Here is a 112577-nt window from a genome sequence, read left to right as displayed (position 1 = left end):
CCTGACCATCGTGCTGTTGTCGAACACGTCCGACGGCGTCTGGGCGCTGGGTCGCGCGATGCACGCGATGATTCGCGCGAATTGACCAACCGACCGGCCGTGCCTTGTCAACCAGGCGCTGGCGGTTCGGCTCAAGAAATCACGCCCGGCTGGTCCCCAATGGCGCCAGCCAGAGGCCGCATGACTGTTGATCGGCGCCGATTCCGCTATCGGCTACGAGGCACTGCGGCGCCGAACCGGGACTAACGGGGTGTGTATGCCGCCCACGGAGAAAATCCCGCAATCGACGCGAAACTACGTCGGCCACCAAACACAGGACCCGAGGAGGGAGACTTCTCTCATGCGTCCAATCACCAGTCGGGTTCTCGCGACGACGAACCAGGTTGTGATCGCTGCGTTGAAGAGCAAGGCAGGTCCGCGCCTGGGGCGCCGGCTTGCCGTCATTGAGTATCGAGGGCACCGCACCGGGCGACGGCGATGCCTGGTTGCGCAGTACATCAACGACGGAAAGTCGGTACGGATCAGGGCGGGAATGGCCGATCGCAAGACCTGGTGGCGAAACTTTGAGGAGCCCCACCCGATAGGCCTTCTGCTGGCAGGCGTCGACTACGAATTGATGGCCTGCGTAGCGCGAGACGGTGACGGTGCGGTGACAGTCGTTGCCGAACTCGGTCCGCTCGCCGACGTGCGCGCGAGCGGCGAAGAATTGCCGAGCTAGGAGCTCGGCGTGGCTGTGGCGTGCCCCACCTGCCGCGGTCCGGGGCCGCGTCCTTACTGATGCGGCCCGTCGCCTGGGAGCAGAACAGTGGTGAGCAGTCGCAGCGTGCGTCCCGCACCGGGGGTGTCGACGTACGGCATGAGGACCCCGCGGATCTGCAGGGCGATGGTGGCGACCTCGTGGTCGGTGGCGTAGAAGGGGACCTGCCGGTAGCCGACGCCGTCGCGACCCAGGTCCGGGTCGTCCCGCTCGAGGTACTCGTCGAAGGTTCGGACCACCGATCCGACGAACGCAAGGAATCCGGCTCGGTGTTCACTTGCCGTCATGCCCGCGGCGTCCTGGGCGGTGAGGTGCGCGCGTTCGACGGCGAGCCGGTACGTGCGCTCGACCGCCCCGCGGACCTGCTGCACGCCGACCACGACCAGGATGCCGGCGTCGGCCAGCACGCCCATCTGCCGGTACACGGTGGCCGTCGAGACCTCTCCGACCCCTGCCGCCACCTCGGCCGTGGTCAGCTCCCGGCCGCCCAGGAACTGCTGGATGATCCGCAGCCGCACCGGGTGCAGCACCAGGTCCGCACCGCTGGGTGCCTTCGGAGTTGCTCGCGCATCCATGTCTGTCCTGTTCGTTGATGTCGACTCGCATCATTCTCACACATGCTATCGTTCTCACAACTGCAAACGATCATTGACCCAGGAGCTCGTCATGGCAAGTTTCGCGATCGACCCGGAGACCGTCACCATCCACCTGACCACGGCCGAGAAGATCTCCGGCATCCTGACAGACCAGACCTTCCCCCGGACGTCGATCTCGAGCGTCGAGGTCGTCGCGGACGGTCTCGCCGCGACGCACGGTCTGCGCTGCCCCGGGCTGAACTATCCCCGGCACACCAAAATCGGGACCTGGCTCCGACTGGGTCGTGGCCGCAGCCAGCTGCTCGTGGTCCGCCGCGGCATCCCCGCCGTGCGGCTCACGCTCACGGGTCAGAGGTTCGGCGAGGTCCTGATCAGCACCCCCGACGCCGCCCAGATCGTCACTGCCCTTACCGTGCCGCCGGCAGCTGCCGCATCGTCCCTGCCACGCACGGTCGTCACATCGTTCACCTCCGACGGGCTGACCCTGGTCGGCGACCTCGTCCTGGTCGGCGATCGGCGCGTGCCGGGGCCGGCAGTGCTGCTGCTCGCGGGTAGCGGGCCGATCGACCGCAACGGGAACCACAAGCACCTGCGCCTGGACATCCAGCGCCAGCTCGCCGGGGCCTTGACCGACGCCGGGATCCACACCCTGCGCTACGACAAGCGCGGCATGGGCGCCAGCGCAGGTGACTACTGGGCGACCGGGATGGTGGACAACATCCACGATGCAGCCGCCGCACTAGAGCACCTGCGCTCGCTCCCCGAGGTCGACCCCGCACGCATCATCGTGGTCGGTCACTCCGAAGGCGCCCTGCTGGCAACGGCGATCCTCACGACATCCAAGTCCGGTTCCACCGGCACACCGCCACGAGCCGCAGGCGCCGTGCTGCTCGCCGGCACCGCCACGAACGGCGAGGAGCTGCTCGTGTGGCAGGCCAAGGGCCTGGCCGCAGACCTGCCCCGGTCGACTCGGGCGATCTTGAAGGTGCTCCGCAAAGACCTCGTCAGCGATGTGCGGCGCAACCACGCCAAGGTCAAGGCCACCACCACTGCCACCGCGCGCCTGGGCGGCGCCCGGGTCAACGCCCTGTGGCTGCGGGAGTTCATGGCGTACGACCCGACCCCCGACCTCGCCGGGCTCACCGTGCCCGTGCTCGCCTTGACCGGGACCAAGGACTGCCAGGTGCCGGTCACCGACCTCGACATCATCGCCGCCACGGTCCCCGCCCCAGTGACCACCCTCGCGGTGGCCGACATCAGTCACATTCTGCGCACCCAGACCGGCCCCGCCACAACGCGCACCTATCGCACGGACGTCCGTCGAACCGTGTCGTCCACCGTCATCGAGCCTGTCGTCGCTTGGGTCTCCGCCCAGCTCAACTCCGGCGCCACAGCGAGCAGCGACGTGAACGAGCTGACCTCCAGACCCCGCTAGCACCACGACCGGATCGTCAAGCCAAACCACCTCCGCGGCCGTCGACCTCGTCGTCGCCCCCTCCAGTGCCGTTAGCTGAACCCCCGCGCCATCCGCCCCATCACCCGCTGCAGCCGCGTGGATTCCGCACGCTCACTTTCACCTCTTGCCACTGACCCGCGCACCACCCAAGACCCCTTCAGAGAGGACCAGCATGACCACCAACCTGACCCCCACAATCCGCGAGTTCCCTTCCGGGCAGGCCGTCCCGACGTCGGTGATCGCCTCGGCGCGGGGGCTGGTGAAGACCTATGGCGCCGGTGACATGGCGGTGCAGGCCTTGGCGGGCATCGATGTGGACTTCGCCCGCGGGGAGCTGACCGCGATCATGGGCCCGTCGGGGTCGGGCAAGTCGACGCTGATGCACTGCATGGCCGGCCTCGACCCAGTCACCGCGGGCACCGTGGTCATCGACGGCCAGGACGTCGGGTCGATGAACCAGCGCCAGCTCACCAAGCTGCGCCGGACCCGGCTCGGGTTCATCTTCCAGGCGTTCAACCTGGTCCCCACGCTCACAGCGGCGGAGAACATCACGCTGCCCCTGGACATCGCCCGCCGCCCGGTCGACCGCACCCACTTCGACGCGATCGTGGCCGCCGTCGGCCTCAAGACCCGCCTGCACCACCGCCCGTCGGAGCTGTCCGGCGGGCAGCAGCAGCGCGTGGCGTGCGCCCGCGCCCTCGTAGCCAAGCCGGCCGTCATCTTCGCCGACGAGCCCACCGGGAACCTCGACTCCACCTCCGCCACCCAGTTGCTGGGCTTCCTGCGCCGGAGTGTGGACGACCTGGGCCAGACCGTCGTGATGGTCACCCACGACCCCCGCGCCGCCGCCTACGCCCACCGGGTGCTGTTCCTCGCCGACGGCAAGCTCGTCGCCGAGCTCAACCACCCGACCCAGGCCTCCGTCCTGGAGGTCCTCGGCACGCTGAGCGCCGCCGCGCCCGAGCACCGCGACGCGGCCCTCGTCGCGGTGGGTGCCTGATGGGCCGCGTCGCGCTGCGCGGGATCCGCGAACACCTGGTCCGGTTCCTCCTGAGTGTCTTGGCCGTCACCCTCGGTGTTGCGTTCGTGGCCGGGACATTCTCACTGCGCACCATGATGAGTGCCACGTTCACCGGGATCGTCGACTCCTCGATGCCCGCCGACGCGTACGTGCGCGGCGCCGACCGGGCCGTCGGGATGAGCACGCCCGGCACCACGGGCGAGACCCGCACCACCGTCCCGGCCGCCCTCGCGACCTCGATCGCGGCAGTGGACGGCGTGGACAAAGCCTTCGCGGACATCTCCGGGCCGATCGTGCTGGTCGGCGCGGACGGCACCGCGGTCCAGTCCACCCAAGCGCCCAGCTTCGCCATCGCCCTGCACCCCGACGACACCACCGTGAAGGTCGTCGCCGGCCGCACCCCCGCCGGGCCGAGCGAAATCGCGCTGGAATCCGCAACCCTGGCCTCCTCCGGGCTGGCCGTCGGCGAGCACACCAAGGCAGTGGTGGCCGGCGCGATCCAAGACGTCCAGGTCGTCGGCGAGGTGTCCCTGAACGGCCCGATGGCCGGCGCCACGATCGTGTACTTCGACGCCGCGACCGCGACCGCGGCCTACTCCCCGGACGGCATGGTCTCCACGATCAGCGTCTACGCAGAACCCGGGGTGTCCGAGGCTGACCTGGTCGCGGACCTGGCCCCCGTCCTGGCTGATGCAAAGCTGACCCCCGCGCAGGCCCTGACCGGTGACGCGATGCGGGACGAGGCCCGGACCGACATCGAGGGCCAACTCGGGTTCGTGCAGACGTTCATGCTCGTGTTCGCCGGGATCTCCCTGTTCGTGGGCGCGTTCATCATCTCCAACACGTTCTCCATGTCCGTGCGCCAACGGATGCGCGAGTTCGCCCTGCTGCGCGCTCTGGGCGCGTCCCCCACCCAGGTGTTCGCCTCCATCCTCATCCAGGCCGCAGTCGTGGGCCTGGCCGGGTCCGCCCTGGGCATCGCCGCCGGCCTCGGCCTGGTCTCGTTGCTGCGCGTCGCGTTCGACAAGATGGGCATGGACCTGTCCGGGTCCATCCCGCTAGACACGTCCACCGTGGTCATCTCCCTGCTCATCGGCACCATCGTGAGCGTCATCGCCGCGGCCCTACCCGCCCGCCGCGCCGCGCTGACCGCCCCGGTCGAGGCCATGCGCGACGCCACCGGGACAGAGAAGTCCCTGCGCACCCGCACCATCGCCGGCGTGATCCTCGCCGTCGCCGGCATCGCCGGCGTCGTCGCTGCGCTGGTCGCGCCGGACACCCACGGCTCCACGATGCTCGGCCTGGGCGCCGGCTCCCTATGTGTGGGGGTGCTGCTGCTCGCCCCGATCCTCGCCCGGCACACCCTCGGCGTTCTGGCCGCGGTGTTCGTCGTCGCCATCAAACCCCTAGGTCGCCTGGCCCGCGGCAACGTCGTGCGCCACCCCCGGCGCACCGCGAACACCGCCAGTGCCCTCATGATCAGCATGGCCCTGGTGGGTGCCGCATCGGTCCTTGCCGCCTCGGCCACAGCCTCCACCCGGTCCATCGTCGAGGACGGCTGGACGGCGGACTACTCCATCCAGTCCGCCACCGGCGCCGTGCCGATCGGCGCCGTCGCGGACGTCGGCGCGCTCGACTCGGTCGGCGCCGTCGACGTGCTCACCTACGCACCGACCATGGTCGCTGACCCGGGCCAGACCGCCACGCTCGAGGACTCCGTGGTCGCGGTCGGCCTCCCCGCCGACGCCTTCGGGCGCACCGTCGACATCGACACGGTCAGCGGCTCGCTGGACACCCTCGCCGGCGGCCAGATCGCCGTGCAGCAGGACGCCGCAGCGGAGCGAGGCTGGCTGCTCGGGGACGAGGTGGCGTTCACCTCCTCGACTGAGACCACTCAGGCCCGCATCGGTGCGATCGTCGACACCCAGGTGATCAGCAGCCCGATCATCGTGTCCGACACGCTCCTCGCCGACCTCGTCGCACCCGCCCAGATCACGGTCGAGGATCTCCTCATCACGGCCGCCCCCGGTGTGGACCCGGCCGCGTTGCGCGCCGACCTCGTCGCGGTCGCCTCGCCCTACGTGGTGCTCTCGGTGCTCGACGCCGAGGAGTTCGCCGCGCAGCTCGCCGCTCAGGTCAACCAGATCCTGGTGATCTTGTACGCGCTGCTCGGGCTGTCGATCGTGATCGCGATCCTCGGAATCGTTAACACGCTCGCGCTGAGCGTGATTGAACGGACCCACGAGATCGGCCTCATGCGCGCCGTCGGCCTCGGTCGGCTGCAGCTCGCCGGGATGATCACCATCGAGAGCGTCCTGACCGCCTTGTTCGGCACCGTCGTCGGCGTCGTGCTCGGGGTCGCCGCGGCCGCGGTAATGCCGACCGTGTTCACCGGCGTCGGCCTCACCGCGCTCGCGATCCCCTGGGCCCAGCTCACCGGCATGGTGGCCCTCGCCGGCGCCGCCGGCGTCCTGGCCGCACTGTGGCCCGCCTCCCGCGCCGCCCGCCTACCCGTGCTCGACGCGGTCACCTCTGACTGAGGCTCGCCTACCTGACAGCCAACCGGTCCGGAACCATCCGCCAGAAAGCTGAGTCGCGCACGCAGCCAGCCGGGCGACGAACCGTCGTCGGACTCCTAGCTGTTCAATCGGAATTCGTCCGTGACCGGCGACGTGCCCAAGGAGGCTGGTCCAGATATATGCGCACGACCAGACGGTCGCTACGTAGTTGGCGCGAAGTGCTGGGTAGGTCGGGCGGACACCACTCGACGGTTGTCGCGAACGATCGCGAGATGGTCCTCGTGGCGTTGCTCTTGGGGATCTCCAACGGGCAGGAAGTCAGAGGGCTGGGAAAGCAGTGGCCTTCGGCGCGGCCAGCGGGGAGTATGCGCAGATGGATGATGGCCAGCCAGTGCCCGCTCTGTCGACCCTCCGCCCTGCTGCCGGCGGGGACGTCGAGGAGATCGAGTACCTCGCCGTGATCAACGGGATGCTCGCAGCCGAGGATCTCAGTGGGTTCGATGAGATGCTGCGGGGCTGTCTGAATGGTTCCCTCGAAGTTCACCAGTGTGTCGTTGCCCAGGATGAGTCGGGCGGGTTGACCGGTGCGGCGTACTTCGCACCGGAGCCTTTCGCAGCCCGGGTGTGGAATCTGTACTTCGACCGCGTCCAGCGCGTGGAGTCTGTCAACTGGCGGCGAAGGAATCGGTTTAGTCGCACCATCAAGGCGTACGGTGCAGGCACACCCAGTTTCGACGGGACGCGGACTCTGGCGACAGTGCCCAACGGTTTGCGTGGACGGTGTCCCACTTGCGGTGAGCAGGGGCTTCGTAATCCGAGAGCACGTTGCCCGCGCCGACATGGCGAATGCCTCTGACCTCAATGACGAGGCCAGGGGCATTCAACATATCGGCTGCACCCCAGCGGGGGGCCGTGTGGCGCCACCGACCCCGCAACGCTACGCGCCTCGACGGGCGCCCCTCCCAGGTTTGGGACGCGCACTTCCCGATACGGCGCGCACAGCGCTGGGCAGGCAACAGGCGGAGCGGGCCGGGACTCACGGCTGCGCGCGGCAAGCGGCGTCAGGCGGAGTAGGTGGCGCTGGTCATCGCGCAGCACTGCTCGGCTAGACACGGCGGCGGTCGTAGGCGCGGCCTGAGCCAGCAGTGTGCACCACCTGTGCCTCGAGGGTTGGAGCGGGGTTCCCGCACCTGGGCCCGAAGTCCGACGATTCGCGAGGGGCTCGCTCCTAGGCTGGATCTGCGGTGCCAGTGTCGGCACCGATGCTCCGGACGCGAGGGGTTGCGGGCCCCTCAGCCACACCTGACCCGTGCACAGCACACCAACGGAGGTCGGACGTGCGCGAACTGGCTGAGAGCGACCGCTTCACCATCACCGTCAACAACCGCGACCTTCAGGTCTTCGGTGGCCTGACGATTCTCGAGGCGCTCGTGATGGAAGGCATCGAGGTCCCGTCGCTCTGCCATGACATCCGGCTCACGCGGTCCAACGGCAGCTGTGGCTTGTGCGTCGTCGAGGTCGGGACCCTGGCCGAGGCGTCCCGCGACGTGAAGGCCTGCCTCACCCCGGTCCAGCCCGACATGGTCATCACCACGCACTCGCCCAGGCTTGTCGCGTACCGCAAGGTCCGACTCGGGCAGTTGCTCTGTGACCACAACGCCGACTGCGTGGCACCGTGCGTCGAGACCTGCCCGGCCAACATCGACATCCAGACCTACCTGAGCCACGTGGCCGATGGCAACTACCGCGCCGCCATCCGCGTCATCAAGGACCGCAACCCGTTCCCGTCGGTCTGCGGTCGTGTGTGCCCGCACCCGTGCGAGTCCGAGTGCCGTCGCAGCCTGGTGGACGAGTCCGTCGCGATCAACGACGTCAAGCGGTTCGCCGCAGACTGGGACCTTGCTCGCGATGAGCCGTGGATCCCGCGAGTGAGCACCCCGACCGGAAAGCGGATCGCCGTCGTGGGCGCCGGACCGTCCGGGCTCTCGGCTGCCTACTACAGCGCGATCGCCGGCCATGCCGTCACGGTCTTCGAGAAGCAAGGCCACGCGGGCGGGATGATGCGCTACGGCATCCCGGAGTTCCGGCTCCCGAAGAAAACGCTGGACCAGGAGATCGGGATCATCCGGGCGCTGGGCGTCCAGATCGTCACCGGCAAGGCCCTGGGCACCCAGCTCAGGCTCGAGGACCTGAACCGGGACTTCGACTCGGTGTACCTGGCCATTGGCTCGTGGCGGGCGTCGGCGTTGCGGATCGACGGAGAGCACCTGGCGGGTGTCCATCTCGGCATCGACTACCTCCGCCACGTCACGAAGGGCCCTCAGAAGCCGCTCGGGGACACCGTCGTCGTCATCGGTGGGGGCAACACCGCCATCGACTGCGCCCGGACGGCCCTGCGCCAGGGCGCCAAGCGCGTCAAGCTCGTCTACCGGCGCACCCGCGACGAGATGCCCGCCGAGGCGTCGGACGTCGAGGAGGCGCTGCGCGAGGGCATCGAGATGGTCTTCCTCACCGCGCCCACCCAGATCACCGCCACCAACGGCATCAAGGAGCTGCACTGCACCACGATGGAGCTCGGCGAGCCGGACCGATCCGGTCGCCGCCGGCCGGTGATCGTCGAGGGCAGCGACTTCGTCATCGAGACTGACACCATCATCGGCGCCATCGGCCAGAGCACCGAGACCGGTTTCCTCTACGACGACCTGCCCGTTCGCCTCAACAAGTGGGGCGACATCGACATCGACGGCTTCACGATGCAGTCGTCGGAGCCGGGCATCTTCGCGGGCGGGGACTGTGTCACTGGTCCGGCGACGGTGATCCAGGCGGTTGCCGCCGGCCGCCGAGCCGCGAACGCGATCGACGAGTTCGTCACCCGGGGCTATGTGCGCGCAAGCACCACGGACTACACCTGCAGCCGCGGGACGCTCGAAGACCTGCCCCGGGCCGAGTTCGACGACATCCCCAGGTTCGCCCGCGCGACCAGGTCAGCGCTCGCACCCGACGACCGGACCCACAGCTTCGTCGAGGTCGAGCACGCTCTCAGTGAAGACCAGGCACAGGCGGAGGCTGGTCGCTGCCTCGCCTGCGGGTGCAGCGAACAGACCCACTGCACGCTGCGCCGCGAGGCCACCGACCACGGTGTCGCATTCGCGATGCCGCTGCACGTGCGCCCGTACTCGCCCGTCGTGCAGGACCACCCCTTCATCATCCGCGACGACAACAAGTGCATCTCCTGCGGACGCTGCGTCGCGGCCTGCCCCGAGATCGAGGGACCGGGCGTCCTCGCCTTCCAGTTCCACGGCGGGCGGCTGACGGTCGGGACCACCACGAGCCTCCCGCTGGGGATGACCGACTGCGTCTCCTGCGGGCAGTGCGTCCGCGCCTGCCCCTGCGGCGCCCTCGACTACGTGCGGGAGCGCGGCAACGTGTTCACCGCCATCAACGACCCGAAGAAGGTCGTGGTCGGGTTCGTCGCCCCGGCGGTGCGCAGCGTGATCGCCGCTGAGTACGGGATCCCGTTCGACGAGGCGTCCGCATACATCGCCGGCATGATGCGCGCGATCGGCTTCGACAAGGTGTTCGACTTCACCTTCGCGGCCGACCTCACGATCATGGAGGAGACGACCGAGTTTCTCGACCGCGTCACCTCCGGCGGGGTGCTCCCGCACTTCACCTCGTGCTGCCCCGGTTGGGTCAACCTCGTCGAGCGCCGGTGGCCGGAGATGATCCCCCACCTGTCCAGCTGCAAGTCGCCCCAGCAGATGATGGGCGCCACCGTGAAGAACCACTTCGCCCAGCAGGCAGGCATCAGCCTCGACGACCTCTACGTCGTGTCGATCGTGCCGTGCCTGGCGAAGAAGTACGAGGCCGCCCGGCCGGAGTTCGCGCCCGAGGGAATCCGGGACGTGGACGCCGTTCTGACGACGACGGAGTTCCTCGAGATGGCCGAGATGCTGCGCCTGGTGCCCGGCGACATCGAACCGGGCGAGTTCGATCCCCCGTACAAGCGTGTCAGCGGCGCCGGGATCCTCTTCGGCGCCTCCGGCGGGGTGGCCGAGGCGGCCCTGCGCATGGCGGTGGAGAAGCTCACCGGTGAACCCTTGGTCGATCGGCTCGACTTCCACGACGTCCGAGGATTCGAGGGGGTCAAGGAGGCGACGGTCACGGCGAACGGGACGGACGTGCGGGTGGCGGTGATCTCGGGCCTGAACAATGTCGACCCCCTCGTGCGGCGCATCGTGGCGGGCGAGGATGTCGGCTACGACCTGGTCGAGGTCATGGCGTGCCCGGGCGGCTGCATCAACGGTGCCGGACATCCCGTACCGGAGCGGGTCGGTGAGATGGCGGCCCGGCAGAAGGTGCTCGTCAACATCGACCGGGCCTCGAGGTACCGCAAATCCCAGGAGAACCCGGACGTCCTGCGGCTGTACGACGAGTTCTACGGCGAACCGAACTCGGTCGCTGCCCACCGCCTCCTCCACACCAGCTACGCCCCGTTTCGGGATGAGCCGATCGTCCCCACCCGATGAGGCGGGCGATGCTCGGGAGCCGCTGGGTGAGCCCGACCGCGGGCGTGATGCTGGCGTTCGCCGTGCTTTCCGGTTGCGGCGCCGTGGTACCGCTGGCTGGTTCGGCCGCTGCGGAGTCCGCGGGACCGCTCCCGAGCCCGGCTCCGTCCGACGCTCAGCCGACCATCCGGGTCGCCTCGCTCAAGGGCCCGACCACGATGGGGCTGGTCCACCTGATGGACGACGCCGAGAAAGGTCGAGGCGAGCAGGACTACGAGGTGACGGTGTACGGCACACCCGATGAGGTCGTGCCGAAGATGCTGCGGGGAACGATCGACATCGCTCTCATCCCGGCGAACCTGGCCAGCGTGCTCTACGCCAGGTCGCTCGGGGCGGACGGGTCGCAGATAGAGGTCGCCGCGATCAACACCCTCGGGATGCTCGAAGTCCTCGAGACCGGCGACACCGTCCAGAGCATGGCCGACCTCAAGGGGCAGACGATCTACAGCACGGGCAAGGGTGCCTCGCCCGAGTACGTGCTGAACTACCTCCTGGAGCGCAACGGCCTGGATCCGGCGACGGATGTCACGGTCGAGTTCAAGAGCGAGGCCACCGAGGTCGCCGCCCTTCTCGCGGCCACGCCGAACGCCATCGCCGTCCTGCCCCAGCCGTACGCGACGGTCGTCAGGACCCAGAACCCCACCGTCCGCACCGCCCTGTCCCTCACGGACGAATGGGCCAAGGTGACCCCGGACTCCCCACCGGTCACGGGCGTCGTCGTCGTCCGCACGGACTTCGCCCGGACCCGGCCCGACGACCTCGACACGTTCCTGCGCGAGTATCGGTCGTCGACGGAGTTCACCAACGCCCACCCGGCCCAGGCAGGCGTCCTGATCGCCGACGCCGGCATCGTGCCCGGCGCAGCGATCGCAGCGGCGGCGATCCCCTCCTGCCACATCACGTATATCGAGGGTGCCGAGCTCCAGACCGTCTTGAGCGGCTACCTCCAGGTGCTCTTCGAGGCCGACCCGGCCTCGGTCGGCGGAAGCATGCCGGGCGATGACTTCTACTACCGCCCCTAAAGAGCCAGTCGGGAGCATCGCGCGACGAGTCGCGCGACCCGCGCTGGTCATCGGGTTCTGGGTGGGCGTGTGGCAGGTGGCCGCCACCATGGTCGATCAGAGCATCCTGCTCGCCTCGCCCGGCTCGGTGTTCTTCAGACTGGTGGAGCTCGTGGGGACCACGGACTTCTGGGGCACCACATGGCACTCCCTGGCCCGCATCGCCGCGGGGTTCGGCCTGGCCGTGGTGGCCGGAGTCGTCAGCGCCGCCCTGGCTGCGACCTTGCGGGTCGTCGATGCGCTCGTGACCCCGCTGGTCACGGCGATCCGCAGCACGCCCGTGGTCAGCTTCATCGTCCTGGTGCTGATGTGGGCCGACAGCGACCGCCTTGCGACGATCATCAGCTTCCTGATGGTGGTGCCCATCATCTACACGAACGTCCTGGACGGCATCCGGCACCGCGACCGCTTGCTCCTCGAGGCCGCCCAGGTCTTTCGGGTGCCGTTGCTGCGGCGGGTTGTCGCCGTCGACGTCCCCGCCGTCCTGCCCTTCTTCATCGCGGCCTGCAAGATCGGTGTGGGCCTCGCCTGGAAGAGCGGCATCGCCGCCGAGGTGATCGGCCTGCCGCAGGGCAGCATCGGAGAGCGGCTCTACCAGGCCAAGATCTTGCTCAGCAGCGTCGACCTGTTCGCTTGGACCGTCGTGATCATCGCGCTCAGCTTCGCGGTCGAGTCGATGGTGCTGGCGCTGCTGGCGCGCGTGCAGGTCCGGCTCGCCCTCGGACGTGCGACGTGATCACTCTGCGCGGGGTCACCCTTCGCTTCGGGGAGCACGTCGTGCTCGACGGGCTCGATCTCGACCTCGCCGAGGGTTGCGTCACGGCGCTGATGGGCCCGAACGGCTCCGGCAAGACCACTCTCGGTCGGCTCCTGCTGGGGCTGGCCGTCGCCGACGTCGGCACGATCCACGGACTCGACGGCCGCCGTCGGGCAGCGGTCTTCCAGGAGGACCGGCTATGTGAGCAACTGACGGCCGTCGACAACGTACGTCTGGTCCTGGGCCGAGCCGCCGCACGGTCCGCCGTGGTGGCGGAACTGGGCAGAGTGGGCCTGACCGGAGAGGAGCTCCGCAAGCCAGTGCACAAGCTCTCAGGCGGTCAGCGGCGACGCGTCGCCATCATCCGGGCACTGGCGGCCGAAGCGGACCTCGTCGTCCTGGACGAGCCCTTCACGGGGTTGGACACCGAGGCCAAGACCCGCATCCTGGGCTACGTGCGCGAGCGCTGCGACGGCCGAACCGTGCTGCTCATCACGCACGACCGCGTCGAGGCCGAGTGGTTCGGGGCCCGGGTGGTCCACCTGTCGTCAGCTCATTCGTCGGACCGCTCGACCGACTGACAAAGGCCCAGCGACGTCACAGGGTGGCCGGCCCGCCGAGCTGTCTCCTGCTCGACGAAATAGGCGCGCGCGTCGCCTTCGGTGTAGGCGGTGGACCGCGACCAGCCGGACTATTGAACGAGCGGGTCGCCAATGCCATCAGGTTGCCGGGCACGTCCTGGGACAGCCACGGACGAAGGAGAACCACCCTGCCGGCCATGGCGGCGTCGAGTACGCCATGCCGCAGACCGAAACCGCGACCGAAGGATCCCGACGATTGCCGCTACCGGAGGGCCACCGGCGACAGCTAGAGGTCGGCGACGACGCGAACCTGACCTCCGTCGTGCACCACCTGCGCGACCGCGACGTGATCTGCGCCAGCAAGCCGCAGCCGCAAGGGGTGCGGCTCTTCGAAGTTGCGCCACCAGGTCTTGCGCCCGGGCGTGCCGACTTGGATGCGAACGGATCGCCCGTTCACGACGTAGGCCGTGACCAGCTGGTAGGCGCGGCCGGAGCGACGACCGCGGTACTCCACGACGGCGAGCCTGCGTCCGAGCCGCGAGCCCGCAGGGCTCCTCAGCGCAGCGACCAACAATGTGTTGGCCACACGGTTGGTCAACGCGAATCCGCGACTGCGCACTGTTGCCATGCGGCCAGCGTCCTGCCCGCTCGGCGGACGGGTTCAGGGCGAAGGTCCCGTGCGTCGGGGGCGCCCATGCGATCACCCACGGTGCTCGGCGCCACGGCCCAGCCCGACGGCGGCCGTGCGTCAGCGGGTGGGTGCGCCGACCCAACCCCACCGCGAGGGATGGCGAAGGCGACGAACGGGCACACGCCGAGAATCAATCCCGCTCGGCGGGCCTACGAACCCCGTCGCGTGGCGTCGCGCCGATCAGATCCGATTCAAGCCAGACCGTTGAGCAGACCATTCGCGTCGCCGGTGTCGATCAGACCCGGAAGCGAGGTCGCCAGAGTGTTCAGCACGTCCTGGCGCAGTGCGGTGCGATTTCCGAGGAACGCCATGAAGACCGTGAAGCCGATCGTCAGGCCAGCAAAGACGGAGAACAGGGCGCTGTAGGCGATCCCACCGGTGAGCACTCCCCCTCCGGCCGAACCGAAGCGGGCGTCGGCGCGCGCGGCCCGGGTTCGCTGCCACCACGCCAGCGCGGCCTTGACCCGGGCGACCAGGGCAGCTGGTCTGCTGGGGTCGTCGACCGTGCCTGCCGGTTCGAGACGCGCGGCCGCGGCGAGGTGCGCCGAACCCACCCCGATAGGGGCGGTGGCGTCATCGGTGGTCTTGCTTTCGCCGGGCGGACTCATCCGGAGACTTTCGGCCCACCGACTGCGCGGGGCGACCCGACGGCACCACCGTCATGCGTCACTGTTCACCGGTAGTCCGCGGGGCGCATCGGGATCGTCCTGCGGACCGCGCCGGTTTTCACGCCGAAGTTCCAGGTCGTTCATGACGATGGCCGCCAGGTCTTCGAGGGTGGTGAGGTCGTGGGCGTCGAGCGTGCGCGGCTCACGGTCAAGGATGCACAAGGTCCCCAGGTTGAAGCCGTCATGGGTGCGCAGCGGGATGCCGGCGTAGAACCTCAGCCCGAACCCGCCCGCGACCAATGGGTTTGTCAGCGCACGAAGGTCGACTGCGGCGTCCTCGATGATCCACGGGCCCTCGTGCAGGATGGCCGAGCCGCACAGGCCCGCGTCTCGGTCGAGCTGGTCGATCTCGACCCCGGGGTGAGACTTGAACCAGATCCGGTCGTGGTCAACGATGCTCACGATCGCGATCGGCACGTTGAAGAGCCGGGCGGCCAGAGCGGTGATCCGGTCGAAGGCACCGTCGGGTGGGCTGTCCAGGATGTCGTACCGGTGCACCGCTGCCATCCGTGCGACCTCGTTCGCAGGGATGATCGACGACTCTGCCCGGCGCCGTCCCTTGCCAGCGGCGGTGATCTCGCGCAGCGTCAGTGCGGTCTCGCTCGCTGTAGGGCGAACAGCGGGGTCGGTGGCGGTCATCGCCTGGAGCAGTTGGGTCCATTGGCGGCCGAGCCCCGGGGGGAGATCGGGAGCGCGGATCAGTCGCGCGAGCGCGGCTTGCAGGGGTGGCCCCGGGTAGGCCCTGGTCCCTGTCAGGCACTCGAGCAGGACAAGGCCGAGGGAGTAGATGTCGCTCGGCGCTCCGATCGGGTCCCCCATGGCCTGCTCGGGGCTGACGTAAGCAGCGGTTCCGGCAAAGGACCCGTCACCGTCACCGATCAACGGGGACTCCACCATCATCGCGATCCCGAAGTCGGTGAGCTTGGCCCGCACCCGATCAGTGTCGTTGGAGTAGTCGAACATCATGATGTTCGCGGGTTTGACGTCGCGGTGGATCACGCCGTGATCGTGGACGTAGTCGAGACCTTCGGCGAGGTCGACGCCGATCTGGGCGACGTCGCGCGCGGCCAACGCCCCCTCGACGAGTCGGCTTCTCAGGTCGGGTCCGTCGATGAGCTCCATGACCAGGTAGATCTGCGGGCGATCCGGGTCCGACAGGTCCGTGCCGGCGTCCAGGAGGGTCACGAGGTTGTGGTGGTTGAGGTGGGTGAGGAGTCGGACCTCCTCGTCGTCCGCGCGCACGTCCCCCGCGTCCGCGATCGGTCCCGTCAGGATCTTGACCGCGACGTCCCGACCCAAGGACTCGTCGTGGGCCCGATGGACGGTTCCCATCGCGCCTCGTCCAATCCGCTCACCCAGGCGGTACCGCCCGCCCAGAACGGCACCTGCCGCCATGCTCGCTGTGGCTTCCGACACGCGCGTTCCGCTTTCTCGATTGTGCACTGGGTGAAGCTCACAGACCGCGGGTCATGCGTGGTGCTGGTCGTCCTCGTCGCCGCGGCGGATGACGGTCAGGGACCGGCGCAGTGCGGTCAGCACGGTGCCGGTGACCAGCAGGTCCGGATGCGATGCTGCATCGGGCGGGTGGGCCCGAAGCGTGGCGGCAAGGTCGTCCACGGCGTGGACGGCCGTGGCGGTGAGCTCCGGGTCGGACCTGCCCGCGGTCACCGCGCGCACGGCGTCGGCAAGAGCGTGCAGCGCCTGGGCGGCGGGGAGCTGTACCTGGGGGGCCGACCCGAGTGATCCGCCGACGGCGTCGTGGTCGTCCAGGAGCAGGCCGAGGTCCTGGACGAGGAACCCCAGCTGTTCGAGGGCCTGTGCCTGGCGGTGCAGGTCTCGCAGCGTCTGGCGCTGGTTGCGTGCGCGCCGGTTGGCGTCGGCCGCTTCGCCGGACTCGCGCACCGCGGAACGCATCTCGCCCAGCAGGTGGTCCAGGTGCCGTTGGCTGGAGCGCTCGGCGCGCGCGTCGCCGTCGGGGGGTGGGCAGTAGTGGTCGGCCAGGGCGTCGAGCTCACCGGCGAGGGTGTCGCGCAGGTCGGTCAGGGAGCGCGCGGACCGCTGCAGCGGGAGGGGAGGGAGGAGCAGGTTCACGCCCACGGCGAGAATCGCACCCATCAGGGTCAGGCCCGCGTAGGCCAGCACGTAGTCCTGCTGGTCGTGACTGCCGACCACGAGCGTGAGCAGCGCAGCGGTCGGCACCCATGCACCCTGGGATCCCAGCCATCGCATCCCGCCCAGGAGGATCCCGACGGCGACCACCAGCGCCACGGTCAGGGCCGAGACACCGAGCATCGCTTCGGTCAGCAGGGCGATGAGGGCGCCGATGACGATGCCCGCGACGTTGCGCCCCGCCTCCGTGACCGATCGGTGCACCGTCGGGTGGATCGCGATGACCGCACCCAGCGGTGCGTAGTAGGCGTAGGTGGCGACGTCGTCGGGCAGGAGCCGGGCGGCCACAAACCACGCCACCGCCGCGGCGAACGCGCCCTTGAGGGCGAGTTGCACGCGCGCGTGCCGCACGGTGCCGCTCACGGCAAGTGCTCGGCGGCCGAGGCCGCCAAGCACCGGCGTCGGGGACTTAGCGACGACGACCACTGAGCGTCCGGGCGGCCAGCGTGACGCCGATGACGGCGAGCACGACCTGGAACAGCAGCTCGATCCAGTCGATCCCGGCGGTGTCCGCCGACGAGACTGCGTTCGCCAAGACGGTACCCAGGAGCGCCGCGACGATCCCGATGAGGATCGTGACGAGGATGGAGATGTTCTGCTTTCCGGGTGCGAACAAGCGCCCGAGCGCTCCGATGATCGCGCCGATGACGATGGCGGTGATGAATCCTGAAACGGTCATGTGAGTCCCTCTCGCGAGAAAACGAGGGCCGGGCTCGGCCATCGAGCGGATGAAGGTACCCGAAGCATGATCAATCAGCACATTTGCTATTTGTCATGATTCGGGCTAGCCGCAAGGCGGCGAACAGACGACCTGCCGGCCGGCCGGGACCCTACTCGAGGCCGTCGGCGTCGATCTTCTGGGCGTCCGTGGCGCGGCCATCGTCCAGGTTCGTCAGACCCACCACAGACGAAGGCTGGTCGATGCCGTCCGCCTCGATCCGCTCGGCATCAGTTCCACCTGCTGGTTCGAGCGCGCCGATCGGGTGCCACGGCAGCTTCTCGGCCCGGTTGTCCTCGTTCTCTGGGTTTTCATGGATCTCGTTCGACACGACGCTGTGCTCCTTCGCTCGGGGGCAGATCGTAACGTCACGGGCCCGATTCGCCCCAAACGCGACGTCTGCCTGACGAGCCCGAGTCGCGCGTGGTGGCAACCGACACGTGGTCTCGGTTCGTCGAACACGGCATTTGACCGGCTCGTTCGTATTTGTGACCCGGCGTCGACTAGCCTGCCGGGACCGATCGCCGGTTGGAATCGAGAGGTCGACGTTGTTCGTCGTTCAGCACGCCGTCGCCCTGGTCGCGACCGCCTTCATCGCCGCACCACAATTCGCCCACACGGAGAACTGACAGATGACGACTCAAGAAGAGACCAGCAAGTCCGCGAAAGTCCTCTACCGCCCCGTGGGAATGGTCAGCTCAATCGTCGGCGGACTGCTCGCCTCGATGATCTTCCGCAAGATCTGGCAGCGCACCACACCCGGCGACCAGTCCGCACCGCCCACCGCGCTGACCACCGAGTACCCGGTCCAGCAGATCCTCCTGGCCGCCGTCGTGCAAGGCGCGCTGTACTCGCTGGTCAAGACCATCATCGACCGCGCCGGCGCACGCGTGTTCCAGCGGTGGACCGGAGAATGGCCAGGCAACTGACGACCAGCCGCGCGAAGAACGTCTGATCCGCTATCCGATGCGCGACGTGGGGCTCGAGACCCTCGGTCTGGACGGCCGCGTCTCGCGAACCTTCGGTTGGAGATGTCCCATCACGCGGTCGCCTCGTTCAGGTCCTCTGGCCGCCGGCGTGCGCTCGCGGGACGTACGGCTGAGACGAGCCCAGTGACGATGTCAATCAACCGACGGACCACCCCCGGACAGGCGATCGCGCCGGTGACCGGCGTGCGCAACACGGACCGGCTCCGAGCCGTCATCGAGGCTGACCTCGGCGGGCACCTTCACGACGAGGGCTTCGATGCAGTCGTGGCCACGTTGCGGATCGCGTGCGGTGTGCCCATGGCCGCGGTCAATATCGTGTCCGCCGGTCTGCAGACGTACGCGGCCGAACTCGGTCTGGCGACCCCGTGCACCACTGTTCCCGATGCTCTGTCGTTCTGCGCGGAGGTGGTCAACAGTGGCAACCCGCTGCAGGTGGTCGACGCCTCGGAGCACCCCGTCTACGCCCGCAACCCCTTGGTCCAGAGCGGCCTTGTCAGTTCCTACGCCGGCGAGCCGCTCCTCGACGATGGATACGTGATCGGCACTGTCTCGATCTTCGACAGCCGCGCTCGCCACTTCACCTCAACGGAACTCGAGATCCTGCGGCACCAAGCCCTCCTCGCATCATCGGTGCTGGCCCTGCGACGATCCGCACGCACCGACTTCCTGACAGGGTTGCCCAATCGCCGGTTGTTCTACGACCGACTCGGCCAGGCTCTGGACCGTCTGGAACACCGCGGCGGACTGTCAGCGGTGATGTACCTGGACATCGACGAATTCAAGGCCATCAACGACGCACTGGGCCACAGCGTCGGCGACGGCGTCCTCATGGAGATGGCGCGGCGACTCACCGCCGTCATGCGCCCGACCGACACCCTCGCGCGCTTTGGTGGCGACGAGTTCGCCGCCACGTGCGAGGACCTCCACTCCATCGAGGACGTCCAGATCCTGGCAGCGCGCATGATCGCGACAACGGCCGATCCTTGGATCGTGCACGGGCATGTGATCGCCATCGGCATCAGCATCGGCATCGCCGTGGCAGTGGCCGCCACCCCATCCACAAATCCGGATGGTCTGATAAGAGATGCTGACGCCGCTATGTACCGCGCAAAGCAACGACCCGGATCCACGTGGGTCCTGTCCACCAGCAGGCCGCGCTGACCAGCAGGCCGCCGACAGCGCTACGGCGCGCTGAGGTTACCGCCATGGGGGTGGGCGGCATCCGTGTCTGTTGCCGGCATGTCCGCGATCGCAGTGCCTCTGGTCTGCTCGAACTCAGCCTCAGCCTCAGCCTCAGCCTCAGCTGCACGCGATCCGGCGATCGCGGACCATCCCGGGCCCATGTGCACGCGAGTGGCCCTACGCCCTGGAGGTGGCGCGTCATCGTGCAGCGCTGCTCGGCCAGGGGACCACGACAGTGGTCTGGTTGCCGTTGTCGCGCAACCTGGCCTCCCCGGGAAGCCGCGCCGCCCACCAAGTCTGAACAGGTCTCCTCCTGACCCCGCGAGGTTGAGCACGCCGAGGATGTAGACGGTCAGGTGGGCATCGGCGGGCACCATCATGAAGAGCCCGAGCAGCACCACGCCCCACAACACCAATGGTCCCAACGCGACGACGAAAAAGGCCCCTCGGCCGACGAATGCGTCGTTGCCCGTCGTCAGGTAGGGCAGGCGCAGTGCGTAGTGCGATCTCTGCCCGGACAAGGCGGTGAGCAGCAGACCATGGGTGGCCTCGTGCGCCCACATGTACAGCACGCAAGCCACGAGGGTGACCGCGATGGAAAATGCACCGACCACGGCCGATGATGAGTCCCTCCGTGACGGCGCGAAGTGGCATCGCGACGGCGCGGCAGCGGTCGTTAACCTGCGCGGGTTGTGTCGTTCTCACTCTCGCCGTGGCCGGGAGCATCGGCCCATTTGGGTCCGGTGCGAGATAGTTGGCCTACTCCAACTCGGGCAGGCCCAGGGCGCCGTCTACAGCTCGACCGAGTTCGGCTTCTCGCCTCTCCCGCGCTCTCGCTTCTCGGGATTGGTCCGCCGTGTCGCGTTCGCGCTCGGCTTGCTGACGATCCCCCTCTGAGGTGTGGCGATCCTGCGAGGCGTTGGTCCTGCTTGACTCGGCGCCCGAGCCGAGTTCCTTTTCCTGCCTTCGACCGTCTTCTGGGTCGTGGGGCAGAACGTGCTTGCGGGGGCGGTGTTCTATTCCGGAGGGCTCGTTGTCTGGGCCCTTTTCGGTGCGCCGGTTGGCACTGACATCTCTCGCGTCGGCGAGTTCGTCGCGCAGGTCGGCGAGTTCGTCGCGCTCGTTGCCGCTCTGGTCTCGCGCATCCGCGGCGGCGTCTCGCTGGTCAGCGAGCTCGTCGCGAGTGTCGGCCACCTCGTCGCGGTGATCTGCCGCGTCGCTGCGCTCGCTCGACGCCGGCCGTTGCGCCGCTTCAAGATCTTGCGCTGCAGCATCCTCGGGCGCCGCGGGCACCCGATCGCGCAGCCAGGCGGTGAGCACGTCGAGTGGGAGCGGGCGGCTCAGCAGGAATCCTTGGGCGAAGTCGCAGCCCATCGTGCGCAGCTGTGCGAGCTGTTCGGGGGTCTCGACGCCCTCCGCCACGGCCAGGATTCCGATGCTGTGAGCGAGCGCGATGGTCGAGGCAACGATCGCAGTATCGGCCCAGTTGCTGCCCAGGCCCGCGACGAACGACTGATCGATCTTGATCCGATCGACCGGAAAGTGTTTGAGGTACAGCAGCGAGGAGTACCCGGTACCGAAATCGTCCAGGTCCAGCCCGACGCCGAGTTCTTTGATCGTGTCCAACGAGGCGACAGCCAGGGCCAGGTCATACATGAGCGCGGTCTCGGTCACCTCGACCACCAGGGATGACGGCGGGCAACCGCTGTCACGCAGCGCGCCGGTGAGCATCTCCACCAGGCCCGGATCGCTCAGTTGCCGCGCCGAGACGTTGATACTCACCGTCCGTGGACCGCCGGGGCCCGGAGCCAGGCTCGCGGCGGCACGGCACGCGTGTCGCGTGACCCAGTTCCCGAGTTGAACGATCTGGCCGGTGCGCTCGGCCACGTCGATGAAGGAGGTCGGGTTCAGCAGCCCGACTCCCGGACGTTCCCAGCGCACCAGTGCCTCGATGCCAACGATGTCGTTGGATGCGAGATCCATGATCGGCTGGTAGTGCAGCCGCAGCTCCTCGTTCGCGATACCGCGATGCAGATCGCTCGCCATCCGCAGACCGCTCGCGGAGCTGGGCTTGGTGTTGCGGTCATACCAGACCGCCCGGTCGCGGCCCGACTCCTTCGCCGCTCGCAACGCATCCATGGCCGCGGCAACGAGATCACGTTCTGGCGCGAGCCGACTGGTGACCAGCCCCATACTCACGGTCAGATGCACACCCCCGCCCACCTCGAACGGACGACGAACAGCGTCGGCAACCTGCAAGCTGAGCGCATCCAGCGCCGTTCTGGGATCCACACAGTCCAGGACCCACATGAACGAGTCGGCCTGCCAGCGGCCCAACCCCGCAGCAGCGGTGCCCTCCCGCAGTCGGCGACCGAACTCCGCGAGCACCAGGTCGCCGGCATCGGGACCCAATGACTCGTTCACCATCGCGAAAGCGTCGAGATCCAGGACAGCCACACCCCGCTCCAGTCCCGGCGGTACCGGATCCGCCAGACGACGCTGGAGTCGACGCCGCCCGGGCAAGCCCGTCAGGTCATCGCGCTCCAAGACGCCCAGGCGGGTCACAACTTCGTCGATCGCGAGGTCGTCTCCGCTTCCTGCATCAAGCGCGGTGTCCGCGACGGCCTGCGGCCCCGAGCGCCCCAGCACGCCCCGCTCGAGTCCTCCGCGCAGGATTAAGACAGCGCCGGCGAACTTACCGTTCGCGGTGATTGACGCAACGTGCACCGTGACACCGACCCGAATCCCGTCACGGGTGAGCGAAACCGCCAACGGTGCCGGAGCTGGAGCGCCAGCCAGCAGACGGGCCCACAAGGCGTCGAATCCCGACCGAAGGGCAGGGGGCACAACCGCTGCGAGGAGCGTGTCGATGACGTCCACCCGCGCACGACCCGACAACTCTTCGGCGGCCGGATTCCACTCACAGATCCGACCCTCGACGTCCACGATGACGATTCCGTCTGGCGAGTGCTCCAACAACGTCGCGAACTGCCGGCGCCGCCGCTCGCCGTAAACGTCCGCCTGGGTGACCCCAACCGGATGGCTCCCCGTGCCGAATATCATGTCGCCACCACTCAGGGCATATCGAAGTGTTCGTGCCACCGGTGCACCAGTCACCTCGGACGTGGATGCTCATCGGGGAAGATGATCGAGCCCTCCCCTCGACGTCAGCACCGCGCTCGGGGCCGAAAAACGACGACTCTCTGTCCAGCGTGATCTCGTCGTGACAGTCCGTCAAGAATTCACACCCCCAGCCGGGCAACTGGCGGCCACCATCAACGCCGGGTGCCTCCACGCCGACCGAGAGACCGGGCGTCGTCGACCCGCAGGCTCGACCGGACGGGGTACCGGGTGGTCAGCGCCTGGGCGGTGCGCACAGGTTGCAAATCGAGGTGCGCCGCCCGGATCTGCTTGTGGTCCCGCCCGCGTCGGTCGCGGACCGCGAGCAAGCCGTGGGGTGTCAAGCGCGTGGGGGCTTCCGGTGTCCGCGCTTGAGGTCGTACATCGCGGTGTCCGCCCGGTGCAGGCACTCGGCGGCGGTCTCGCCCGGGCTCGCCAGGTAGGACCCGACGCTCGCGCCTACCGTCACCGAGTCGCCGTGGACGACGTGGGGCTCGTTGAGGGCATCTGTCATCCGTGTGACCAGGCCCGCGAGCCCGTCAAGGGTGATCTGGGGTGCGAGCACGGCGAACTCGTCGCCACCGAGGCGGGCGATCGTGTCTTGCGGACGGGTCACCGCAGCGAGCCGGGCGGCCACGGTCTGCAGCACGTCGTCACCCGCGGCATGCCCGTAGGTGTCGTTCACCGGCTTGAACGAGTCGAGGTCGAGGTAGATCACGCCGAGGTCGGGGGTGAGTGGTCGCCCGGCATGGGCAGTCAGTGCGAGGGTCATCCGCTCGAGGAACCGCTCGCGATTAGCGAGCCTGGTCAGCGGGTCCTCCGATGCCCGGCGCAGAAGGTCACCCTCGGCCAGCTTGCGTCGGCTGATGTTCAGATGCGAGACCAACAGCCCGACCCGGGGGACGCCGATCGCGGTGATACGGAGCGCATACCAACGCCCCACAGCAGGAGATGGGCACGCATACTCGAACTCGGCCTCGACGGTCTCACCCTGCAGCACGGCGCGAAGACCAATGGCCACTGCGGCGGCGTCGGCGGAGCCCGCTGCAGCGGAACGCTCGCACACCGCCAGGTAGCTGACGCCGATCCCCGTACTCTGCGGGTCCCCACCGTTATCGACTGCGAACATCCGCCACGCGTGATTGACCGCGACAATCGTGCAGTCGCGGTCCAGCATCGCCGTGGCGTCGGGTATCGCATCGAGCAGCGCGAGTATGCCGACATCTGGTGCCGCCGACCGCGGGCCGGCGTTGGTCAACGCCATGAGACACCTCGGTTCGGACGTCATGACTTACGGGTATGAATCTCACTGTCGTCGCCGTCATCCGGTTCCGTCAACATCCCTGCCCAGTGCGTGAGCGAAGCCTCTACCAACCTCGTGCGCGGCACCGCCGGACTCGTTCGGCCATCGTCGCGAAATCCTTGCGACCCGCGCCACGCAGGACGGCGAACGACTCGTCACCGCCGTAGCGGGCTTCCCCTTCGCCAACGCCCCTGGTTGGCGTCTACGTTGGGCTGGGTAGCGTCGTGGGTGCCCTCGGCACGCGGTCACATGCCGCAGATGCGGGCGGACGCGAACCCGAGCCAGGCGTGAAAGCCGAGGGAGGCGGCGAACCCGTGGTCGCCGACCTCCGGAACACTTCCGTGAGCCCGATGAGGCCAGCCCGGGCGCGCTTAGCCCGGTACATGTCCAGGTCCGCCGCGTGGAGAATGCTCTCGGCAGAGCGCGTCGGGTCATCGCTCGTGACGACACCGATGCTGCCAGCGGCATTCGTGATGCCCTCAGCCAGTGCGATCGGCGCAGCGAGCGCCTCGGTGATCCGGCGCGCAAGCTCATGGTCGTCATCGGGCAGGTCCTCGACCAGAACGGCGAACTCGTCCCCACCGAGCCGGACAACGAGGTCGACCTCCCGGACACAGCCCCGGATCCGGCGGCCGACGGCGACGAGCACGGCATCGCCCGCGGCGTGGCCGTGGAGGTCGTTGACGGACTTGAACGCGTCCAGGTCGACGATCAACAGGGTGATCCGACCCGGCCGCTCGGACAGCCTGGCGATCGCCGCATCGAGTCTCGTGCCGAGCAGCGCCCGATTGGCCAAACCAGTGAGGGGGTCATGGTTGGCCGCATGGCGCAATGCCACGGCAAGTCGGTCGCGTTCGCCAAGCAGCTGGTGGAGCTCAGAGACGGTGGTGTCGAGTTTGTCCACCAGGCGGCTGTTGTCGACGTTCACCAACGCTTGACGCAGCACCACCAAGAGCGCGCTGAGCAGCGCCCCGCCGACCACCGCCCAGTACCGCACACCCGAGACCGGTGTCAGCAGTACCCGCACCAGCAGAGCGAACGTCGCGAGGATTGCCAGGTACGGGATGAATGTGATCACCGGCCGCCGTAGCGTTCCGCGCCGCACGGCGCCCACGCCGAGCGTCGATCGCTGAAGGATCGCCGCGACCGGGAGCAGTGCGCTGGCCACCACCGTGCAAAGGAGGAACCCCGAGAGGTGGCCCGACGTCGTCAGCACTGCGGCACCGCCCTGAGCAGCGGCTTCGATCGTCGCAGCCACGACGATCACCGCAGCGACGGGCCGCAACATCGGCGGGTTACCCGATCGCCACAGAGCGAGGACGCCGAAGGCGACCGAGAGGAAGAGTCCCGGGCCGACGAGAAGACCGAGCCAAACCATCAGCGACACGGAGCCCGCGGACGGCAGAACGAGGTAGGAACCGAAGACCGTAGCGGTGATCATCACGATCGCCCCGTCAAGGACCAACCGAGCGCGCGGCGGGCGAGGTCGATGCCCGACATGCGGGTTCAGGGCAAGCACGGCGCCCAGCGGCACCCCCGTGCCCACGAGGACGAGCGCGATCTGCACCGGGCTGCCGAGGCCCGTCACGAGATCAACAGGGCCTCGCGCGAGCAGCGCCAACTGGACGAGGTCGCCCACCGCGTAGAACAGGCCAGCGACGGCGATGCCGCACCAAACCCACCGGGTACTGCGGTCGTTCGCAGTTCGCGCCACCTGGCTCGCGATCACGAAGAGCCAAGCGTGGCTCACGCACGTCAAAGACCAGCTCAACACGAGCTGCCCCTGCAGCCCCCCGATGCCCGAATCGACGGTGGCAACGCAGATCAGCACGACAAGGAGCGGAACCACGAGCGCTGGCGAACGCGACCAGGCGCGCGCCCGGTTCATCTGCGCGCCACCTTGCCTGCGCTGCCACCCATCTCAGCTCCGATCCAGATCGTCGTCGATGGATTGATCGGCCGCAAGGACCGCGGTCTTTTGCACCGACCATCACATCATCGACCGGCGCGGCCCACGCCTGAGCAGCCGCGGCCCGCTACATCAAACTGTTTCGCCCCGGGTTGTCGAGTTGGAGAAGGAAAACCGGGAACTTCGCCGGGCGAATGCGATCTTGCGTAGCAAATCGGATTCTTTCGCGACGAAGCTCGAGGCCCATAGCGTTGATCGTGAAATTCATCGACGAGAAGAAGGTGGAATCCCGGGTCGAGCCGATCGTGGCGGGGCTGAAGTCAGCCATCGTCAAGACCGCCCCGAGCAAGGGTCAACGACGCGGTGACGTCGACAAGTCCAGAGCGAGAGCCGCGTCGTTCGGCGCGAAGGGCCTCGACGTCCGAGGGCGCGTCGACCAGGTGGCGGGTAGGTGGCTTGACGAGCAGAAGGCCCGCGGCTCGATCCGGGAGTTGAGCCGCCATCTGCCCGGCCTCCTGGTGCGCGCCGCGGATGGCCTGCCCGGCGCTACCCCTGTGCCGGGTGGGTTCGGGATTGTGGATCTGAGGTGGGGCGCACGAGCCCGGTCTCGTATCCCAGCACGACCAGCTGCACTCTCGTTCGCCGTCCCAGCTTGGCCAGGATCCGGTTCACGTGGGACTTCACGGTCGCGGAGGTGACCACGAGCGCCGCCGCGATTTCATCGTTGGACAGTCCGCGAACTATCAACCCGAATACTTCCAGCTCCCGCTCGGTCAGTGCCCGCAACGTCCCCGGCACGCCGTGCACTGGCGCTGGCTGGCGCACGTGCTCCTCGATGAGCCGGCGGGTGAGCGACGGTGCGAGCAGGGACTCCCCGGCGGCCACGTTCTCGATCCCGGCGACCAGCCGGTCGGGTGGAGTGGCCTTGAGGAGGAACCCGGCCGCTCCGGCCTTGAGTGCTTCGTACACGTAGTTGTCGAGGTCGTACGTCGTGAGCACCAGAACCCTCGTCGCGACGGGGCTGGCAGTGATCTCACGCGTGGCCGCGATGCCGTCGAGCACGGGCATCCGGATGTCCATCAGCACGACGTCGGGCTGCACCCGTCGCACCATCTCGACCGCGGCGCGGCCGTCTGCCGCCACACCAAGCACGTCGCACCCACGCGACTGGAGCACGAGTTGCAGGCCGGAACGGATCAGGTCCTGGTCGTCGGCGATGACCACGCTCGTCATTTCAGCTCACCCCGGCCGGCACCGGCAGTGTCGCGGTGAGCTCGAATCGGCCGTCACCGTTGACGCCGTGGGTGAGGCGTCCCCCGAACAGCGAGACCCGTTCGGCCATACCCACCAGTCCGAGGCCACTTCCCTCGCCCGTCCCGCCTACGGTGTTCGACGCCTGGATGGACAAGCTGGCCGGGGAACGGGTCAGCCGCAGCGAGACGGACCGGTCCGCGGCGTATTTCAGGGCGTTCGTCAACGCCTCCTGGGTGATCCGGTACGCCGAGACGTCCAGACCGACCGGCAGCGCCCGGAGCGGGCCGTTTACCTCGAGGTTGACCTCCAGTCCGCTCCCACGAAACCGCTCGACGAGCTCAGGCAGGCTTCCCAGCCCCGGAGCGGGCTGCAGACCCAGCTCATCGGCCTCGTCACGAATCATGTGCAGCAGGTGGCCCGTTTCGGCGAGGGCCCGCCGGCCCGTGGACGCCACCTCCTCCAGGACCTCGCTCGCCCGCCGAGGGTCGGAACGCACCAGATCCTGTGCCGCGGCCGTCAGCACCACCATGGCGCTGACGGAGTGGGCGATGACGTCGTGCAGCTCGCGAGCGATGCGATCGCGCTCAGAGCGCGCCGCCTCCTGCTTCACCCTTTCCTGCTGCTGTTCGAGCAGAGCGCTCTGCTCGGCGAGCTTGCGCACCACCCTGCCCAGCACGTACGGGAACGCGATCAGAACCGATACGAATATCACGTCGGACCAGTTGTGCTCCCGCGGGTCGATCAGCGCGTAGTCGAGGAATACCGCCAGGGCGATCACGGCGATGCCGGCCAGACCACGAAGGTCACTGACCCAGCGCGCCAGCGAGTAGACACAGATCACCCAGATCAGGATGGGCACGCTCGGCTCGTTGAGCTGCGGTCCGACCCAGGGCATCGTCAGCAGAACGACCGCGGCCAGCGGCGCGACCACAAGCGCGTGGTGACGTCGCCAGATCAACAGAACGCAGCACACAACCTCGAGCCCGGCGCCAAATCCCCAGCCGCGCGGCCGCAGGAGTGCCAGCTCGACCACCCCGAGCACGGCGACGGCCGCCGGCAGCACGGCATCACGCACCGCCGGGCTTTTCATGGGACCAGGAAGCGACCTCGCCACCCATCGAGATTACGGCGATCCGGGCCATGTGCGCGTCCAACCAGAGGTGCAGGCCGGTGAGACCCGGGCGTGGATGAAACCACCCCGCGACGTCAATAACGTCGATGACGTCGGCTCCGACAGCCCCGCCCCACGACGGCGTCACCACAAGCGTTCATGACAGAAGGGAACCCCATGTTCACCTCAGCGCACAGCGAACGGTTGATCGGACGGTTCGCCTGGGTATCGGCCTGGTTCGGCCTGGTGCTCGGCCAGCTGCACGCCCTGTCCCGTCACGCCACGGCTGACGGCAAGGAGGATCTGAACCTGCCGTTGACCCGGTTCTGGTCTGATCCCGCGCGAACCGCCCTGCGCCCACTGCTGGACTGGGCAAACCCCGACACGGTGTACCTGACCTACGGAAAGATCTGGCTGCCCGTCTTCGCGGGGCTCACGCTCTGCGCCTTCGTTCTGCACCGTCGTCGTCGCCCGGCCGGGTTCGAGAAATGGGCCTGGCGGGTGGCCCTCACCGGATACGTGGCGGCCGTGGTGGGAGTCTTCTGCGACTACTACACCCAGTTCACCGGATACAACGCGTTCTTCGACGTCGCGTTCGTGATCACCACCGTAGCGGCGCTCATCACCTTGATCGGCTCGACCATGCTGGGAATCGCCTTGCTGCGCAAGGGATTCAAGCCCCGGACAACGAGCTGGCTCCTCACCCTGAGCATCCCGCTGGCGATCGCCATTCTCCAGATCACGTCCATGGGCAGCGCCATCCTGCCGATCGCCTTCGCGTATGCAATCGTCGGCCGCCAGATCGCGCGCGAGCTGCCCGCCGACGCAACAGCCGTCTCCACGCCCGCGACCAAATTCACCGCCGGAATCAGCTCAGCGGGCACGCCTGGCGCTCCGCGCGCTGGGGCGCTAGCGCAGCCGCAGCAACCCGCAGAATGACAGGACGACAACCCGTCGCGGTGCAATCCGCACGCCTCCACAACTGCGGCACGCGATTGCCGTAGCAGCAGGTCACACCCCAACCTCGAACGCCCCCTGACTCATCTCGGCCCTCCTGCTGGACACCGCCCGCGAGCTGTCCATCGCGGACCTCGCCGGGCTGGCGGGGATCCGCCCGCCGAACGCCTTGCGCGAGGTCAACATCCGCGACGAGCGAACGCGCGCATGGACGAAGCCCTGCACCTCCCCGTCCAGGTCACAACGATCAGCACCGCCGAATGGGCCGCTGCCGACAGCGGTTTCCTGCGCGACGTACAGGCCAAGCCATCGACCGCCCATGACATCCGCGCGCCACACCCCCTTGAGCTGGCTCGTCATGGAGGGGCACCTGGAACAGGTCCCCGTCGATGCCACCACCTGTCGCGAGCTGGTCCATCAGGCCCAGAACCATGCGTTGACCGCGGCCGCTGGTCGCGGCATCGGGGACCTCGAGGGCGCATTCCAGATCGCGTACGACGGATGCCGCAAGGTCTGCCTGGGCCTCGCGCTGGCCTACGGCGTCCGCGCCACGGGCGCCACCGGCCATCACGCCGACAACGTCACCGCCCGCGACCTCCTGGCCGCGCTCCCTCCCGTCATGGAAGCGTGACTGGCCAGCAGTGCCACCCCATGAACCGCGCCAATCCGGTCAGCGCCGCGCAGCGATATCCGATCAACTTGGGCGCCCCGACCGAACCACGGGCGCGCGTTCAGTCTCCGTTGAGCATTCCGTACTGGGCGGAGGCGTAGGGCAGGACTGCGGCACGGTCGAGGCTGTTCTTGGCCTGGTCGTACCGCATCGTCATGCGGGGGTCGGCGTGACGCAGTTGGAGATGGACGTCGCGCAGCGGGAGGCCTTGGGCGAGCATGTTCGTGGCGACCGAACGGCGCAGCCCGTGGGGGGTGATCGCCCGAGTAATGCCGGCGGCCCGGGTGAGCCGGTGCAACAACCGGTCCGCTGCGGCGCGATCCATCCGGTCCCCGCGCGTGTTGGGAATCAGCGGGGCGGTCGTGCGCCCGTCGATGAGTCGGTCCAGGTCGCGCAATGCTTGGACCGGGACGACCCGTTCGAACGTGTCGCCGCCCTTGCCCCGGAACACGACCGTGCGCCAGCCCTGGTTGTGACGCACGCTGTCGGCGTTCAGGGCGCACATCTCTCCCACGCGCAACGCCATCTGCCCGAGCAGGACGACGAACACGTGCTCGCGCGGCCCGGCCTTGACCGCCGCGTCCAGCAGCGCGACGCAGTCCAGGGTCGGCAGCCAGGTGCGCTTCTGCTCACCCTCGTGGATCTTGGGTCGGGTCACGTTCTGGGTCGGGTCGCGGTCGATGATCTCGTCGATGACCGCGTACTTGTAGAACAAATGCACCACGCCGAACTTCGCCGCCCGGGTGGCCGAGGCCAGGTGCTGGTCCTCCAGAGAACGCAGCCAGATCTCCACATGCGGGCGACGCACCGCTAGCGGGTCGACCCCGACCTGGGCGCACCAGCGCAACCACAGCTCGAGATGGATCCTGTAGCTGTCCAGCGTCTTGCCCGCGTAGCGGGCGAGAAACCCTGCGCACGCCAATCGCAGCGGGTCGCTGCTTGCGGACAGGATGACCGTGCTCGTCGTGGTGTTCATTTCGCCTCCGGGCGCTCCTTGCTGGGGAAGCGGCGCCACCCGGACGTTCAACGCATCGAGCGATCAGCCGCTCGCGGAAGACACGAAACTATGCCTAGTTCGCCTTGTCGTCGTCCTCGTACTCGGTCTCCACCGCGGCTCTACCGTCTGCCGCCGAGCCTGGAAGTGCGCAGAAAGTAGGCTCTAGCGCTTACTATTTGCACTATGAACGCTCGAATCGATGTCATCAGGCACGCCGCACGCGCGCCGCTGCGAACGATCCGGACGGCCGAGCTCGCCTTCGCCTACGCGCATCCGCGGCAGGAGGCTCGTGCGCTTGAACGCCGCGGACTCCTGCACCGCCTCGCCCACGGCATCTACTGCACCGTCCCGTCGGAGAGCGACCCGGCGACGTGGCGGCCGACGCTCGAGGCAGCGACTGCCGCGGTTGCAACTGCGCTGTACGGAGACCGAGTACCCGTCCTGACCGGACTCACCGCTGCGCGGATGCATCGCGCCCTCCCCCGCGCGATCGGCGTTGGCTACGTTGCTGTCCCCACCCGACGCCGCCCCCTTCGTCTCGCCGATCGCGACAGCGAGATTCGATTCGTGGCACGTGCGGTCGCCGAGCTCGACGCGGTCGCGATGACAACCGAGCTCGGCCTGGTGCTGGTGACGACGCCCGAGCAGACCGTGCTCGACCTCGCGCGCGCTGATCCCCGGGAGCAGGACCTGGACACCCAGGAGGCGATCGATGCCATGTGGCCGGGCTGCGACCCGGCCACGCTCAGCGGGATCGCCGGCCGGCAGCGGATGCGAGCCACCTACGCTCGAGTTGCGGCGCGCCGATGACCATCTCCCAGTACGACGAGTGGGCGGCTGTCGCCGAGCGCTTCGGCGTCGACATGGAGCAGGTACGTCGGGACCACCTGATCTCGCACCTGCTCGGCGCGATCGCCACGGGAGTCCCCTCCGACGACGTCGTCTTCTTCGGCGGCACCGCCCTGTCGCGCACCTACCTGGCTGATGCCCGGCTCAGTGAGGACGTCGACCTCATCGCGCGGGTTTCCCGCACCGACGTCGCGGCGCGGATCGAGGCAGCCGTTCGGCAGGGCCTGGCCCGCAGCCACGGCCGCCCGACCTGGGCCCCCGCTTTGAGTGCGACGTCGGGTAGTCAACCGGCGACAGTTGGCGTCGAGGGGACCGCGAGCGTTCAGGTTCAGCTCCTCAGCGGCGACGGTTACCGCTGGCCGACGGAGGTACGGGACATCGACCAGCGCTACAGCGACGCCCCGCCCGCGCGGCTCCGGACGCTGACAGCCGCAGGGTTCGCCGCCGCCAAGCTCAGCGCATGGATGGACCGGCACGCGCCCCGTGATCTGTACGACCTCTGGGCGATGAGCGAGCGAGGGCTCATCGATGCAGCCGCGCTCGAGGTGTTCGTTCGCTGCGGCCCCCAGGCGAGGCCGCCCGCGGGCTGGGTGTTCTCGAACCCCACGGACGAGACGGCGTGGCGCCGGACCCTTGGGCACCAGACGAGGCTGCGGGTTACCGCCGCTGAGGCGATCGGCGCCGTCCGAGAGGCATGGCACGTCGCAGGGTCGGCGTGACGGAATCCCCCACGTCGAGGGGTGTGCCGGCAAGCCCGGTCGACACTAAACGCACGTAGTCAGTTCCTTATGGCATGCCATAACGTGCCATAAGGGGGTCCCCCAGGGTGCATTTCGGTTCCACTCGATGTAACCTCAAAAGCGTCTGACCTGCGAAAACGCGCTGTGACGAGGGTCGTTTCATACCCGTCGGCACAACTTCCAAACTGGCTACGGGAGTTCGATTCTCCTCACCCGCTCCAGTATCTCCGCCGGGCTTCAGACCCGCGGCGACCATGTCAGACCCCGTTCGATCGTCGGGTGATCGAGACGCACGCCCCTGGGTTCACTCGGGGTGGATGAGGTTGTTGCCTTGGACCGCTACGACTATGGGGTGGCACTTCCGACCCGGTGGCGCAGAGCGTCGGCCGGGGTCGGCGTCGCGGAGTGAGGTCGATCGGATGAACGGACTCACGATCCTGGCCGTCGTGTTCGCCGCCTACGCCCTGGTGGCCGGGTACTTCGACCGGCACTCGATCACCGCGCCGATGGTGTTCGTGGTCGCCGGCGGCATCCTCGGCTCGGGCGGGACCGGCCTGTGGGAGGTCTCACTCAGCAACGAGACCGGCTTGGCGATCACGGAGATCACGCTCGCCCTTCTCCTGTTCGCGGACGCCGCGACCGTCCGGTTCCGTGACGTCGAGGACGACGCCAGCCTGCCCAGCCGCCTGCTGTTCATCGGGCTGCCGCTGACCGTGGCACTGGGGGCGGTGCTGGCGTACCTGATGGAACCCGGCGCCGGTTGGGCCGCCGCCGCACTGGTGGCGACGATCTTGGCCCCCACCGACGCGGCGCTGGGCCTGGCCGTGGTCACCAACCGCGCGGTCCCGGCGCGGATCCGCCGCGCCCTGAACGTCGAGAGCGGGCTGAACGACGGGCTCGCGACCCCGTTCGTGACCCTGTTCCTGGCCATGGTGATCTCCGAGGAGTCGTCCGGCACGCAAGGGTGGGTGGTCGCTGCGCTGTCCGAGATCGGGCTGGCCATGCTGGCTGCGGCTGTCGTGGGCCTCGGCGGGGGCTGGCTGGTCAGCCGGGCCAGATCCCACGGCTGGACCTCGGCGGTGTCCGAGCAGCTCGCCGTGCTGGCCCTGGCGGTGCTCGCCTACACCGGGTCCGTGGCCCTCGGCGGCAACGGGTTCGTCGCGGCCTTCCTCGGCGGACTGCTGTTCGGGCAGGCGACCAAGGGACGCCTCGACGCCCCGGTCGAGTTCACCGAGACGGTCGGGTTGTTCCTGTCGTTCTTGGTCTGGGCCCTGTTCGGTGCAGTGTGCGTCGGTCCGATGCTGACCGGGCCGACGAGCTGGACGGCCATCGCCTACGCGGTGCTCAGCCTGACCGTGGTGCGGATGCTTCCGGTCGGGTTGTCGTTGCTGGGGCTCGGGCTGCACCGGGAGACCTGGTTGTTCATGGGGTGGTTCGGTCCCCGCGGGCTGGCCTCCGTGGTGTTCACCCTGGTGGTGTTCGGGGAGCTGGAGCCTGGTTCGGTGCAGATCACACCCCTGGTCCAGGTGGCCACCTGGACCATCCTGCTGTCGGTGGTGGCACACGGTCTGACGGCCGGCCCCTGGGCGGCGCGGTACGGCGCGCGGAGGCGCGCGCTGGGCGAGGTGCCCGAGCTGGCGCCGGCCGGTGAGCAGCGGGTGCGCACGCGGGCGCTGTCCCGGCCCCGGTCGCACGACGCGGGCAGCGTCGGTCACCGCGCGAGCAGTGGCGGGACCTGACCGGAACTCAGCCACGCTCGGGTACGCACCTCGAGCTGGCGCACGCCTGGGACGCGGTCGGCTACCGACTGGACTACGCCGGTCGCAGCGTGGTGTCTCCGGCGACACCCGGCCCTGCCACCCGCACTTCGCCGTCGATCACGAGACCGTCGGGCCGGCGTTCGCCGAGATGCGCACGCAGTACGACGGTCCCGTCGTGATCGCGCAGGACTTGACGGTCTTCAACCTCACGAAGGACGCCGTCGTGGCCCGTCAGGCCTCGGTCGATCCGACCGCATGGCCGGTGCTCGGTCCCACGATCGTGACGGGGCCGCCGATGGCGCCGCTCCCGCAGCCTCTCGCGTGGTGGGCCGACGCGCTCCTCACCAGGTGACGCCCCGGCTACCGTCGGAGCGTCAGTTCAGAGTCTCCACTGAACCCGGGCGAGACAGACCGGCTCCGCCCGGACCTTCGTCCCGCTCACACCAGTTCGACGCGGTCGGCCTGGGGTCCTCGATCGCTCTGTCGCACCTGGTACCGGACCCGATCGCCCTGACGCAGCGCCTCGGCGCCTCTGATGACCGACACGTGCACGAACAGGTCCACGCCTCCCGCGTCCGGGGCGATGAAGCCGAAACCCCGCTCCGCGTCGTAGCGCACGACCACGCCCTCGCCGCCGCGCGCCGGGACGTCGGATGCCTCCTCGTGTCCCGACCGAACGCGGGTCGTCGAGGTCGCGGGCACGCCTCGAGGTGTCGAGCTGCGCGCGAGGTCCACGTCGCGCGCCGACGGGCCCTTCTCGCTCTCGACGATGTCGTACGTCACCCGGTCCCCCTCCTGCAGCTCGGTGAGACCGCCGGCCAGCGCCCGGACGTGCACGAAGACATCGGGGCCGCCCGACTCGGGGGCGATGAACCCGAAGCCCTTCTCCGCGTCGTACCAGGACACGGTGCCGTCCGCCCCATCGGATGCCACGGCCTGCTGGGTGGCCTGGGCCCCCAGGGGGAGCAGATGGTCAGCCTGCGGGCCCTTCTCCCCGTCGACGACGAGGAACGCCACCCGCTGCCCATCCGCGATCACGCCGCCTCCGACGATGGCGGAGCTGTGCACGAAGATCTCGGCACCACCACCGTCGGGCGTGATGAAGCCGTACCCCTTGGCAGGCTCGTACCAGGAGACGGTGCCGAGCACGCCCAGCGGAGTATCGGCGGCCTGGTCAGCCGTGACCCGAACGCGGCGTGCCTGCGGGCCGCGGTCCCCCTCGCCGATCTCGAACTCGACCACCTGCCCCTGGCGGAGCAGCTTCATCGCGTCGTCGCTGACGATCTCGGACGCATGCACGTACAGGTCCTCTGCCTCATCCCCGAGGGCGATGAAACCGAACCCCCGGTCGGTGTCGAACCAGCGGACGGTTCCCTCGGTCACGGCTGACTCCTTCTGGAAGCTACGGTCGGTGTGCACCCAGTGTCCCCGACAGAACTGCGAGGCCTGGCGCCAGGCGGCGCTCGCACCGTCGTGGCACAGGGAAGAACAGCAGTCGCTTCGGCCGCCTCCGCGACGTGCATCCCTTTCGGTTTCGCTGCCGTCTGGCGCGGGCCTGCCGGACAGGCCGGCGGCAGGGCCGGGCATGTGAGACTGGGGCGCGTGGACAGCGTCAGAGCGATCTCCTTCGTCACCCTCGGAACGCGTGATCTGCCGAGATTACGGTCGTTCTACCGCTCGTGGGGCTGGACCGAGCGCGACGGCGGTGACGACGGGTTCGCGCAGTTCGACGCCGGCGGCGTCCGGCTCGCTCTTTACCCGCTGGGCCTGCTGCGCGATGAGGCCGCACCCGACAGCGAACTACCCCCGGAAGGTGCCTGGAACGGCGTCACGCTCGCGATCAACGTCGCCGACCGCGAGGCGGTCGACAGCAGTACGGCCGCTGCGGTTGCGGCCGGCGCTCGGGTGGTCGGCGCGGCCGTGGACCGCGAGTGGGGCGGCTACTCGGGCTACGTCGCCGACCCGGAGGGCTTCCGCTGGGAGATCGCCTGGTTGCCCGGCTACGTGTAGCCCGGAAATGGCCGACGCCGGCACGACGAACCGGTCGACCGCCGCTGAATACCATGTCCGAGCGGACAATCCCCGATGGACGTGAAGGGCATCGATTTCGTCCTACCTGGACGATCCGAGCAGCCCGCCCGAGCGCGACCCTACGAGCATGCTCATTGTCAGTCGACTTCGTCGAGGATGGACGCGATGTAGACCGTCCGGTTGGCGGCGGGCTGGATGAGCACCGCGGGATCATCACAGTGCCGCGGGACGGCGATCACGGTGCGGGTCGACCCGTAGCCGGCGCCACTAAGGGCGAACGGCTCGGTGGAGGCTGTGACCGTGGTGCCGCACACGAGCGTGGCCACGACGGCGGCGATCGGGTTGACACCGGTTCCACGCGGGGGCGGAATCACCCGGAGGCGCCACGGGATCCCGTGGTCCGGCAGCGTAGTTCGCTGCTCGATCACCCCGGAAGGATGAGGTTCCGCGCCGAGGGGGGTCGAAGCATGGAGTTGGATTCCCGCGCGAGGGCGGAATGACTGAGGCAGGTCCAGGGTCGTTCGCAGGTGCGGGCGATGCTCAAGCCGACCCTCGACGCGCAGCGCGACTTGAGGACGCCTCACGAGCGGGAGAGTGACATGACGAAGGAATTTCAGGGCAAGGTCAACGTTGACATCCGGGATTCCGTGTCGGACTGGTCCCCGTTCGAACCCCCACGCGCCCCGGACGGAGCGCCGAGCGTCGTCTACATCGTCCTGGACGACGTCGGCTACTCGGCGATGAGTTGTTACGGCGGTCCGATCGAGACGCCGAACATCGACAAGGTCGCGGGCGCCGGAGTGCGCTACCAGCAGTGGCACACGACCGCCCTGTGCTCTCCGACCCGCTCGTGCCTGCTCACAGGGCGAAATCACACCCGCAACTCGATGGCGTGCATCACCGAGGCCGCGATCGGCTTCCCCAACGCGAGCGGCACGATCCCGCCGGAGAACGGCACGCTCGCCGAGATCCTCGGCGAACGGGGCTGGAACACCTACATGGTCGGCAAGTGGCACCTGTGCCCGGACGACGAGATGAACCTCGCGTCCACGCGGCGCAACTGGCCCAGCGGGCGCGGGTTCGAGCGCTGGTACGGATTCCTCGGGGCTGAGACCAACCAGTGGTACCCCGACCTGGTCTATGACAACCACACGGTCGATCAGCCGCGGGGGCCGGAGGAGGGTTACCACCTCACCGAGGACCTCACCGACAAGGCGATCCAGTTCGTCCGGGACGCCAAGGCGATCGCACCGGAGAAGCCCTTCTTCCTCTACTACGCCCCGGGCGCCGCACACGCGCCGCACCACGCCCCGAAGGAGTGGATCGAGAGATACCGCGGTCGCTTCGACGCCGGCTACGAGGCCATGCGCGAGCAGACGCTCGCCCGGCAGAAGCAGATGGGCATCGTCCCGCCCGACACCGAACTGCCGTCGATCAACCCGATCGGCACGGCACAGACCCGCACGGGACCCGACGGCCTGCCGTTCCCCCTGATGGACACGACCCGACCCTGGGCGACCCTGTCTGGCGAGGAGAAGGCACTGTTCGCGCGGATGGCCGAGGTGTACGCGGGGTTCCTCTCGCACGCCGACCACGAGATCGGGCGGCTGCTCGGATTCCTCGAGGACAACGACTGGCGAGAGAACACCCTCGTGGTCGTGGTCTCCGACAACGGCGCCTCGGGCGAAGGCGGACCGAACGGCTCGGTGAACGAGATGAAGATGATGAACGGCCTGCCCGACCACATCGAGGACAACCTCCCGCTGCTCGCCGAGCTCGGCGGTCCGAGGACGTACAACCACTATCCGAACGGCTGGGCGATGGCCTTCAACACGCCGTTCAAGATGTGGAAGCGGTACGAGTTCAACGGCGGCACGAGCGACCCGTGCATCATGTCCTGGCCCGCGGGGATCGCAGCCCAAGGCGAGCTGCGCGACCAGTACCACCACGCGATCGACATCGTGCCCACGATCCTGGACGTGCTCGGGGTGCAACCACCGGAGGTGCTCAAGGGCCACGTCCAGAGCGATCTCGACGGCGTGAGCATGCGGTACAGCTTCGACGACGCGACGGCGCCGACGGCGCGCGCGACGCAGTTCTTCTCGATGCTCGGCTCCCGGGGGATCTGGCACGACGGGTGGAAGGCGGTCACGAACCACCCGACGATCAGCGGCTGGAGCCACTTCAACGACGACGAATGGGAGCTGTACCACACCGACGTCGACCGGTCCGAGCTGCACAACCTCGCCGCGCAGTACCCCGACAAGGTCCGCGAGCTGGTCAACCTCTGGTTCGCGGAAGCGGGCGCGAACGGCGCCTTCCCGCTGGACGACCGCTCCGCGCTGGAGATCTTGCTGACCCCGCGTCCGGTCCTCTCACCACCACGCAGCCGGTACGTCTACTTTCCGGACGCCGCCGACGTCCCGGAGTCCCAGGCGGTCAACATCCGCAACCGGTCGTACATCATCGGGGCGCTGGTCGACCTCCCCGCGCCAGGCGCCCAGGGCGTGCTCCTCGCGCACGGCTCATCGTTTGGGGGTCACGCGCTGTACGTGAAGAACAACCGCCTCCACTACGTCTACAACTTCGTCGGGATGCAAGCACAGACGGTCGTGGCCACCCAGGACCTTCCGGTGGGCGAGAACATCGTCCTGTCGGCGACCTTCGACAAGGACCACGAGGACCCACCCGGCGTCGCGAACGGACGTCTCAGCCTCTGGCACGGCGACATCAAGGTCGGCGAGGGACACATCCGGACCCAGCCCGGAAAGTTCATGATCGCCGGGGAGGGCCTTTGTGTCGGGCGCGACAGCGGGGACGGAGTCACTCGCGACTACCCGGGCGAGTTGCCCTGGAGGTTCACGGGCGGCACGATCTCGCGGGTCGCCGTCGACGTGAGCGGCGAGTACTACGTCGACCTCGAACGCGAGGCCGTGGCAATGATGATGCGCGAGTAGCCCGGGATGATGCCCAGGCCTCGCGTGGCCGGTTTCACCAGGTCAGTGCGGCGACCCGGCCCCAGGCGAGGTCGCCCGCGGGCTGGGAGCTGTGACCACTCGGTCGTCAGCCGATCCGTTCGGCCAAGGACACGATGATCCCTTCCGGACCGCGTACGTAGGCCATGCGCCACGAGTGCTCGTACTGGCCGATGTCGCCGACCAGCCCGTAGCCGTCAGCGTCCAGCGTGTCGACGACCGCCTGGAGATCGTCGACCTCGAAGGCCACGTTGCGCAGCCCGACCTCATTGGCCATCGCGGCGGGCGACCCGGGCGTGTGGTCCGGCCGAACGAAGCTCGAGAGCTCCAGCAGGGTTCCCCCGTCGGGTGGGCGCAGCATGACTATCTCGGTACGGGAGTCGGGGATGCCGATGACCGTGTCCAGGAACTCCCCCTCGATGAACATCCGCGCGCCCTCGACCTCCAGACCCAGGCCGACGAAGAACGCCGTCACCACGTCGAGGTCAGCAACGGTGATGCCGACATGGTCGAAGCGCCGTATGTGCGCCATGGATACAACCTCCGATCGTCAGTTTGTCGATCCACACGCGTCCTGCGCGGCGGGCTCAGTCGCCGTGCCCGACGCCGCGATCAGGTGCGCTCATGTCCCCCGTCCGGGGCGTGCCGTCGGTGAGCCCGTACCGCAGGCACACCGTGCCCTTCGGACCCGCGACCGGCGGTTCGATGAGAGTGAGGTTCGTGGGCACCGCGCCGCCGTCGAACACCTTCTTCCCGACGCCAAGGACCACCGGGTGCACCCACAGGTCGAGGCGGTCGAAGAGCTTCTCTCGAAGCAGCGTCTGGACCAGGTTCAGGCTCCCGACGACCGTGACGTGCTCGTGGCGGTCACGGACCTCACGCACGGCACCGGCCAGGTCAGGCCTGAGCTGCCGTGACCCGGCCCACGAGAGGTCCGGCCGCCCGCGGGAGGCGACGTACTTGGGGACACGGTTGAAGAGCGCGGCGAACGCGTTGTCCTCGCCACCCTCCTGCTGCGGCCAGTAGGCGGCGAAGATGTCGTAGGTCCGTCGGCCGAGCAGGAGGGCGTCCGTCCCCTCGTAGGCGGCGCCGATCTGGGCCCCGGTGACCTCGTCCAGCAGCGGGGCCTGCCAGCCGCCGAACGGGAAGCCCACCGGGTCCTCGTCGGGGCCGCCGGGCGCTTGCCCGACCAGATCGAGGGTGGCGAACAGTTCGATGTGGATCAGGCCCACGGCGTACTCCTTGCCTGTCGTCTCGGTCGTGAGGTTTGTCCTGCCGGCACCGGGAGGACCCATCGCCGCGGCCGTCCGCAGCGCCTTCAGCGACCCTAGCTCGGGAGGGTGAGCTTGTACGCCAGGGCGTAGGCGATCTTGCCGGGCTTCGCGTCGGTGTAGGGCTTGGAAAGTTTGGCGAACTCCCCGGCATTCTCGGCTGCGCCGTTGTTCCACAGGGTCAGGGCACCGAGCTGGGTCGCGGTCCACCCGCTGTCGATCACGGTGTTGCCAGGCAGGGCAGTCTGAGCGGTGGAGACCTCCTTGACCGCGTCGAGGTAGCTCGCGGCGTCATTCTGGTCCCAACCGGTCAGGTCGACCGGCTGGGCGACGCGGATCCACGTGCCCCAGGAGAACTCCTGGAACGGGATGGAACCGGGCGCGTAGCCGATGTCACGGGCGAAGTACAGCAGGCTGCGGTACTTGTCGTTCTCGAAATTGGCGAGCCCGACGCCGGTGGGCAGGTCCGTGGCCTTGACCCGGTTGCCGTCGACGTCACGCAGCCAGACCCACTTGTTGGCTTCCATCTGGGCCCAGAAGTCCTTGGTCCTGAGCTCGCTGAGATTGCCCAGCACCCGCAGGCGCACGTGCAGGTTCGGGCCGCCGTCGGCGGTCTCGAAGAACGACGTCAGCGTGTGGTGACCGTCAGTCAGATAGAGCTCGCCACGGGGACCGATCACGACGGTCTTCATCAACGCGATGCTCGCGGGCGTCTCCGCGCCGATCGGCAGCGTGCAGGCGAAGGTGGTCGGGTCGTTGAGCTTCGCGCCGACCGACACCGTGGCTGCCTGGACCTGGCCGTTGGCCTCGCACCAGTCGTCGAACTTCTTGTTGATCGAGTCCTTGCCCAGCGTGTACCGCCCGAGCTTGTAGTAGACCTCGTCGTAGCCGAGCGAGGGTTGAGTGGCGTGCACGTCACCGATGCGCACATCGACCAGGTCGCCGGCCCGGGCGCACAGGTATCCACCATTCAACGACCGGTGGTGCTCGCGCTCACAGGCGGGGGTGCGGTGGCCTCGTTCGGCCTCGGCGTGGTTCGTCGAGGCCATGGCGGGGGCGGCCGACAGGGCGGCGGCGCCGACGAGGAGGGCGACGGCGAGCCCCCTCAGGCCGGCGACGCTATGCGTGGGATGGAAAGACATCGTGAGATGTGCTCCTTTGCGAGGGTGAGCGCGGAGGTGGCCGCCCGCAACGATCGCTTCCTCACGTGGCCGGGGTCGGTCCCGCGGCCAAGGAACAGGCAAACACTGAGTCAACATCCAGCCAACCCGACCGGCCACGCGGTGCCGTGATGCCCGGTCCACGGCAATAGGGTGAGGATCGTGCCGATCAGCCAGATGACCACAGCCGCCGTCCGCGAACTTGGGGTCATCGGTACTGCGCACGGTCGTACGCCGGACCCCTCGCCGGAAGTCGATCCTCGGGCGGAAGACGACCCGTTGGACGAGCCCCGGGACGAAGCGGTCGTCGTGTTCAGGGGCATGCCGAGCATCGAGGTCCACCTGTTCGCCGATGGCCAGGACACGATCACCGTCGAGCAGTGGGTCGATTTCGAGACTCCCCGTTCCGAGACGCTCCCACTCGTCGACGCACTCCTGGCCGGCAACGCCCGCATCGGCGGGCCGGGCGGGCGCTTCGGGCTCCTCCAGAGCTGGTTGCAGCCGTTCTACGGCCTGCAGCTCGTCGTGCCTGTCGCCGGCCGCGAGCCCTACCGGCAGCGCGTCCCCTACGGCCCGCTCAAGCTCTGGCTCTCGACTCTTCAGACCACCACCTGAAGGACCAGGACCTGACCGACCGCGCCCGGATCGAGGGAGATTCTGGGCCCCGAAAACCAGGTCAAAGGTCGCGGCGAGTTTCGGCTGTCGCGTGCACGGAACGGATTCTGACCTGACTGATTTCGCCGTCCGTTCTTGATGACTTCATTCACCGACGTCGGCAATCGCACGGGACAGCTCGTGGCCCAGGATCTCGGCTCCCGCACGGTTGGGGTGCAGCCCGTCGCGGGACATCCCGACCGCGTACCGATCCCCCGACCGAAGGCCGGCCATCGGGTCGACGAACGTCCACCCCCGACCGTCGGCGAACGCCTCCAGCTCGCGGTTGAACTCCGTGATCGCCTCTGGCGTCGAGTCCCGGGGAGGGAGCGCCGCGACGATGACCCGTGCGACCCCGACCTTGCGCGTGATCTCGACGAGGTTGCGCGAGATCACCTCGAACGAGCACCCGTGCGCCAGGTCGTTCGTGCCGGCAAGCACGACGAGCACATCGGCGCTCGCCGGGCGAGCGTTGACCGCCATGTCGGAGGTCTGCGCTCCCCCGCGCGCCCAGCCACCGACGAACTCGACCCCCGTCAGGTAGTGCACCCAGGACAGGTCCCCCACGTCCCGACCGGGGAAGTTGTCGCTGTTCGCGTTCGTGAGGGAGTCCCCGACAGCCACGAACGTGACGGGTGACGGGCCGGAACCGGGATGGATCGCCGGAGCGCTCCCGGTCAGGCAGACGAGCCCGACGACGACCGCGGCGAACGCACCGATCCCGCGTCGCGCCAGCGGTCCCGACATACCCATCGATGCACCCCCCTGGTGCCGGGCCGCCGAGCTCGACGCGCCACACACTCACTGTCCTCCGCGGCGACCGGCGGCGTGGTCCCACAGCGCCTCGATGTCGACGGCGCGCGCCTCGGGCGCGAGGTCGTCGAGGCGGTGCAGCACCCCGAGCACGACGGCCGTCGCGAACGCGGACGGCTCCTTCTTCTGCCCGAACGAGTAGCCCTCGAAGCCGCGATAGGTCGAGCGCGGCACGACCCGACCGGCGTCGTCCAGGTTGGCGGTGACGAGGCACGCGAGGAGCTCGGCGAGGGCGACCCGGTCGACCTGCCGGGCGTCCTGGCCCCGCCACAGCGCGGGGAACCGGCCGAGGGTGTCGAGCAGCTCGAGCGCGCGGTACCAGGTCGGCGGCCACTTGACCGTCCGGAACGCGAGGCCGTGCCCGAACTGGTAGGGCTTGTGCTCCGCTCGGTGCTGCCAGGCCGCCAGCGCCACCCGGGCGCTGGCGAGCAGGTCCGCAGGCCGGTCCTGCTCCGGAAGGCGCCCCCAGGTCCGCAGCGCCTCGAGCGTGACCTGCGGGCAGAAATCGTGCACCCGTCCCGGACCACGGAACTCGTTCACCGAACCCGGCAGGCACGGCCAGGCCGGCCCCTGCGCAGTGTCGGCGAGGTCGGCGGCCATCCGGGCGAGACCCCGGCGCACCCGCGGATCGTCGCCGTGGCCGAACCGGACCAGCACCTCGATCACGGCATGGGTGTCGCACAGCAGGACACCCCACGCGGGTCCCTCGCTGCTGCCGGTGGGGAAGTAGGACAGGAACCGGCCGGAGTCGTCCTGGTGGCGCAGCATCTGCTCGCACGCGGCGTCGACGCGATGGAAGTCGCCCGCTCGAACCCCCATGTCGGCGAGCAGGTGCAGCAGGTTGGGCAGGAACTTCGGGCTCTCGTGCCCTGAGATGCGCTCGCCGGCCTCCCAGTCGACGATCCGATCCACCAGGCCGCTCGTGGCCGGGTCGAGCAGCAGGTCGCTGTGCGCCGCGACCACCTCGGGGTCGTCCTCGTACCGGTCGAGAACGCCGGTGAGCACGGCCCACCGCGCCCCAGGCTCAGGCGAATCGAGGATCCAACCGCGCGGGTCCTGCGTGCAGAAGAGGCGCCACGGCCAGGCAGGCAGCGTCACGGGTCGACCGGGCTCTCCGGAACTGTTGTCGCGGCGACCTGCTCGGCGGCTTTGAGGTTGAGCTCCAAACCGAGCAGTCGGGTGAGGGCGGCGTCGCTGGCCTGCTCGGCGGCGATGCCGGGGATGTAGGACTCGACGTCGACCCAGTCGATGATCCCGCGCGCAGCCAGGTCCGTGAGGTTCTCTACGGCGAGCTCGCGAGCCCCGCCGGAGCACCGCAGACCGGCTCGGATCGCCGCGTTCGCGCCTGGCTCGTGCGACGTGCCCGCCAAGAGGGTCAGGCTCCGACGGGCCGACTCGTGCTCGACGCGCCATCGAAGGTTTCGCGCCGAGCGGGCGAGGCGAGACTCCAGCACCGCGCCGCCGTCGTGCGCCGTCGTGGGGAGCGCGAACAGACGCGGGAAGGCGGCCTTCTGAATCTCCTCGTAGAGGCGCTGCCCCAGCCGGTGCCGCACCGGGATCCGGAGCATGACGTCCAACCACGGCCCAGCCAGGAAAGGGGTGCAGGTCGGATAGTCCCGCAGCACCCGGGTGCTCACATAGTGCCGTTGACGAATCCCGTACATGAGCTGGTAATAGCACGCCAGATCGTCGGTCGAGCAAAATGGCTCGGCCTGGATGGACGTCCCGGGATCGAACTGCGCGGAGTACAGGCGGTCACGGCCGACGGCCAGATGCTTCGCCAGGAAGTCCGCGACGGACGTGCCCCAGTCCCAGGCCTCGCAGCCCGGGCGGAAGAGCTTGCCGCTGACGATGTCACCGCACAACCCGTCCCAGAACACGTTCTGGGGCCCCAGCCGTTCGTGCAGGAGGTAGCTGACGTACCGCTGGCCGAACGGGAACGGCAGCGGGAGCCGGCGGGCGAGGATCGAATCGACGAGACCCTGCGTCGTCCACTCGACCCCGGCCGTCTGGAGCGTCTCATGCCGGACGCCGGCGGCCTTGGCCACGCATGCCGCGTCGTCGAAGTCCTGCTCACCCGGCATTCCGAACGTCACCGCGATGATCTGGGAGGTGTCGAAGATCTCGAGCAACGCGCCGAGGATCGTGCGCGAGTCCAGGCCCCCGCTGAGGAAGACCACCTGGTCGCCGCCGATCGTGGCGGTCCCCTCTACGCACTGCGCGACGGCGGCCCGCAGTGCCCGGGTGCCCTCGCGCACCAAGGCCCGTTCGCTCATGCCGGCCAGGTCGCCACGCGGGTTGCGCGACCACTCGCTGAGCACCGCCAGGGGATCGGGGTCATCGACGTCCGGGTTGAACCCGAATGCGAGGTACTGCTCGACACCGGTGCGATCGAATACGAAGGGGGCTGGCCGATCGACGTTTGTTTGAGTGCTCATCCATTACTCCCCCGCCGGTGTACTTGTATCGGCCGTGCACACCCTTTCGATCATTCTCACCACCGCACCAGGGTCCAAAGTCACCGAAGAGCGGGTGAAAGCCGTGGTGGACGGCGTTGCAGGTCGACGGCCCACGCGCTACCGTCTGCACCGACCGCACCACAGCTCACGGAAGGACCCGCGATGACCCTGCACCTGCGCAGCGCCCGTGCGGCCTTCGGCTGTCCGGTCGCGTCCTGTCGCTGTCTGTAGAGCGCTGGCCTGCTGTGTCCCGGGGATCCCTTCTCCGGGCACCCCCTGACGGCCGCCAGCGCTCGCTAAACGCGACCCCCCGGCACTTCCCGGCGAGACGACGGAACAACCGCGGCCTCGCGCCGGTTCCCCAAGCACCCGAGCCGCTCCACCACGCGGCCTGTCCCGAAGAGGATTCATGGCAAAGATCTACGACGACGTGACCAAGCTCATCGGCAACACCCCGCTCGTGCGGCTGAACAAGATCACCGAGGGACTCGACGCGACCGTCGTCGCCAAGCTCGAGTTCTACAACCCGGCCAGCTCCGTCAAGGACCGGCTCGGGGTCGCGATCGTGGATGCGGCCGAGAAGTCCGGCGAGCTCAAGCCCGGCGGCACGATCGTCGAGGCGACCAGCGGCAACACCGGGATCGCCCTGGCGATGGTCGGCGCCGCGCGCGGCTACGACGTCGTGCTGACCATGCCCGAGACGATGTCCAAGGAACGCCGCGCCCTGCTGCGCGCGTTCGGCGCCGAGCTCATCCTCACCCCGGGCTCCGGCGGCATGAAGGGCGCCGTGGACAAGGCCAACGAGATCGCCGCGGAGCGTCCGGGCTCGATCCTCGCGCGCCAGTTCGCCAACGAGGCCAACCCCGACATCCACCGTCGCACGACGGCCGTGGAGATCTGGGACGACACCGACGGCGAGGTCGACATCGTGGTGGCCGGCATCGGTACCGGCGGGACGATCACCGGCATCGGCCAGGTCCTCAAGGCCCGCAAGCCCGGCGTGCAGATCGTCGGCGTCGAGCCCGCGGAGTCGCCGATCCTGAACGGCGGAGCACCCGGACCGCACAAGATCCAGGGCATCGGCGCGAACTTCGTCCCGGAGATCCTCGACCGCACGATCTACGACGAGATCATCGACGTCGACGCGGAGACCTCCGTGGCCGTCGCCCGCGACACCGCCAAGCGCGAGGGCCTGCTCGTCGGCCTCTCGTCCGGCGCGGCGATCCACGCCGCCCTGCTGCTCGCGAAGCGTCCCGAGAACGCCGGCAAGCTGATCGTGGTCATCGTCCCGTCGTTCGGGGAGCGCTACCTGACCTCCGTGCTGTACGCGGACCTGATGGACTGATGCCGAACCTCCGGTACGCCCTGACAGTGCTGCGCGAGGACCTCGACGCGGCCCGCCGGGGCGACCCGGCGGCCCGGTCGAGCCTCGAGGTGGCGCTCGGCTACCCCGGCGTGCACGCGGTCTGGGTGTACCGGTTCGCGCACCGGATGTGGCGCGAGCCGTCCCTGCGACTGCTCGCCCGCCTGCTCTCGCAGGCGGCGCGCGCGGCGACCGGGGTCGAGATCCACCCCGCGGCGAGCCTCGGCCGCCGGCTGTTCATCGACCACGGGATGGGCGTCGTCATCGGGGAGACCGCGGTGGTCGGCGACGACGTCGTCCTGTTCCACGGGGCGACGCTCGGCGGGCGAGCCATGCACCACGGCAAGCGGCACCCGACCGTCGGCAACAACGTCGTCGTCGGCGCCGGCGCGAAGATCCTCGGCCCGGTGTGGATCGGCGACGGGGCCCAGATCGGGGCCAACGCCGTCGTGATCACGGACATCCCCGCCGGTGCGATCGCCGTCGGGGTCCCGGCCAAGATCCGCTCGCGTGCCGATTCGCCCGTGCTCGAGGCCTTCGTCGACGACCCCGCGATCTACATCTAGTTCCAGCCCACCGCTCGCCGGGGTGAGGCAGGATGGCTCATCTTGACGTCGAGACAGGGGACTGACGATGCGGCTCGGATACTTCAGCGGCTACTGGTCTGCCGGTCCCCCGCCCGGCGCGCTCGAGGCGGTCCTCGAGGCCGAGCGAGTCGGCTTCGACTCGGTCTGGACCGCGGAGTCGTACGGCTCGGACGCGCTGACGCCGCTGGCCTGGTGGGGTGGGCACACCTCGACCGTCCGGCTCGGCACAGCGATCGCGCAGATGTCCGCCCGCACCCCGACCGCCGCAGCGATGGCCGCACTCACGCTCGATCACCTCTCCGGCGGCCGCTTCACCCTGGGCCTCGGGGCCTCGGGCCCCCAGGTGGTCGAGGGCTGGTACGGCCAGCCCTACCCGCGTCCGCTCGCCCGGACCCGGGAGTACGTCGCGATCGTCCGCGAGGTGCTCGCGCGCGAGGCACCGGTGACGTACGACGGCGACTTCTACACGCTGCCCCTGCGCGGGGGCTCCGGTCTCGGCAAGCCCCTGCGGTCCACCGTGCACCCGCTGCGCGCCGACCTGCCGATCCACCTTGCCGCGGAAGGACCCAAGAACGTCGCACTCGCCGCCGAGATCGCCGACGGCTGGTTGCCGTTGTTCTACTCGCCCCGCATGGACGCGACCTACCGCCAGCTGCTCGCGGACGGCTTCGCGCGCCGCGGGAGCGTCGCCGGGGTCCGCCCGCCGCGTCCGGTCGAGGACTTCGAGGTCAGCGCGATCGTCCCCGTCGTCGTGGACGACGACGTCGAGCGGGCGGCGGACCACGTGCGCCCGTTCATCGCGCTGTACGCGGGCGGGATGGGCGCCAAGGGCGTGAACTTCCACCGCGATGTCCTGGTGCGCCTCGGCTACGAGGAGGTGTGCGACGAGATCCAGGCGCACTTCCTGGCCGGTCGCCGGGCCGAGGCGACGGCGGCGGTCCCGCTCGAGCTGGTCGAGGACGTGGCCCTGGTGGGGCCGTCCGCCAAGATCCGGCGTGAGCTGGTCGCCTGGGAGAGCACCGCGGTGACGACGATCATGGTCCAGGGGAACGCCAGGTCGCTCGCCGTCGTGGCGGACGCGCTCGCTAGTCCGAGTCGGGCCACCACAGCGCTGCGGTGAGGTCGACGCGCAGCCCCGCCGCCACCAGCGGGGTGTGCTCGCGCTGCAGCTCGGTCAGGGCCCGCGACAGGTTCGAGGCGGGCGGGCTCCCGGCGGCGTTGACCACGCGCCACCACGGGACGCCGCCGCCGGCCCGGGCGAGGACCTGGCCGACCTGACGCGGTCCGCCGCGTCGCCGACCGCCGTCGGCCACGAGCTGGTCGCCGACGAACTCGGCGATGGTCCCGTAGGTCATCACGCGCCCGGGCGGGATGCGCTGGGCAAGGTCCAGCACGGCCTCGAGGTAGTCATCGTCCACGCGCATCGGTCCAGTCCCCGTCGATCGTTCTAGTCACGGTAGATCAGCACGAGCGCCCGGTCGTCGGCATCGCCCGCCCGCACCTCCGCCAGCACCGCCTCGGCGCCACCGCGCCGCGTCGCGACGACGAGCTCGGCCACGCCCATCAACCGGTCGATCCCGAGCTCGAGGTCCGAGCCCGGTACCTCCACCATCCCATCGGTGTAGAGCATCAGCGCGTCTCCCGGGAGCATCGTCGCGGTGTGCGTCCGGAAGGTCGGCTTCTCCACGACCCCGAGCACCGGTCCCCCGATCGTGTCCACCACCTCGAACAGCCCCGACCCGGCATGCAGGTGGACCGCGGGCGGGTGCCCGGCGGTCGAGACCCAGTACTGGCCGGTGTCCAGGCGCACGGCGAAGTGCACCGCCGTCGCGAAGCCCTCGTCCCAGTCCTGGCGCAGGAGGTACTCGTTCGCCGCGGGGAGGAAGTCCTCGCGCGGCATCGCGCCCAGCAGCCCGCCGAACGCGCCCGAGAGCAGCAGCGACCGGACCCCGGCAGCCTGGCCCTTGCCGGAGACGTCGACGAGGACGATCTCGAGCAGGCCACCGCCCTCCGCCCGTGCGGCCACCACGAAGTCGCCCGAGAACGCCTCCGCGAACGCCGAGCGCAGCGCGCGGTCCACCCGCCAGCCGCCCGGCAGTCGCGGGATCCGGCCGTGCGCCTCGAGACGGTCGCGCAGGTCGACGAGCATGTGGCTCCCGGCGGCGCCCGACAGGCCGACCTTCTCCCGGCTCCGGACGAACCCGAGCACCGCCACGAGCGCCACCGCCTGAACGAGCAGCACCCCCGGGCTGAGCTCGGCCCGACCGCTCACCAGGAGGAAGCTGATCTCGATCGCCACCGCGGCGCAGACGATCGCCGTGCCCACGAGCCGCAGCAGGAACGCCGCGGTGAGCAGGAGGAGCAGCATCACGCTCGGGGGCACCCAGTCGCGCGCCCCGACGAGACCGACGCCCGCTGCGCCGACGAGCAGCACGAGGGCGATCGTCACCACGACCTGCAGCGAGAGCCCCCACCGGCGCAGCCGGACGGCGATGCGCCGGGCGATGTCTGGTCGGCGCGGGGGGCCGAACCTGCGGGTTGTCACCTCGCGAGAGTACCGACCGCGCGGGCACCCCCGGCGCGCACCGACGTCAGCGCACAGATAATGCGTCGCGGGCACGGGCCCGACGCACCACGATGGGGTCCATGTCCCTTGCATCGCACGGCTACCGCACCGTCCAGATCCCCGAGTCGCGCCGCGACGAGGTGCTCGCCGTCGACCGGATCGCGTTCGCGTTCACCGCCGACCCCGAGGTCGACGACCTCGTCCCGATCACGCTGGACTGGGACCGGACGATGGCGATCGAGACCGCGGACGGGCTGCTCGCCGGGGTGCACGCGTCGTACCCGTTCACGCTCCCGGTGCCGGGAGGGAGCACGCCGTGCTCGGGCCTGACCTGGGTGGGGGTGCGGCCCGACCACCGACGGCGCGGGCTGCTCTCGTCCATGATCGCGACCCACTTCGACCGCTCGATCGCGCGCGGCGAGCCCGTCTCGGCGCTGTTCGCCGCGGAGGCGGGCATCTACGGCCGGTTCGGCTACGGCGGCGCGGCCGACGATGTGCGCCTGACCGTCCAGCGCGGGGCGGCGCTGCGGGACGTGCCCGGCTCCGCGGCGCTCGACCTGCGCCTCGAGGCGGCCGACGACGCCCTGCACAGCGACCTGATCCACGCCGTGCACGCCGCCGCGGGCGCGGGCCGGCCCGGGTGGATCGAGCGCACGAGCACGCTGCTGCGCGCCCGGCACCTGGCGGATCCACGCCCCTGGCGCGAGGGCGCCGAAGCCCTGCAGATCGCCGTCGTGCGTGACGCCGGGGCCGTGCGCGGCTACGCGCTCTTCCGGCGCAAGGGCGCCTGGTCATCCACCGGTCCCGCCGGCACGGTGCACGTGGCGGAGCTTGCGGCGCTCGACCCCGCGGCGACCCATCGGCTCTGGACGTTCCTGCTCGACCTCGACCTCATGTCCACGGTCGAGACGCCGATGCTCGCGGCCGACGACGCCCTGCTCAGCCTCCTGGTCGACCGGCGCGGCGCCGGGCCACGGGTCGTCGACAACCTCTGGGTCCGCCTGCTCGACGTGCCGGTCGCGCTCGCCGCGCGCCGCTACTGCGCCCCGGTCGACGTCGTGCTCGAGGTGACCGACGCGCATCTGCCCGCGAACGCCGCGCGCTGGCGAGTGCGCACGGGCGCGCCCCACGTCGACGGGCCGGGCTACCCGGCCACGGTCGACGCCACGCAGGACACCGCCGACCTCACCCTTGACGTGCGCGAGCTGGGCGCGGCGTACCTCGGCGGTCGCTCGCTCGCCGCCCTGGCGAGCGCCGGGCTCGTCGTCGAGCACCGGGCCGGAGCGCTGCTGAGCGCCTCGAGCGCGTTCGGCTGGCCGGTCGCGCCGTTGTGCAGCTGGATCTTCTGAGCTCAGCGACCCGACTCGTACGCGCCCACCTGGTCGATCCGGCGCTGGTGGCGTGCGTCGCCGCTGAACGGTTCGGCGATGAACGCGTCGACGAGCGCGGCAGCCTCGGCGGGCGAGTGCTGCCGGGCACCGATCGACACGACGTTCGCGTCGTTGTGCGCGCGGGCGAGGCGAGCGGTGTCGTCATTCCAGGCCAGCGCGGCGCGCACCCCGACGACCTTGTTCGCGGCGATCTGCTCACCGTTGCCCGAACCGCCGATGACGACGGCGAGGCTGCCCGGGTCGGCCACCACGGCCTCGCCGGCCGCGATGCAGAACGACGGGTAGTCATCGAGCGCGTCGAACACGGGCGCGCCGTGGTCGACGACCTCGTGCCCCGCGGATCGCAGGTGCTCGGCGAGAAGTGCCTTGAGTTCGAACCCGGCGTGGTCGGCTGCCATGTGAATACGCATGATGCCATCCTGCCGCACCCCGCACGCCGCACCTCGCACCCTTGTGGGCGGGCCTGCGTAGGGTGGTAAGGCGGCGACGCCCAGGCGTCGCACCCACGACCCGGATCAGAGAAGAGACTCAACCCCATGGCCCGAAGCGGCATCGACCTCACCGCCCTCGACCCCGCGATCCGCCCGCAGGACGACCTCTATGCGCACGTCAACGGGAAGTGGATCGCACAGCACGTGATCCCTGCGGACCGCGCGATGGACGGTGCTTTCCGCGCACTGCACGACCAGGCCGAGGAGCAGGTCCGCGACATCATCACCGACGCCGCCGCCGGTGCCGCGACCAGCGCTGCGAGCGGTGCGACGGCCGGGGTCCAGGCGCAGATCGGCGCGCTGTACTCGAGCTTCATGGACGCCGACACGGTCGAGCGGTTGGGCACGACCCCGGTGCGGACCGACCTTGCGCTCCTGGAGCAGGCGAGCTCGCTCGACGAGCTGACCGTCGCGCTCGGCACCCTGCAGCGCACCGGTGCCGCCGGGGCCGTCGGCTTCTGGGTCGACAACGACGCGAAGGATCCCGACCGCTACGTCGTGTACCTGTGCCAGTCGGGGCTCGGGCTGCCCGACGAGTCGTACTACCGCGACGCGCAGTACGCGGGGGTCCTGGCTGCGTACCGGCCCCACATCGCGCGCATGCTCACCCTGGGAGGAGCAGCCACCGACGCCGCGGCCGATGATGCCGCCGGCCGGGTCATCGCGCTCGAGACCGCCCTGGCCGCCGTGCACTGGGACGTCGTCAAGGACCGCGACGCGGACCTGACCTACAACCCGTCCACGCTCGCCGCGCTCGCCGAGGCCGCGCCGGGCTTCGACTGGCACGCCTGGGCGCTCGCGCTGGGCGCCCCCGCGGGGTCGCTCGAGAACGTCGTCGTGCGCGAGCCGTCCTTCGCGCAAGGGTTCGCCGCGCTGTGGCAGCAGGCCTCGCTCGAGGACTGGAAGGTCTGGGCCGCCTATCACGCGATCAGCGCGCGGGCCCCGTACCTGTCGAGCGCGCTCGTCGAGGCCAACTTCGACTTCTACGGCCGCACGCTCACCGGTGCCCAGGAGCTGCGGGACCGGTGGAAGCGCGGCGTCGGCCTGGTGCAGGGCGTCCTCGGCGAGGCGGTCGGCGAGGTGTACGTCCAGCGGCACTTCCCGCCCACGCACAAGGACCGCATGGCCCGCCTCGTGGACAACCTCGTCGAGGCCTACCGCGAGTCCATCACCGTGCTCGACTGGATGGGCGAGAGCACCAAGGTCAAGGCCCTGGCCAAGCTCGACGCGTTCACGCCGAAGATCGGCTACCCGGTCAAGTGGCGCGACTACTCGGCCCTGGTGCTCACCACCGACGATCTGGTCGGGAACGTCCGGCGCGCGTCCGCGTTCGAGCAGGACCGCGAGCTCAACAAGATCGGCAAGCCGCTCGACCGCGACGAGTGGTTCATGACGCCGCAGACCGTGAACGCGTACTACAACCCCGGCATGAACGAGATCGTCTTTCCCGCGGCGATCCTGCAGCCACCATTCTTCGACGCCGACGCCGACGACGCCGTCAACTATGGCGGGATCGGTGCCGTCATCGGCCACGAGATCGGCCACGGGTTCGACGACCAGGGCTCGAAGTACGACGGGTCCGGTCGGCTCGAGGACTGGTGGACCGCGGAGGACAGGGCCGAGTTCGAGGTCCGGACGAAGGCCCTGATCGAGCAGTACAACGCCTTCTCCCCCGTCCAGCTCGGGGGGTCGCATCACGTCAACGGCGCCCTGACGATCGGCGAGAACATCGGCGACCTCGGCGGCCTGTCCATCGCGATCAGGGCGTACCGGATCGCGCTCGGCGCCCCGCTCGACCAGGCCCCTGTGATCGACGGGTTCACGGGCCTGCAGCGCGTACTGCTGGGCTGGGCGCAGGCGTGGCAGTCCAAGGGACGCGACGAGGAGGTCGTCCGACGCCTCGCGACGGATCCGCACTCGCCGAACGAGTTCCGCTGCAACGGGGTGGTGTCCAACGTGGACGAGTTCTACGTCGCCTACGACGTCGCTCCCGGCGACAACCTCTACCTCGACCCGGCCGAGCGGGTGCGGATCTGGTGAGCCGATAGCAGCGACGGGGAGGCCGGCTGCCGGGTCAGAACAGCTCGGAGCCGGCCTTCGCCAGCTTGAAGCCCTCGGAGGTCTTGTCGTTCTTGCAGGTCACGCCGGTCGATGAGCTCGTGCACGTGTAGTCGCCGACCGTCTTGGACTGGCCGTACTCGAGCACGGGGGTACCCTTGGCGGCCGCGCCGGGCGCCGCGCCCTCGACGCACGGCGTCGCGGCACCGTCCTTGTCGACGGTGAGCACGAGACCGATGACACCCGAGCACGTCGCGTCCACCGGCGGGGTCGCGGAGCTGTTGGCGATGGTGCACTTCGCACCCGCCTCCGAGAGCTCGCACGCGATGTTGCCGCTGGGCAGCGCAAAGATCACGGCGTCAGGGCTCGTGCTGGCCGGCGACGGGGAGGCATCGGTCGCACGCGGCGAGGCGCTCGTCGTCCCCGACGGGGCCGTTGCGGCGGCGGACCCGCCCAGGCCCCCGGACAGCTGCAGGGCGAGCACGACGATGAAAGCCAGCACCAGCACGCCGTCGGCCACCACGAATGCGGTCATCCTCGGACCGAGGTTGCCGAGAAAGCCACGCCCCTCGCTGGGTGCCGGCGACTGATCCATCGGTGCGTGCTCCTCGTGTCCGAACGGCGAATGCTCCGGGTGACAGCATCACACGCCGCCGCACGGGCCCCGGCATCGTCACTCGAAAGTTGGCCCCGCGGTGCGCGTCCGCTTGAGCTCGTAGAAGCCCGGCACGGAGGTCAGCAGGGCCAGACCGTCCCACAGGCGGCCGGCGACCTCGCCGCGCGGTGCGGGCGTGATCACCGGGCCGAAGAAGCCGACACCGTCGATCGCCACGACCGGGGTGCCGACGTCCTCGCCGACCAGACCGATGCCGGCGGCGTGCGAGGCGCGCAGCGGTGCGTCGAACTCGACCGAGTCGGCATAGGTCGCCAGCTCGGCCGGCAACCCGACCTCGGCGAGCGACTCGGCGATGATCGCGGCGGTGTCCGAGCGACCGCCCGGGTGCCGGCGCGTACCCATCGCGTCGTAGAGCGGCTTGATGTACTTCTCGCCGTGCAGCTCCGCAGCCGCGACGATCACCCGCACCGGACCCCAGGCCTGATCGAGGAACGTGCGGTACTCCTGCGGCAGGTCACGGCCGTCGTTGAGCACCGCCAGGCTCATCACGTGCCAGCGGACGTCGACGTCGCGCACGAGGGCAACCTCGTCCATCCAGCGTGAGGTCAGCCAGGCCCACGGGCACGCCGGATCGAACCAGAAGTCGACCACGGGGGTCGGGATGGGCTGGGCCACGAGAGGTGCTCCCTTGATGGACGCGATAAGTGCGTGCAATCGGACCAACCAGCACCGGCGTGGGATGATTCCGCCGAACCCAATCACCCACGAGGGAGCCGCTGCTGTGCCCGCCGAGAACCTGACCCGCGATGAGGCTCAGGAGCGCGCTGCGCTGCTGTCCGTGACGTCCTACCGGGTCGCGCTGGATGTCACCACCGGACCGACGACGTTCCGGTCGAGCACCGTGATCCGGTTCGACGCCGTCGCCGGCGCGGCCACGTTCGTCGACCTGATCGCCCCGGCCGTCCGTGAGATCACGCTCAACGGGACCGCGCTCGACCCCGCCGCGGTGTACGCCGACTCCCGCATCCAGCTCACGGGCCTCGCGACCCACAACGAGCTCCGCGTCGTGGCCGACTGCGCGTACACGAACACGGGCGAAGGCCTGCACCGGTTCGTCGACCCGGTCGACGACGAGGTCTACCTGTACTCGCAGTTCGAGGTCGCCGACTCCCGTCGCGTGTTCGCGGTGTTCGAGCAGCCCGACCTCAAGGCCGTCTTCACGTTCGTCCTCACGGCCCCGTCGGCGTGGACGGTCATCTCCAACTCCCCCACGCCCGTCCCGGTCCCCGCGCCCGGCTCGACGGACGCCGCGCCCACCTCGGTGTGGACCTTCGACCCCACCCCGGTGCTGTCGAGCTACGTCACCGCGATCGTGGCCGGTCCGTACCTCGGCGGCACGGGCACGCTCACGAGCTCGGACGGCCGCACCATCCCGCTCGGGGTCTACTGCCGGGCCTCGCTGGTCGAGCACCTCGACACTGAGAACATCCTCGACGTCACGCGCCGCGGGTTCGGGTTCTACGAGAAGAGCTTCGGTCGGGCCTACCCGTTCGCCAAGTACGACCAGATCTTCGTCCCGGAGTTCAACGCCGGCGCGATGGAGAACGCCGGCGCGGTGACGTTCCGCGAGTCCTACGTGTTCCGCTCGAAGGTGCCGGACGCGACCGTCGAGCGTCGCGCGATCACGATCCTGCACGAGCTCGCCCACATGTGGTTCGGCGACCTCGTCACGATGCGCTGGTGGAACGACCTGTGGCTGAACGAGTCGTTCGCCGAGTACGCCTCCGCGCTCGCCGCGGCCGAGGCCACCCAGTGGACCGGCGCCTGGACCACGTTCTCCTCGATGGAGAAGTCCTGGGCCTACCGCCAGGACCAGCTGCCCTCGACGCACCCGATCGTCGCCGAGATCCGCGACCTGGCCGACGTCGAGGTCAACTTCGACGGGATCACGTACGCCAAGGGCGCGAGCGTGCTCCGCCAGCTCGTCGCGTGGGTGGGCCAGGAGCAGTTCTTCGCCGGCGTGCAGTCGTACTTCGCCAAGCACGCGTTCGGCAACACCACGCTGCGCGACCTGCTCGTCGAGCTCGAGGCGGCGAGCGGGCGCGACCTGTCCGACTGGTCCGGCCTCTGGCTCGAGCAGGCGGGCGTGACGCTGCTGCGTCCGGAGATCGAGTGCGACGCCAACGGCGTCATCACGTCGTTCGCCGTGCTCCAGGAGGTTCCGGCCGCGCACCCCGTGCAGCGCCCGCACCGCCTCGCGATCGGTGGCTACGACGTGGTGGACGACGACGGCTCGGCTCGGCTCGAGCGGACCGTGCGCGTCGAGCTCGACGTGGACGGACCGCGCACCGAGGTGCCAGAGCTCGTCGGGCTGCACCGGCCCGCCCTGCTCCTGGTGAACGACGACGACTTCGCGTACGCCAAAGTCCGCCTCGACGCGCAGTCGCTCGCCACCGCGACCGCGCACCTCGGGTCGTTCCCCGCCGACCTCCCTCGCACCCTGGTGTGGGCGGCGGCCTGGGACATGACGCGCGACGGCGAGTGGGCCGGCCGGGACTTCATCGACCTCGTTCTGGGCAACCTTGCCGCCGAGACGCACTCGTCCGTCGTGCTCGTGCTGCTGCGCCAGCTCTCCACGACGCTCGACATGTTCGTCGCGGAGGAGTTCCGCGAGGACGCCTCCCGCCGGGCGGCAGACCTGCTCTGGGAGCTCACCCAGGACGCACCCGCCGGCAGCGACACGCAGCTCCAGCTCGTCAAGGCGTTCGTGGCACGCGCGGTCTCGACCGGCCAGTTCGACCTCATCGCCGAGCTGCTCGCGGGCGGGCGGGCGCTCGTCGGCCTCACCATCGACACCGACCTGCGCTGGGAGCTGCTCACCGCGCTCGTCGCGGGCGGCCGCGCCGGGTCCGCCGAGATCGACGCGATGCTCGTGACCGACGCGACCGCGAGCGGTGAGCGTGAGGCCGCCGGCGCCCGGGCCGCGATCCCCACGCCCGAGGCGAAGGCCGCGGCGTGGCACTCCATGGTCGAGCTCGACACCCTGCCGAACGCGCTGCTCGAGACGTCGATCGGCGGCTTCGTCGACGTGCACGATCGCGAGCTGCTGGTGCCCTACCTCGAGAAGTACTTCGCCTCGATCGAGGACGTCTGGGCGACCCGGGGGAACGACATGCGCCAGGACATCGCGCAGTCCCTCTACCCGATCGAGCTCGCCGCCCACCCCGGCGTCGATCTGCTCGGTCGGACCGATGCCTTCCTCGCCCAGCTCTCAGACCGGCACCCCGGCCTGCGCCGGATGGTCGTCGAGAACCGCGACACGGTGCGCCGGGCGCTGGCGGCCCAGGCGACAGACCGCGCCCGGGGGTAGCGCTCGGGCCCGGGCTCCCCGAGCAGCGGATCACTGAGTGCCGCAGCGAGGTGGGCCCGGCGCGCTGACCCCCATGGGGACTGACGATCGCGGTCTTGTTGGTCGCGCTCGTCGGCGTCGTCGTCGTCAACCAGCCGTAGGCGCGAAGGGACGCAACGCGCCGACCGTTCGACGGCCTTGGCGCGACTGAAGCCACCCCCCTTCTCGTCGCATATCTACCGCGCGGAATCATGGTCAATGAGCCGCCCCCAGCCGGCCCCCACGAATGCCTTTCCACAGATTTCGGTGCGCTGTTCTTTGTCCACACCCCTGCCCGACGACGCAGCGGGGAATGTCAGTGCCCCCGGTTAGTGTGGATTGCATCGGAAATGGTGAGTTTCACCGGTTCTGAGGCAGCAGGGGTATTCCTGACACGTAGCGATGTGGGGGTGTGAGATGACCTTTGAAGCGGACGAGCGCGCGTCTTCGCGGCCGCCTGCACCCGCCCCGCCGGCTACCCAGCCGCCCACGCCCACACCGCCAGTCCCGCAGCAGCCACCCGTGCCCGCCCCTCCGGCCACCACACCCACGCCTGCGTCACGGGTGTCGTTGGCGGATCGGGTGGCGGTGATCGAGGCGCAGGTCGACGCACTGGCTGCCCTGGCGCCGCGGGACCTGGACGGGGCGGGGGCGTTGGAGTTGTTCGACAGGGTGTTTGAGCTGTCGGACCGGTTGCAGGCCATCGCCATCCGCGCACTACCCGTGGTGGAGTCCGACGTGCCGTGGAACGTCAACGGCGCGCGCACGTTCCCGACCTGGCTGGCCCGGCGTGCGCACCTGACCTACGCCCGGGCCAAGCGGATGACGCGCCTGGCTCACGCCCTGCGTGATGAGTTGCCGTTGACCGCCGCGGCGGTGGTCAACGGGGGTGAGGGTCGGGTCAGTGTGGAGCAGGCCGAGATCCTGACCACTGCCGCGGCGACCAGCGAGGTGCGCCGGGCGGTGTTGGCCGACCCCGACGCCCCGGTGGGGGAACGGTTCCTGCTGGACCAGGCCGCGCAGGTCAGCGCCGACACCCTGCGCATGCTCGCCCGCCGGTGGGCCGCGGCCGCGGACCCGGAGGCGGACGAGCGGGGATACAAAGACGCCACCGAGCGGGAGTTCTTCGACGTGTCGGCGACCACGGGTGGGTGCCACCTGTCCGGGTTCCTGACCACTGAGCACGGCCAAGGTCTCCTAGTCGCGTTGCAGGCCGTGCAAGGCGTCCCGGCGGCCGGGGATGACCGCACCGCGTCGCAACGTCGCGCGGGTGCCCTGTCGGACCTGGCCCGGCTCACGTTGGACCAGGGCCTGACCGGCAAAGGCTCCTCAGTACGACCGCACATCAGCGTGCTGGTGGACTACCCGACCCTGATCGCCATGACCACCCGCGCCGGGGTGACCCACCTGCTCGACCCGTCCCTGCACCCCACCGACTGCGACCGGGTGGACCCGGCCCTGCTGATCGGCTCCCCACCCGTCGGCGGGCTGCTCAACCCCGCACCGCTGGTGCCGGAGGTGCTTCGCCCGGCGGTGTTCGAGGACGGGCAGCCGGTCTCACGTCCGGTGCTGGACAAATTGATGTGTGATGCGGAGATCAGCCGGTTCATGTTCAGCCCGGACTCACAGCTCATCAATATCGGCCGATCCAAACGCACCTTCACCGGCCAATTACGTCGCGCGATCATCGCCCGCGACAAACACTGCCAATACCCCGGTTGCACCGCGCCGCCACGTATGTGTGAATGCCACCACTCCATCCAATGGTTCCGTGACCACGGTGACACCGATGCCACCACCGGGGTGTTGTTGTGCTGGCACCACCACGACCACACCCACGACCACGACATCGAGATCACCTGGACACCTCACGGCTGGCAATTCACCGACCGCCACGGCGTCGTCATCCGCCGCTGAACCGACGCCATGTGGACCTGACGCCACGTGGACCTGACGCACCGTGGACCCGACGCACCGGGGACCCGACGCACCGGGGACCCGACGCACCGGGGACCCGACGCGCCACTGACCTGGCGACCGCCGCCACTGATACGCACACGAACTGATGCGCACCCGAACGGACGCACCGCAGGACACGCGATCGCCGACCGCGACCGACCGAATCGCTGCGGTCGGTCGGCGGTCGTGCTTGAGGGTCAGGCGCCGCGCTGCAGGGCTGCTACGAGGGACCGGAGCCGGGCACTGTCGAAGAGATCCTCGATGCAGACCAGCTGACCCGAACCGTCCGCGAGCGGAACCTTCCAGTTCGGGTACTCCGTGTCCGTACCTGGCTGGTTCTGGGCGCGCCGCTCGCCGACGGCGTCGGCCAGCGAGACCCCGACGAGCACGGCGGGAGTCGCAAGCACGAAGCGGTGCAGCGCCTCGACGACCTCGCGCTCGGACGGATCGGGACCGACGAGACCGCGCTTCTCGAGCGCCGCGATCATGGCCACACGCTCCGCGCGAGCGGCCCGCCGCACGACCTGCACCGGCTCGGTGAGCAACCCGAGCCGCTCCCGCAGCGCGACGTGCTCCTCGGCGAGATAGCCCGCGGTCGGCGGCAGGTCGTGGGTCGTGACCGTCGTGAGCGCGAGCCGCCGATAGGCCTCGGGCACCAGGGGTGCACCCGAGCTGTCCTTCTCGAACCAGAGGATCGAGGTGCCGAGGATCCCCCGGTCCGTGAGGTACCCGCGCACCCACGGCTCGAACACGCCGAGGTCCTCGCCGATCACCAGCGCGCCGGCGCGGGCAGCCTCGAGGCACAGGATGCCGATCAGGGCCTCGTGGTCGTACTTGACGTAGGCACCCTCGTCGGCGCCGGCGCCTTCCGGGATCCACCAGAGCCGGAACAGCCCGATGACGTGATCGATGCGGATGGCACCCGCGTGGCGCAGCACCGTGCGGAGCATGTCGCGGTAGGGCAGGTAGCCCGCACGCGCGACGGCGTCGGGACGCCACGGCGGCTGGGACCAGTTCTGGCCCTGCTGGTTGTACATGTCCGGCGGTGCGCCCACACCGATGTCGGTGGCGAGCACGTCGCCGAGCGCCCAGGCGTCAGCGCCGAACGGGTGCACGCCGACCGCGAGGTCCTGCATGATCCCGATGGACATGCCGCCCTCGAGCGCCGACCGCTGCGCGGCCGCGAGCTGGTCGTCGCAGACCCACTGCAGCCAGCAGTGCAGATCGATGCGCTCCGTGAGCTCGTCGCGCGCGGCCGCCACGAACGCCGAGGACGGGTCGCGCGCCTGCGCGGGCCACAGATCGGCGGTGCCGTACCGCTCCGTGAGGGCGCACCAGAGCGCGAAAGCCTCGAGCCCCTCACCCTGCTCGGCGCGGAACGCGTCGAACGCGGCCTGCCGGGCCGTTGACCGGGGCGCCGCGTAGACGACCTCGAGCGCGTTGCGCTTCGCGGTCCAGGCCGCATCGCGGTCGATCGGGCCGTCGTCGTCGTCCATGGACCGGACCGACTCCGCGGCCCACTCGACCAGCGAGCGATCGGCGGCCGACAGGTACGCCGTCTCGCGGATGTCTTCCACCCGCAGGTACAGCGGGTTCACGAACCGACGGGTCGTGGGCAGGTACGGGGACGGCGTCATCGGGCCGACGGGCTCGGCCGCATGCAACGGGTTGATCAGCAGGAAGTCCGCACCGCAGCGGCGCGCGGCGAGCCAGGCGATCTCGCCGGCGTCGGCCAGGTCGCCGACCCCCCACGACTGCTTCGAGCGCACCGAGTAGACCTGCGCCATGAAGCCCCACGCGCGCCCCTCGCGCAGCTGCGGCGGGAGCTCCAGACGCGCGGGGACGATCACGACGTTGCAGCGCGCGGGACCGCTGGGGCCCGCCGCGCGCATGGTGTGCCACCCGAGCGGGAGGTCGCCGGGGAGCTGGAAGGTCGCGCGTCCCACCCGCTGACCGTCGACGATGCGGGGCTCGGTGTAGACGTCGAGCTGGTGGACGTCGCGGCGGCCACCACCTGCCTCGCCGTCCAGCTCGAGCCAGACCTCAACGGTGTCACCGTCGTGCACGTGCACGGGGACGTGCGGCGACTCGCCCTGGCGAACCACGAGGACCGGCGGCAGCGCGCGGCGCCACGGGTCGTCCTGGACGTGGGCGAGGCTGACATCGATCCGCTCGGGCGAGGACGCGTCCACGCCGAGCGCGGCCAGCACGGAGACGAGCGTGTGAGGTGCGACGAGGAGGTGCGTCCCGTCGAAACCCCAGTAGTCGGGCACGACGCCGTACGCCTCCGCGAGTCGCAGCAGCTGCTCCGGCACTTCGCTCACGTCTGGCACGCCTCGATCCTGCCAGGTCCGGCGGCCGGGCCGCCTCTCACCGCGCGGGGCGGGGCGATTCGTCCGAATTGATCACACTATCCAAGCCACCCACGGGCCTCGACGACACGCCGACTACCCTGCTGGCCATGCTCGCCCCTCTCGCACTCCTGCTCGCCGGTCCCCGGGTTCTCGCCGCGACCGACCCGAACTCGACGCTCGACAAGGCGGCCCAGGAGACCGGTCAGTGGTTCGACGCGCTGATCACCCCCGCCTGGCAGATCGCGCTGACCCTGCTCCTCGGCGCCATCTCGCTCGCGCTGCTGCGCCGCTTCATCAAGCGCACGGTGCGACACCTGGTCGACGGCGCGCCCGCCGTGCAGCGCAACGCCGGCCGGTTCACGCGCGGCCTGCGCCAGGACGGCGGCCAGGCCGAGACCAGCCCGCTCGCCGCGGCCCGCCGCGCACAGCGCGCCAAGACGATGGGCTCCGCGCTGGGGTCCGGGGCGACGTTCTTCGTCGGCGCCGTCGTCGTCGTGCTGATCCTCGGGATCCTCAACGTCGACGTCGGCCCGCTGCTCGCGTCGGCCGGCGTCGTCGGGGTCGCGCTCGGGTTCGGCGCGCAGACGCTGGTCAAGGACTTCCTCGCCGGCATCTCGATGCTCGCCGAGGACCAGTACGGCGTCGGCGACGTCGTCGACCTGGGCGAGGCGAGCGGCGTCGTCGAGCAGGTGGGGCTGCGGGTGACGCAGGTCCGGTCGCTCAACGGGACGCTCTGGTACGTGCGCAACGGGGAGATCCTGCGGGTCGGCAACATGACCCAGGGGTGGTCGCGCGCGCTCATCGAGGTTCGCGTGCTCGCAGATCAGGACGTGCCGCGCGTCCAGGCGCTCCTGCTCGAGGCTGCGGCCGAGGTGGCCGCCGATCCCGATCTCGGGCCCGCGATCCAGGGGCCGGCCGAGGTCGCCGGCATCGAGGACCTCTCGGCGGAGGGCGCGATGCTCCGCCTGCTCGTGAAGACCGCGCCCTCGCGGCAATGGGACGTGTCGCGCGCACTGCGGGCCCGCATCCGGGTCTCGCTCGCCCGCGAGGGGATCGATCTGGCCCTGCCGCGGCGCGAGGTCGTCATCGAGCGGACCCAGGTCCCGGTTCCGCCGGTCGACTGACCCGCGCGAGAAGGCCTCGACCAGCGGTCAGTCCCGCGCAGCGAGCTGCTCGACCGCGAGCGCGAGGTCGAGCAGGTCGGGTCCGGTCTCGTGGGCGCCGGCCGCCAGCAGCACCGCCGCGTCCTGCGTCGTGGTGACGCCGACCAGGTGCCCGACGCCGGCCGCCCGGCCCGACGCGATCCCGGCCGGGGAGTCCTCCACAGCGATCAGGTCCTGCGGTCGCAACCCGAGCAGCCGCGACCCGCGCCGGAACGGTTCCGGATCGGGCTTGCCCCGCACGCAGTCCTCCGCCGTCACGCTGAGCACCGCGGGCCCGCCCTGACCGAGCAGGCTCCAGGCCGCGGCCACCCAGCCGCGCGTCGCCGAGGTCACCACGGCGACCGGCAGGCCGGACCGGGCGCACGCCGCCAGCAGGCGGACCGCACCCGGCACCGGCTCGGGCCGCAGCGTCGAGCGGGCCAATGCCGCCAGCACCGCCGCGGTGAGGAGCTCGGGGTCCTCGCCGGCCCAGGGACCGTCGAGGGTCGGGAAGACCTCCTGCGCGCGCCGGCCCGCGAACTGACGGACGACGTCGTCCGCCACGTCCCAGCCACGCGTCGCGAAGTACGCGCGGAACGCCGCCTGGTGCACCGGTTCACTGTCGAGCAGCGTGCCGTCGAGGTCGAGCAAGAGACCGGCACCCGCGCGGCCGACCCGCACAGCGAGGTCCGGACGTGGAGAGAGGTCCGGGCGTAGGCCGATCAGGCCCACTCGAGCAGCGGTTCGCCTGCCCGCACGGCAGTGCCGGGCGCCACCAGGCCGGTCACGGTCCCCGGCTTGCCCTCGAGCGCGACGACGGGGCAGATCGGCGAACGCCCACCGGCCTCGACGTCGGCCGGGGTCCAGCTCACCACGACGTCACCGGCCGCGACCGTGTCACCCTCGGCGGCGTGCAGCGTGAAGCCGACCCCGGCGAGCTGGACAGTGTCGAGCCCGAGGTGCACCAGCACACCGCGCGATCCCGGCGCCACGATCACGAACGCGTGCGGGTGCAGCTTGAAGATCGTCCCGGCGACCGGCGCGATCGCCTCGACCACACCGTCGCGGCTCGGGTCGATCGCCAGGCCGGGGCCGACGATCTCGCCCGCGAAGACAGGGTCGGGGACGTCAGCCATCGCCCGCACGGTGCCGGAGACCGGCGCCAGCACGATGAGAGGCAACGCCATCAGCGCAGGTCCGCGATGTCGGACGCGAGGGTGTCGGCCTCGGGGCCGACGACGACCTGGACGACCTTGCCCGAGCGGACGACACCGAACGCACCGGTGGCCTTGAGCGCGACCTCGTCGACGAGCGACGCGTCCTTGACCTCGACGCGGAGCCGGGTGATGCACGGTTCGAGGTCGAGGATGTTCGCATCCCCGCCCAGGGCCGCGAGGATCTTCTCTGCCTTGCTCATGGGGTTCTCCTTGATGACCGACGCCGGCTCGGGTGCCGGGCGTCAAGACTAGTCACATCAGTTCCTCGAGGTCGGTCGCGAGGGTGTCGACGCTGGGGCCGACCACGACCTGCACGACGCGTCCGGCGATCATCACGCCGTGCGCGCCCGCGGCACGCAGCGCCGGGACGTCCACGAGCGCCGGGTCGCGCACCTCCGAGCGCAACCGGGTGGTGCACGGCTCGATGTCGATGATGTTCTCGACCCCGCCCAGGGCCGCCAGGATGCTCGCCGCTTGGTCCGTCACGCTGGTTGGCTCCCGAGTGAGTGCGCCGCCGTCGTCATCGGCGACTGGAAGGCTGTCTGAGTGGTGAGCTGGGGTGTGATGGAGCGACGCGGGGCGCGCAGCGGGACCCAGAGCACGTACCGGTCGGCCCGGTAGGACGAACGCGAGTAGACGCACGCCGTCTCGCCCGCGAACGTGCGCCGGGTCATCCGCAGCACGGCGCGCCCGACCGGTAGCCCGAGCAGATCGGCATCCTGCGCGTCGACCTCGGCGGCCGCCACGGTGTCCTCGCCCCAGTCGAGCTCGAGACCGCGCCGCCGCAGCTCGCCGTACACGCTCGCGGGGGCCCGTCGTCGTACAGGCCCGGGGCGAGGCGGCTGGGCAGCCAGGACTGCTCGATGGCCATCGGCTCGCCGTCGGCGTACCTCACGCGGTGCAAGTAGAAGACCTGCTCGCCAGGCAGAAGGTCGAGCGCATCGGCGATGTCGGACGCCGCGGCGATCTCCTCGGCGGCCAGCACCTTCGACGAGGGCTCCATGCCGCGGCGGAGCATCTCCTCGCCGAACGACGACAGCCGGACCTCGAGATCCATCTTGGACGGCGCGACGAACGTGCCGCGCCCCTGCTCGCGCTCGAGCAACCCCTCGACCACCAGGGCGTCCACGGCCTGGCGCACCGTCATCCGCGAGACGCCGAAACGCTCGCACAGCAGCCGTTCGGACGGGATCGCATCGCCCACCGCGAGCTCGTGGGTGACCAGCGACCGGAGGTAGTCGCGCACCCGCACGTGCTTGAGGACCGAGTGCCGCACCGTCGTCCCACCCCCCGATCACCGGATATCGAGCCGTCGGTGTCTGCCTTGACACCGTGGGACCCATTCCACCACAGTGGGGCCCAACTGGTCCAGACATCTAGTGCACCTGCGGGGTGAAACGCCCCTTGAGGGGCGCGCCCGCACACAATGAGGAGTGCAACCGCAATGACTGCTACCACCGCCGGCGAGGTCCGCGAGAAGCGGGCGTTCCCGGGCCTGGCCCAGCTCCAACGCATCGGGCGTTCGCTGATGCTACCCATCGCCTCCCTCCCGGTCGCGGCGCTCATGCTGCGCCTCGGCCAGGACGACATGCTCGGCGTCGACGGCCTCGCCGGCGCCTGGGGCGACTGGCTCCTGCCCGTGGCGGCCACGCTCGCCTCGGCCGGCGACGCGCTGTTCTCGAACCTGCCGATGATCTTCGCGCTCGGCGTGGCCGTCGGCTACGCCCGCAAGTCCGACGGGTCGACGGCCCTCGCCGCCCTGATCGGCTACCTCGTGTTCAAGGGCGTCTCGACCGGGCTGTCCCCCTACGTGCTCGGCAAGGCGGCCGAGGGCGAGGACCAGCAGCTCATCAACTACGGCGTGCTCGGCGGCATCGTCATCGGCCTGGTCGCGGCGCTGCTCTACCAGAAGTACTACCGGATCAAGCTGCCGCCCTACCTCGCGTTCTTCGGCGGGCGTCGCTTCGTCCCGATCGTCACCGCGGGCATGGCCATCGTCATCGCCGTCATCGGCGCGCTCATCTATCCCGCGTTCGACGCCGGTCTGACCTCGGTCGCCGAGTTCGTCACCGGGTCGACCGTCCTCGGTGGGTTCGTGTACGGCACCGCGAACCGCCTGCTCGTCCCGATCGGGCTGCACCACCTGCTCAACTCGCTCCCGTGGTTCCAGTTCGGGGAGTTCACGGACGCGAGCGGCAAGGTCTGGGAGGGCGACATCGCCCGCTTCCTGCACGGCGACCCGACCGCCGGGACGTTCATGACCGGCTTCTTCCCGATCATGATGTTCGCGCTGCCCGGTGCCGCCCTCGCCTTCGTGCACACCGCCAAGCCGTCCAAGCGCAAGGTCATCGCCGGGATCATGGGCTCGGCCGCGCTGGTCTCGTTCGTCACCGGGGTCACCGAGCCCCTCGAGTTCTCGTTCATGTACGTGGCCTACCCGCTGTACGTGATCCACGCGGTCCTGACCGGAACCTCGCTCGCACTCGTGAACGCGCTCGACATCCACGCGGGCTTCGGCTTCTCGGCGGGCGCGATCGACTACCTGCTCAACTTCCGGATCGCGCAGCAACCCGTCCTGCTGCTGGCCATCGGGCTCGCCTACGGGGTCGTGTACTACTTCTTGTTCCGCTTCGTGATCGTCAAGTGGAACCTGCGCACCCCCGGCCGCGAGGTCGACGGCGACAGCGGTGCCAACAACTTCCTGGTCGACCAGCCGGACGACGACTTCGTGGACCCGATCACGGTCGCGACGAGCAGCAGCACTGGGACCGGCACAGCGAAAAGCACAGCGACCAGCACAGCGAGCACGACGACGACGGGGACTCCCCCGACGCTGGCCCCCGGGCTCTAGGGCCGATGCTCCGCGGTCGGGACCTGGTCCCGACCGCGGTGCGCGTCTGAGATCTACCGTGGTACGCGTTCCGACCGACGAACAAGAGGATTCCATGAGCTCCACCGCCAACGCCCCCCAGGTCCTCGCCGGCATCGGCGTCAGCCCCGGTCGCGCGGCGGGTGCCGTCGTGGTCATGCCCGACGCCGTCCCCGAGCCCCCTGTCGGTGCGACCCTCGACGCGGCCGACGACGCCGGCGCCGCCGCCGAGCGGATCGCCGCGGCCTCCGCCGCCGTCCGGAAGTCGCTCGAGGAGTCCGCCCAGCGAGCCAGCGGCACCGGGCGGGAGATCCTCGAGACGACCGCGATGATGGCGGCCGACCCCACGCTGATCAAGGCCGCGCAGAAGCTCGTGCGGACGAACCGGATGGATCCGGCCCGCGCCGTCTGGCAGTCGGCGAACACGGTGATCGACCAGCTGGCGAGCCTCGGCGGGTACATGGCCGAGCGCACGGGCGACGTCGCCGACGTGCGCGGCCGGATCGTCGCCGTCCTGACCGGCCGGCCCGCCCCCGGGGTCCCCGACCTCCCGCACCCCTTCGTCCTGCTCGCCACCGACCTGGCCCCCGCCGACACCGCCACGCTCGACCCCGAGCGCGTCATCGCGATCGTCACCAGCCAGGGCGGTCCGACGTCGCACACGGCGATCATCGCGCGCTCGCTCGGGATCCCCGCCGTCGTCGGCGCGGCGCGCGCGACCGAGATCGCCGCGGGCGCCGTCGTGCTCGTGGACGGCGCTGCGGGCACGATCACGATCGACCCGACCCCGGCGCAGCTCGCGCGCGCCGCCGAGCTCGCGGCGCGCGTGCGCACGTTCGACGGCACCGGCCGGACCAGCGACGGTCACCTCGTCCCGCTGCTGGCCAACATCGGCAAGCCCGACGGCGCGCAGGCCGCCGCCGACGCGGGCGCCGAGGGCGTCGGGCTGTTCCGCACCGAGTTCTGCTTCCTCGACCGCGCGCAGGCGCCGACCATCGACGAGCAGGTCGCGCAGTACCGCGAGGTCCTCGCGGCGTTCGCCGGCAAGAAGGTCGTGGTCCGCACGCTCGACGCGGGCGCCGACAAGCCGCTGCCGTTCCTCACGAACACGGACGAGCCCAACCCCGCACTGGGTGTGCGCGGGCTGCGGACCGCGACGCGCAACCCCGAGATCCTCGAGGACCAGCTGACGGCGATCGCGCGGGCGGCCGAGGCCGAGAGCGCCGACGTGTGGGTCATGGCACCGATGGTGTCGACCGTCGCCGAGACGGAGGAGTTCGTCGGTCGGTGCCACGCGCACGGCCTGGCGACCGCCGGGGTGATGGTCGAGGTGCCCAGCGCCGCGCTGCAGTCCGGACCGATCCTGGCGCGCGCCGCGTTCGCGAGCATCGGCACCAACGACCTCACGCAGTACGCGATGGCCGCCGACCGGTTGCTCGGCGACCTGGCCACGCTCTCCACGCCCTGGCAGCCCGCCGTGCTGCAGCTGATCGCCGCGACCTGCCGCGGCGGCGCGCAGCAGGGCCGACCGGTCGGGGTGTGCGGCGAGGCCGCCGCCGACCCTGCCCTGGCGGTGGTGCTGACCGGGATGGGGATCGCGACGCTCTCGATGTCGGCCCGGGCGCTGCCCGACGTCGCGGCCGTGCTGGCCTCGGTGACCCTCGCGCAGTGCCGTCAGCTGGCCGAGCTCGCCCTGACGGCCGAGTCGGCGGACGGAGCGCGCGCTGCGGTGCGCGCGCAGCTGCCGGTGCTGGAGGAGCTCGGGATCTGACTCAGGCGGAGGTCGCCAGGTACTCGACGAGCACGGCGAGCGCCTCCGCGGCGCCGTCGTCGTCGGCCCGGAGCAGGACCTCGTCGCCGAAACCGGCACCGAGGGTCATGACGCCGAGGATGCTGTCGGTCGCGACGTGCTCCCCGCCGTCCCGGCCGATCGTCATCTTGACCTGCTGGGTGCCGGCCAGCTGGACGAAGAGCGCCGCCGGGCGCGCGTGCAGGCCCTCGGCGATGGCGACCTTGACACGACGTTCGAGCACGAGGGCCTCCGGTTCTAGGTGAGATGCCTTGACAGGCTAGTGCCCAGGCCGCGCACCCACGCACCCCGCCCCGTCTTGCGCCCCGGTGCGAGGATGACCCGGTGGACCCTGCCCCCTCGACCGATGCCCCCGACCCCGGTTCGTTCTATGCGCTGATCGGCGGGCACGACACCTTTGTCCGCCTCGTGGACGCCTTCTACGCGGGGGTGGCCGACGACGACCTGCTGCGCCCGATGTACCCCGAGGAAGACCTGGGACCGGCCAAGGTCCGCCTGACGATGTTCCTCGAGCAGTACTGGGGCGGGCCGACGACCTACTCCGAGCAGCGCGGGCACCCGCGCCTGCGGCTGCGGCACGCGCCGTTCGAGGTGAGCCCGCAGGCGCGGGACCGCTGGTTGGCGCACATGCGCACCGCCGTCGCCTCGCTCGGGCTGCCGCCGCTGCCGCAGGGCCAGCTCTGGGACTACCTCGAGCGGGCGGCGCACTCGATGGTCAACGCCACCGATTCCTGAGTCGAGGATCACTTGCTCACCCCCCGTGCTTTCGGCTCGGGGAGCGCCCGGCGTGTGTGACGCTGGGATCATGACTGCATTGACCACGGATCCGATGGCGCGGCTGCTCGCTGCGCTCACGCTCTCGCCCGAGGGCGAGGACACGTTCGTGGGATCCAGCCTGCGACGCCCCGGCGGGCGGGTCTTCGGCGGTCAGGTGCTCGCGCAGGCTCTCCTCGCGGCGGGCCGGACGGTGCCGGACGGGCGGCTGCCGCACTCGCTGCACGGGTACTTCCTGCGACCCGGTGATGCCACCAAGCCCATCACCTTCGCGGTCGAGCGCATGCGCGACGGGCGCTCGTTCAGCGCCCGTCGGACGCACGCCTACCAGAACGGCAGCAGTGGCGAGCCGATCCTGTCGATGATCACGTCGTTCCAGGAGGAGCAGGACGGGTTCGAGCACTTCGACCCGATGCCCGACGTGCCGCCGCCGTCCGACGTCGGCTCCGCGCACGACCTGCTCGAGGGGATCGACCACCCGCTCGCGCGGTTCTGGCTCGAGGAGAGCGCCTTCGACCTTCGCCACGTCGAGTCCCCGCTCTACCTGCGTCCGGCCCCGGCCCACACCGACCACCAGATGCTCTGGATGCGCGCCCGCGGGGTGCTCCCCGACGACGAGCTGCTGCACCGCGCGCTGCTGGCCTACGCGTGCGACGAGGTCGTGCTCGAACCGGTGATGCGTCGCCACGGCCTGGCCCTGACCACCCCGGGGCTGTCGATCGCCAGCCTCGACCACGCGATGTGGTGGCACCGCTCCGCGCGCGTCGACCAGTGGCTGCTGTTCGTGCAGAGCTCCCCCAGCGCGCAGGGCGGCCGCGGCCTCGCCAAGGCGCAGATCTACACGGAGACGGGCACCCTCGTGGCGACGATCGCCCAGGAGGGCATGTTCCGAGCCCCGAACCCGCCCACGGAGTAGCACGAACCCGCAGTCCACCTCGGTCAGCCACGCTCGGTCCGACAAACTCGGTCAGATAACGACGATTCGATAGGTGATCGCCGACATCTCGGCGATACTCGCGGGCATGGCTGAGCATCCTGAGGGACCCGTCGTCGTCACGCCCGACATCGCGGCGGTGCGGCCGCTGACCGTCGCGGTGACCGGAGTGACCGGGTACGTCGGCGGCCGGCTCGTGCCGGAGCTGATCGCCGTCGGGCACCAGGTGCGCGCCGTGGCGCGCAACCCGAGCCGGTTGCGCGGGCGGCCGTGGTTCGGCGAGGTGGAGATCGTCCAGGCCGACGTCTCGGTGCTGGACGAGACCCGCGCCGCGCTGCAGGGCGTCGACGTCGCGTACTACCTGGTCCACTCCCTCGGCTCGGGCCACCGCTTCGAGGCGCGCGACCGCGCCACCGCGCTGAACTTCGCACGCGCCGCCCGCGAGGCCGGCGTCGGGCGGATCGTGTACCTGGGCGGGCTGTTCCCCGAGGGCGAGGAGCTGTCGCCGCACCTCGAGTCCCGCAAGGAGGTCGGCGAGATCCTGCTCGCGTCCGGCGTCCCGACCACCGTGCTGCGGGCGGCGATCATCCTGGGCTCGGGCTCCGCGTCGTTCGAGATGATGCGGTACCTCACCGAGCGGCTCCCGGCGATGACCGTGCCGAAGTGGGTCGACAACCGGATCCAGCCGATCGCGATCAGGGACGTGCTGCGCTACCTCGTCGGATCGGCGACGATGCCGCCGGACGTGAACCGTTCGTTCGACATCGGTGGGCCCGACGTGCTGACCTACCGCCAGATGATGCAGGGGTACGCCCACGCGGCGGGCCTGCCCAAACGCATCATCGTGCGGGTCCCGGTGCTCACCCCGCGGCTGTCGAGCCACTGGGTCGGCGTGGTGACCCCCGTCCCGGCGGGCCTGGCGAAGCCGCTCGTCGAGTCGTTGATCCACGAGGTCGTGTGCGACGAGCACGACATCGCCCAGTACGTCCCGGACCCGCCCGACGGGCTGGTCACGTTCGACCGGGCGGTCCGGCTGGCGCTCGAGCGCGTCCAGGCCGCCACCGTCGACACCCGGTGGTCGTCGGCCGCGCTGACCGGGGCCCCGAGCGACCCGTTGCCGAGCGATCCCGACTGGGCCGGCGGCTCGCTGTACGTCGACGAGCGGCGCACGGCCGTCGACGCCTCGCCGGAGGCGTTGTGGGCCGTCATCCAGGCGATCGGCGGCGAGCGCGGCTGGTACTCGTGGGCGTTCGCCTGGCAGGTGCGCGGCGTGCTCGACCGGCTCTCGGGCGGACCCGGGCTCCGCCGCGGCCGGCGCCACCCCCACGAGCTACGGGTCGACGACGCGCTGGACTTCTGGCGGGTCGAGGAGGTCGAGCCCGGCACGCTGCTACGGCTGCGGGCCGAGATGCGCCTGCCGGGGCTCGCGTGGCTCGAGCTGCGGGTCGAGGACGGCGAGGACGGCGAGACGGTGTTCGCGCAGCGCGCGCTCTTCCACCCGCACGGTCTGGCCGGCCAGCTCTACTGGTGGTCGGTCGCGCCGTTCCACGGCATCGTGTTCGGCGGCATGCAGCGCGGGATCGCGCAGGCCGCCGAACGCGCCGCCGGCGCGTCCGTGAACTAGGCGGAACCGCGCCGCCGGAGCGCCACCATGGGCCCGGTGTACGGGGCCCAGGAGGCGCGCTCGGCGTCTGTCAACCGACGCGGCGACCCGGCGGCGGGGTCGACGAGCACGAGCGTCGTGGACGCCCGCGCGTAGACGACGGGCGAAGCGGCCGACGTCGCGTCGACGTCGGGCAGAACGTGCTCCTCCGTGCCCCCGTCGCCGTCGCACACCTCGTAGCAGACGTCGATGCTCGCACCCCCGAAGTGACCGATCCAGAGCTCGACGATGACCGGCGCGCGCCGGTACCCGAGCGGGCGGAGGTACTCGATCTCCTGCCGCGCGACGAGCATCACCGTCTGCGAATCGGGCCCGGCGTCGATCACGGCCGTCGGCCAGCCGCCGTCGACCCCGGGGTGCGGGTGGGTCCAGAACGCCGCGATGCGCGCCTCTTCCAGCACGCGGAACATCTCGACGTTGTTGATGTGCCCGTACGCGTCCATGTCGGACCAGCGCAGCTGCACCGGAACCCTGAGTCGACTCATCCGCTCACTCCCCTGTTGGTGATTCACAACGCGGCGAGCCGCGCACAGCTACAACGCGGCGAGCCGGGATGCGGCCCGGCATCGTTCGAGCGCCCGCATCTCCTCGCCCAGCGGCCGCACCAGCCGCTCGTCCGCCACCTGTCCGACGGCGATCCGCAGCCGCGACCTGGCCCGCGCGCCGCGGCGTCGGGCGATCCAGGCGCCGACGGCGCGGCACAACAGCGCGAGCCCGATGCCGGCGACCACTCCCCCCAGCACGAGCACGGTCGGCGCGGGCAGGCCGAGCCACAGCGGGGTCGACGGTTCGGGAAGCCGGAGGTAGCTGAGCACCGCGAGGCCGGCGAGCCAGGCCAGGCCCGCGACCAGCGCGGCCAGCAGCAGCCATTGGGCGACGCCGATCACGCGCCACCAGGTCGGTGCCCGCTCGGCGTCGAGCCGAGTGCCGGCGACGGCCTGGTCGAGCGCGTCGGGCAGCGTGGCCGCCGCCGTGCGGGCCCGGGCGCGAGCGGCCAGGACCCAGGCGTCCGGCACACCCGCGGTAGCGGTCGCGGTGTAGTCGCGCACGGCGTTCCCCGCCCCGGCGCGCGCCGCCGCGCCCGGACCCGGCAGCGACGAGCGGGTCAGGTCGGGTCGTTCGGGCACACGTTCGAGGTGCAGCCGGCGCAGGGGGTCGGGCCGGAACCGGGCGAGCCAGCGCGTCGGCGGCCAACCGGTCGCGGCCCGCGCCCGCCGGGCGGCAGAGGCACGGACCGCCTCGACGACCACCGCGACCCCCGCCGCGTCCTCGAACGCCGTGACCAGGTCCTCCCGCGCGGCGCGCTGCACGCGCGGCGGCACGCCGGCGCCGCACGCCTGCGCGATCCGTGCCGCCTGCACGCGGACGTCCGCCACGAGGCGTGCCGTGGCGGCGGCGCGCTTGGCCGCCGCCCGACGCAGCAGCTCGCGCAGCTCGTCGAGCCCCTCCCCGGTGGTCGCCGAGACGGCCAGGACGGCACTACCGACGAGACCGTCCTGCGCCGCGAGCCGCCGGAGGTCCGCCACGCAGCGGTCCCGCTCTGCCGGTGTCAGCCGGTCGACCTGGTTGAGCACCAGCACGACGACGTCCGCGTGCTTGGCCAGCGGCCGCAGGTAGTGCTCGTGCAGGGCGGCGTCGGCGTACTTCTGCGGATCGGCCACCCAGACGAACAGGTCGACCCGCTCGAGCAGCCGCTCCGCGCGCAGCCGGTGCTCGACGACGACCGAGTCGTGGTCGGGCAGGTCGAGCAGCACGAGGCCGGCCGCAGCCGCGGTGGCCGGCCCGTCCAGGTACCGGCGCGCGTCCACGCCGAGCCAGTCGAGCAGCCCCGCCGCACCCTCGCCGCCCCAGACGGCAGCGGCCGGGAGTCCGGTGGTCGGCCGGCGCACCCCGGTCACGGCGACCTGCTGACCTGCCACCGCATTCAGGATGGACGACTTCCCGGACCCCGTAGAGCCCGCCAGCGCGACCACGGTGTGGTCGGCGGAGAGCTCGAGCCGCTCGCGCGCCTGCGTGAGCACGCGCTGGGCCGGCGCCAGGTCCGCCGACGGGATCCGCCCCTGGCCTGCCTCGACCGCCTCGTCGAGCGCCGCGACCCGCGCTGCGAGGCTGAGTCCGCGGGTGCTCACGGTGCACCCGGTCCACGCAGCATTCGGCGCCACCACGGACGAACCTTGCTCGACGCACTCCCGTCGGCGGCCGTGACCGCACCGGGTCGCACCCCCGCGCCCGCACCGCGCAGCGCACCACCGCTGAAGACGGGCGCCGCCGCCCCAGCGGGCTCGAAACCGGCGGTCCGGGCCCGCTGGGCGGCTGTGGCCACCGCGTTCGCCGCCGCCCGCAGCGCGTCGCCGCTCGCCTGCTCGGTCTCGAGCGCGTCGAGGGCGACCGTGAACCGCCGGGACTGGCCGGCCATGATCCCCCGCGCCCGCACCGCGAGCCGGTCGGCCGCGCTCCGCGCGAGCTGGCGCACCGCATCGTCACCGAAGACCGCCTCGAGCAGCCGCTGCGCCAGGAGTGCCGACCCGCCGGCGATGCCGATCTCCGCGCCGGTCAGCCCGCTCGTGGAGGCGAAGACCACGACCATCAGTGCCGCGCCGAGCCCGTTCACGCCGAACGACAGGACCCGAGCCGTCGCGCGCTTGCCCGCACCCTCCTCGGCGACCAGGGCGAGCACGTCGGACTGCCAGGCCCGGATCTCGGCCGCGACCTGCACCCGCAGGTCGGCCGTGCCGCTCACCGGCGAGGGGCCGACGAGCAGCCCCGCACCGGCCGGGTCCGAGCGCCAGGCACCGTCCGCTCGATCGGCGGCCTCGCCGGCGGCATCCAAGATCACGGCTTCGAGCCCGTGCCCGATGGCGGCCGCGAGCTCGGGCTCCGGGGGACGCTTGCCGCGCAGGGCCGCCACGATCCGGTCCCGGGCCCAGCCGACGCGACTCTCCATCGCACGGAAGAACTCGCCCGTGCCGACCACGTCCTGCCAGCGGGCGAGCACCTCGCCGCGCAGCATCGTGCCGTCCGCCGTCGCGCGCAGCACCGCAGCGAGCGCGTCGTCGTAGGCCGCCTCGACCGCGGAGCGCAAGCGCGTGTCAGCGGCCTTCTGGGCATCGGCCGCGTCCGCGAGCGCCGCGGAGCGCACCAGCAGGTCGGCGATCGCGCCGTCCCGGGTCCGAGCGATCGCCGCGGCACGAGCGGCGGCATCCCCGCCGAGCGCGGTGAGCCAGTCGGCCACCGGCGCGACGACCGGCGCGGGCAGCAGGCCATCGACCGCCGTCGCCTCCGCGACCACGAGCACAGGCGCGTCCGCGAGCCCGTGCTCAGCGAGCATCGCCGCGAGATGAGCGCCGACGGGCCCCTCGGTCCCGGGGTCCACGCGGTCGAGCACGAGGGCGATCTCCGCGTGGCGGCGCGCCGCCGTCGCGAGCAGGTCCCACGGGACGGCGTCGGCGTACCGGGCGGCGGTCGTCACGAACAGCCACAGGTCGGCCGCCCCCAGCAGCTGGGTCGCGAGCAGCCGGTTCTCCTGCACCACCGAGTCGATGTCGGGTGCGTCGAGCAGAGCCATCCCGGGCGGGACGGCGGCCGACGCGACGAGCCGAAGGGCACCGAGGCCGCTGCCACCGGCGGCGGCATCCGCGACGTCGGCCCCGGTCAGGCGCGCGAGGCCCGGCAGGACGCGGTCGCCGCGGAACCAGTTCGCATCGAGCGGGTGGTGCACCAGCACCGGTGCACGCGTGGTCGGCCGGAGCACGCCCGACGCGCTGACCACCTCCCCGAGCAGGGAGTTCACGAGCGTGGACTTGCCGGCACCGGTCGACCCGCCCACGACGACGAGCAGGGGCGCGCCGCTCGACCGCACCCGGGGCAGGAGGTAGTCGTCGAGCTGGTCGAGCACCTGGACGCGTTCGGTCCGCTGCCGCTCGGCACCCGGGAGGTCGAGCGGCAGCCGGACCGCACCGGCCGCCGCCCGCAACCCGACCAACGACGCGACCAGGGCAGCGGTCGCCGACTCAGGTGCGGCCGGCGCCGCTGCCCCCTCTTCGCGTGTCACAGAGCAGCAGGGCCGTCAGCTGCGCGTGAGCTTGCGGTACGTGACGCGGTGCGGCCGCGCCGCGTCAGGCCCGAGCCGCTCGATCTTGTTCTCCTCATAGGAGGCGAAGTTACCCTCGAACCAGTACCAGTTGGCCGGGTTCTCCTCCGTGCCCTCGTACGCCAGGATGTGCGTGACCACGCGGTCGAGGAACCACCGGTCGTGCGAGACCACCACGGCGCAGCCGGGGAACTCGAGCAGGGCGTTCTCGAGCGAGCCGAGGGTTTCGACGTCGAGGTCGTTCGTCGGCTCGTCGAGCAGGAGCAGGTTGCCCCCCTGCTTGAGGGTGAGCGCGAGGTTCAGGCGGTTGCGCTCACCACCGGACAGCACTCCCGCCGGCTTCTGCTGGTCCGGACCCTTGAAGCCGAACGCGGCGACATAGGCGCGCGACGGCATCTCGACGTTGCCGACCTTGATGTAGTCGAGCCCGTCGGAGACGACCTCGAACAGGGTCTTGGTCGGGTCGATGCCGCCGCGATCCTGGTCGACATAGCTGATCTTGATGGTCTCGCCGATCTTGAGATCGCCGCCGTCGAGCGGTTCGAGACCGACGATCGTCTTGAACAGCGTCGTCTTGCCGACACCGTTCGGGCCGATGACGCCGACGATGCCGTTGCGCGGCAGCGTGAACGACAGCCCGTCGATGAGCGTGCGCCCGTCGAAGCCCTTGTTCAGGTCCTTTGCCTCAAGCACGATCGAGCCCAGGCGCGGGCCCGGCGGGATCTGGATCTCCTCGAAGTCGAGCTTGCGCATGCTGTCGGCCTCGGCCGCCATCTCCTCGTACCGCGCGAGGCGCGACTTGGACTTCGTCTGGCGGCCCTTGGCGCTCGAGCGGACCCACTCGAGCTCCTCGCGCAAGCGGCGCGCGAGCTTCGCGTCCTTCTTGCCCTGGACCTCGAGGCGGGCTTCCTTCTTCTCCAGGTAGGTGGAGTAGTTGCCCTCGTACGGGTAGACGCGACCACGGTCGACCTCGGCGATCCACTCGGCCACGTGGTCGAGGAAGTACCGGTCGTGGGTCACGGCGAGCACGGCACCGGCGTACTGCGCGAGGTGCGCCTCGAGCCAGAGCACGCTCTCGGCGTCGAGGTGGTTCGTGGGCTCGTCGAGCAGCAGCAGGTCGGGCTTCTCGAGGAGCAGCTTGCACAGCGCGACCCGGCGACGCTCGCCACCGGAGAGGATCGACACGTCGGTGTCCCCGGGCGGGCAGCGCAGCGCGTCCATGGCCTGCTCGAGCTGCGCGTCCAGGTCCCAGGCCTCGGCTGCGTCGATCGCTTCCTGGAGCTCGCCCATCTCGGCGAGCAGCGTGTCGAAGTCCGCATCGGGCTCGGCCATCAGCGCGGAGATCTCGTTGAACCGGTCGATCTTGCCCTTGATCTCGGCGACGCCCTCCTCGACGTTGCCGAGGACCGTCTTCGACTCGTTCAGCGGCGGCTCCTGCAGCAGGATGCCCACGCTGTAGCCCGGCGAGAGCCGTGCCTCGCCGTTGGACGGCTGCTCGAGGCCCGCCATGATCTTGAGGATCGTCGACTTCCCGGCCCCGTTAGGACCGACGACGCCGATCTTGGCGCCGGGGAGGAAGTTCAGCGTGACGTCATCGAGGATGACCTTGTCGCCGTGCGCCTTGCGCGCCTTGTACATGGTGTAGATGAACTCAGCCACTGGCTAATCGTCCGCCCTGCAGTTGGAGGATGGGGTCCGCCCGCCCGGTCGGGGGCGGGCGGTCGTCTGTGCCCCAGCCTAAGTGATCACGCCCGCGGCAATCCGCGGGCCGATCACTGCACCCCAAATCACGGCACCGCCGCGAGATCGTCGGCGAACTCGTCGTCGATCAGGTCGTCCTCCTCGACCGGGTCGGCCTCGGCGGCGTCCAGCGCACTGCCCGACGGATCGCCCGCCCGGTCGCTCTCGTCACGCTCGCCCGCCGCCACGTGGACCGTGCGCGCGATCTTCGCCTGCCCGAAGGTCAGGTCCGGCCCGATCGCGACCGCCTCGAGCACCAGCGAGGTCCGCACCCCCTCCGCGCCGGTCCACTCCTGCGTGACCAGCCGCCCGTGCACGATCACCGGGTCCGACTTCCGCAGCGACGCCGCCACGTTGTGGGCCTGCTGACGCCAGGCCTTGACCGTGAACCACTCGGTGCGCCCGTCGACCCACGCGTTGGTGGTGCGGTCGAAGTAGCGCCGGGTGCTCGCCATCCGGAAGCTCGTGAAGGGCGTCGCGGCAGCACCGATGTAGAGCTTCGGCTCGGTCGCGACCCACCCGACCAGGGTCAGGGTCAGCTCGTTCGTGCTCATCGTGTCTCCTCGCCTCGTGGCCGACCGGTGTCGGCTCGTGGGTGCGAGGGTGCGCCGCGAGCCGAGGCCCGCGAGCGCTCGGCGCGTCAGGCTGGGGAGGTGCTCGTGCCCGAGCCGGCTGGGGTCGGCCCGGGCGACGCCGCACCAGCGGCCAGCTCCCGGACCTCGCGGTGCTCGGCGAGGACCGCGAGCGTGGGCGCGACCAGGTGCGCCTCGACGATCTCCGCGAGCGCGGCTCGACCTTCCCGACGGACGACGTCGGCCCGGCGCCGCGCGTCTCGGCGCCGCACCAGCACGGCGGCAACGCCCAGCAGCACCCCGAGCACCAGCAGAGCGATGACCAGCGGGAGGCCGGAGATCCCGCCGGCGTCGAGCTCGGACCCGGCCGGGGCACCGACGACGGCCCAGGTCGCCACGAGCGCGCCGACACCGACGATCGCACCGACGATCGCGAGACCGATCGCGACCCGGGACCGCCGCGCGACCAGGCCGACCTGGGCCAGCCGATCGTCGACCGCATCCCGCAGGTCGACGGTGGTCGCGACCCGGCCCGCCAGAGCCCGCTTCCAGGGTGCGGGCAGCGCGGTCCCGACCTCACCGAGCCAACGCGCGCGAGCCAGCTCGACAGTGTCCTGGTGGACGGACCCGAACGCGGGCACCGCCCCTCGGCCGCCGCGCACGGCGGCCTCGAGCGCGGCCGCGATCATCGGCAGGCCCGCGGCCTGCGAGAACGCATCCAGCACCGGGGCCACCGGAAGCTGTTCCCGGCTCGGTTCGCGCGCGGCGACCTGAGCGGTGAGCAGCGTCGCGGCGTCCGTGATCTCGGCGCCCGCGCGCACGGCGGCCGTGCTGCGGCGCGAGGCCACCTCGGCCAGCAGCGTGCGCAGCTCGGGCACACCGTCACCCGTGCGCGCGGACGCCGACTGGATCCGGACCCCGACCAGCCCGTCCTCGCGCAGCAGCCGCGCGACGTCCTCCTCGAGCCGCGGTCGCGCGGCGGGCCGGACGGTGTCGATCTGGTTGAGCACCACGACCATGGCCGCCTCGTGCCCGGCGAGCCGGCTGAGGTAGCCCGAGTGCAGGGCGTCGTCGGCGTACTTCTGCGGGTCGACCACCCACACCAGCAGGTCCACCATCGGCAGGAAGTGATCGACGATCTCGCGGTGCGCCGGCTCGATCGAGTCGTGGTCGGGCAGGTCGAGCAGCACGAGGCCGCGCAACGCCGCCTGGGCCTCGGCGTCCAGCGCGCTCTCCCGCTGGATCCGGCGATCAGGGGCGACGCCGAGCCAGTCGAGCAGCGGGTCGCCGGACGTGCCCCACACGCACGCGGTCACCTCGGACGTCGTCGGCCGTCGGACCCCGACGTCGGCGAAGCTGAGCCCGCTGATCGCGTTGAACAGGCTCGACTTGCCCGACCCGGTGCCGCCCACCAGCGCGACGATCGTGTGGTCGACGCCGAGCGCCAACCGCTCGCGGACGCGGTCGATCGAGGTCGAGACGCGGTGCGTCACGCTGCGCGTGAGTCGACCGTCCGCTACGACCAGCGCACGCTCGAGCGCCTCGACGCGGCCGGTGAGGTCGGCGGTCTCGGAGCGGTGCGCACCGCGGCCGGACCCGTTCGTCGGGGCGCTCACATGAGTCCCTTGAGGACCGCGAGCCGCAACCTCAGGCGAGAGGCGGCGTCGTCGGCCAGGTCGGCCACGTCGAGCAGGGCCGCGAGCGCGACGCCCTCGCCCCGGACGTACTGCTCGGCGCGGTCGGCGAGCGAGTCGCGCAGCGAGTTCCGCAACCCGGCCGCGGAGTCGCCGAGCAGGGCGGTGAGCAGGTCGTCAGCGCGGCTCAGTCCGGCCGCCGCGGTGAGCGCGACGATCTCGAGCCCGTGCACGCCGAGCGCCCGCACGACGCGGGCCGACCGCTTCGCCACGCCCGGTTCGGTCGAGGTCAGCAGCGCGCCGACCAGCGGCTTCGCCTCGAGCGTCCACTCCCCTGCGCTCACCTCGGCGTGCGCGTCCCGCGCGGCACGGCGCTCGTCGGCCGGCCACGCACCGACGAGGGCGCGACCGCCGTCGAGCGAGCCGGACTGGCCGAGGTGGCTCCGCAAGGCCCGCTCGGCGGCGACCCCGGCGCCGTTCAAGACAGCACCCGCCGAACGCCGCAGGTCGTCCAGGACCCCGGCGAGGGCCTCCTCGCGGGCACGGCCCGTGCGGCGCAGACCCCGGATCCGTCCCGACGGGCGCACCACGCGCGACAACGGACCAGCACCGGCCGCGAGCTCGGTCCACCGGGCCTGCACGGCGCCGTCGGCGACGGTGCCGGCGAGCACGCCCGCCCGGGCCGAGGCGGCGGGGCCGTCCAGGGTGAGCGTGATCTCCGCACGCAGCGCGGCGGCGGCATCCACCTGGTCCTGCACCGCCTCGGCCTGCGCGTCCACCCACGGGCGCAGCGCGCCGAGGGAGCCACGCAGCGTGCGCACGATCACCGACCGGGCCCGGTCGGGTCCGGCGAGCATCGTCAGCCACCGCTTGATGGGCGCGACCGCGCCGGGGTCGAGCAGCCCCTCGTGCGGTCCGACGTCCGGAACCACGAACAACGGCACGCCCTGCATCCCGCGGCTGCGCAGCCGGGTGAGCAGGTCGCCGCGGACCGTGGAGAGCGACTCGGGCGGCACGCGGTTGAGCACCATGGCGACGGACGCACCGCGCTCCATCGCGCCGGCGAGCACCTGCCACGGCAGCGCGTCGCCGTACCGGGCGGCCGTGGTCACGAACAGCCAGAGATCGGCAGCCTCGAGCAGGCGGTGCGCGGTGGTGCGGTTCTCCTCGAGCACCGAGTCGAGGTCGGGCGCATCGAGCAGCGCGATGCCGCGCGGGACGAGCGCGTTCGACACGACCTTCACCGCCTCGAGCACCGGGTGACCCGCCAGCAGCTCGCCGTCCTCGGGGTGGTGGGCGATGACCGGTTGCCGGGTCGTGGGGCGCAGCACACCCGCCTCCGACAGCTCGGCTCCGAGCAGCGAGTTCATCAGCGTCGACTTGCCGGCGCCGGTCGACCCGGCCAGGACGACGACCGCGGGCGCCGACAGCTCGACCAGACGCGGCAGAAGGTGGTCGCTCAACTGACCCATGAGCCGGACCCGCGAGGCGCGAGCCTCGGCCACACCCTGGATCTCGAGCGGAAAGGACGTCGCGAGGACGTCGCGGTGCAGGTCACGCACGGCGTCCAACAGGGACGGCGCCACATTGACTGGCTCGAAGGTCGCGCTGGCGACGTCGGGCTCCGGGTGGGCGCTCACGGCTCCATCCTCTCCCGCCTGCGTGATCAGGCCAAACGCCCGCGCCGTAGACGGGCCCGCGCCGTCTAGGCTGTGTGCGTCCCGCCCCCGTAGCTCAATGGATAGAGCAACGGCCTTCTAATCCGTAGGTTGCTGGTTCGAGTCCAGCCGGGGGCACCGCTGCGAGCGCCGCACGGCGCGCACCCGGTCGATGATCGTCACGGCCCCCAGGATCGCGACCGCGAGGGCGAACGCCGCCAGCACGTCGGTGAGGAAGTGGTAGCCGAGATAGAGACGGCTGAGCCCGACGGCCCCCGCCCCGACCGCTGTCGCGATCCCCCACCAGATCAGCCGGCGGTGCGTGGGATGCCGGCTCACGACGAGATACCAGGCGACGAGCAGCAGCGTCGCGGCGCCGATCGTGTGTCCCGACGGGAACGACGCCGTCTGCTCGGCCCCGGGCACGATCATCGTGGACAGCGGCGGTCGCGGCCGGGCCACGATCCCCTTGATGGCCAGCGAGATGGACGTGGACGCCACCATCGCGCCCAGGAGGAGCCCGGGTCGCCACCAGGCACGCCGCACGAGGCCCCAGACTCCGCACGCCACCGCGACGATGAGCGGCAGCACGATCGGACCCGAGACCAGCGTGATGGCGCTGAACACCGCCGTGGCCACCGGGCCGCGGCTCGCCACGAGCGCGGCGAGCACCGGGCGGTCGAACACCGAGAGGTCGTCGTTCTCCCGGACCGCGTCGAGCAGCCCGGCGAACGCCGCCAGACCGAGGGCGATGAGCACCGCCCCGGGCAGCGCCGCCCGGACGATCGGCCGACCAGCCAGCTCGCGCTCAAGACGGTCGCGCAGGTCCACCAGGGACGCCATCGCCGGCACCTACCTGCGCCGCAGGGCGAGGACGAGCCCCAGCGGCACGAGGGACTGGGCACCCGCGACCGCGCGCTCGGCGAGACCTGTGGCGGCGCCGCCGTCGGGCCCGAGACCCTGCAGCTCCACGACGAACCACGCCAGCAGGACCAGCAGGACCCCGGAGGCGAGCGCCCCGGCGAGGGGGCTGAGCGCGCCCTTCGCGCCGCGCCGGCTCGCGGCCGCGGGCCAGATCGACAGCGCGCCGAACGCGACGGCGGCGCACACCCCGTGGGCGCGGGGGTAGGCGTCGACCGGGAGGGCGGCCACGAGCGCGGTCGCCACCCCGCCCGTGGCGAGCAGGAGCCTGCCGCGCAGGGCCGCAGGACGCAGCGCCACCGCCGTCGCGACGTGCCCGACGCCGGTCAGCGCCAGCCCGGCCGTCATGATCGCGGGGGCGGTGACCGCCTGGGTCGCGAGCGCGCTGATGGTGTCGCGCACCGGGTCAAAGCCCGGTCCCTGGACCGCCGCGGCCAGCGTCCAGCCGCCGATCATCCCGATCGGGGCGACCAGCGCGGAGGGCAACGCCCAGCGGGGCAGGGCAGACGAACGGGCAGAAGGCATTGCCGAAGGCTAGTGCCGCGCGGCCGCCCCGAGCGGCCCCGGCCTGGAAAAAGACGTGCCACCGCGCTGGCCCGCGTGGTTCGGTAGGTCCACCGCGGTGACGTTCGGGTCCGGCCAGACCCACTCGATTTCTACGTCACGAAGGACACACCATGAACAACCTGATGCTCGACTATCTCTGGCTGCGCGCCTATTCCGACAACCTCGAGGCGCGCAACCCGGCGCACCGTGAGAGCGCCTGGTCTGCCTTCCAGCCGACCTTTCTCGCGATCCGCTGACGCGCCCGGCCGGACCCCTCCGGCCGGGCGTGCGGCGCCGCGTGCCACGATGTGGCCATGCTCGCTCCACGCGCCCCGTCGTCTCAGGCGGGCCGTCACTGATGGGTCGCCACTCGGGACCCCCCGCTCCCCCGCCGGACCCTGCCCGCGACGCCGTCCCCGACACGCCCCCGCAGCGGGGACCCGACCCGAGCACCGGCGCCTGGACCGGCTCGTGCTCGCCGGGGCCGCCGCCATGGGGACCGGGGTCGTGATGGCGTGGGCCGGCGCGAACCTCGCCACGGCCGCGCTCGGAGCGGCCGGCTCGGCCCTGGTCGTCCTGGTCGCCGCCCGGGTGGCCGCCTCCGTGCCGGGCAGACCGCACAACCCGGGCACGACGGACCCCCCGCACGACGCGCCGTAGTCTTGACCTGTGAGCGTCAACAGCAGCACCAACGGCCCGAGCGCCGACCGTATCGTCTGGATCGACTGCGAGATGACCGGGCTGGACATCGTCGCCGATGCCCTCGTCGAGGTCGCCGCCGTCGTGACCGACTCCGAGCTCAACGTCCTCGGCGAAGGGGTCGACGTCGTGATCTCGCCGCCACCGGCCTCGATCGAGCAGATGGGCGACTTCGTCCGCGCCATGCACACGTCGTCGGGCCTCCTGGAGACCCTGGCGGGCGGCACGACCCTGGCCGACGCCGAGGAGCTCGTGCTCGCGTACATCCGCGAGTGGGTCCCCGACGCCGGCAAGGCGCCGCTGGCGGGCAACTCGATCGGCACCGACAAGTCGTTCCTCGAGCGGGACATGCCGGGCCTCGTCGGCCACCTGCACTACCGGGTGATCGACGTGTCCTCGATCAAGGAGCTCGCGCGGCGCTGGTACCCGCGGGTCTACTTCGCCTCCCCGGAGAAGAACGGCGGCCACCGCGCGCTGGCCGACATCCTCGAGAGCATCGACGAGCTGCGGTACTACCGCGCTGCGCTCCTCGTGCCCCAGCCGGGCCCCGACTCGAAGGCCGCGAAGGCCGTCGCGGCCCAGGTCGTGGCGACGTCCGTGAAGCGCGGCGTCCCCACCGCGTAGCCACGCCCCCGAGCATCCCCTCGCAACCGGTACACTCATCGTCGGCCCCAGCAACATCGGGGACACGGTGGCTATAGCTCAGGTGGTAGAGCACCTGGTTGTGGTCCAGGGGGTCGCGGGTTCAAGTCCCGTTAGCCACCCGTGGTGAACGGCGTCCGGCTCCTCGCGAGCCGGGCGCCGTTCTGCTTTCAGCGCCCGACGCGCTTGGCGATCGCGTCCGCGACCCGGCCGTCAGCACCGTCGTCGAGCAGCAGGAACAGCGATGGCTCGGTGAGCTCGAGCTCGAGGAGCATCGGCGCCCCGTCGGCGTCGGGGATCAGGTCGACGCGCGCGTAGAGCAGCGGGCCGCCGTCGGCCCCGGGGGCGACCGTGGGCAGCACCTCGATGATGGCGTCCGCGACGGCGCGCTCTGCTGCGGTCGCCGGCCGCGGCGTCATGTCCTCCTGCTTGTACAGCGCCTCGAAGCCCCGGTTCGGGCCCTCGAGCAGCGGTCCCTTGCGCACCGAGTGGCTGAATGCCCCGTCGATGTAGACCAGCCCGGTCTCGCCGATCGTGTCGACCTGCTTGAGGTAGGGCTGGACCATCACGTGCCGACCGGCGCGCAGCAGGTCGCGTGCGTGCACGATCGCGAGCCCGCGCTGGTCGGCCTCGTTCGACTGGTAGCGCCCGGTGTCTCTGGCCCCCGCGCTGACGGTGGGCTTGACGACGAACTCGCCGCTGGCCGGGAAACGGGTGTGCACCGCACGCGAGGTGAGGTTGCGGGCGGGGTCCAGCCAGATCGTCGGCACCACGGGGACGCCGGCGCGCTCGAGGTCGCGCAGGTAGAACTTGTCGGTGTTCCAGGCGAGGACGTCGGCCGGGTTCGCGAGCCGCGGCACGCTCTGCGCCCAGGCGATGAACTCCTGCTGGCGCAGCACGTAGTCCCAGGTGCTGCGCACGACGACGAGGTCGAACGCATCCCAGTCGACGCTCGCGTCGTCCCAGACGGCCGGCTCCGCGGTCACGCCCCGCTCCGCCAGCGCGGGCAGCAGCAGCGCATCGTCCGCTTCAAGCTGCGGGAACAGGGAGCAGGTGGCCAGGGCGACGCGAGGTGCAGTCATGGGGGCAGGATATCGAGCCGGCGACGAGATAACCGCCAATGACCGCCGTCGGGCACCTCCATCAGCCCTCGGCCGCGGCCGCCTCGTCCTGCTCGTCGGCCGCCTGCGCGGTGATCCGGCGCAGCGCGCCGAGCAGGCCGTCGGGGGTCAGCCAGCCGGCCAGCTCGGGGTCCTCGGCGCCGTCGCGTGCGGCTCGGACCGGCACGGACTGCCCGCCCGAGGCCGCGAGCGCCGCGAACGCGTCGTCCAACCGGCTGCCCAGGTGCAGGGAGGCATCCGGGGCGAGCAACGGCGCGGGCGCAGGTCCCCGGGGGTCCGGCCCGGGGCCGCGCTCGAGGTCGGCGGCGGTCAGCTCGCCGATGCCGAGCAGCCGCACGGCGCGGCCGCCGCCCACGAAGTCGGCGACCATCCCGCTCGCGGGCCGCGAGAGCAGGTTCACGGCGTCGGTGACCTGCTCGAGCCGGCCGCCCTGACCGAACACGGCGATCCGGTCCCCGAGCCGCACGGCTTCATCGATGTCGTGGGTGACGAGCATCACGGTCGTGCCGAGCTCGCGCTGGATACGCCAGAACTCCTGCTGGAGCCGCCGCCGCCCCTCGGGGTCGACCGCGCCGAACGGCTCGTCCATGAGCAGCACGGGCGGGTCGGCCGCAAGCGCGCGCGCGACTCCGACGCGCTGGCGCTCCCCGCCGGAGAGCTGGTGCGGGTACCGGCCCGCGTAGGTGCCCGGCTCGAGCCCGACGAGCTCGAGGAGCTCGCCGGTGCGCTGGCGCGTGCGGGCCCGGTCCCAGCCGAGCAGCGCCGGCACCGTCGCCACGTTCTGCCCCACGGTCCGGTGCGGGAAGAGCCCCACGTTCTGGATGACGTACCCGATCCGGCGGCGCAGGGCGACCGGGTCGCTCTGTGCGATGTCGTCACCCTCGACGAGCACCCGGCCCGAGGTCAGCTCGACGAGCCGGTTCGCCATCCGCAGCGTGGTCGACTTGCCGCACCCCGAGGGCCCCACGAGCACGAGCAGCTCGCGCGGGTAGACCTCGAGATCGAGCCCACCGACCGCGACCGTGCCGTCCGGGTACTCCTTGCGCGCCTGCTCGAACCGGATGACCGGATCACCGGTCGGGGTCGGGGCGACCGGGTTGCTCATGCCCCCGGACGCTACCCGGGTCCGTGCCGGTCTGGGGTCGGCTCCGGGAAGGACCCTGCGGCGAGGGCGTGCGCCCGGGTAACGTCCTGGCCGTGACCTCGACCGAACCCGCCAATCCCTGGCTGTCGTGGGACTACGTCCAGAACAACTGGGCGGACATCTCCGAGGCCCTGGCCCAGCACGTGTCGCTGACCGTCGAGGCGGTGCTCATCGCGTTCGTGATCGCCCTGCCCCTGGCGATGCTGGCCCACGGCCGCCCCCGGCTCGCGGGGCCCATCCTGGGCCTCTCCGGGGTGCTCTACACGATCCCCTCGCTGGCGCTGTTCGCGATCTTGGCGCCGTTCACCGGGATCGGGCGCACGACGGTGCTCATCGGGCTCGTGGCGTACGCCCTGCTCGTCCTCGTGCGCAACATCCTCGTCGGGTTGCAGGGCGTCGACCCCGAGGTCCGTGATGCCGCACGCGGCCTGGGGTACGGCCCGACGCGGGTGCTGCTCGCGGTCGAGCTGCCCACGGCGCTCCCCGCGATCATCGTCGGGCTGCGGCTCGCGACCGTGACGACCGTGGCGCTCGTGACGATCGGCGTCGTGGTCGGCTTCGGCGGGCTCGGCCAGCTCATGTTCCGTGGGTTCAGCAGCGACTACCACGCGGAGGTGATGACGGCGACCCTCCTCTGCCTCGCGATCGCGCTCGTCGCGGACCTGCTGCTTGCCGTCGCCGGCCGCCTCGCGACGCCCTGGGTCCGGTCGGGGGACCGCTCATGAACGGCAACGACAACATCGTCGGCCAGGCGCTCACCTGGCTCAACGACCCGTTGAACTGGCAGGGCCCGAACGGCATCCCGGTCCGGACCCTCGAGCACCTGACCATGTCGGCGCTCGCCGTGCTGCTCGCGACGCTCGTCGCCCTGCCGCTCGGCATCTGGCTGGGCCACCGCGGCCGCGGCGGGGCGCTCACGGTCGTGGTGGCGAACACGTCCCGGGCGCTGCCCACCTTCGCGCTGCTGCTGATCTTCGCGTCCACGGCGATCGGCATCGGCAACCGACCGGTCGTCCTCGCGGCAGCGATCTTCGCCATCCCGGTGATCCTCACCAACACCTACGCCGGCCTGCGCGACGTCGACCCGGACGTGCGCGATGCGGCCCGCGGGATGGGCATGTCCGGCCGCCGCTCGCTAGCGCTCGTCGAGATCCCGCTGGCCCTCCCGCTGATCGGCGCGGGGCTGCGCACCGCGGTGGTCCAGGTGATCGCGACCGTCCCGCTCGCCGCGCTGGTCGGCGGCGGCGGCCTCGGGGCGTACATCGTCACCGGGCTCGCGACCCGCAGGTTCGGGGAGGTCCTGGCCGGAGGCGTCCTCGTGGCGGGTCTGTGCCTGATCGCCGAGGCGGCGCTCGCGGGTACCCAGCACCTCCTGACCCCGCGCCCGATGCGGCACGTCCGCACCCCGCGCCGTCAGCGCAGCGCGTCTGCTCCGGCGGCGAAGGACAGCACGAGGTGAGCGGATCCACAGCCCAAACCGGTTGCCCCGCGCCCGCTCCCGGGTTCCAATAGTCATCCGTGCCGCCACGCGGTGGCAGATTCTCCTGGAGGTTCTCCATGCGAGCACGTCGAACAACGATCACCGCCCTTGCAGCGGCCGTCCTGCTCCTCACCGCCGCGTGCGGTGACGCCGGGTCTTCGGGCGGCGCCACGACCGCCCAGTCCGCGGACAGCACCGCCCAGGCCACCTGCGCACCCGTGGCCGGAGACAAGCTCGTCGTGCTCACCGACGACCTCAAGCTGCAGACGGTCGACAACCTCGTCCCAGCCATCAACGCCGCCGCGATCGACGGCGACTCGACGATCGTCCCGCTGCTCGACTCCCTCTCAGCGACGCTCGACACCGCCACCCTCGTCGGGCTGAACAAAGCCGTCGACGTCGACCGGCAGACCTCCACCGAGGTCGCGGCCCAGTACCTCAAGGACAAGGGCCTGGACACCCAGGACTCGGTCGGCGCGAACAAGAAGATCGTCGTCGGGTCGGGCAACTTCTCCGAGAGCGCGACGCTCGCCGAGCTCTACGCCGGAGTGCTGCGGGCGGCCGGGTACGACGCGACCACGCAGACGATCGGGAACCGCGAGACCTACGCCCCCGCGCTCGAGTCGGGCGAGCTGACGATCGTGCCGGAGTACGTGGGCACGTTCACCGAGTTCCTCAACAAGGCAGCCAACGGCGCCGACGCCCCGGCGGCGGCCAGCCCCGACCTCGACGCCACGATGGCGCAGCTGACCACGCTCGGGAAGGCCGTCGGCCTCACCTTCGGTACCCCCGCGGCCGCACAGGACCAGAACGCGTTCGCGGTCACCACGGCGTTCGCCGACAAGTACGGCGTGTCCACGCTCAGCGAGCTGGCTGCCGCGTGCGGCGGGCTCCAGCTGGGCGGGCCGCCGGAGTGCCCCGAGCGCCCGTTCTGCCAGCCGGGCCTGGAGAAGACCTACGGCCTGGACTTCGCCGGGTTCACGTCGCTCGACGCCGGCGGACCGCTCACGAAGGCCGCGCTGACCCAGGGCAAGATCGCTGTCGGCCTGGTGTTCTCCTCGGACGCAGCGCTCGCGAAGTAGCTCGTCTGCGCACCCCGTCCGGTCCCGCTGGCTCAGCCTTCGGGGCCGGACGGCGTCGCGTCCGGGGTCGTGTGGACGATGCGCAGCGTGGGCGCAGCGGCGTCCACGTCGTCGTCGGTCAGCCGTCCGGCAACGAGGCGCCAGCGGGCGATGCGCGCCATCCGGCGCTTCTGGATGAAGCGCTGGATCCGGTGCATGGCCGCCGAGATGCACTCGTTGCCCAGCTCGAGCTCGCGACCGGTGGAGGGGATCACCGTGCCGTTCAGATCGCGGAAGAACTCGGTCCAGTCGATCCAGAGGTAGTTCGCGAACCACGTGTCGTCGAGAGCCTTCGCGATCACCAGGATCTCCTCGGTGACGTCCGCGGCATCGACGATCTCCGTCGAGGTCCGCTGCCGGCCCCGGTCATCGATCCACATGAAGTTGCGCGCCATGGCCAGTCCTTCGTGGGCTCGTCAGGAGGCGACTTCTTCACCTGACCAAAGAATAGTGCCCGAGACAAGAGTCATGTGTCGATTTGACTCAGTTTGATCTTGCCGCTTCGCGTGGATGAGACTGAACCCAGCCCGAGTGCATCTGGACGACCGCCCGCGTGCCGCTCGTCTGCGCAGACTGATCCTCCACAGCACCACAGCACATCACCACAGACCATGCCAAATTGACCCATGCGGGATAGACCGCCCACCACGACGATCACGGCAATTCTCGCGATCCCGGCACAAAAAAGGCCCCCGCCCAACGTTTCCGCTGGTCAGGGGCCTATCGGTGCGCCATCAGGGACTCGAACCCCGAACCCGCTGATTAAGAGTCAGCTGCTCTGCCAATTGAGCTAATGGCGCGCGGAGCATGACATTACACGGCGTGCGGCCCCGATGCGAACCAGGTGCCCCCGACGTGTCCTACGTCATGCCGGTGGGACGGCCTCGACGTCCGGCGCGGCGGCCTCATCCGTCTCCCACCACGCGTCGTCGGGCAGGCCCTCGGACCTCAAGATCTCGGACGACCCGGCGCCGGTCGGTGCTGCCAGGTCGGCGAGCAGCGCCAGCGGCACGTGCTCCGCGAGCAGGCCGAGGAACTCCTGGGTGGTGTCGCTCGGGCGCCCGCCGGTCAGATCACGTTCGGTCGTGCCCATCGCGTCACCCCTGTCGTCCACCTCGCGGCGAATGCCGTCGAAGCCCATGGGACCACCCGAGGGGCCTGCAACGCAATTGTCCGACCATTCGGTGGGCGACGGCTCACCCGTTCGCCTCGAGGCTCAGAGGTACAGCCCCGAGGCTCAGAGGTACAGCCCCGAGGCTCAGAGGTACAGCCCCGTGCCCTGACCGCTCGCCTCGGGCCGGACCACCGCGTGCACGTCCTTCTCCCGCAGCACGACGTACACCGTCCCGGTCAGCTCGACCTCGGCCCGCTCCTCGGGGTCGAACAGGACCCGGTCCCCGACCGCGATCTGGCGCACGCCCTGCCCGGTCGACGCGACGTAGCCCCACGCGAGCTTGCGCTCGGGCACGGCGGTGGCCGGGATCACGATGCCCGACGCCGACCGGCGCTCGGCCGACTCCGCGTCGTACTTCACGAGCAGGCGGTCGGCCAGCATCCGGATCCCGGGGGGCAGCTCGGACGACGGGGGTTCGTCCCGGATGGTGTTCACCATTCGACGGTACCCGCGCCTGGCTAGGCTGACCGTCATGACCCCCCGCCTCACCCCCGGTGACACCGCCCCCGATTTCACGCTCCCCACGGCCGACGGCGGCAGCCTCACCCTGTCCGAGCAGCGCGGGCAGCACGTCATCGTGTACTTCTACCCGGCCGCGATGACGCCCGGGTGCACGACGCAGGCGTGCGACTTCCGGGACTCGCTGGCGACCCTGCAGGGCAAGGGCTACAGCGTGGTAGGCATCTCGCCCGACCCCGTGGACAAGCTCGCGGCGTTCGTCGAGCGGGACGGCCTGACCTTCCCGCTCGCCTCGGACCCGGACAAGCAGGTGCTGATCGCGTGGGGCGCCTTCGGCGAGAAGAGCCTGTACGGCAAGACCGTCACCGGCGTGATCCGCTCGACCGTCGTCGTCGACCCGGACGGGCGGGTCGAGCTCGCCCAGTACAACATCAAGGCCACCGGGCACGTGGCCAAGCTGCGGCGCGACCTCGGGATCGACTGACCTGCTGCTCGACCACGCGCCCGCGTGTCAGGAATCCCACCGCAGTATGGAAAGGTGGTCGGCGCGGGAGTGGTGAAATGGTAGCCACGCGGCGTTTAGGTCGCCGTGCCTTCGGGCGTGCGGGTTCGATTCCCGTCTCCCGCACCAGTTGTTCCGGCCACCCGGTTTTCGACCACCAGTTGTTCAGGCCATGCGCTGCTCAGACCTCGGGGGCGTCGTCCTGTGCGGCGATCTGGGCGCGGACCTCCGCCATGTCGAGGGCCTTGACGGCGGCGAGCACCTGGTCCAGGGCCGGGGCCGGCAGCGCGCCAGCCTGGTTGAAGACCAGGATCCCCTCGCGGAACGCCATCAGCGTCGGGATGGACGTGATGCCCAGGTCGCCGGCGAGACCCTGCTCCGCCTCGGTGTCCACCTTCGCGTGCAGCACCTCGGGGTTCGCCTCGGAGGACGCCTCGAAGATCGGGCCGAAGCGCTTGCACGGCCCGCACCACTCGGCCCAGAAGTCGACCAGGACGATGTCGTTGTCCTTGATCGCCTGTTCGATCGTGATCTCGGTCAGTTCCTTCGTCGCCACGTCGGGCTCCTCTTCGTCTCAGCTCGGTCCAAGTCGCAGTTCGGTCCTAGTTCAACCGGGTTCTAGGACAATCTGCGGCGCGGGAGTATTCCCGGCGCGTGCGCGCGCCGAATAGGGGTTCGCCGCACGGCAGGGTAGAACGGCACCGTGACCGAAACCGTCGACTTCCCCCTGCCCGAGCGTCCGGCCGGTTGGCTGAGCCGCACCGAGATCGAGCGGGCACGCGCCTCGCTCCCGATCCTGTACGTCGACGCGGTGCCCGTGCGGGTCGACGACTCCGGCGACGTCGTCGCGGTGGGGATCCTGTTGCGCATCACGCCGGAGGGCGTCATGTCGCGCGCCCTGGTCTCCGGTCGCGTGATGTACCACGAGCGCGTGCGCGATGCGCTGGTGCGGCACATCGAGAAGGACCTGGGCCCGATGGCGCTCCCCCAGATCCCGCCGTCGCCCCAGCCGTTCACGATCGCGGAGTACTTCCCGACCCCCGGCGTGACGCCGTACCACGACCCGCGCCAGCACGCCGTCTCGCTCGCGTACATCATCCCGGTCGCCGGCGACTGCCGGCCCCAGCAGGATGCGCTCGACCTCGCCTGGCTGACCCCCGAGGAGGCCACCAGCGAACAGGTCCAGGTCGAGATGAGCGGCGGGACGGGCACCCTGCTGCGGCAGGCCATGGCGCACGTGGGTCGGCTGCGGTAGTCGCGGGCGACCCTCGGCTCAGCCCAGCGCGAGCTCCGGCCAGTCGGCGAGGTCCGCGCGCAGCTTGCGGTCGTGCGTCGCCACGACGACGGCGGCCGACGTCGCCCGCAGCGCCGCCGTGAGCTCGTCGACCAGCGCGATCGACAGGTGGTTCGTCGGCTCGTCGAGGATGAGCAGGTGCGGCGCGGCGAGCAGCGCGCGCGCCAGGTCGAAGCGCCGGCGCTGACCCACGGAGAGGTCCACGAGCGGGCGGTCGAGGTCGTCCTCGGTGAGCAGCCCGAGGAACGCGACGGGCACGAGCTGGTCGGGATCGAGCAGCCCGCCCGCGAGCAGGTCGAGCGCGGCCCGTGCGTAGGCGTCGAACCCCGTCGTCGTCGCCGGCCCCTCCTGGGTCGTCGCGTCGTCCTGGGCCAGGAGACCCAGCCGCACCCCCGGGGCGAGCTCCAGGGACCCGCGAGCGAGCGGGAGGACCCCTGCGAGCACGGCGAGCAGCGTGGACTTGCCCGAGCCGTTCGCGCCGGTGACCAGCAGGCGCCCGCACGGCGGCACCGACACGCGGGTCCCCGCGAGGTCCAGGCGACCGGGCACGAGCGGCGCGCGCACCTCGAGCAGCGGTCGGCCCGACGGCGTCCCGCCCGCGGCGGCCGGTAGCGCCGGCAGGTCGGGGAACGCGAGCGCGAGCGGCGGCACGGGCACCTCGACGGCCGCGGCCTCGAGCCGCTGCACCATCCGGTCGGCCGCCTTGACGTGCACGCGCGCGTGGGTCGCGCGGCCGTTCGTCTGGCTGCCCTTCGGCGGCCGCCACGCGTCCGACAGGCCCTCGTACGACTCGTCGAGCCGGCGCAACAGCTTCTGGCGGCGCTGCTGCTCGGCCGCGTACCGCTGGCGCCACCGGCGCAGCGCCTGGTCCTTGGCGAATCGGTAGGCCGCATAGCTCGTCGCGCCGTACAGCGCCGGGCGCCCGTCGATGGTCGGGTCGAGGTCGAGGATCGCGGTCATCACGTCGTCGAGCAGCTGGCGGTCGTGCGTGACGATCACCACGACGCCCGGCCAGGTGCGCAGGTGCGCCGTCAGGTACTCGATCCCCGACGTGTCCAGGTGGTTCGTCGGCTCGTCCAGCAGCAGCACGTCGGCGCGCTGCGCGATCCGGCAGGCCAGGCGGACCCGGTACCGCTCGCCGACGCTCATCTCAGCGAGCCGACGCGCGGGGTCACGGGGCGCGCCGAAGCGGGTGAGGGCCTCGTCCATCCGCCGGTCCGCATCCCAGCCCGCGAGCTGCTCGACCCGCGCGAGCGCCTCGGTCAGGGTGGCGAGGTTGCCGCAGTCGTGGTCGAAGTCGGCGATGGTCGCCTCGAGCGCGCGGTCCGCGAGGCGCACCTCCCCGAGCGCCTCGTCGACGAGCGTGCCGACAGTCGCATCCGGCCCGACCTCGAGCTCCTGGGCGACGACTGCGAGCGACCCGGCCCGGCGCACGCTGCCCACCTGCGGCAGCAGCTCCCCGGCCAGGACCTGCAGCAGGGTCGACTTGCCGGCCCCGTTCTCACCCACGACGCCGATGCGCTGGCCTGCGCCGGCCACGATCGTGACGGCGTCGAGCACCGGACGCCCCGGGTACGCGAAGCTCACGCCGTCGGCTACGAGGTGGACGGCCCCGGGTGCGATCACGGCCGGCACTGGTGCGGGTCCCGAACCGGTACGGTCGGGCGCATGCGCCGACCGATCGTGCTCGCGGCAGCCGCCGACGCGGCGTGCATCCTCACGTTCGCGGCCGTGGGGCGCGCCTCCCATGCCGAGACCGGCGCGCTGGCCGACGTCGTCCGCATCGCCTGGCCGTTCCTCGTCGGGGCGGCGCTGGCGTGGTCGGTGACCCGAGCGTGGCGGCACCCGCTGGGGGTGTGGCCCACCGGCGTGCAGATCTGGGCCGGCACCTGGTCCGTCGGCATGCTCCTGCGGGGCCTGGCCGGGGGCGGGCTGGCGCCGACCTTCCTGCTCGTGGCCGCAGCCGCGCTCGGCGCGACGCTCCTCGGGTGGCGGGGCATCGTCGCGCTGGTCAGTGCGACCCGGCGCCCGGCGCCGCGGGGGGCGTCGACACCACGCGCGTCGTCGTGACCACCGGTCGCTGCCCGCGCAGCACGGCGACGATGACGGGCGCGAGGGCCCGGAAGGCCTCGCCGCGGTGCGAGATGGCGTTCTTCTCGTCCGGCGTGAGCTCGGCGCTCGTGCGCGTGTCGCCGGCGGGGATGAGGATCGGGTCGTAACCGAACCCGTTCGCGCCGCGCGGCACGGTCGCCAGCGTGCCGCGCAGGAACCCGTGCTCGACGTGCTCGAAACCGTCCGGGAGCACGAGCGCGGCGGCGCACACGAACTGCGCACCGCGATGCTCGGGGGCGATGTCCGCGAGCTGGGCGAGCAACAGCTCGACGTTGGCGGTGTCGCTCGCGTGGCTCCCCGCCCAGCGCGCGGAAAAGATCCCCGGCGAACCGCCGAGGACGTCGACCGCGAGCCCCGAGTCGTCGGCGATCGCCGGCAGGCCCGTGAACGCCGCCAGGGCGCGCGCCTTGACGAGCGCGTTCGCGGCGAACGTGAGGCCGTCCTCGACCGGCTCGCTCGCCCCGACATCGCCTGCACCGACGATGTCCTGCGCCTCGATCCCGGGCAGCAGGTCCGTCAGGATCGCCCGCAGCTCGCCGATCTTGTGGGCGTTGTGCGTGGCCAGCACCACCCGCGGGGTGCGCGCGGACGGCGTCGTGCTCACGATCGCGGCGTCGGGTCCGTCGCGAGCGCGAGCTCCTGCTTGCGGGTCAGCTCGGCGGTGCCCGCGAGCGCGAGCCCGAGCAGCGTGTCGAGCTCGGCACGGTCGAACGGCGCGTGCTCGGCGGTCCCCTGGACCTCGACGAACAGCCCCTTGCCCGTGACGACGACGTTCATGTCCGTGTCGGCGCGCACGTCCTCGACGTACGGCAGGTCGAGCATCGGGATCCCGTCGACGATGCCGACGCTCACGGCCGCGACCGAGTCCAGCAGCACGGGCTTGGACCCCTTGATGGCGCCCTGGCGCTGACCCCACGCGATCGCGTCGGCGAGCGCGACCCAGGCGCCGGTGACCGCGGCCGTGCGGGTGCCGCCGTCGGCCTGGAGCACGTCGCAGTCGAGCACCAGGGTGTTCTCCCCGAGCGCCGCGACGTCGACGACGGCGCGCAGCGACCGCCCGATGAGCCGGGAGATCTCGTGCGTGCGACCGCCGACGCGGCCCTTGACGGACTCCCGGTCGGACCGGGTCGACGTCGCGCGCGGCAGCATCGCGTACTCGGCGGTGACCCAGCCCTGGCCCGAGCCCTTCTTCCAGCGCGGCACGCCGGGCGTGAACGACGCGACGCAGAGAACCTTGGTGTTGCCGAACTCGACGAGCACGTTGCCCTCGCCGGAGTCGAGCCAGCGGCGGGTGATCGTGATCGGGCGCAGCTCGTCGGTGCGGCGGCCGTCGGGGCGCAGGAAGGCGCCAGAAGTAGCGTTGGTCATGCGGGCGAGTTTACCGTCCGGGCAGGTGCGGCGGCCCTGGCGGGCAGCAATGGCGGCCCTACAGGACGAACACGGCGCCGGGCTGGGCCAGGTCGATCGGACCAGAGAAGACCTCGCGGGCCTCGGCCAGCGTGATCGCAGGGTTGTTCCAGGCGGGCACGTGCGTGAGCACGAGCCGGCCCGAAAGCCCCGTCGCCGCGGCGCGGCCTGCGCGCCGACCGGTCAGGTGCACCCCCCGCACCGCGTCGTCGCGCCCCTCGAGGAAGCCCGCCTCGGACAGCAGGAGGTCCGCGCCGGCCGCGAGCGCGTCGAGGCCGTCGCACGCGTCGGTGTCCCCCGTGTACGCGAGGGTGACCCGGCGCGCCGGGTCCGCGTGCGACGGGCCCGTCACGCGGATCCCGAAGGCCGGCACCGGGTGCCGCATCGCGACCGGCTCGAGCCGGAGCGGGCCGATGTCGATCGGTTGCCCGGGCTCCCACTGCCGCACGTCGACCTGACCGCCGATGTCGGTGGCCGGATCCGTGCCGGCGAGCTGCGCGAGCCGCTCGACGGTCCCCTCGGGACCGAACACGGGCACCGGGCCGCACGGCCCGCCCGGGTGGTAGCGGCGGTACACGCCGAGCACGACGAGGTCGGCCGCGTGGTCCGCGTGCAGGTGGGAGATCGCGAACGCGTCGACGGCGGTGGGATCGCAGTACTTCTGCAGGGGCCCGAACGCGCCGTTGCCCAGGTCGAGCACGACCCGCCACGTGCGCCCGTCGCCGTCGTCGGCCTCGACGAGATAGCTGGACGCGGCCGAGTGGGCGCTCGGGAACGACCCCGCGCACCCGACCACCGTGAGCCTCACCGGAGCACCCCGGCCGCCTCGACGGCACCGACCTCCGGACCGAGGAAACGCCTGGCCAAGACCTGGAACGAGGCCGTGTCACCGGTGACGAGGAACCGGTGCTGCGGCGGGCCCGACGACGCGAGCCGCTCGAGGCCGTGCGCCACGAGGGTCCGGAAGACGTCCTTGGCGGTCTCCTCCGCGCTCGAGACGAGCGTCACCTCGTCCCCCATCACGTACGAGATCACCCCGGTGAGCAGCGGGTAGTGCGTGCAGCCGAGCACGAGGGTGTCGACGCCCGCGGCGCGGACCGGATCGAGGTACTCGTGCGCGAGCGCGAGCACCTCGGGACCCGAGGTGATCCCCGCCTCGACCATCTCGACGAACCGCGGGCACGCCTGGGTGGTCAGCCGCAGGCGCGGGGCGACCGCGAACGCGTCCTCGTAGGAGCGGGAGTCGATCGTGGCGCGCGTCCCGATCACGCCGATCCGTCCGGTGCGGCTCGCCGCGACCGCCCGTCGCGCGGCGGGGAGGATCACCTCGACCACGGGGAGCCCCCGGCGCTTGGTGTACCGCTCGCGGGCATCGCGCAGGACGGCCGAGGACGCCGTGTTGCAGGCGATGACCAGCATCTTCACACCCTGGTCGACGAGGTCGTCCATGACCTCGAGGGCATGGGCGCGCACGGCCGCGAGCGGCTTCGAGCCGTACGGGGAGTTCAGCGTGTCCCCGATGTACAGCAGGGACTCGTGCGGCAGCTGGTCGAGGATCGAGCGCGCGACGGTGAGCCCGCCCACGCCGGAGTCGAAGATCCCGATGGGAAGGTCGGTCACGGACCGCGGGTTCACCGGCGGCTCCGTCGGGTCGCCGATCACGGCAGGTCCGCGAGAAGGACGGCCATGAGGGACTCCTGCAGCCAGCCGAGCGCGGCGTAGACGGAGCCGAGGTACTCGCGGATCTCGTCCTGGAGCACCTCCCGCGCGCTGCGGTCCGGGTCCTGCTCCCCCAGGTCGCGCCGGTCGAGCGCGTCGTAGAGCGCGTCCGAGTCCTCCTCGGTCTCGAGCCCGAGCCGATCGGCGAGCACGAGGCGCAGGTCGGTGATCGTCGCGGCGAGGTCGACGGCGTCGTCCCGGGCCACGACCAGATCGGTGTCCGCCTCGTCCGGCGCGCCCGCGGCACCGCCCGTGAGGGACAGCCACAGGGCACGCAGCCGCTCGATCTTGGCGTTGCGCAGGTCACCCTCGGTGAGGCGCCGGAACTCGGCGGCGAGCTCGGCGTCGTCGTCGGACGCGTCCGGGAGCAGCCGGTGCACCGCGGGATCGACCGGCGGTGGCACGGCGTCGGGCAGCGGCCGCAGGCCGAGCAGCGAGCGGACCGGATCGGGCTCGTCCCCGGCGGGCGTCGCGGTGGTGGCCGTCGCAGTGGCCGACGGCGACCCGAACCGCCCGGCCCCGAGCAGCTCGGCGACGTCCGCCACGACCGTGGCGAGCACCTCCCGCTCGGTGGCGTCGAGCCCGGCGACGTAGCCGACGTCCTCGGAGCGGAACCCGCGCATCAGACGCCGCCCTGCTGGAGCGTGGCCCACAGGCCGAACGAGTGCATCGCCTGCACGTCCACCTCCATCTGCTCGCGGTTGCCGGTCGACACGACGGCGCGGCCCTGCTCGTGCACCTGCCGCATCAGCTTGTCTGCCTGCGCGGCGGGGTAACCGAAGTACGACCGGAAGACGAAGCTCACGTAGCTCATGAGGTTGACCGGGTCGTTCCAGACGATCGTGATCCATGCGTCAGCAAGGCGGGTGTCCTCGTCGACCTGGTGGTCTTGCACGGGTGAGGTCTGAACGGGCACGCCCCCACTGTAAGTGTCGCCGTCCGTCGGGCGGCCCAACGGCGCGGACGGCCTACGGTGAACCCATGAGTGCACCGGAGCCCTCGGCGCAGGTGGGCGGCACCGTCCGCACCGTTCCTGCCCCCCTCCCCCCCCGTCCGAGCACAGCGCTGCTCACCGACCGCTACGAGCTGACGATGCTCCAGGCGGCCCTCGCGGACGGCACGGCGGGACGTCACTGCGTGTTCGAGGTCTTCACCCGGCGGCTGCCCCCCGGGCGCCGCTACGGCGTCCTCGCCGGGACCGGTCGCGTGCTCGAGGCCCTCGCGGACTTCCGGTTCGGCGACGCCGAGCTCGACTGGCTCGCCGCCGAGCGGGTGGTCGACGCCGCGACCCTCGACTACCTCGCGAACTACCGGTTCACCGGCGAGATCTGGGGGTACGCCGAGGGCGAGGTCTTCTTCCCCGGCTCGCCGGTGATGGCCGTCGAGGGGACGTTCGCCGAGGCCGTCCTGCTCGAGACCCTGATCCTGTCCATCCTCAACTACGACTCGGCCGTGGCGTCGGCCGCGTCACGGATGACGAGCGCCGCCGTCGGCCGTCCGATCCTCGAGATGGGCTCGCGGCGGGCGCACGAGCAGGCCGCCGTGTCCGCCGCGCGCGCGTGCGTCGTGGCGGGCTTCGTGGGGACCTCGAACCTCGAGGCCGGGCGCCGCTGGGGGCTGCCGACGATCGGCACCGCCGCGCACGCCTTCACCCTGCTGCACGACGACGAGGAGTCCGCGTTCGCGGCCCAGATCGCCTCGCAGGGCACGGGGACGACCCTCCTGGTCGACACGTTCGACATCCACCGCGGGGTCCGCGCCGCGATCGCGGCCGGCGGCACCGGGCTGGGCGCGGTGCGCCTCGACTCGGGCGACCTGCTCTCGCTCGCGCAGGACGTCCGCCGCCAGCTCGACGAGCTGGGCGCGACCGGCACGAAGATCACGGTGACGTCGGACCTCGACGAGTACGCGATCGCCGCGCTCGCCGCGGCGCCGGTGGACAGCTACGGGGTGGGCACCTCGGTCGTGACCGGCTCGGGCGCCCCCACCTGCGGCATGGTCTACAAGCTCGTCGCCCGGGCGGGGTCCGACGGCGTGCTGGCCCGCGTCGCGAAGGCGTCGACCTCCAAGGTGGGCATCGGCGGCCGCAAGGGCGCCGCGCGCCGGCTCGACACGGACGGCCGGGCGGTCGAGGAGATGCTGGTCGTCGGCTCCGACGAGGCCGTGACGGGGTGGGTCGAGGACAGCCACGCGATGCGACCGCTCCAGGTGCCCCTGGTCGTCGACGGCGCCGTGGACACCCGGTGGACCGGCGCCGCCGGGGTGCGGCTCGCCGTGGCCCGCCACGAGGCCTCCCGCTCGGAGCTGCCGCGCGGGGCCCGCCGCCTCTCGGCGGACGAGGCGGCGATCCCCACGGTGGTGCACGAGCTGGACTGAGCCCGCTGGACGCCCCCCGGGGCTGTCAGCGCTTGCCGACGAACCAGCCCCGGACCATCGACACGCGCTCCTCCAGCTGGGTCACGCTCGCCAGCGCGACCTCCGGACCGCCGCCACGCCGGCGGAGCTCGGTGTGCACGGCGCCGTGCGGCTGACCGCTGCGCCGGGCCCACGCGGAGACCAGCGAGGACAGCTCCTTGCGGAGCTCGGTGAGGCGGCGGTGGTCGGCCTCGGCGCGCACCTCTGCCGTCTTCGCGCGGCCGCGACGCGCCGTCAGCTGGTCGGCCTGCCGCTGCTTGAGCAGCGTGGTGACCTGGTCGGCGTCGAGCAGGCCGGGCAGCCCGAGGAAGTCGAGCTCCTCGGCCGAGCCCACATCCGCACCGGTGCCGAACTCGCCGCCGTCGAACAGCACGCGGTCGAACGAGGCCTGCGCCTCGAGCGGCTCGAACGCGCCCTGGATCCCGCCGGGGCCGACGGCGTCCGGACCGGAGTCGGGCGCGTTGGCGGCAGCCACGAGCGCGTCCTCGGGGTTGTACATGTCGCCGAGCTCGTCGGCCGTCGGGGGCCGGTCGAGCGCGTGGTCGCGCTCGACCTCGAGGCTGCCGGCCAGCTCGAGCAGCTGGGGCACGCTCGGCAGGAACAGCGACGCCGTCTCGCCGCGCCGCCGGGCTCGCACGAACCGGCCGACGGCCTGGGCGAAGAACAGCGGGGTGGCGGCGGAGGTCGCGTAGACCCCGACCGCGAGCCGCGGGACGTCGACCCCCTCGGTGACCATGCGCACGGCCACCATCCACCGGGAGGTCCCGGCGGAGAACGCGTCGATCGCGTCCGAGGCACCCACGTCCGACGACGTGTCGTCGGACAGCACGACCGTCGGCGACTGGCCGGTCAACCGGGCCAGGTGCCCGGCGTAGGCGCGGGCATCGGCCTGATCCGTCGCGATGACCATGGCGCCGGCGTCCGGGACGGTGCGGCGGACCTCGGTCAGGCGGCGGTCGGCGGCGGCCAGCACCGACGGGATCCACTCCCCGTTCGGGTCCAGCGCCGTGCGCCAGGCCTGCGCGGTCATGTCCTTGGTGAGGGGCTCCCCGAGCCGCGCACTGATCTCGTCGCCCGCCTTGGTGCGCCAGCGCATCTGCCCCGAGTAGGTGAGGAAGATCACGGGCCGCACCACGCGGTCGCGCAGCGCGTCGCCGTAGTTGTAGCTGAAGTCGGCGGAGCTGCGGCGGATGCCGTGCTCGTCGCGCTCGTAGGTCACGAACGGGATCGCCGCGGTGTCGGAGCGGAACGGCGTCCCGGTGAGAGACAGCCGACGGGTCGCACCGTCGAACGCCTCCCGGATGCCGTCACCCCACGAGAGCGCGTCCCCGCCGTGGTGGACCTCGTCGAGGATGACGAGCGTCGGGGCGGCCTCGGTGCGCGCGGCATGCAGCGCGGGCTTCATCGCGACCTGGGCGTAGGTGATCGCGACGCCGTCGAAGAACGCGCCGTGCCGGCCCTGGGCGTTCTTGAAGTTCGGGTCGAGCCGCACGCCGACGCGGGCGGCGGCATCGGCCCACTGCTTCTTGAGGTGCTCGGTCGGCGCGACGACGGTCACCCGGCGGATGACGTCGGCCTCGAGCAGCTCGGTGGCGATTCGCAGCGCGAGCGTCGTCTTGCCGGCGCCCGGGGTCGCGACGGCGAGGAAGTCACGGGGCGAGCGGGCGCGGTAGACCGCCAGCGCTTCGGCCTGCCAGGCGCGCAACTTCTCGGCGGTCCCCCACGGCGCGCGCCCAGGAAAGGCGGGCGACAGGTGGGAGGCCGCTGCAGACGAGGCAGCCGATGCGGGTCGTGCGCTGGGACGGTACCCGGGGCTCACTTTCCGCCGGAAGAGTCGGAACCGCCGCCGGCCGGGCCGTCGCCGTCCTTCGGGCTGCGCAGCCCGTCGTAGATCTCCTTGCAGATGGGGCACACGGGGAACTTGTTCGGGTCGCGACCCGGGACCCAGACCTTGCCGCACAGGGCGATCACGGCCTTGCCGGACATCGCCGAGCTCATGATCTTGTTCTTGCGCACGTAGTGCGCGAACCGCTCATGGTCGCCGGGCTCGACCTGCTCTTTGGTCTCTTCGCGTTCGAGGACGCTCGTCGAGGTGCCGCCCCCGCTGTCCGGCTGCTCACCGAAAGGATCGTCGGGACCAGTGCTGGGGGGAAGCGGCTCACTCATGGGGCGAGTCTACGACGCGCCTCCCACGAACCGGCCGTGGCCGGCCGGCTCGTGGCGTCCTACAGGCCTTGCCAGACCGGCTTCGCGGCGTACGTGCTGCGGAAGTAGTCCGCGAGCTGCAGACGGCTCGCGGCGGCGTTGTCGACGAGCACGGTGACGTGCGGGTGGTGCTGCAGGATCGTGCCCGGCCACATCGCGCTCACGGGCCCCTCGACGAGCTGGTGCACGGCGTCCGCCTTGGCCCGACCCGTCGCGATCAGCATCACGTGCCGGGCCCGCATGATCGTGCCCAGCCCCTGCGTCAGGCAGTGCTGCGGCACCTGGTCGACGTCGCCGCCGAAGAACCGCGCGTTGTCCGCGCGGGTCTGCTCGGTGAGGGTCTTGATCCGGGTCCGCGACGCGAGCGACGAACCCGGCTCGTTGAAGGCCACGTGGCCGTCGGTGCCGATGCCGAGGATCTGCAGGTCGATGCCACCCACCGAGGTGATCGCGTCGTCGTACTCGGCGCACGACGCCGCGAGGTTGTCCGCGAGGCCATCGGGACCGCGAACGGCGTTCGGGGCGAAGTCCACGCGCCCGGCGAACTCGGCCTCGATGACGTTGCGGTACCGCTCCGGGTGGTCGATCGGCAGGCCGACGTACTCGTCGAGCATGAACGCCCGCGACTTGGCGAACGACAGGCCGTTCTCCTTGTGCCGACGCACCAGCTCGTCATAGACCCCGAGCGGGCTCGACCCCGTCGCCAGCCCCAGAACCGCAGAGGGGCGAATGCTCAGCAAATTCTCTATTGCGCCGGCGGCGAGCCTTGCGAGCTCGTCAGGCGTTGCGATGATGACCTCCATCACGCCACCGTCCCACGGCCGACGAGCGCGGCGCCAATCGCTGCCAGCGGCACCCCGCAGGGCGCGAGCCGGAGCCGGTCGCCGATCCGCATCGAGGCGAGGAACTCCGATCCGGCCGCCTGGGCGTCCAGCGCGGCTCGGACAGCGGTCAGCAGCGGCTCCCCCAGCTCGCCCACTCCCCCACCCAGCACGACGGCGGCGACGTCCGTGGTGAGCACGAGGATCCGCACGGCGGCCGCGACCGCGCGCGCGAACTCGTCCCGCAGCGCGATGGCGGCCGGGTCGCCCTGGGCGGCGGCGGCGAACAGCGCCGCGGGCGGGGGCACGTCACCGCTGCCGGGCCAGCGCGCGTCGAGCGAGGCCCCGGAGGCGTAGAGCTCGAGACACCCCCGCTGTCCGCACGCGCACAGCGGGCCGTCGAGCACGAACGGGAGGTGCCCGATCTCGCCCGCCGCGCCGAAGGCGCCGCGCCGGAGCCGCCCGTCCATCAGCAGCCCGGCGGCGAGCCCGGTCCCGAGCGCGAGGAACGCGAGGTCGGCTGGGGTCCCCGCGGCGTGCGCAGCGCCCAGCGCGGCCACGTTGAGATCGTTCTCCGCATGGACCGTGACCCCGCCGAGCGCACCCGAGATCAGGCCGGCCAGGGGGGTCGGCTCCCCGGGCAGGCCGAGGTTGACGGCGTGGGCCACGGTTCCGGTCCCCGGGTCGACCATCCCGGGCACCCCGATCCCGACACCGACGAGCGCGTCGGGCGTCGTGGCGGCGTCGCGCACGAGCGTCCGCACCGCCGCGGCCGCCGTGGCGACGACGCCGTCGACCCCGCGCACGGTGGGCAGGCGGACCGAGCCCAGCACGGCGTCGTCGGGCCCGAGCAGAACCCCCGAGGTCTTGGTGCCGCCGATGTCGAGGCCCACCACGAGCCCGGTGATGACCTGTATGGACGTGGTCACGTCACCCCTTCACGGCGCCTGCGACGAGGCCCGAGGTCATCTTGCCCTGGACGAAGAGGAAGAACACGATGACCGGCAGCGCGATCAGGGTCGACGCCGCCATCACCTGGCCCCAGTCGGTCTCGCGCGCCGCGCTCGACTGCAGGAAGGTGCGCAGCCAGATCGGCAGGGTCTGCTTGTCGGCCGACTGCATGATCACCAGGGCGACCGTGAACTCGTTCCACGCCTGCAGGAACGCGTAGACGCCGGACGCGACCAGCCCCGGCGCCAGCAGCGGCAGGGTGATGCGCAGGAACGCCTGCGTGCGGCTCAGGCCGTCGACCATGGCTGCCTCCTCGAGCTCGGCCGGCACCCCCGCCACGAACCCGCGCAGCATCCAGATCGTGAACGGCACGACGGCGGCGATGTACACGATCGAGACGCCGAGCACGGTGTTCAGCAGGTTCAGGCTGCCGACGAGCTTGTACTGGGCGATGAACAGCCCCTCGGCGGGCAGCATCTGCACGATCAGCACCGCGACGATGAACGTCTTGCGTCCACGGAACCGGAACCGGCTGATCGCGAGCGCCGCGAGAAAGGCAAGCACGAGCGCCGCGGCCACCGTGATGACGCTCACCGCGAGGCTCATCTTCAGCGCGGTCGTGAAGCTCGAGCCCTGGATCACGGCCCGGAAGTTGTCGAACGACCCACCGAACGGCACGAAGGTCGGCGTGAGCGACTGCAGCTGGACGTTGGCCAGCAGCGACGAGTTGGCCATCCAGTAGACCGGAAAGGCCCAGACCAGCGCGACGACGACGGCGACTGCGCCCAGGCCGGCGCGCGCCGTCCGCCCGCGGGTGGTGCTCATGACTCCTCCTCGCGCAGCAGGCTGCGGATGTAGAACGAGCTCAGGGCGACCGTGAGGACGAGCACGAAGATGGACACGGCCGAGGCCATGCCGTAGTTGCTGCTCCCGGTGCCGAGCTGGTAGATGTACGTGCCCAGCAGGTTCGTCTCGCTCGGGGTCGAGCCCGCGTCCTGGAGCATCCGGATCTGCGCGAACACCCGCAGGTCCCAGATGATCTGCAGCAGGAGCACGATCGCCAGGACGGGCCGGATCATCGGCACGATGATCCCGGTGAACCGCTGCCGGGCGTTCGCGCCGTCGATCTGCGCGGCCTCGAGCACCTCCTCGGAGACCTGAGTCAGCCCCGCGTACACGGAGAAGGCCACGAACGGGACCGACATCCACACCACGATGATCGTGGCGACGAAGAAGAAGGACAGCGGCTGCTCGAGCCAGTTGTGCCCGCGAAAACCGTCGAACCCGACGGCGTCGAGCAACCAGTTCACGACCCCGCGCCGCCAGTCGAACAGCCAGCGCCACACGGTCATGGAGGCGACCACGGGCATCGCCCAGGCGAGCAGCATCGAGATCTGCAGCACGAGGCGCGGGCCGCGACTCACCGCACTCATCAGGAGGGCGACCAGGATGCCGATCGCCAGGGTCGCGAAGGCGTTCACCAGGCAGAACGCGATCGAGCGGGCCACCACGGTCCACAGGTAGCCGTCCGTGGCCAGCGTCACGTAGTTGGCCAGGCCGACGAACTTGGCCGGCTGGCCGAACTGCTGCGAGAGGCCGAACTCCTTGAGCGAGGTCACCACCTGCCAGCCGAGCGGGTAGCCCATCGCGAGCACCATGATCCCGACCGAGCCGGCGATCAGCGCGTACGGCACGGCAGACCGGCGCGGCCGGCGGGCCGGCGGCGTGGGCAGCGGCGGGTCGAGCGGCGGGTCGTCGAGCGGCGGTGCGGGGGCGACGGCGGTCACGTCGGAGACTCCTCTCGGGGGTGGGTGGTCACGGGTACGGCGTGGATCGGTCGGTCGGGTCGGGGGCGACCAGGTGCCGCCCCCGACCCGACCGGGTCGAACCGACCGATCAGCCGGCGCTGCCGGCGAGCATCGGCGTGATCTTGGCGTCGTACTCCTTGGCGAGGGCCACGACGTCGCCGCCCTGGGAGACCTTGCTGAAGAACTCCTCGAGCACCTTCGAGGACTCGACCGAGGCCCAGCCCGGCGCGGCCGGGGTCAGCTTCGAGTTCGACGCCGAGTCGATGAGGGCCTTGGCGAACTGGTCGTCGCCGAGCGAGGAGACGTACTTCTGGTTGGCCGGCCCGAGGCCCGCCCCGCCGAGCATCTTCTGGTAGTCGGCCGAGAAGATGATCCGCATCAGCGACTTCGCGAGCTCGGGGTGCTGGCTCTTGGCCGAGATCCCGATGTTGGAGCCGCCCGCGAACACGGGCGCGGGCTTGCCGTCGTTGCCCGGGAGCACGAGGATCCCGAACTTGGAGTCGTTCCACTCCCGGGCCGGTTTGCCGTCGGCGCCGGTGACGAGGTCACCGATCGACCAGTGCGCCCAGCCCGGAGCCATGATCGTGGCGGCGGCCAGCGACGTGCTGGCCGTGACGGCGCCGTCGGCGTCCTTCGCCTCGTCGGTGTCGTTGATGTAGAGCCAGGGGCTCTCGTCCTTGGCGTCCGCGGGAGCCTTCGAGGCGCTCGAGTAGATCGCCTGGAGCTGCTTCAGGCCCTTGATCGAGTTCGGGTCCGACAGGGTTGAGGTCCAGGTGTCGCCCTTCTTGGTGGCGAGGTCGCCACCGTTGGCGAAGATCCACGACACCCCGTTGCGCCAGTCCTGGCCGCCGAGGAAGAAGCCGGAGAAGTTGTCGATCCCCCGCGGGTTCGTCTGCGCGAGCGTGGCCACCGAGGAGTTGAACTCGTCGAGCGTCTTCGGCATCGTCAGGCCCGCCTCGGCCCAGACGTCGGTGCGCACGAACATGTACCGCGAGCCGAAGTAGTACGGCAGCGTGAAGTTGGCGCCGTCGACCACGCCCGCCGCGACGAACGACTGCAGCAGGTCGCTGCCGCCCAGCTCGTCGTACATGTCGGAGATGTCGAGGAACGCGCCGACGTTGGTGTACGTCGGCGACTGGGTGTTGCCGAGCTCGACGACGTCCGGGGTGTTGTTCGCGTCCGGCAGCGCCGTGGTGAGCTTGGCGTCGAGGTCGCCCCAGGGCTGCTCCTCGATCACGAGCTTCGAACCGGCGTTCTCGGCAGCGAAGGTGTCGACGAGGTATTTGCGCAGCTCGTCGCTGGTGTCTCCACCGGCGAGCCACAGCTTGATCGTGGCGGCTTCGGTGCCGCCGGACGCGGTGGCGTCACCTTGCGAGGTGGCGCCGGAGCTGCAGGCGGTCAGGGCGAGCGTTGCCGCCGCACCGACTGCCGCGAATCGTAGAATCCTCACGTTGGGGTTCCTCCCAGGTGCGAAGGCGAACGCCGGTCGGTGTCGCCGTGGGTGTGCTGCGGGTACTGGAACTTCGACTTGCAGGACGGACAGCTCGGGATCGTCACGTGATCCCGAGCTGTCCGGACAGCACGAGAACGGCGGCCCCGGACAGGGCGACGTCCTCGCCGAGCGTGGCCATCCGCAGCTTCAGCTCCGCGCCGATGACCGGCATGGTGCGCTGCGCGATGGTGTGGAGCGCCGCCGTGCTCAGGGGGCCGTCGAGCAGCTCTTGCGGGCCGCTGAACAGCACCTCCGACAGGTTGAGCGCACTGACGACGGGAGCCAGGGCGACGCCCAGGATCCGTCCGACCGATGCGAGCTCCGCATCGGCAGCTTCGGGGGTGAGCCCGTGGACCCGCCGCCGCAGGGCGGGCACGGAGAGCAACGTCTCGAGGCAGCCACGTCGGCCGCACGCGCACAGCGGCGCGGGCCCGCCGGCGCCGTCGTCGTCCACGACGGTGACATGGCCGAGCTCGCCCGCCGCGTGCCGGTGACCCTGGACCAGAGCGCCGTCGAGCACGATGCCCGCGCCGACGCCCTGACCGATCGTGAGGACCATCAGGCCGGAGCCGCCCGCACCGCCGAAGGTGAACTCCCCGAGCGCCGCGGTGTTCGCGTCGTTCGCGACGTGGCAGGGCACGCGCAGCGCTGCGGTGAGGTTCGCGGCGAGCGGCACGTCCGTCCAGCCGAGGTTCGGGGCCTCGAGCACGGTCCCGGCCCCGTCGATCACCCCGGGCGAGCCGATGCCTACCCCGATCACGGGGCGGTCGGCGGCGGCGAGCAGGTCGCGGCACAGGCTCTCGAGGGCCACCAGGGCGGCGGCGCCCGTCCGACCGTCGAGGCCGACCGAGCGGCGGACGACGACGTCGCCGGTCAGGCTGAGCACGGCCCCGCGCATGGACGCGCCGTCGGCCAGGTCGACCACCACGATCTGGAAGTCCGCCGTCCGCATCCCGACGAGCGTGGCCGGCTTGCCGACGCGGCCATCGATGCGGACCCCGAGCTCCTCGACCAGCCCGTCGGCGATGAGATCCGCGACGAGGTCGGACACCGTGACCCGGGTCAGCGACGTGCTGCGCGCGAGGTCGGCGCGCGAGGTCGGACCGGAGTGGAACAGGTGCTGGAGCACCATCGACCGGTTGTGCGCCCGGGCGTGCTCAGGGAGCACCTTCGCGGTCGGACGCAGGCCCCGACCCATGCCGCGCCCGGTGGAGCTGTTGGCGAAGCCGCCGGCGACGAGAGTGCGATTCACATTTGTTAGTAGACCTTCCTTACTTATTCCTGTCAAGGGGTGGCAGTGATCGTGATCACACCGTGACCTGAGCGGTGCACCGGCTAGGTTGGCCGCCATGATCCCTGCGCTCGACCCGCACTCCGCGACCGCACCGTACGAGCAGATCCGGGCGCAGTTCGTCGCAGCGATCCGCAGCGGCGTCCTCGCTCCGGGCACCCGGCTGCCCACCGTGCGCTCCCTGGCGCAGGAGCTCGGCCTGGCCACCAACACGGTCGCGCGCGCCTACCGCGAGCTCGAGCAGGCCGGGGTCGTCCAGACAAGGGGGCGCCTCGGCACGTTCGTCGAGGCGTCGGGAGCGACCGAGCGCGCGGCCTTCGCCGCGGCGCAGGACTATGTCCGCCGGGTCCGTGAGCTCGACGTGGACGACGACGGCGCCGTGCGCTGGGTGCTCGACGCGCTCCGGGTCGGACGCGACCGACCGTAGGTCCGCGACCGGACCGGACGAAGCGTCAGGCCACGCCGAGATCGACGTTGAACCACACGGTCTTGCCGCCCGGGCCGCGGTCGTTCACGCCCCAGGCGCTGGACAGCGCGTCGATGAGCATCATGCCTCGGCCGTCCGGCGACGTGGCCGCCGGCTGACGGACGACCGGTTCACCGGCGCTCTCGTCCGTGACGGCGACGTTGACCAGGTCACCGGACCGCCAGGTCCGGATCGTGATGTCCCCCGCCGCGGGTCCGTGCAGCACGGCGTTGGCGAGGAGCTCGCCCGTGAGCAGCTCGATGACGTCCGACGCATCGGACGGCACCCCCTGCGCGGCGAGCATGCGCACCACCCAGTGACGACCCGCGCGGGCAGCGGAGGGTCGGGCCACGAGCAGCAACTCCATCGCCCCACCTCACAGGTCAGACCGCCGCGCGGGCCGCGGCGGCCGTCGTCCTGGGAGCAAGTATTACCAATACTGCGCCGCAGCGGTAGCGGCGACGCTGACGACCCCGCGGTCAGCTCTCCGCGCGCGGCCGGAACTGGCCCGCGGAGGGGACCGATCCGGCGATCCCCTGCACGACTGCGGCGGCCACGTCGCGCAGCTTGATGTTGCGATGGCTCGACGCGCTGCGCAGGATCTCGAACGCTTCCTCCGACGAGCAACGATTCTGCGCCATGATGATGCCGATCGCCTGGTCGATGGTCGCCCGCGAGGCCATCGCTGCGGTCAGGTCTCCGTTGATCACGGTCTGCTCGGAGATCCGGATGCACAGGGCCATCACCCGCGCGACCTGCTGGGCGAAGATGGCCGCGCGCTCGAGTCGCTCCGGCGCCCAGGGCTCCTCGTCCTCGGAGTAGAGGTTCAGCGCGATCGATGCCCCGGGGCCTGCGGTCGCCGAGAGCGCAGCGGCCGACCGGAAGCCGGCCCGCACGGCAGCCTCGCGCCACTCGACCCAGCGCTCGTCGTGCCAGATCTCCCGACCCATCACCGTGCGATGCTCGTCCATCGAGGTGATGCACGGCCCCGAACCGGCCGCGACCTCGACGTCATCGCACCGCGCGGTCCGGACGTCGCTGCTGGCAGCGCGCCGGTCGTGGCCGCGGTGTCTCAGCGTGATGCCGCAGTGGGTGCCCGCCCCGATGTGCTCGGGCGCGTGCTGAGCGAACTCCTCCAGGTAGTCCTCGATGCTCGCGGTCTCGAGCAGCAGCGAGCCCAGCTCAGCGCGGGCTTCGAGCATCTCGGCGTCGTTTGGTACAGCTTCGTCAGTCATGTGCTCCCCCATTGCCGGGTACGGAAAGTTGCCCGGTGCATCGCTGACTACGCGCCCGATTTCAGGCGCACGGAACTTGGCGACGACCCTCCACTCTCGCATGTTGCGCCCGGCGGCGTACCGATATCGGCTTGCTTGTCCCCTCGGAAAACGAGGGCAGGATCACTCCCACCCGGTGGTGAGATCGGCCCACCGGTGGCGGGTCGATCGTGCGGCGGCACGCGCCTTCTCCAGCGTCGTCGCGGCGAGCACGGCCAGCAGCCCGACCGCGGCCACCATGACCCACAGCCCCGCGCCACCCCACCCGGGGAGCAGGGCCACGAGAGGCACGACCAGCAGGACGACCATCGCGAGCACGACGACGAACCCACCGAGCACGACCCGCCGTCGCACGCGCGTCAGCAATCCCCAGAGCACGACGGCGATCCCGAATCCGGCGGCGACCAGGCCGTCGGCGACGGACACCGTGACGGCCTGGACGAACGAGGCGCCGACCAGGAAGGCCACCCCCACGAACTCGACGGCGACGACCGGTGGGCCGGCGAGCTCCAGGCCGTGCGCCCGGCGGTCCCGCCGCCACAGCGCCACCGTGGACAGCAGGGTCAGCCCGATCGCGATGGTGAACCACGAGGCCCGGCCCCCGACGGCGTCGGCCACGAACACGGTCCAGGCGAGGCAGGCGAGCGCGGGGGCCAGCAGCTGGAGCTAGACCTGCCGCCAGGCGACGCCGACGGCCGCGACCCAGACAGCGGCGGCCGCGATCCCCGGCACGAGGACCATCCCATCGGGCAGCTGAGCCAGGCCACCGAGGATCGCCACGACGGCGGCCGCTCCCCCGAGCTCGGCCGCGGGCCTCGCCCACGGCGACGACGAGACCCGGCGACCGGCCGCCAGCAGGGTCAACGCGAGC

At 70.9% G+C, this 112577-nt stretch carries 115 protein-coding genes and 4 tRNA genes (2 of these 119 cut by a window edge); 47 read left to right on the top strand and 72 right to left on the bottom strand.

Annotated elements, in window-relative coordinates; genetic code table 11:
* On the top strand, positions 1 to 85 hold the 3' portion of the coding sequence (locus VTA80_RS16365; RefSeq protein WP_407342147.1) for a serine hydrolase domain-containing protein. The gene continues 974 nt to the left of window position 1, outside the view; the window shows 85 of its 1059 coding nt (coding positions 975–1059); its start codon lies off the left edge, out of view; it ends in the stop codon at positions 83 to 85.
* 255 nt (positions 86 to 340) lie between these two features.
* The gene (locus VTA80_RS16360) at positions 341 to 718 is read left to right on the top strand and encodes a hypothetical protein (protein WP_407342146.1); all 378 of its coding nucleotides are present in this window, start codon (positions 341 to 343) and stop codon (positions 716 to 718) included.
* Positions 719 to 771: 53 nt separating this feature from the next.
* Here the strand turns inward: VTA80_RS16360 and VTA80_RS16355 are convergent, their stop codons facing one another.
* The gene (locus VTA80_RS16355; RefSeq protein ID WP_407342145.1) at positions 772 to 1332 is read right to left on the bottom strand and encodes a helix-turn-helix domain-containing protein; all 561 of its coding nucleotides are present in this window, start codon (positions 1330 to 1332) and stop codon (positions 772 to 774) included.
* A 91-nt stretch (positions 1333 to 1423) separates the two neighbouring features.
* On the opposite strand from VTA80_RS16355, the gene VTA80_RS16350 reads away from it, so the two are divergent.
* The 7 genes from VTA80_RS16350 to VTA80_RS16320 all read left to right on the top strand — a co-directional run bounded on the left by VTA80_RS16350 (position 1424) and on the right by VTA80_RS16320 (position 13316).
* Complete coding sequence (locus tag VTA80_RS16350) at positions 1424 to 2788, top strand: alpha/beta hydrolase family protein (protein WP_407342144.1); 1365 nt, start codon at positions 1424 to 1426, stop codon at positions 2786 to 2788.
* 193 nt (positions 2789 to 2981) lie between these two features.
* Positions 2982 to 3809 (top strand): ABC transporter ATP-binding protein, encoded by an 828-nt coding sequence (locus VTA80_RS16345; protein ID WP_407342143.1) that lies wholly within the window; start codon positions 2982 to 2984, stop codon positions 3807 to 3809.
* On the top strand, positions 3809 to 6370 hold the full coding sequence (locus tag VTA80_RS16340; RefSeq protein WP_407342142.1) for an ABC transporter permease: 2562 nt from the start codon (positions 3809 to 3811) through the stop codon (positions 6368 to 6370). Before VTA80_RS16345 ends, VTA80_RS16340 begins: the two co-directional genes overlap by 1 nt.
* 1316 nt (positions 6371 to 7686) lie before the next feature.
* A complete protein-coding gene (locus tag VTA80_RS16335) occupies positions 7687 to 10878 on the top strand; it encodes an NAD(P)-binding protein (protein ID WP_407342141.1) in 3192 nt (1063 codons plus the stop codon).
* A gap of 26 nt (positions 10879 to 10904) precedes the next feature.
* The gene (locus VTA80_RS16330; protein WP_407342140.1) at positions 10905 to 11939 is read left to right on the top strand and encodes an ABC transporter substrate-binding protein; all 1035 of its coding nucleotides are present in this window, start codon (positions 10905 to 10907) and stop codon (positions 11937 to 11939) included.
* Positions 11917 to 12714 (top strand): ABC transporter permease, encoded by a 798-nt coding sequence (locus VTA80_RS16325; protein WP_407342139.1) that lies wholly within the window; start codon positions 11917 to 11919, stop codon positions 12712 to 12714. The genes VTA80_RS16330 and VTA80_RS16325 overlap by 23 nt, the downstream gene beginning before the upstream one ends.
* Positions 12711 to 13316 (top strand): ATP-binding cassette domain-containing protein, encoded by a 606-nt coding sequence (locus VTA80_RS16320; RefSeq protein ID WP_407342138.1) that lies wholly within the window; start codon positions 12711 to 12713, stop codon positions 13314 to 13316. Before VTA80_RS16325 ends, VTA80_RS16320 begins: the two co-directional genes overlap by 4 nt.
* Before the next feature lie 286 nt (positions 13317 to 13602).
* On the opposite strand, the gene VTA80_RS16315 is transcribed toward VTA80_RS16320, so the two are convergent.
* The 6 genes from VTA80_RS16315 to VTA80_RS16290 form a co-directional block, all read right to left on the bottom strand.
* Positions 13603 to 13944, bottom strand: coding sequence for a hypothetical protein (locus VTA80_RS16315; protein ID WP_407342137.1), 342 nt, complete (start codon positions 13942 to 13944; stop codon positions 13603 to 13605).
* Positions 13945 to 14198: 254 nt separating this feature from the next.
* Complete coding sequence (locus tag VTA80_RS16310) at positions 14199 to 14615, bottom strand: hypothetical protein (RefSeq protein WP_407342136.1); 417 nt, start codon at positions 14613 to 14615, stop codon at positions 14199 to 14201.
* A 51-nt stretch (positions 14616 to 14666) separates the two neighbouring features.
* On the bottom strand, positions 14667 to 16070 hold the full coding sequence (locus tag VTA80_RS16305; RefSeq protein ID WP_407345795.1) for a GAF domain-containing serine/threonine-protein kinase: 1404 nt from the start codon (positions 16068 to 16070) through the stop codon (positions 14667 to 14669).
* Between the two features lie 72 nt (positions 16071 to 16142).
* Positions 16143 to 17207: an FUSC family protein gene (locus tag VTA80_RS16300; RefSeq protein WP_407342135.1), complete on the bottom strand. Its 1065-nt coding sequence runs from the start codon at positions 17205 to 17207 to the stop codon at positions 16143 to 16145.
* A 46-nt stretch (positions 17208 to 17253) separates the two neighbouring features.
* Positions 17254 to 17523, bottom strand: a complete 270-nt coding sequence (locus tag VTA80_RS16295; RefSeq protein ID WP_407341363.1) for a GlsB/YeaQ/YmgE family stress response membrane protein — start codon at positions 17521 to 17523, stop codon at positions 17254 to 17256.
* Between the two features lie 151 nt (positions 17524 to 17674).
* Entirely contained in the window at positions 17675 to 17893 is a 219-nt protein-coding gene (locus tag VTA80_RS16290) for a hypothetical protein (protein WP_407342134.1), read from the bottom strand.
* Positions 17894 to 18194: 301 nt separating this feature from the next.
* Here VTA80_RS16290 and VTA80_RS16285 point away from each other — a divergent pair, with 301 nt between their 5' ends.
* Entirely contained in the window at positions 18195 to 18491 is a 297-nt protein-coding gene (locus tag VTA80_RS16285) for a DUF4235 domain-containing protein (protein ID WP_407342133.1), read from the top strand.
* A gap of 234 nt (positions 18492 to 18725) precedes the next feature.
* Positions 18726 to 19712: a diguanylate cyclase domain-containing protein gene (locus VTA80_RS16280; RefSeq protein WP_407342132.1), complete on the top strand. Its 987-nt coding sequence runs from the start codon at positions 18726 to 18728 to the stop codon at positions 19710 to 19712.
* A gap of 20 nt (positions 19713 to 19732) precedes the next feature.
* On the opposite strand, the gene VTA80_RS16275 is transcribed toward VTA80_RS16280, so the two are convergent.
* From VTA80_RS16275 to VTA80_RS16245, 7 genes are all read right to left on the bottom strand, one after another.
* Complete coding sequence (locus VTA80_RS16275) at positions 19733 to 20347, bottom strand: DUF3267 domain-containing protein (RefSeq protein WP_407342131.1); 615 nt, start codon at positions 20345 to 20347, stop codon at positions 19733 to 19735.
* A 145-nt stretch (positions 20348 to 20492) separates the two neighbouring features.
* Positions 20493 to 22796 (bottom strand): EAL domain-containing protein, encoded by a 2304-nt coding sequence (locus tag VTA80_RS16270; protein WP_407342130.1) that lies wholly within the window; start codon positions 22794 to 22796, stop codon positions 20493 to 20495.
* A gap of 397 nt (positions 22797 to 23193) precedes the next feature.
* Positions 23194 to 24117, bottom strand: a complete 924-nt coding sequence (locus VTA80_RS16265; RefSeq protein ID WP_407342129.1) for a diguanylate cyclase domain-containing protein — start codon at positions 24115 to 24117, stop codon at positions 23194 to 23196.
* A 241-nt stretch (positions 24118 to 24358) separates the two neighbouring features.
* Entirely contained in the window at positions 24359 to 26044 is a 1686-nt protein-coding gene (locus tag VTA80_RS16260) for a diguanylate cyclase domain-containing protein (RefSeq protein ID WP_407342128.1), read from the bottom strand.
* 148 nt (positions 26045 to 26192) lie between these two features.
* The gene (locus VTA80_RS16255) at positions 26193 to 26393 is read right to left on the bottom strand and encodes a hypothetical protein (protein WP_407342127.1); all 201 of its coding nucleotides are present in this window, start codon (positions 26391 to 26393) and stop codon (positions 26193 to 26195) included.
* A 218-nt stretch (positions 26394 to 26611) separates the two neighbouring features.
* Entirely contained in the window at positions 26612 to 27298 is a 687-nt protein-coding gene (locus tag VTA80_RS16250; RefSeq protein WP_407342126.1) for a response regulator, read from the bottom strand.
* Position 27299: 1 nt separating this feature from the next.
* The gene (locus VTA80_RS16245; protein ID WP_407342125.1) at positions 27300 to 28409 is read right to left on the bottom strand and encodes a sensor histidine kinase; all 1110 of its coding nucleotides are present in this window, start codon (positions 28407 to 28409) and stop codon (positions 27300 to 27302) included.
* A 225-nt stretch (positions 28410 to 28634) separates the two neighbouring features.
* Between VTA80_RS16245 and VTA80_RS16240 the strand changes: the two genes are divergently transcribed.
* Positions 28635 to 29369 carry a hypothetical protein gene (locus VTA80_RS16240; RefSeq protein WP_407342124.1) on the top strand — a complete coding sequence of 245 codons (735 nt, stop codon included), beginning with the start codon at positions 28635 to 28637 and terminating at the stop codon, positions 29367 to 29369.
* Between the two features lie 72 nt (positions 29370 to 29441).
* Here the strand turns inward: VTA80_RS16240 and VTA80_RS16235 are convergent, their stop codons facing one another.
* Positions 29442 to 29747, bottom strand: a complete 306-nt coding sequence (locus VTA80_RS16235) for a hypothetical protein (RefSeq protein ID WP_407342123.1) — start codon at positions 29745 to 29747, stop codon at positions 29442 to 29444.
* Here VTA80_RS16235 and VTA80_RS16230 point away from each other — a divergent pair.
* Positions 29746 to 30018 carry a hypothetical protein gene (locus VTA80_RS16230; RefSeq protein WP_407342122.1) on the top strand — a complete coding sequence of 91 codons (273 nt, stop codon included), beginning with the start codon at positions 29746 to 29748 and terminating at the stop codon, positions 30016 to 30018. The two genes, VTA80_RS16235 and VTA80_RS16230, sit on opposite strands and share 2 nt — an antisense overlap.
* A gap of 100 nt (positions 30019 to 30118) precedes the next feature.
* On the opposite strand, the gene VTA80_RS16225 is transcribed toward VTA80_RS16230, so the two are convergent.
* Complete coding sequence (locus VTA80_RS16225; RefSeq protein ID WP_407342121.1) at positions 30119 to 31033, bottom strand: tyrosine-type recombinase/integrase; 915 nt, start codon at positions 31031 to 31033, stop codon at positions 30119 to 30121.
* Positions 31034 to 31237: 204 nt separating this feature from the next.
* Between VTA80_RS16225 and VTA80_RS16220 the strand changes: the two genes are divergently transcribed.
* From VTA80_RS16220 to VTA80_RS16205, 4 genes are all read left to right on the top strand, one after another.
* Positions 31238 to 31864: a type IV toxin-antitoxin system AbiEi family antitoxin gene (locus VTA80_RS16220; RefSeq protein WP_407342120.1), complete on the top strand. Its 627-nt coding sequence runs from the start codon at positions 31238 to 31240 to the stop codon at positions 31862 to 31864.
* Positions 31861 to 32622 carry a nucleotidyl transferase AbiEii/AbiGii toxin family protein gene (locus VTA80_RS16215; protein ID WP_407342119.1) on the top strand — a complete coding sequence of 254 codons (762 nt, stop codon included), beginning with the start codon at positions 31861 to 31863 and terminating at the stop codon, positions 32620 to 32622. Before VTA80_RS16220 ends, VTA80_RS16215 begins: the two co-directional genes overlap by 4 nt.
* 440 nt (positions 32623 to 33062) lie before the next feature.
* Positions 33063 to 34382 (top strand): cation:proton antiporter, encoded by a 1320-nt coding sequence (locus VTA80_RS16210; protein WP_407342118.1) that lies wholly within the window; start codon positions 33063 to 33065, stop codon positions 34380 to 34382.
* Positions 34383 to 34551: 169 nt separating this feature from the next.
* The gene (locus VTA80_RS16205) at positions 34552 to 34755 is read left to right on the top strand and encodes a hypothetical protein (RefSeq protein ID WP_407342117.1); all 204 of its coding nucleotides are present in this window, start codon (positions 34552 to 34554) and stop codon (positions 34753 to 34755) included.
* Between the two features lie 86 nt (positions 34756 to 34841).
* Here the strand turns inward: VTA80_RS16205 and VTA80_RS16200 are convergent, their stop codons facing one another.
* Positions 34842 to 35786, bottom strand: a complete 945-nt coding sequence (locus tag VTA80_RS16200) for a cold-shock protein (protein ID WP_407342116.1) — start codon at positions 35784 to 35786, stop codon at positions 34842 to 34844.
* A gap of 219 nt (positions 35787 to 36005) precedes the next feature.
* Between VTA80_RS16200 and VTA80_RS16195 the strand changes: the two genes are divergently transcribed.
* Positions 36006 to 36413 carry a VOC family protein gene (locus VTA80_RS16195; protein ID WP_407342115.1) on the top strand — a complete coding sequence of 136 codons (408 nt, stop codon included), beginning with the start codon at positions 36006 to 36008 and terminating at the stop codon, positions 36411 to 36413.
* 158 nt (positions 36414 to 36571) lie between these two features.
* Here the strand turns inward: VTA80_RS16195 and VTA80_RS16190 are convergent, their stop codons facing one another.
* Positions 36572 to 36862, bottom strand: a complete 291-nt coding sequence (locus VTA80_RS16190) for a hypothetical protein (protein ID WP_407342114.1) — start codon at positions 36860 to 36862, stop codon at positions 36572 to 36574.
* 171 nt (positions 36863 to 37033) lie between these two features.
* On the opposite strand from VTA80_RS16190, the gene VTA80_RS16185 reads away from it, so the two are divergent.
* A complete protein-coding gene (locus VTA80_RS16185) occupies positions 37034 to 39391 on the top strand; it encodes an arylsulfatase (protein ID WP_407342113.1) in 2358 nt (785 codons plus the stop codon).
* Between the two features lie 106 nt (positions 39392 to 39497).
* On the opposite strand, the gene VTA80_RS16180 is transcribed toward VTA80_RS16185, so the two are convergent.
* From VTA80_RS16180 to VTA80_RS16170, 3 genes are all read right to left on the bottom strand, one after another.
* Positions 39498 to 39941 (bottom strand): VOC family protein, encoded by a 444-nt coding sequence (locus VTA80_RS16180; RefSeq protein WP_407342112.1) that lies wholly within the window; start codon positions 39939 to 39941, stop codon positions 39498 to 39500.
* 55 nt (positions 39942 to 39996) lie between these two features.
* The gene (locus VTA80_RS16175) at positions 39997 to 40641 is read right to left on the bottom strand and encodes a dihydrofolate reductase family protein (RefSeq protein WP_407345794.1); all 645 of its coding nucleotides are present in this window, start codon (positions 40639 to 40641) and stop codon (positions 39997 to 39999) included.
* Between the two features lie 95 nt (positions 40642 to 40736).
* Positions 40737 to 41822: a ParB/Srx family N-terminal domain-containing protein gene (locus tag VTA80_RS16170; RefSeq protein WP_407342111.1), complete on the bottom strand. Its 1086-nt coding sequence runs from the start codon at positions 41820 to 41822 to the stop codon at positions 40737 to 40739.
* Between the two features lie 180 nt (positions 41823 to 42002).
* Here VTA80_RS16170 and VTA80_RS16165 point away from each other — a divergent pair, with 180 nt between their 5' ends.
* Positions 42003 to 42455, top strand: a complete 453-nt coding sequence (locus VTA80_RS16165) for a hypothetical protein (protein ID WP_407342110.1) — start codon at positions 42003 to 42005, stop codon at positions 42453 to 42455.
* Between the two features lie 144 nt (positions 42456 to 42599).
* Here the strand turns inward: VTA80_RS16165 and VTA80_RS16160 are convergent, their stop codons facing one another.
* The 3 genes from VTA80_RS16160 to VTA80_RS16150 are packed head-to-tail and all read right to left on the bottom strand — an operon-like array spanning position 42600 to position 45745.
* Positions 42600 to 43247: an SGNH/GDSL hydrolase family protein gene (locus VTA80_RS16160; protein ID WP_407342109.1), complete on the bottom strand. Its 648-nt coding sequence runs from the start codon at positions 43245 to 43247 to the stop codon at positions 42600 to 42602.
* Positions 43248 to 43295: 48 nt separating this feature from the next.
* Complete coding sequence (locus tag VTA80_RS16155; protein WP_407342108.1) at positions 43296 to 44405, bottom strand: hypothetical protein; 1110 nt, start codon at positions 44403 to 44405, stop codon at positions 43296 to 43298.
* A complete protein-coding gene (locus VTA80_RS16150; protein ID WP_407342107.1) occupies positions 44402 to 45745 on the bottom strand; it encodes an asparagine synthase-related protein in 1344 nt (447 codons plus the stop codon). Before VTA80_RS16150 ends, VTA80_RS16155 begins: the two co-directional genes overlap by 4 nt.
* Positions 45746 to 46175: 430 nt before the next feature.
* Between VTA80_RS16150 and cysK the strand changes: the two genes are divergently transcribed.
* The 3 genes from cysK to VTA80_RS16135 all read left to right on the top strand — a co-directional run bounded on the left by cysK (position 46176) and on the right by VTA80_RS16135 (position 48836).
* Positions 46176 to 47111 carry a cysteine synthase A gene (cysK, locus tag VTA80_RS16145; protein ID WP_407342106.1) on the top strand — a complete coding sequence of 312 codons (936 nt, stop codon included), beginning with the start codon at positions 46176 to 46178 and terminating at the stop codon, positions 47109 to 47111.
* Positions 47111 to 47695, top strand: a complete 585-nt coding sequence (epsC, locus tag VTA80_RS16140) for a serine O-acetyltransferase EpsC (protein ID WP_407342105.1) — start codon at positions 47111 to 47113, stop codon at positions 47693 to 47695. The genes cysK and epsC overlap by 1 nt, the downstream gene beginning before the upstream one ends.
* A gap of 67 nt (positions 47696 to 47762) precedes the next feature.
* On the top strand, positions 47763 to 48836 hold the full coding sequence (locus VTA80_RS16135; protein ID WP_407342104.1) for an LLM class F420-dependent oxidoreductase: 1074 nt from the start codon (positions 47763 to 47765) through the stop codon (positions 48834 to 48836).
* Here VTA80_RS16135 and VTA80_RS16130 read toward each other — a convergent pair.
* Together VTA80_RS16130 and VTA80_RS16125 are read right to left on the bottom strand one after the other, a co-directional pair.
* On the bottom strand, positions 48802 to 49140 hold the full coding sequence (locus VTA80_RS16130; protein ID WP_407342103.1) for an MGMT family protein: 339 nt from the start codon (positions 49138 to 49140) through the stop codon (positions 48802 to 48804). The genes VTA80_RS16135 and VTA80_RS16130 overlap by 35 nt on opposite strands.
* Positions 49141 to 49163: 23 nt before the next feature.
* Positions 49164 to 50261, bottom strand: a complete 1098-nt coding sequence (locus tag VTA80_RS16125; RefSeq protein ID WP_407342102.1) for a PP2C family protein-serine/threonine phosphatase — start codon at positions 50259 to 50261, stop codon at positions 49164 to 49166.
* Positions 50262 to 50362: 101 nt separating this feature from the next.
* Here VTA80_RS16125 and VTA80_RS16120 point away from each other — a divergent pair, with 101 nt between their 5' ends.
* A complete protein-coding gene (locus tag VTA80_RS16120; protein WP_407342101.1) occupies positions 50363 to 51631 on the top strand; it encodes a GNAT family N-acetyltransferase in 1269 nt (422 codons plus the stop codon).
* 2 nt (positions 51632 to 51633) lie between these two features.
* On the opposite strand, the gene VTA80_RS16115 is transcribed toward VTA80_RS16120, so the two are convergent.
* On the bottom strand, positions 51634 to 52083 hold the full coding sequence (locus VTA80_RS16115; RefSeq protein WP_407342100.1) for a ribose-5-phosphate isomerase: 450 nt from the start codon (positions 52081 to 52083) through the stop codon (positions 51634 to 51636).
* Between the two features lie 126 nt (positions 52084 to 52209).
* Between VTA80_RS16115 and VTA80_RS16110 the strand changes: the two genes are divergently transcribed.
* Positions 52210 to 54204 carry a M13 family metallopeptidase gene (locus VTA80_RS16110; RefSeq protein WP_407342099.1) on the top strand — a complete coding sequence of 665 codons (1995 nt, stop codon included), beginning with the start codon at positions 52210 to 52212 and terminating at the stop codon, positions 54202 to 54204.
* Between the two features lie 34 nt (positions 54205 to 54238).
* On the opposite strand, the gene VTA80_RS16105 is transcribed toward VTA80_RS16110, so the two are convergent.
* Both VTA80_RS16105 and VTA80_RS16100 read right to left on the bottom strand, forming a co-directional pair.
* Complete coding sequence (locus VTA80_RS16105; RefSeq protein ID WP_407342098.1) at positions 54239 to 54757, bottom strand: hypothetical protein; 519 nt, start codon at positions 54755 to 54757, stop codon at positions 54239 to 54241.
* A gap of 138 nt (positions 54758 to 54895) precedes the next feature.
* Positions 54896 to 55513: a DsbA family protein gene (locus tag VTA80_RS16100; RefSeq protein WP_407342097.1), complete on the bottom strand. Its 618-nt coding sequence runs from the start codon at positions 55511 to 55513 to the stop codon at positions 54896 to 54898.
* 106 nt (positions 55514 to 55619) lie between these two features.
* Here VTA80_RS16100 and pepN point away from each other — a divergent pair, with 106 nt between their 5' ends.
* Together pepN and VTA80_RS16090 are read left to right on the top strand one after the other, a co-directional pair.
* Positions 55620 to 58208: an aminopeptidase N gene (gene pepN, locus VTA80_RS16095; RefSeq protein ID WP_407342096.1), complete on the top strand. Its 2589-nt coding sequence runs from the start codon at positions 55620 to 55622 to the stop codon at positions 58206 to 58208.
* Between the two features lie 540 nt (positions 58209 to 58748).
* On the top strand, positions 58749 to 60143 hold the full coding sequence (locus VTA80_RS16090) for a DUF222 domain-containing protein (protein ID WP_407342095.1): 1395 nt from the start codon (positions 58749 to 58751) through the stop codon (positions 60141 to 60143).
* Between the two features lie 239 nt (positions 60144 to 60382).
* Here the strand turns inward: VTA80_RS16090 and malQ are convergent, their stop codons facing one another.
* Positions 60383 to 62518, bottom strand: coding sequence for a 4-alpha-glucanotransferase (gene malQ / locus VTA80_RS16085; RefSeq protein WP_407342094.1), 2136 nt, complete (start codon positions 62516 to 62518; stop codon positions 60383 to 60385).
* 128 nt (positions 62519 to 62646) lie between these two features.
* Here malQ and VTA80_RS16080 point away from each other — a divergent pair, with 128 nt between their 5' ends.
* Positions 62647 to 63663 (top strand): mechanosensitive ion channel family protein, encoded by a 1017-nt coding sequence (locus VTA80_RS16080; protein ID WP_407342093.1) that lies wholly within the window; start codon positions 62647 to 62649, stop codon positions 63661 to 63663.
* A 27-nt stretch (positions 63664 to 63690) separates the two neighbouring features.
* Here VTA80_RS16080 and VTA80_RS16075 read toward each other — a convergent pair whose 3' ends face one another.
* From VTA80_RS16075 to VTA80_RS16050, 6 genes are read right to left on the bottom strand one after another with little or no spacing between them, the layout of a single operon-like run.
* Entirely contained in the window at positions 63691 to 64362 is a 672-nt protein-coding gene (locus tag VTA80_RS16075; protein WP_407342092.1) for an HAD family hydrolase, read from the bottom strand.
* Positions 64363 to 64403: 41 nt separating this feature from the next.
* Positions 64404 to 64868: a PTS glucose transporter subunit IIA gene (locus VTA80_RS16070; RefSeq protein ID WP_407342091.1), complete on the bottom strand. Its 465-nt coding sequence runs from the start codon at positions 64866 to 64868 to the stop codon at positions 64404 to 64406.
* A complete protein-coding gene (locus VTA80_RS16065; RefSeq protein WP_407342090.1) occupies positions 64868 to 65098 on the bottom strand; it encodes a PTS transporter subunit EIIB in 231 nt (76 codons plus the stop codon). The genes VTA80_RS16070 and VTA80_RS16065 overlap by 1 nt, the downstream gene beginning before the upstream one ends.
* Before the next feature lie 52 nt (positions 65099 to 65150).
* Positions 65151 to 65384, bottom strand: coding sequence for a glucose PTS transporter subunit EIIB (locus tag VTA80_RS16060; protein WP_407342089.1), 234 nt, complete (start codon positions 65382 to 65384; stop codon positions 65151 to 65153).
* Complete coding sequence (locus VTA80_RS16055; protein WP_407342088.1) at positions 65381 to 65644, bottom strand: UTRA domain-containing protein; 264 nt, start codon at positions 65642 to 65644, stop codon at positions 65381 to 65383. Before VTA80_RS16055 ends, VTA80_RS16060 begins: the two co-directional genes overlap by 4 nt.
* On the bottom strand, positions 65569 to 66174 hold the full coding sequence (locus VTA80_RS16050; protein WP_407342087.1) for a GntR family transcriptional regulator: 606 nt from the start codon (positions 66172 to 66174) through the stop codon (positions 65569 to 65571). Before VTA80_RS16050 ends, VTA80_RS16055 begins: the two co-directional genes overlap by 76 nt.
* 168 nt (positions 66175 to 66342) lie before the next feature.
* On the opposite strand from VTA80_RS16050, the gene VTA80_RS16045 reads away from it, so the two are divergent.
* Positions 66343 to 67749 (top strand): PTS transporter subunit EIIC, encoded by a 1407-nt coding sequence (locus tag VTA80_RS16045; protein WP_407342086.1) that lies wholly within the window; start codon positions 66343 to 66345, stop codon positions 67747 to 67749.
* A gap of 94 nt (positions 67750 to 67843) precedes the next feature.
* Positions 67844 to 69538 carry a phosphoenolpyruvate--protein phosphotransferase gene (gene ptsP, locus VTA80_RS16040; protein ID WP_407342085.1) on the top strand — a complete coding sequence of 565 codons (1695 nt, stop codon included), beginning with the start codon at positions 67844 to 67846 and terminating at the stop codon, positions 69536 to 69538.
* A 1-nt stretch (position 69539) separates the two neighbouring features.
* Here the strand turns inward: ptsP and VTA80_RS16035 are convergent, their stop codons facing one another.
* Positions 69540 to 69800: an HPr family phosphocarrier protein gene (locus tag VTA80_RS16035; RefSeq protein WP_407342084.1), complete on the bottom strand. Its 261-nt coding sequence runs from the start codon at positions 69798 to 69800 to the stop codon at positions 69540 to 69542.
* A gap of 101 nt (positions 69801 to 69901) precedes the next feature.
* On the opposite strand from VTA80_RS16035, the gene VTA80_RS16030 reads away from it, so the two are divergent.
* The 3 genes from VTA80_RS16030 to VTA80_RS16020 all read left to right on the top strand — a co-directional run bounded on the left by VTA80_RS16030 (position 69902) and on the right by VTA80_RS16020 (position 72909).
* The gene (locus VTA80_RS16030) at positions 69902 to 70312 is read left to right on the top strand and encodes a globin (RefSeq protein WP_407342083.1); all 411 of its coding nucleotides are present in this window, start codon (positions 69902 to 69904) and stop codon (positions 70310 to 70312) included.
* 70 nt (positions 70313 to 70382) lie between these two features.
* Positions 70383 to 71267: an acyl-CoA thioesterase gene (locus tag VTA80_RS16025; RefSeq protein WP_407342082.1), complete on the top strand. Its 885-nt coding sequence runs from the start codon at positions 70383 to 70385 to the stop codon at positions 71265 to 71267.
* Positions 71268 to 71373: 106 nt separating this feature from the next.
* Positions 71374 to 72909, top strand: coding sequence for an SDR family oxidoreductase (locus tag VTA80_RS16020; RefSeq protein WP_407342081.1), 1536 nt, complete (start codon positions 71374 to 71376; stop codon positions 72907 to 72909).
* On the opposite strand, the gene VTA80_RS16015 is transcribed toward VTA80_RS16020, so the two are convergent.
* From VTA80_RS16015 to VTA80_RS15985, 7 genes are all read right to left on the bottom strand, one after another.
* Positions 72906 to 73433, bottom strand: a complete 528-nt coding sequence (locus VTA80_RS16015; protein WP_407342080.1) for an acyl-CoA thioesterase — start codon at positions 73431 to 73433, stop codon at positions 72906 to 72908. The two genes, VTA80_RS16020 and VTA80_RS16015, sit on opposite strands and share 4 nt — an antisense overlap.
* A gap of 48 nt (positions 73434 to 73481) precedes the next feature.
* Positions 73482 to 75077 (bottom strand): GTPase, encoded by a 1596-nt coding sequence (locus tag VTA80_RS16010; RefSeq protein WP_407342079.1) that lies wholly within the window; start codon positions 75075 to 75077, stop codon positions 73482 to 73484.
* Entirely contained in the window at positions 75074 to 76999 is a 1926-nt protein-coding gene (locus VTA80_RS16005) for an ABC transporter (RefSeq protein ID WP_407342078.1), read from the bottom strand. Before VTA80_RS16005 ends, VTA80_RS16010 begins: the two co-directional genes overlap by 4 nt.
* 15 nt (positions 77000 to 77014) lie before the next feature.
* Positions 77015 to 78697, bottom strand: coding sequence for an energy-dependent translational throttle protein EttA (gene ettA, locus VTA80_RS16000; RefSeq protein ID WP_407342077.1), 1683 nt, complete (start codon positions 78695 to 78697; stop codon positions 77015 to 77017).
* Positions 78698 to 78825: 128 nt separating this feature from the next.
* Positions 78826 to 79332 (bottom strand): single-stranded DNA-binding protein, encoded by a 507-nt coding sequence (locus VTA80_RS15995; protein WP_407342076.1) that lies wholly within the window; start codon positions 79330 to 79332, stop codon positions 78826 to 78828.
* A gap of 86 nt (positions 79333 to 79418) precedes the next feature.
* Positions 79419 to 80966 carry a GTPase gene (locus tag VTA80_RS15990; RefSeq protein WP_407342075.1) on the bottom strand — a complete coding sequence of 516 codons (1548 nt, stop codon included), beginning with the start codon at positions 80964 to 80966 and terminating at the stop codon, positions 79419 to 79421.
* Positions 80963 to 82624, bottom strand: a complete 1662-nt coding sequence (locus VTA80_RS15985) for a GTPase (protein WP_407342074.1) — start codon at positions 82622 to 82624, stop codon at positions 80963 to 80965. The genes VTA80_RS15990 and VTA80_RS15985 overlap by 4 nt, the downstream gene beginning before the upstream one ends.
* Before the next feature lie 83 nt (positions 82625 to 82707).
* On the opposite strand from VTA80_RS15985, the gene VTA80_RS15980 reads away from it, so the two are divergent.
* Positions 82708 to 82780 (top strand) — tRNA-Arg (locus VTA80_RS15980).
* On the opposite strand, the gene VTA80_RS15975 is transcribed toward VTA80_RS15980, so the two are convergent.
* A complete protein-coding gene (locus VTA80_RS15975) occupies positions 82742 to 83485 on the bottom strand; it encodes a phosphatase PAP2 family protein (RefSeq protein WP_407345793.1) in 744 nt (247 codons plus the stop codon). The genes VTA80_RS15980 and VTA80_RS15975 overlap by 39 nt on opposite strands.
* 9 nt (positions 83486 to 83494) lie before the next feature.
* The gene (locus VTA80_RS15970) at positions 83495 to 84088 is read right to left on the bottom strand and encodes a DUF998 domain-containing protein (RefSeq protein WP_407342073.1); all 594 of its coding nucleotides are present in this window, start codon (positions 84086 to 84088) and stop codon (positions 83495 to 83497) included.
* Between the two features lie 152 nt (positions 84089 to 84240).
* On the opposite strand from VTA80_RS15970, the gene VTA80_RS15965 reads away from it, so the two are divergent.
* The 4 genes from VTA80_RS15965 (at position 84241) to VTA80_RS15950 (ending at position 85572) form a co-directional block, all read left to right on the top strand.
* Positions 84241 to 84366 carry a hypothetical protein gene (locus VTA80_RS15965; RefSeq protein ID WP_407342072.1) on the top strand — a complete coding sequence of 42 codons (126 nt, stop codon included), beginning with the start codon at positions 84241 to 84243 and terminating at the stop codon, positions 84364 to 84366.
* 214 nt (positions 84367 to 84580) lie between these two features.
* Positions 84581 to 84769, top strand: a complete 189-nt coding sequence (locus VTA80_RS15960; protein ID WP_407342071.1) for a hypothetical protein — start codon at positions 84581 to 84583, stop codon at positions 84767 to 84769.
* Between the two features lie 9 nt (positions 84770 to 84778).
* Positions 84779 to 85432 (top strand): oligoribonuclease, encoded by a 654-nt coding sequence (gene orn, locus VTA80_RS15955; protein WP_407342070.1) that lies wholly within the window; start codon positions 84779 to 84781, stop codon positions 85430 to 85432.
* A gap of 67 nt (positions 85433 to 85499) precedes the next feature.
* Positions 85500 to 85572 (top strand) — tRNA-His (locus VTA80_RS15950).
* 48 nt (positions 85573 to 85620) lie between these two features.
* Here VTA80_RS15950 and VTA80_RS15945 read toward each other — a convergent pair.
* Both VTA80_RS15945 and VTA80_RS15940 read right to left on the bottom strand, forming a co-directional pair.
* Complete coding sequence (locus tag VTA80_RS15945) at positions 85621 to 86532, bottom strand: RimK family alpha-L-glutamate ligase (protein WP_407342069.1); 912 nt, start codon at positions 86530 to 86532, stop codon at positions 85621 to 85623.
* A 61-nt stretch (positions 86533 to 86593) separates the two neighbouring features.
* Entirely contained in the window at positions 86594 to 87676 is a 1083-nt protein-coding gene (locus VTA80_RS15940) for an ABC transporter ATP-binding protein (RefSeq protein WP_407342068.1), read from the bottom strand.
* A gap of 92 nt (positions 87677 to 87768) precedes the next feature.
* Between VTA80_RS15940 and VTA80_RS15935 the strand changes: the two genes are divergently transcribed.
* The 3 genes from VTA80_RS15935 to VTA80_RS15925 all read left to right on the top strand — a co-directional run bounded on the left by VTA80_RS15935 (position 87769) and on the right by VTA80_RS15925 (position 90277).
* Entirely contained in the window at positions 87769 to 88440 is a 672-nt protein-coding gene (locus VTA80_RS15935; RefSeq protein WP_407342067.1) for an ABC transporter permease, read from the top strand.
* Positions 88437 to 89174: an ABC transporter permease gene (locus VTA80_RS15930; RefSeq protein WP_407342066.1), complete on the top strand. Its 738-nt coding sequence runs from the start codon at positions 88437 to 88439 to the stop codon at positions 89172 to 89174. Before VTA80_RS15935 ends, VTA80_RS15930 begins: the two co-directional genes overlap by 4 nt.
* A 98-nt stretch (positions 89175 to 89272) precedes the next feature.
* On the top strand, positions 89273 to 90277 hold the full coding sequence (locus tag VTA80_RS15925; RefSeq protein WP_407342065.1) for a glycine betaine ABC transporter substrate-binding protein: 1005 nt from the start codon (positions 89273 to 89275) through the stop codon (positions 90275 to 90277).
* A 32-nt stretch (positions 90278 to 90309) separates the two neighbouring features.
* Here the strand turns inward: VTA80_RS15925 and VTA80_RS15920 are convergent, their stop codons facing one another.
* The 4 genes from VTA80_RS15920 to VTA80_RS15905 form a co-directional block, all read right to left on the bottom strand.
* Complete coding sequence (locus VTA80_RS15920) at positions 90310 to 90711, bottom strand: hypothetical protein (RefSeq protein WP_407342064.1); 402 nt, start codon at positions 90709 to 90711, stop codon at positions 90310 to 90312.
* A 332-nt stretch (positions 90712 to 91043) separates the two neighbouring features.
* Positions 91044 to 91116 (bottom strand) — tRNA-Lys (locus VTA80_RS15915).
* 65 nt (positions 91117 to 91181) lie between these two features.
* Complete coding sequence (locus VTA80_RS15910) at positions 91182 to 91457, bottom strand: hypothetical protein (protein ID WP_407342063.1); 276 nt, start codon at positions 91455 to 91457, stop codon at positions 91182 to 91184.
* A gap of 117 nt (positions 91458 to 91574) precedes the next feature.
* On the bottom strand, positions 91575 to 91928 hold the full coding sequence (locus tag VTA80_RS15905; protein ID WP_407342062.1) for a GroES family chaperonin: 354 nt from the start codon (positions 91926 to 91928) through the stop codon (positions 91575 to 91577).
* 34 nt (positions 91929 to 91962) lie between these two features.
* On the opposite strand from VTA80_RS15905, the gene bcp reads away from it, so the two are divergent.
* Together bcp and VTA80_RS15895 are read left to right on the top strand one after the other, a co-directional pair.
* Complete coding sequence (gene bcp, locus VTA80_RS15900; protein WP_407342061.1) at positions 91963 to 92433, top strand: thioredoxin-dependent thiol peroxidase; 471 nt, start codon at positions 91963 to 91965, stop codon at positions 92431 to 92433.
* 63 nt (positions 92434 to 92496) lie between these two features.
* Positions 92497 to 92580: transfer RNA gene (locus tag VTA80_RS15895), tRNA-Leu, on the top strand.
* A 52-nt stretch (positions 92581 to 92632) separates the two neighbouring features.
* Here VTA80_RS15895 and VTA80_RS15890 read toward each other — a convergent pair.
* The gene (locus VTA80_RS15890) at positions 92633 to 93007 is read right to left on the bottom strand and encodes a thioredoxin family protein (RefSeq protein ID WP_407342060.1); all 375 of its coding nucleotides are present in this window, start codon (positions 93005 to 93007) and stop codon (positions 92633 to 92635) included.
* Positions 93008 to 93154: 147 nt separating this feature from the next.
* Here VTA80_RS15890 and VTA80_RS15885 point away from each other — a divergent pair, with 147 nt between their 5' ends.
* Positions 93155 to 93706 carry an NUDIX hydrolase family protein gene (locus tag VTA80_RS15885; protein WP_407342059.1) on the top strand — a complete coding sequence of 184 codons (552 nt, stop codon included), beginning with the start codon at positions 93155 to 93157 and terminating at the stop codon, positions 93704 to 93706.
* Between the two features lie 18 nt (positions 93707 to 93724).
* Here the strand turns inward: VTA80_RS15885 and VTA80_RS15880 are convergent, their stop codons facing one another.
* Positions 93725 to 95371, bottom strand: coding sequence for an ABC-F family ATP-binding cassette domain-containing protein (locus VTA80_RS15880; protein WP_407342058.1), 1647 nt, complete (start codon positions 95369 to 95371; stop codon positions 93725 to 93727).
* A 42-nt stretch (positions 95372 to 95413) separates the two neighbouring features.
* Here VTA80_RS15880 and VTA80_RS15875 point away from each other — a divergent pair, with 42 nt between their 5' ends.
* Entirely contained in the window at positions 95414 to 95815 is a 402-nt protein-coding gene (locus VTA80_RS15875; RefSeq protein WP_407342057.1) for a DUF3054 domain-containing protein, read from the top strand.
* Here the strand turns inward: VTA80_RS15875 and rdgB are convergent.
* Genes rdgB through clpS form a run of 6 tightly spaced genes read right to left on the bottom strand, consistent with a single transcriptional unit; the run spans position 95757 to position 99899 of the window.
* The gene (rdgB, locus tag VTA80_RS15870) at positions 95757 to 96461 is read right to left on the bottom strand and encodes an RdgB/HAM1 family non-canonical purine NTP pyrophosphatase (protein WP_407342056.1); all 705 of its coding nucleotides are present in this window, start codon (positions 96459 to 96461) and stop codon (positions 95757 to 95759) included. The genes VTA80_RS15875 and rdgB overlap by 59 nt on opposite strands.
* Positions 96458 to 97225 carry a ribonuclease PH gene (rph, locus tag VTA80_RS15865; protein WP_407342055.1) on the bottom strand — a complete coding sequence of 256 codons (768 nt, stop codon included), beginning with the start codon at positions 97223 to 97225 and terminating at the stop codon, positions 96458 to 96460. The genes rdgB and rph overlap by 4 nt, the downstream gene beginning before the upstream one ends.
* Before the next feature lie 58 nt (positions 97226 to 97283).
* Entirely contained in the window at positions 97284 to 98072 is a 789-nt protein-coding gene (locus VTA80_RS15860) for an MBL fold metallo-hydrolase (protein WP_407342054.1), read from the bottom strand.
* Complete coding sequence (gene murI / locus VTA80_RS15855; protein WP_407342053.1) at positions 98069 to 98884, bottom strand: glutamate racemase; 816 nt, start codon at positions 98882 to 98884, stop codon at positions 98069 to 98071. The genes VTA80_RS15860 and murI overlap by 4 nt, the downstream gene beginning before the upstream one ends.
* Positions 98885 to 98922: 38 nt before the next feature.
* The gene (locus VTA80_RS15850; RefSeq protein WP_407342052.1) at positions 98923 to 99606 is read right to left on the bottom strand and encodes a DUF2017 family protein; all 684 of its coding nucleotides are present in this window, start codon (positions 99604 to 99606) and stop codon (positions 98923 to 98925) included.
* Entirely contained in the window at positions 99606 to 99899 is a 294-nt protein-coding gene (gene clpS, locus VTA80_RS15845; RefSeq protein ID WP_407342051.1) for an ATP-dependent Clp protease adapter ClpS, read from the bottom strand. Before clpS ends, VTA80_RS15850 begins: the two co-directional genes overlap by 1 nt.
* Positions 99900 to 100075: 176 nt before the next feature.
* On the opposite strand from clpS, the gene VTA80_RS15840 reads away from it, so the two are divergent.
* Complete coding sequence (locus tag VTA80_RS15840; protein ID WP_407345792.1) at positions 100076 to 101359, top strand: nicotinate phosphoribosyltransferase; 1284 nt, start codon at positions 100076 to 100078, stop codon at positions 101357 to 101359.
* 25 nt (positions 101360 to 101384) lie between these two features.
* Here VTA80_RS15840 and VTA80_RS15835 read toward each other — a convergent pair whose 3' ends face one another.
* The 8 genes from VTA80_RS15835 to VTA80_RS15800 form a co-directional block, all read right to left on the bottom strand.
* The gene (locus tag VTA80_RS15835; protein WP_407342050.1) at positions 101385 to 103217 is read right to left on the bottom strand and encodes a DEAD/DEAH box helicase; all 1833 of its coding nucleotides are present in this window, start codon (positions 103215 to 103217) and stop codon (positions 101385 to 101387) included.
* Positions 103214 to 103564: a DUF3039 domain-containing protein gene (locus VTA80_RS15830; RefSeq protein ID WP_407342049.1), complete on the bottom strand. Its 351-nt coding sequence runs from the start codon at positions 103562 to 103564 to the stop codon at positions 103214 to 103216. The genes VTA80_RS15835 and VTA80_RS15830 overlap by 4 nt, the downstream gene beginning before the upstream one ends.
* Before the next feature lie 59 nt (positions 103565 to 103623).
* Positions 103624 to 104406, bottom strand: a complete 783-nt coding sequence (gene nagB, locus VTA80_RS15825; protein WP_407342048.1) for a glucosamine-6-phosphate deaminase — start codon at positions 104404 to 104406, stop codon at positions 103624 to 103626.
* On the bottom strand, positions 104406 to 105353 hold the full coding sequence (locus VTA80_RS15820) for an ROK family protein (protein ID WP_407342047.1): 948 nt from the start codon (positions 105351 to 105353) through the stop codon (positions 104406 to 104408). Before VTA80_RS15820 ends, nagB begins: the two co-directional genes overlap by 1 nt.
* Position 105354: 1 nt before the next feature.
* Positions 105355 to 106200: a carbohydrate ABC transporter permease gene (locus VTA80_RS15815; protein WP_407342046.1), complete on the bottom strand. Its 846-nt coding sequence runs from the start codon at positions 106198 to 106200 to the stop codon at positions 105355 to 105357.
* On the bottom strand, positions 106197 to 107162 hold the full coding sequence (locus tag VTA80_RS15810) for a carbohydrate ABC transporter permease (RefSeq protein ID WP_407342045.1): 966 nt from the start codon (positions 107160 to 107162) through the stop codon (positions 106197 to 106199). Before VTA80_RS15810 ends, VTA80_RS15815 begins: the two co-directional genes overlap by 4 nt.
* A 109-nt stretch (positions 107163 to 107271) precedes the next feature.
* Positions 107272 to 108633, bottom strand: coding sequence for an extracellular solute-binding protein (locus VTA80_RS15805; protein ID WP_407342044.1), 1362 nt, complete (start codon positions 108631 to 108633; stop codon positions 107272 to 107274).
* Positions 108634 to 108736: 103 nt separating this feature from the next.
* Positions 108737 to 109873, bottom strand: a complete 1137-nt coding sequence (locus tag VTA80_RS15800) for an ROK family transcriptional regulator (RefSeq protein ID WP_407345791.1) — start codon at positions 109871 to 109873, stop codon at positions 108737 to 108739.
* A gap of 151 nt (positions 109874 to 110024) precedes the next feature.
* On the opposite strand from VTA80_RS15800, the gene VTA80_RS15795 reads away from it, so the two are divergent.
* Positions 110025 to 110393, top strand: coding sequence for a GntR family transcriptional regulator (locus VTA80_RS15795; protein ID WP_407342043.1), 369 nt, complete (start codon positions 110025 to 110027; stop codon positions 110391 to 110393).
* A gap of 25 nt (positions 110394 to 110418) precedes the next feature.
* Here VTA80_RS15795 and VTA80_RS15790 read toward each other — a convergent pair whose 3' ends face one another.
* The 4 genes from VTA80_RS15790 to VTA80_RS15775 form a co-directional block, all read right to left on the bottom strand.
* Positions 110419 to 110799, bottom strand: coding sequence for an ATP-binding protein (locus VTA80_RS15790; RefSeq protein ID WP_407342042.1), 381 nt, complete (start codon positions 110797 to 110799; stop codon positions 110419 to 110421).
* A gap of 112 nt (positions 110800 to 110911) precedes the next feature.
* Positions 110912 to 111667 carry an ANTAR domain-containing protein gene (locus VTA80_RS15785; protein ID WP_407342041.1) on the bottom strand — a complete coding sequence of 252 codons (756 nt, stop codon included), beginning with the start codon at positions 111665 to 111667 and terminating at the stop codon, positions 110912 to 110914.
* A 162-nt stretch (positions 111668 to 111829) separates the two neighbouring features.
* On the bottom strand, positions 111830 to 112324 hold the full coding sequence (locus tag VTA80_RS15780) for a hypothetical protein (protein ID WP_407342040.1): 495 nt from the start codon (positions 112322 to 112324) through the stop codon (positions 111830 to 111832).
* Positions 112325 to 112372: 48 nt separating this feature from the next.
* Positions 112373 to 112577, bottom strand: partial view of a DUF2510 domain-containing protein gene (locus VTA80_RS15775; protein WP_407342039.1) — the final stretch only. It continues 3875 nt past the right edge of the window; 205 of the gene's 4080 nt are visible here — the last part of the coding sequence; the start codon falls outside the window, past its right edge; the stop codon is at positions 112373 to 112375.

Source organism: Pengzhenrongella phosphoraccumulans (assembly GCF_045689905.1).
GTDB lineage: Bacteria > Actinomycetota > Actinomycetes > Actinomycetales > Cellulomonadaceae > Pengzhenrongella > Pengzhenrongella phosphoraccumulans.
The sequence above is the reverse complement of the archived record's forward strand: the minus strand, read 5'-3'. Positions and strand labels throughout refer to the sequence as shown.

Excerpts from the sequence above, each read along its gene's own strand:
- VTA80_RS16295 (WP_407341363.1), bottom strand. The coding sequence starts at position 17,523 with ATGACCGTTTCAGGATTCATCACCGCCATCGTCATCGGCGCGATCATC.
- ptsP (WP_407342085.1), top strand. The coding sequence starts at position 67,844 with ATGAGCTCCACCGCCAACGCCCCCCAGGTCCTCGCCGGCATCGGCGTC.
- VTA80_RS16080 (WP_407342093.1), top strand. The coding sequence starts at position 62,647 with ATGCTCGCCCCTCTCGCACTCCTGCTCGCCGGTCCCCGGGTTCTCGCC.
- VTA80_RS15925 (WP_407342065.1), top strand. The coding sequence starts at position 89,273 with ATGCGAGCACGTCGAACAACGATCACCGCCCTTGCAGCGGCCGTCCTG.
- VTA80_RS16120 (WP_407342101.1), top strand. The coding sequence starts at position 50,363 with ATGTCCCTTGCATCGCACGGCTACCGCACCGTCCAGATCCCCGAGTCG.
- VTA80_RS16325 (WP_407342139.1), top strand. The coding sequence starts at position 11,917 with ATGACTTCTACTACCGCCCCTAAAGAGCCAGTCGGGAGCATCGCGCGA.
- VTA80_RS15850 (WP_407342052.1), bottom strand. The coding sequence starts at position 99,606 with ATGCGCGGGTTCCGCTCCGAGGACGTCGGCTACGTCGCCGGGCTCGAC.
- VTA80_RS16045 (WP_407342086.1), top strand. The coding sequence starts at position 66,343 with ATGACTGCTACCACCGCCGGCGAGGTCCGCGAGAAGCGGGCGTTCCCG.
- VTA80_RS15995 (WP_407342076.1), bottom strand. The coding sequence starts at position 79,332 with ATGAGCACGAACGAGCTGACCCTGACCCTGGTCGGGTGGGTCGCGACC.
- VTA80_RS16230 (WP_407342122.1), top strand. The coding sequence starts at position 29,746 with ATGGAGGGGCACCTGGAACAGGTCCCCGTCGATGCCACCACCTGTCGC.
- VTA80_RS16160 (WP_407342109.1), bottom strand. The coding sequence starts at position 43,247 with ATGGGTATGTCGGGACCGCTGGCGCGACGCGGGATCGGTGCGTTCGCC.
- VTA80_RS16315 (WP_407342137.1), bottom strand. The coding sequence starts at position 13,944 with ATGGCAACAGTGCGCAGTCGCGGATTCGCGTTGACCAACCGTGTGGCC.
- VTA80_RS16235 (WP_407342123.1), bottom strand. The coding sequence starts at position 29,747 with ATGACGAGCCAGCTCAAGGGGGTGTGGCGCGCGGATGTCATGGGCGGT.
- VTA80_RS16110 (WP_407342099.1), top strand. The coding sequence starts at position 52,210 with ATGGCCCGAAGCGGCATCGACCTCACCGCCCTCGACCCCGCGATCCGC.
- VTA80_RS15905 (WP_407342062.1), bottom strand. The coding sequence starts at position 91,928 with ATGGTGAACACCATCCGGGACGAACCCCCGTCGTCCGAGCTGCCCCCC.
- VTA80_RS16310 (WP_407342136.1), bottom strand. The coding sequence starts at position 14,615 with ATGAGTCCGCCCGGCGAAAGCAAGACCACCGATGACGCCACCGCCCCT.
- VTA80_RS16265 (WP_407342129.1), bottom strand. The coding sequence starts at position 24,117 with ATGGCGTTGACCAACGCCGGCCCGCGGTCGGCGGCACCAGATGTCGGC.
- VTA80_RS15800 (WP_407345791.1), bottom strand. The coding sequence starts at position 109,873 with ATGGGTCGGGGCCTGCGTCCGACCGCGAAGGTGCTCCCTGAGCACGCC.
- VTA80_RS16185 (WP_407342113.1), top strand. The coding sequence starts at position 37,034 with ATGACGAAGGAATTTCAGGGCAAGGTCAACGTTGACATCCGGGATTCC.
- VTA80_RS16355 (WP_407342145.1), bottom strand. The coding sequence starts at position 1,332 with ATGGATGCGCGAGCAACTCCGAAGGCACCCAGCGGTGCGGACCTGGTG.
- VTA80_RS16180 (WP_407342112.1), bottom strand. The coding sequence starts at position 39,941 with ATGGCGCACATACGGCGCTTCGACCATGTCGGCATCACCGTTGCTGAC.
- VTA80_RS16225 (WP_407342121.1), bottom strand. The coding sequence starts at position 31,033 with ATGAACACCACGACGAGCACGGTCATCCTGTCCGCAAGCAGCGACCCG.
- VTA80_RS15790 (WP_407342042.1), bottom strand. The coding sequence starts at position 110,799 with ATGGAGTTGCTGCTCGTGGCCCGACCCTCCGCTGCCCGCGCGGGTCGT.
- VTA80_RS16350 (WP_407342144.1), top strand. The coding sequence starts at position 1,424 with ATGGCAAGTTTCGCGATCGACCCGGAGACCGTCACCATCCACCTGACC.
- VTA80_RS16025 (WP_407342082.1), top strand. The coding sequence starts at position 70,383 with ATGACTGCATTGACCACGGATCCGATGGCGCGGCTGCTCGCTGCGCTC.
- VTA80_RS16170 (WP_407342111.1), bottom strand. The coding sequence starts at position 41,822 with ATGTCTTTCCATCCCACGCATAGCGTCGCCGGCCTGAGGGGGCTCGCC.
- VTA80_RS16270 (WP_407342130.1), bottom strand. The coding sequence starts at position 22,796 with ATGATATTCGGCACGGGGAGCCATCCGGTTGGGGTCACCCAGGCGGAC.
- VTA80_RS16150 (WP_407342107.1), bottom strand. The coding sequence starts at position 45,745 with ATGAGCACTCAAACAAACGTCGATCGGCCAGCCCCCTTCGTATTCGAT.
- VTA80_RS16260 (WP_407342128.1), bottom strand. The coding sequence starts at position 26,044 with ATGAACCGGGCGCGCGCCTGGTCGCGTTCGCCAGCGCTCGTGGTTCCG.
- VTA80_RS16250 (WP_407342126.1), bottom strand. The coding sequence starts at position 27,298 with ATGACGAGCGTGGTCATCGCCGACGACCAGGACCTGATCCGTTCCGGC.
- VTA80_RS16345 (WP_407342143.1), top strand. The coding sequence starts at position 2,982 with ATGACCACCAACCTGACCCCCACAATCCGCGAGTTCCCTTCCGGGCAG.
- VTA80_RS15970 (WP_407342073.1), bottom strand. The coding sequence starts at position 84,088 with ATGCCTTCTGCCCGTTCGTCTGCCCTGCCCCGCTGGGCGTTGCCCTCC.
- VTA80_RS15945 (WP_407342069.1), bottom strand. The coding sequence starts at position 86,532 with ATGACTGCACCTCGCGTCGCCCTGGCCACCTGCTCCCTGTTCCCGCAG.
- VTA80_RS15910 (WP_407342063.1), bottom strand. The coding sequence starts at position 91,457 with ATGGGCTTCGACGGCATTCGCCGCGAGGTGGACGACAGGGGTGACGCG.
- VTA80_RS15795 (WP_407342043.1), top strand. The coding sequence starts at position 110,025 with ATGATCCCTGCGCTCGACCCGCACTCCGCGACCGCACCGTACGAGCAG.
- VTA80_RS16105 (WP_407342098.1), bottom strand. The coding sequence starts at position 54,757 with ATGACCGCATTCGTGGTGGCCGACGGCGTGCTGGTGCTGGCTTTCATC.
- VTA80_RS15965 (WP_407342072.1), top strand. The coding sequence starts at position 84,241 with ATGAACAACCTGATGCTCGACTATCTCTGGCTGCGCGCCTATTCCGAC.
- VTA80_RS16305 (WP_407345795.1), bottom strand. The coding sequence starts at position 16,070 with ATGGCGGCAGGTGCCGTTCTGGGCGGGCGGTACCGCCTGGGTGAGCGG.
- VTA80_RS16070 (WP_407342091.1), bottom strand. The coding sequence starts at position 64,868 with ATGGCGTTGCCTCTCATCGTGCTGGCGCCGGTCTCCGGCACCGTGCGG.
- VTA80_RS16360 (WP_407342146.1), top strand. The coding sequence starts at position 341 with ATGCGTCCAATCACCAGTCGGGTTCTCGCGACGACGAACCAGGTTGTG.
- VTA80_RS15975 (WP_407345793.1), bottom strand. The coding sequence starts at position 83,485 with ATGGCGTCCCTGGTGGACCTGCGCGACCGTCTTGAGCGCGAGCTGGCT.
- VTA80_RS15930 (WP_407342066.1), top strand. The coding sequence starts at position 88,437 with ATGAACGGCAACGACAACATCGTCGGCCAGGCGCTCACCTGGCTCAAC.
- VTA80_RS16340 (WP_407342142.1), top strand. The coding sequence starts at position 3,809 with ATGGGCCGCGTCGCGCTGCGCGGGATCCGCGAACACCTGGTCCGGTTC.
- cysK (WP_407342106.1), top strand. The coding sequence starts at position 46,176 with ATGGCAAAGATCTACGACGACGTGACCAAGCTCATCGGCAACACCCCG.
- nagB (WP_407342048.1), bottom strand. The coding sequence starts at position 104,406 with ATGGAGGTCATCATCGCAACGCCTGACGAGCTCGCAAGGCTCGCCGCC.
- epsC (WP_407342105.1), top strand. The coding sequence starts at position 47,111 with ATGCCGAACCTCCGGTACGCCCTGACAGTGCTGCGCGAGGACCTCGAC.
- VTA80_RS16220 (WP_407342120.1), top strand. The coding sequence starts at position 31,238 with ATGAACGCTCGAATCGATGTCATCAGGCACGCCGCACGCGCGCCGCTG.
- VTA80_RS16065 (WP_407342090.1), bottom strand. The coding sequence starts at position 65,098 with ATGAGCAAGGCAGAGAAGATCCTCGCGGCCCTGGGCGGGGATGCGAAC.
- VTA80_RS16210 (WP_407342118.1), top strand. The coding sequence starts at position 33,063 with ATGAACGGACTCACGATCCTGGCCGTCGTGTTCGCCGCCTACGCCCTG.
- bcp (WP_407342061.1), top strand. The coding sequence starts at position 91,963 with ATGACCCCCCGCCTCACCCCCGGTGACACCGCCCCCGATTTCACGCTC.
- VTA80_RS15875 (WP_407342057.1), top strand. The coding sequence starts at position 95,414 with ATGCGCCGACCGATCGTGCTCGCGGCAGCCGCCGACGCGGCGTGCATC.
- VTA80_RS15920 (WP_407342064.1), bottom strand. The coding sequence starts at position 90,711 with ATGGCGCGCAACTTCATGTGGATCGATGACCGGGGCCGGCAGCGGACC.
- VTA80_RS16115 (WP_407342100.1), bottom strand. The coding sequence starts at position 52,083 with ATGCGTATTCACATGGCAGCCGACCACGCCGGGTTCGAACTCAAGGCA.
- rph (WP_407342055.1), bottom strand. The coding sequence starts at position 97,225 with ATGACCAACGCTACTTCTGGCGCCTTCCTGCGCCCCGACGGCCGCCGC.
- VTA80_RS16215 (WP_407342119.1), top strand. The coding sequence starts at position 31,861 with ATGACCATCTCCCAGTACGACGAGTGGGCGGCTGTCGCCGAGCGCTTC.
- VTA80_RS15840 (WP_407345792.1), top strand. The coding sequence starts at position 100,076 with ATGCTCCAGGCGGCCCTCGCGGACGGCACGGCGGGACGTCACTGCGTG.
- VTA80_RS15785 (WP_407342041.1), bottom strand. The coding sequence starts at position 111,667 with ATGACTGACGAAGCTGTACCAAACGACGCCGAGATGCTCGAAGCCCGC.
- VTA80_RS15815 (WP_407342046.1), bottom strand. The coding sequence starts at position 106,200 with ATGAGCACCACCCGCGGGCGGACGGCGCGCGCCGGCCTGGGCGCAGTC.
- VTA80_RS15940 (WP_407342068.1), bottom strand. The coding sequence starts at position 87,676 with ATGAGCAACCCGGTCGCCCCGACCCCGACCGGTGATCCGGTCATCCGG.
- VTA80_RS16285 (WP_407342133.1), top strand. The coding sequence starts at position 18,195 with ATGACGACTCAAGAAGAGACCAGCAAGTCCGCGAAAGTCCTCTACCGC.
- VTA80_RS16135 (WP_407342104.1), top strand. The coding sequence starts at position 47,763 with ATGCGGCTCGGATACTTCAGCGGCTACTGGTCTGCCGGTCCCCCGCCC.
- VTA80_RS16020 (WP_407342081.1), top strand. The coding sequence starts at position 71,374 with ATGGCTGAGCATCCTGAGGGACCCGTCGTCGTCACGCCCGACATCGCG.
- VTA80_RS16015 (WP_407342080.1), bottom strand. The coding sequence starts at position 73,433 with ATGAGTCGACTCAGGGTTCCGGTGCAGCTGCGCTGGTCCGACATGGAC.
- VTA80_RS16205 (WP_407342117.1), top strand. The coding sequence starts at position 34,552 with ATGCGCACGCAGTACGACGGTCCCGTCGTGATCGCGCAGGACTTGACG.
- VTA80_RS16130 (WP_407342103.1), bottom strand. The coding sequence starts at position 49,140 with ATGCGCGTGGACGATGACTACCTCGAGGCCGTGCTGGACCTTGCCCAG.
- VTA80_RS15830 (WP_407342049.1), bottom strand. The coding sequence starts at position 103,564 with ATGAGTGAGCCGCTTCCCCCCAGCACTGGTCCCGACGATCCTTTCGGT.
- VTA80_RS16245 (WP_407342125.1), bottom strand. The coding sequence starts at position 28,409 with ATGAAAAGCCCGGCGGTGCGTGATGCCGTGCTGCCGGCGGCCGTCGCC.
- VTA80_RS16255 (WP_407342127.1), bottom strand. The coding sequence starts at position 26,393 with ATGGCTGACTTCAGCCCCGCCACGATCGGCTCGACCCGGGATTCCACC.